This is a genomic window from Microbacterium sp. LWO14-1.2 (genome assembly GCF_038397715.1).
Lineage (GTDB): Bacteria > Actinomycetota > Actinomycetes > Actinomycetales > Microbacteriaceae > Microbacterium.
Genome location: NZ_CP151633.1, coordinates 2297810 through 2409096, shown reverse-complemented (window position 1 = coordinate 2409096; position 111287 = coordinate 2297810). Strand labels below are relative to the sequence as shown.

The window sequence follows — 111287 nt, the reverse complement described above, 5'->3', positions numbered from 1 at the left end:
GCACGGCGGAGCGCAGGTACCAGGGCAGGAACTCGGGCACGATCGGCGCGATGCGGTGGAGCTGGGATGCCGCGGCGCCCAGGCTCTCGGGGCGCATGACGCCGTCGACGAAGCCGAGCGTGAACGGGAGGCCGTTGGTGTCCTGCAGCACTCCGGCGAGGCGCTCGGCGGCGGGGTCGACGTCGGCGGCCGCCGCCTCGGTCACCCAGCGGCGGGCGAGGTCGATCGCGCGGTCCGCGAAAGTGTCGGACGGGTCTGCAGACGGCATCGGGTCGGCCATGTGCTCAGGCTATTACCGCGCGCCCCCTCTCCTCGCGCCCCCGCGCCGCCGCGCCTCGCGCTCGCCCCCCCCGTCTCAACGCCGACCCACCCCCTTGTGCGCGACCCACCCCTGTTCGTTCGGGCCGCAGAGGGGTGGCTCGCGCAGAAGGGGGTGGGTCGGCGGGGTCAGCTGCCCGCTGCCAGCATCTCGTCGTACCCCTCGCGGAACGTCGGGTACGACAGCTCGCCCAGCAGCCCGTGGGCGAGGCTCCCGTCGAGCACGGTGCCGCCGCCGGCATCCCCCTCGCTCTGCGGCGGAGCCGCGACGCCCAGCCGTGAGGCGATGTGCGCCACGACCGCACTGAGCCGGACGGGCTCCCGGTCGATCGCGTGCACGAGGGCGGGTGGGGCGTCGGCGCGCAGGAGCACGTCGAGGAGCCGCACGAGATCGGATTCGTGGATGCGGTTGGTGCGGCGCTCGTGGTCGACGGCGGCGCCCTCGCGCACGCGGCGGATCAGCGAGTCGCGCCCGGGACCGTAGATGCCGGCGGGGCGCACGACGATCGCCCCGAGCAGGTCGACGGCGAGCTGCTCCCCCTCGACGAGAGCATCGCCGCGCTCACCCGTCGTGAGCGTCGGGTCGGCCTCGGTGAGCGGGGCGCGCCCGTCGGATCCGCCGAACTCCTGCGAGCCGTACCCCTCGAACACCCTGGTCGACGAGACGAAGAGCACGCGCTCCGGGCGAGCGGGCAGAGCGGCGGCGAGGTGCGTGAGCGCGGCGGGGTAGATCGAACCCTCCGGCCCGGTGCCCGGCGGCAGCGTGACGACGACGGCGTCGAACGCCGGCAGTGGCGACGAGAGCGGATGCCGCAGGTCGGCCTCGATCGTCGAGAACGCGGCAGGCAGTCCCGAGGCGTCGCGACGGATCGCCGTGACCTCGCCTCCCTCGGCGACGAGCCGCTCGCCGAGCGCCGTGCCGAGCGCGCCGCACCCGACGAGCAGCGTGCGTGCGGGGCGGTGCGTGCCGGCATCCGTCATGCCGTCAGCTCCACTCGCTCGGCGCGGGCATGCGCACGGGAGGCAGAGCGGATGCCGCGGCCCAGTCGTGCACCCAGGCGTCGATCTCCCGCACGCCCTCCGGCTTGCCGACGGCGGCGAAGAGCTCTTCGTTGCTCACGGTGCCGCCGGTGCGGCGCAGCATCCGCGCGCGGACGATCGCTCGCGCGTACACCTGGCCCTTGACGACGGCGCGGTGCTCCATGAAGAGGGCCTTCTCGTCGTGCCCGATGAATCGGGACTGCACCTCGAACCGCTGCCACAGCTGCAGCGACTTGCGGAACGTGATCGTCTCGCTGGAGACGACCGCGTACCAGCCGCGATCCTTCATGGCGTCGAGGAGTCCCGTGCGGATGAGCAGATCCCAGCGACCGAGGTCGAACAGCGACAGGTACCGGCCGTTGTTCATGTGCCGCAGGATGTCGATGTCGCTGGGCAGCGTCGTCAGCCGGATGGTGCCGACGGCGGTCGGATCGAGGGTCTTGCCACGCCGTGCGCGACGGCGGGCTGCGAGGATCACGAGGAGGGTGCGCCAGATCACGTTCACGAGGATCGATCGTAGCCATCGACGCACGATCGGCGAACATCGTTGTTCGATTCCTCCAGGTGGTGTTACAGCGGGATTTCGGCATCCTGCTCGATTTCTCGATCGTGTGCGCCGCGCGTAGAGTCACCGCATGAGCGCCGAAGCCCACCCTGAAGTCATCGTCCGTCCGGTCCGTGATGTGGACGCGGAAGCCCTTGGTCGTGTGCACGCGCAGTGCTGGCACGAGACCTACGACCACCTGATCAGCAAGGCCGCGCTCGAGAAGGTCTCGCCCCGGCGCATGGCCGAGCTGTGGACCCACTGGGCGGCGCAGGGCCCCGAGTTCACGATGAACGCCGCGCTCGTCGACGGTGAGATCGTGGGCTTCGCCGGTTCCGGTCCGGCGCGCGACAAGGACGCCCCCGCGTTCCGCGAGCTCTACTTCATCTACCTGCTCGACGCCTGGCACGGCACCGGCATCGGCCAGAAGCTGTTCGACGCCGCGGTCGAGAAGGACGAGCCCCTGTACCTCTGGGTCGCCGAGGACAACCCCCGCGCGCACCGCTTCTACACGCGCAACGGCTTCACGCTCGACGGCGCCACCCACACGGAGCCCTTCCTCGGCGAGACCCTCACCGAGGTGCGCTTCACCCGCTGATCCGCGCGCGCCGCGCGTGTGCGCGTGCGCGTGCGCCAGCGCCGCGCGTGGCACCGCGCGCGCCCCGAGACCCACCACTCCCGTCGAGACCCACCACCCCATACGTCGGGGCCGGTGGGTCTCGGCGCGCGGGGTGGGTCTCGGCGCGCGAGGGCCGGCGCGCGCGGTGGGTCTCGGCGCGCGCCCGCGCGCAGGACTCGAGGATGCCGCGGTCAGCGCCCCGAGACGTTGCCGAACAGCTTCGCGATCGGCGCGATCACGAGCGGACGCGCCGCCACCCAGCCGATGCCGATCACGACCATGGACGCCACGAAGACCCAGAACCCGGTCCAGGTGACGGCATCCTGCGCGGCGTACATGTGGTTGAGGTTGCGCAGGAATCCGGTGAGGAACACCAGCGCGACGTGGACGACGATGAACGCCACGAAGTACAGCATCACGGGGAAGTGCACGGCCCGCGCCCACTCGATCGGGTACGCCTTCGAGAGGCGCTCTGCCCTCTTCGGCCACATCCCCGACATGCGGAAGCCGGTCACCGCGGCGAGCGGCGCAGCGAGGAACACCGTCGCGAAGTACGCGATCTGCTGCAGGCTGTTGTAGTTGTTCCAGCCGTTCTCGTGCGGCCAGTCGAACGACACGTACTGCAGCGCGGCCGACAGCGCGTTCGGGAAGACCTCCCAACTGGTGGGCACGATCCGCGCCCAGTGGCCGGTCACGAACAGCAGCACGACGAAGATCACGCCGTTCACGAGCCACAGGATGTCGAGCGCCTGGTGGAACCAGATCGTCAGACTGACCTTGCCCTTGGGGTTGTTGCGCGGCGTCCAGAACGCGGTCGGACGCTTCTCGCTGCGGATGCGCAGCCCCGATCGGATGATCAGCACCATGAGGAACACGTTGAAGAAGTGCTGCCAGCCGATCCACGGCGCGAAGCCCGGCTCGACGTGCACGGCGGGTTCGTACTCGCCGGGGAATGCGGCAAGGAAGTCCTGCATGAACGGGACGCTCAGCAGCGCGCGCACGAACGCCACGGCTGCGCCGGCGAGGATGCCGAGGGCTGCGGCGCCGAACAGCCCGGCGATCGCCTGCGGCCACGTCGGGAGACGACGGGAGGATGCCGGTGCGTCAGCGACATGGCGCGGGGCCCGACCGTCCCACACCGTCTTCCTCCACGGCAGCGGGGTGGAGACGTCGGCGACCGTCGCGACCGTCGAGACCGTCGAGACCGTGTTCGAGGAGACGTCCGCCGCCGTGCCCGCAGCTTCGGGGGCCGACAGGTGAGGTGTCGGCGTTCCAGGCGAAATCGGTCCGACATCTGGGGTGTCGGACCCCGACGTGACGAGGGAGGGGACGGTGCCGGCGGGCGGCCACGGCTCGCCTCCGCGGGTGCGCGGAAGGCCGCGCCGCACAGATGCCACTCCCCCACCCCGCGGCTCGTCGAGCGAGGACGACGCCTCCGCCTCCACACCCCGCGGCTCGTCGAGCGCGGACGACGCCTCCGCCTCCACACCCCGCGGGTCGTCGAGCGAGGACGACGCCTCCGCCTCCACACCCCGCGGCTCGTCGAGCGACGACGATGTCGACCGAGACGAGACGCGGTCCCCTCCGTGCGACGCCGCCACGGTCACGTCTGCCGGGGGCCAGGGCTCACCGCCGGGCGTGCGCGGGAGTCCGCGGCGGAGCGTCGCGCCGGCAGTATGGCGCGTTTCGTCTCGCTCCGCTCGCTCAACGACCGGCGCTTCGGCGACCGCGGAACCCTGGCGCGTTTCGTCTCGCTCCGCTCGCTCAACGACCGGAGGTTCAACGACCGGCGCCTCGACCGCGGCGACCTCGACCGCCCCCGCGGGCGGCCAGGGCTCCCCGCCGCGTGTGCGCGGGAGGCCGCGGCGCAGCATCCGCTCTGCCATGTCTACTTCTTCCGGGCCTCGAGGGCGGCGATCACCTGGGGGACGACGGTGAACAGGTCGCCGACGATGCCGAAGTCGGCGACGTCGAAGATGGGCGCCTCGGCGTCTTTGTTGATCGCGACGATCGTCTTCGCGGTCTGCATTCCGGCGCGGTGCTGGATGGCGCCGGAGATGCCGAGCGCGACATACAGCTGCGGCGACACGGAGACTCCGGTCTGCCCGACCTGGTGCGACTGCGGGATGTACCCCGCGTCGACCGCGGCGCGGGATGCTCCGACGGCCGCGCCGAGCGCGTCGGCGAGCTCTTCGACGAGGACGAACTTCTCCTTGGAGGCGAGGCCGCGTCCGCCGGAGACGACGCGGGCCGCTCCGCGCAGTTCGGGGCGCGACGAGGTCGTCTCGACGGCTTCGACGGCGCCGACGGTCGCGGTCGCCGCTCCGGATGCCGTGACGGCGAGCTCCTCGACGGTGGGCGCGTCCACGGCGCCGGCGCGGGTGTCGACCGCTCCCTGCCGCACGGTGATGACGGGGGTGCCGTAGGTGGGCGCCGCGTCGACGAGGTAGGCACCGCCGTAGACGGAGTGGTGCGCCACGACGCCCTCGTCGTCGCGCGAGACGCCGACGGCGTCGACGCACAGGGCGTTGCGGGTGCGCACGGCGAAGCGTCCGGCGACGTCGCGCCCGGCGATCGAGTTCGAGATGAGCACGGCGTCGGGGCGCACCTTCTCGTACGCGGCTTGCAGGGCGTCGACGACGGGCACGGTGAGCGCGGTCGCGTCGCCCGCGGCCGTCAGCACGACGGCGGCGCCGGCTGCAGCGGCCTGGGCTGCGGCATCCTCCGCGCCGCCGACGATGAGGGCGACGGGCGAGCCGATGCTCGACGCGGCGCCGAGGAGGGCCGCGGTGCTGCTGGCCGGCGCGCCGGACGGGTCGACGTCGACGAGCACGAGCACGGGGTTCTCGGGGTAGCTCATGTCACACCAGCCTGTTCTCTGCGAGGTAGTCGACGAGTTTCTGGGCCGCGTCGCCCTCGTCGACGATCTTGACGCCTGCGGCGCGCGGCGGCTTCTCCGACACGGCGGTCATGATCGTGCGGGGGGCCTCTGCGGGGTCGGCGGAGACGCCGAGGTCGTCGAGGGTGAGCACGTCGAGCGGCTTCTTCTTCGCCGCCATGATGCCCTTGAAGTTCGGGAAGCGCGCGTCGGGCAGCGCTTCGGTGATCGAGATGACGGCGGGGAGGGATGCCGAGATCGGCTGCGCTCCGGCATCCGCGCCTCTCGTGCCGCTGATGCCGTCGGCGGTGATCTCGACCGCGGTGAGCGCGGTCGCCTGTGCCCAGCCCAGGTGCTCGGCGAGCATCGCTGCCATGACGCCGCCCGAGCCGTCGGTCGACAGGTTGCCGGTGATGACCAGGTCGGGCTCGCCGCGGCGGATCGCCGCCGCGAGGACTTCGGCCGTGAGCCCGAGGTCGGCGCCGGCGAGGCGCTCGTCGGCGATGTGCACGGCCGATCCGGCGCCGATCGCGAGTGCTCGGCGCACCGACGCGGTCGACCCCTCGGGGGCCATCGCGACGGCCACGACCTCGGTGCCCTCGTTCTTGTCGGCGTGGCTCAGCGCGACCTCGAGAGCACGCTCGGTGATCTCGTCGAGCACGACGTCTCCGGCGCCGCGATCGGCCAGGCCGGTCTCGAGGTCCAGCTTGCGGTCGCCGTAGGTGTCCGGCACCTCTTTGACCAGGACGAAGATCTTCATGGATTGCTCCTCACGACTGCCTCGATTCTAGCGTGGTGAAACTGAGTCCCATCCGGAAAGCGACCGAGAACCAGCGATCTCCGGATCGCCGCATGCCCTACCGTAGAGACGTGGTCCGATCCCGCCCTCTGCCCGTCGATCCGCTCGCCGAAGCGAAGCGGCAGTGGCTCGCGCACGGATGGACGGATGCCGCAGACGGCATGACCGTCGTGACCTCGGTCATGCGGGCCCAGCAGCTGCTGCTCGCGCGGGTCGACGCGACCCTGAAGCCGTTCGCCCTGACCTTCGCCCGGTACGAGATGCTGCGCCTGCTGGCGTTCAGCCGGGCCGGACGCCTGCCGCTGTCGAGTGTCGTCGCCCGTCTGCAGGTGCACGCGACGACCGTGACGAGCACCGCCGAGCGCCTCGTGCGCGACGGGCTCATCGTTCGCGAGCCGCACCCCCACGACGGACGCGCCGCGCTGCTCGCCCTCACCGACCCGGGCCGCGCGCTCGTCGAGAAGGCCACGGCCGCGCTCAACAGCGAGGTCTTCTCCGACCCCGGCATCAGCCGCGACGACGCCACCGAGCTGGTCGCGATCGTCGCGCGCATGCGCAAGGCCGCCGGCGACTTCGCCGATCCGCGCCCGCAGCCCGAGGCGCTCTGACATGGCGCGCTTCGTGCGCGAGCGGGTCATCGCCGCTCCCCCGGCCGAGGTCTTCACCGCATCGCTGGATCCCCAGCTGCACGTGCGGTCGATGGCGCGGCACGGCGAGACCATGGTCGAGGCTCCGCCCGGCGGTGTCTTCACGGAGGGGTCGACGGTCACGTGGCGGGCGCGGCACTTCGGCATCCCGTTCCGGCTGCGGTCGATGGTGTTCGACATCGACGAGCCCCGCGGGTTCCGCGACCGCCAGATCGCGGGTCCCTTCGGGGCGTTCCTGCACGAGCACGAGTTCCACCCGCATGAGCGCGGGACGCTCATGCGCGACACGATCACGTTCCGCTCGCCGTTCGGTCCGATCGGACGCCTCGTCGACCGGCTCTTCATGACGGCGTACCTGCGGCGGCTCATCTCGGAACGCAACGACACCATCTCCTCCGAGATCGAGGGCCGCGGGCGTACCCTGTCGCCATGAGCGAACTGCGTGTGCACACCACCCTCACCGGACGCGGCTCCGCCGCCGCCATCCTCCTCACCGACGAGCAGGTGTCGTCGCTCGGCGCGGGCAAGGCGTTCCCCGTCGCCGTCACGATCGACGGACGCACCGCGCGACTGCGACTCGCCCGCATGGGCGGAGAGAACATGATCGGGTTCAGCAAGGCGGTCCGCAGCGACCTCGGAGTCGAGATCGGCCAGGAGGTCGACGCGGTGATCCGCGTGGATGCCGCGGAACGCACCGTCGAGGTGCCGCCGCCGCTCGCCGCCGCGCTCGACGCCGACCCCGCGCTGCGCGCCGCCTTCGACGCCCTGTCGCCCTCGGCACGCAAGGAGCACGCCCGCTCCGTCGCCGAGGCGAAGCAGGACGCGACGCGCGATCGGCGCATCGAGAAGATCGTCGCCGCGCTCCGCGGCTGATCGCCGGACGCCTCCCGTCGGGATCCGCGTCGGGTCGGCGGATCGCGTCGGGTCAGTGGGACGCAGGGGATCAGCGGTTCTGGAAGTCGGGTGCACGCTTCTCCCGGAAGGCAGCCATGCCCTCCTTCTGGTCGGCGGTGTCGAACAGGGCGGCGAACGCCCTCTTCTCGTGCGCGAGGCCGTCGGCGAGCGACGTCTCCATCGCGGCATCCAGCGCGGCCTTCGCCGCGTACACCGACGGGAGCGACTTCGAGGCGATGGTCTCGGCGAGCGCGGCGGCCTCGTCGAGCAGGTCGGATGCCGGGACCACGCGTGACACGAGTCCGGACCGCTCCGCCTCCTCGGCGCCCATGAACCGACCGGAGAGGACGAGTTCGGCGGCCTTGTAGTAGCCCACCGCGCGGATGAGGCGCTGGGTGCCGCCCATGCCGGGGATGACGCCGAGGTTGATCTCCGGCTGACCGAACTTCGCGGTGTCGGCCGCGAGGATGATGTCGCACATCATGGCGAGCTCGCATCCGCCGCCGAGCGCGAAGCCCGATACCGCCGCGATCACGGGCGTCTTCACTGCGGCGAACTCGTGCCAGATGCCGAAGTGGTCGGTCTCGAGCATCTCGTCGCCCGACATGCCCTCCATCTCCTTGATGTCGGCTCCGGCGGCGAACGCCTTCTCGGAGCCGGTGACGATGATCGCGCCCACGCCGTCGTCGAGGTCGAAGGCCTGAGCCGCGGCGGTGATGTCCTCGGCGAGCTGGGAGTTCAGGGCGTTCAACGCCTGCGGCCTGTTCAGGGTGATCCACCCGACCCGTCCGCGCTGCTCGACCAGGATCGTCTCGTACTCGGTCATGAAGGCCCTCTCCGTCTTCGAATAGCGTGCTTTGCAACGAGAGCTGTCGAATCGTTGCATTGTGCGCGATTCGAAATCCCCTGCACGACGATCGTCACACGGTCCCTGCTCGGATGTCGGTGATGATGCCGGAGAAGTCCCGGCCCGCCCCGTCGCCTGCGGCGAACGCGGCGTACAGCTCCTGTGCCAGGCGACCCATGCGGGCATCCGTCGAGGTCTGCTCGATCGCCTGCAGCGCGAGCCCGAGGTCCTTCGCCATGAGCGCTCCCGCGAAGCCGGGCTGATAGTCGCGGTTCGCGGGGCTCGTCGGCACCGGACCGGGCACCGGGCAGTTGGTGGTGATCGACCAGCACTGCCCCGACGCCTGCGACACGACGTCGAACAGCGCCTGGTGCTCGAGTCCGAGTCGCTCTCCGAGCACGAACGCCTCCGCCACCGCGATCTGCGACACCGCGAGCACCATGTTGTTGCAGACCTTCGCCGCCTGGCCGAGCCCCGGGCCGCCGCAGTGCACGATGCGCTTGCCCATGACTTCGAGCAGCGGCAGCGCGGCGGCGTAGTCCTCGTCCGAGCCGCCCACCATGAAGGCGAGCGTCCCGTTCTCGGCACCCACGACACCGCCCGAGACGGGGGCGTCGATGTGGCGGTGGCCGGCGGCGAGCGCAAGCGCGTGCGCGGCCCGCGCCTCGTCGACAGCGATGGTCGACGATTCGATGAACAGGGTGCCCGGCCGGGCGCCCGCGAGCAGTTCGGCGCGGTACGCGTCGAGCACATGCCTCCCCGCCGGGAACATCGTGATGACGACGTCGGCGTCGGCGACGGCATCCGCTCCGCTGGCGGCGACGGGGATGCCGGCGGCTTCCGCGGCCGCGATCGCCGCCGGCACGACGTCGAAGCCGTGCACCCGGTGCCCGGCTGCGACGAGGTTGCGGGCCATCGGCAGGCCCATGTGCCCGAGCCCGAGGAACGCGATGCGCGTGCTCATGAGGCGCTCCGCGTCGCGTTCAGGCCGCCGCGCTGCAGGGTCGCCGACCCCGAGGCCCGCAGCATCTCGCGTCCGACGATGAGCCGCATGATCTCGTTCGTGCCCTCGAGGATCTGGTGCACGCGCAGATCCCGCACGACCCGCTCGATGCCGTAGTCCTGCAGGTAGCCGTATCCGCCGTGCAGCTGCAGCGCGCGGTTGGCGACGTCGAATCCGGCATCCGTCGCGAAGCGCTTGGCCATCGCGCAGCGCATGGTCGCGTCGGGTGCGTGCTCGTCGACGGCCCTCGCGCCGTCGCTCACCATGAGGCGGGCGGCCTGCAGGTCGGTGCGCATGTCGGCGACCTGGAACAGGATCGACTGCTTCTCGGCCAGCGGTTCACCGAACGCGACCCGCTCGTGCACGTACTGCACGGCCCGATCGAGCGCCCACTGCGCGCCGCCGAGCGAGCAGGCGGCGATGTTCAGGCGTCCGCCGTTGAGCGCCGACATCGCGATCGCGAAACCGCGTCCCTCCTCACCGAGAAGAGCGGATGCCGGCACCCGCACCCCGTCGAGGATCACGGGCCTCGTGGGCTGGGCGTGCCAGCCCATCTTCTTCTCCGGGGCTCCGAAGCTCAGCCCGGCGGCGTCGCCCGGTACGAGGAACGCGCTGATGCCGCGGGCTCCCGGTTCGCCGGTGCGCGCCATGACGACGTACACCGCCGCCTCTCCCGCTCCCGAGATGAACTGCTTGACGCCCGTCAGCACGTAGTCGTCGCCGTCGCGCACAGCGCTGGTGGCGATGTTCGCGGCATCCGACCCGGCCCCCGGTTCGGTGAGGCAGTAGCCGCCGAACTCCTGCATGGCGGTGAGCTGCGGCAGCCAGGCTGCGCGCTGGGTCTCGTCGCCGTAGGTGTCGATCATCCACGCGACCATGTTGTGGATGGAGATGTAGGCCGCGACCGCGGGGTCGCCCTTCGCGAGCTCCTCGAAGATCGCGACGGTGTCGGTGCGACTGAGCGCCGTGCCGCCGAACTCCTCGCGCACGTAGATGCCGCCGAGGCCGAGCTCGCCCGCCTTCTGCAGCGACTCCCGGGGGAAGAGGTGCTTCTCGTCGCGTTCGGCGGCGAACGGCGCGAGCTCGGTGTCGGCGAACTCGCGGACGGCGCCGATGATCGCCTCGCGCTCCTCGGCGGTGGTGACGGTGATGGTGTCGGTCATGGTGGTGTCCTCGTGGGGCGTGGAGATCAGTGCATGGTGGGGATGACGAAGCTGGCGCCCTCGCGGATGCCGGAAGGCCACCGGCTCGTGACGGTCTTCGTCTTCGTGTAGAACCGGAACGCGTCGGCCCCGTGCTGGTTGAGGTCACCGAACCCGCTCCGCTTCCAGCCGCCGAACGTGTAGTACGCGATGGGGACGGGGATGGGCACGTTGACGCCGACCATGCCGACCTCGACGCGGGCCGCGAAGTCGCGCGCGGCATCCCCGTCTCGGGTGAAGATCGCGACACCGTTGCCGTATTCGTGCTCGGATGCCATGCGCAGCGCCTCCTCGTAGTCGGCGGCGCGGGCGATCACGAGCACGGGGCCGAAGATCTCCTCGCGGTAGATCGCCATGTCGGTCGTGACGTGGTCGAAGAGGGTCGGGCCGAGGTAGAACCCCTCCTCGTGACCGGGCACCGTGAAGCCGCGCCCATCGGCGAGCAGCGTCGCCCCCTCGTCGACACCCTGCTGGATGTAGCCCTCCACCCTCTCGACCGCGGCGCGGGTGACGAGCGGTCCGTAGTCGACGTCGGTCGCGAGCGCCGGGCCGACCCGCAGGCGGGCGACGCGTTCCCGGAGCTTCGCGGCAAGGGCCTCCGCCGTCTCCTCCCCGACCGGCACCGCGACCGAGATCGCCATGCAGCGCTCGCCCGCCGAGCCGTACCCGGCGCCGATGAGCGCGTCGACGGCCTGATCGAGGTCCGCATCCGGCATCACGATCATGTGGTTCTTCGCGCCGCCGAAGCACTGCGCGCGCTTGCCGTGCGCGGCGGCCGTGGCGTAGATGTACTCCGCGATGGGCGTCGAGCCAACGAAGCCCACCGCACGGATGCGGTCGTCGGTGAGCAGCGTGTCGACGGCTTCCTTGTCGCCGTGCACCACGTTGAGGACGCCGGCGGGCAGTCCAGCCTCGAGGAACAGCTCGGCGAGGCGCACCGGCACCGAGGGGTCGCGCTCGCTGGGCTTGAGCACGACCGCGTTGCCGGCGGCGAGTGCGGGGCCGGCCTTCCAGAGCGGGATCATCGCCGGGAAGTTGAACGGAGTGATGGCGGCGACGACGCCGAGCGGCTGCCGCATCGAGTAGACGTCGATGCCGGCGCCGGCTCCGGTCGAGTACTCGCCCTTGAGCAGGTGCGGGGCTCCCGCGGAGAACTCGATGACCTCGAGGCCGCGCTGGATGTCGCCCTTCGCGTCGTCGACTGTCTTGCCGTGCTCGCTGGCCAGCAGCTCGGCGAGCGACTGCATCTCGCGCTGCACGAGGTCGAGGAACCGCAGCAGCACCCGAGCACGCTTCTGCGGGTTGGTCGAGGCCCAGTCGAGCTGCGCCGCCTCGGCGTTCGCGATGACCGAGCGCACCTCGTCGGCCGAGGCGAGCGGGACGCGGGCCTGGACCGACCCCGAGCTCGGGTCGAACACGTCGGCGAAGCGGCCGCTGTCGGGAGTGAGGTGCGATCCGCCTACGCAATGCGGGATGGTGCGAGTCATTGTGCGATGTCCCTCCGGGCCGTCATTGGCACAATGCGAGTGTACTTCGGCATCCGAGGAATTACTAGGGTGTCCATGCATCTTCGAGCGCGGGTTGCCGCACGGGGTTCCCCGCCCGTTCACCGGCCGGACACTTCCGCCGACTACAACTGCACATGCGCGGACACAGGACGCAGACCGGATCGGGTAGTCAGGTCATCCGCGCTCACGGTGAGCTTCTGCTCCCGTCGCGGTGTCACCCACCGCGAAGACCCCCGCCGAATCGGGTCGGCGGGGGTCTTCTTCATCCGGGCCGGGTTGGTCGGGGGTGGGCGTTCGAATCGCGCGAGTTGCAGTTTTCCTGCCCTTCGATTCGCTCTTTGCGCGACTCGAACCGACCTTGCCTGTGGATAACCCCGCCACCGCACGAACGCCGTGCGAGCGTGCCGTCATGAGCACTGACGACGAACCTCTCGGCCCCCATGACGCCGCCTTCTCCGTGCGCATCGCACGGCTCGAAGGCGCCAGCCGCAACGAGCTGCGACGTCGCGCACTGGTCGCGCCCTTCCACGGCGTACGGATCGCGCGCGGTGCGGCGAACTCCTTCCGCGACATCGACGACCCGTACGAGCGGCAGCGCCTCTGCCGTGTGGAACGGGCACGCATCTATGCGGTCCGCCTGCATCACGGCCACTTCTTCAGCCACACCACCGCCGCATCGATCTGGGGCGCTCCGCTGCCGCTCGAGTTCTCGGACACCGGCAGCATCGCGGAGTACGGCGAGCTCCCCCTCCATGTCAGCGCCTCAGGACACCTGCCGTTCCCGCGCGCGGCGGGCATCCACGGCCACCGGACGCTGTCGAGCATGACCGCCGTGCAGGAGCATCGGGGGCTCAGGGTGACGTCACCGTCGGCGACCTGGGCATCGCTCGGCACACTGTCCGTGCCGGACCTCGTCGCGCTCGGCGATTACTTCTGCAGGGTCTGGCGGGCGGGTCACGGACGCAGAGACGTGGGTCGGCCTCCGCTCTCGAACGTCTCGCAGTTGCGGAGCGCGCTGGAGGCGGGTCGCCGTCGCGGCGCCGCGCGTCTTCGGGCCGCCCTCGACCTCATTCGCACCGACGCGTGGTCGCCGCGCGAGAGCCTCGTCCGCTGCATCCTCATCGACGCCGGACTTCCCGAGCCTCACCTGAACTTCGACGTCTGCGTGGGCGGACGATTCATCGCCTGCGTGGATATGGCGTATCCCGCGCAGCGAGTGGCGATCGAATACCTCGGCATGCTGCATGGCGAGAGATGGGCGGCCGATGTCGAGCGTCTCGCCGCGCTGCGAGCCGCGGGATGGACGGTGATCGAGGTCACCGCTCCCCTTCTGCGTACCCCGGAGGCTCTCGTGCGCCGGGTCGCCGCCGCACTGCGGCACTGAGCCTCGCCCATTCGAATCGCGTGAATTGCAGTTATCCGTGGTCGAAAACTGCAAGGCAAGCGATTCGAAAGCGAAAGGCCGAGGCAAGCGATACGAAAGCGGAAGGCCGAGGCTACAGGCGCTCGACGATCAGGGCGTTGGCCATCCCGCCGCCCTCGCACATCGTCTGCAGCCCGTAGCGACCGCCGACCGCATCGAGGTGATCGACGAGCGTGCCGAGCAGCCGCGTGCCCGACGATCCCAGTGCGTGGCCGAGCGCGATCGCCCCGCCGCGGGGGTTGAGCTTGGCGGCATCCGCTCCGACGTCGGCCGCCCAGGCGAGCGGCACCGAGGCGAACGCCTCGTTGACCTCGTACGCGTCGAGCTCGTCGATCGAGATCCCCGTACGGTCGAGGATGCGCCGCGTCGCGGGGATCGGGCCCGTCAGCATCAGGAGCGGGTCGTCGCCGACCACGGTGAACGCGTGGAATCGCGCCCGCGGAGTGAGGCCCAGCTGCTCAGCGCGCTCCGCGCTCATCAGCAGGGCGGCGGAGGCTCCGTCGGTGAGGGGCGAGGAGTTGCCGGGCGTGATGCGCCAGTCGAGGTCCGGGAAGCGCGCGGCCAGCGCATCGGTGCGGAACGCCGGAGACAGCCCGGCCAGAGCGGATGCCGTGGTGCCGGCCCGCACGGTCTCATCCGTCGTGGCATCCGGCGCTTCATCGACCGTGATCACCGTACGGTCGAAGAACCCCTCGTCCCACGCGGCAGCTGCGCGCCGGTGCGACTCCGCGGCGTACGCATCCAGCTCCTCCCGCCCCAGGCCCCAGCGCTGAGCGATGAGCTCGGCCGAGACACCTTGATTGACGAGTCCGTCGGGGTAGCGGGCGCGCAGGCGCGGCGACATCGGGCTCCCCGCGACCGACGCCGACGAGCCGAGCGGCACGCGGCTCATCGACTCCACGCCGCCGACGATCACCGCCTCGTACGCCCCGGCGATGATGCCCTGCGCGGCGGAGTGCACGGCCTGCTGACTCGACCCGCACTGCCGGTCGATGGTCGCCGCGGGGACCGTCTCGTCGAACCCCGCCGCGAGAACGGCCTGCCTGGCGATGTTGGAGGACTGCTCGCCGACCTGGCTCACGCAGCCGAGGAGCACGTCGTCGATCTGCCGCGACTCGAGCCCGCTGCGGTCGAGGATCGCCGCGAGCGCTCCGGCGGCGAGGTCGACGGGATGCACGCCCGACAGCATCCCGCCGGGCTTGCCGCGTCCGACCGGGGTGCGGACGACATCGATCAGGACGGCTTCACTGCGCGTGCTCATGCGTCCCATTCTCACCCCGCCGGGGCGGTGCGGCGCACGCCGGTCGGCTGTCAGGTCGCGGGGAACGGGGGCCGCGAGACGATGCGGAGCGGCTTGAGCGAGCGGGCGCGGGCGCCCCTCTCGCGGTCATCGGGCCGCACGGGCTCATCCGTGCGGGATCGGGGCGGGCGTCTGTCTGCGTCCTTGTCGGACGAGCTGTGACTGCTCATGTCCCGACCGTACGGGGCGAACATGTACGCGCGTTCAGGTTCGGGCTGCGCGACATGCGCCCCGGCCACGGGAGAGCCGGTTCGCGCCGTGCGAACGCGACGTCGGGCCGCCGGCATCCGAAATAGAATCGACGAGCGCCCGCACCCTCGGCGCTCCCCTTTCCGATGTGCCCGCGATCCGGGCCGCACTCTGCGAGGCCCCGCCATGTCCAGCGACTCCATCACCGTCTCCATCCGCCGCGAGGTCGACCCGGCGCGCATCGCCGAGACGACCGAATGGGTGCAGCGCGGCGTGAACAAGGCGAACACGTACCCGGGCTTCCTCGGATCCGGGTGGGTGCGCGCCGGCGCCGACTCCCACGTGTGGCACATGCTGTACCGCTTCGCCGACGAGGAGACGCTGGTCGCCTGGGAGAACTCCGCCGAACGTGCGGCCTGGCTCGCCACCGGCGAAGGCCTCGTGCTGAGCGAGCGCTCCCGCCGCCGCAGCGGCATCGAGGGCTGGTTCGACGATCCGGCGACGGGATCGGTCACGGTGCAGACCGCCGACGGCGCCCCCACCGGCTCGGTGCCGACGGCGCCGCCGCGGTGGAAGCAGGCGGTGTCGATCTGGCTGGGCTTCTTCCCGGTGAACCTCCTCTTCACGTACGTCATGAGCCCGATCCCGGGGTGGAACGAGCTGCCGATCTGGCTGCGCGTCCTCGCGACGACCCTCGTGCTCACACCGATCATGACCTACTGGGTGCTGCCCTGGGTCACGCGCTCGCTGCGTCGCTGGCTCGCGCGCTGACCCGCGCTCCCGGGACGAGGTCAGAGGGCGCGGATGCGCCAGGATGCCGCGTGCGCACCGCCCGCCGGCAGCACGACCAGGTCGGTGCCCGAGGCGAACGCGTTCGGCGGACACGTCATGGGCTCCACAGCGAGACCGATCCGGTTCGTGGCCTCGACCGGGGTGTCGGCGGTGTGCACCTGCACCCACGGGCACACCCCGTCGAACGCGATGGCCACGCCCGCGCCGGATGCCGACTGCACCCGCACTTCGGCGATGCCGTCGTTGCGCGACAGCCCCGTGAACGCGTGATCGATGAACACGTCGCCGAGCAGCCGCGGAACGCGGAAGTCCCACTGCGCATGAGCGGTCACCGGCTCGACGGCGATCGGGCTCAGCCGGTCGGCGGTGACCGTGAGCACCTCGGATGCCGGCAGCGTGAGCGTCCAGTCGTCCACCCGCTCGGCGGGGTCGGCCACGAGGTACGGATGCGGGCCTGCGCCCCAGGGCGCGGCATCCGTCCCGAGGTTGCGTCCGGTGACGGTCTGGGTGAGACCGGCGGCGTCGATGCGGTACTCGACCTCCACCTCGACCCGGAACGGGTAGCCGGTCTGCGGCTCGACGACCCCGACCAGCACGACCCGGTCGTCGGTGACGACGAGGTCGGCGAACTCGGTCCACGCGACGAGACCGTGCAGGGCGTGCGACCGCTCCGGCTCGGACAGGGCCAGCCGGTGCTCGACGCCGCCGAACGTGTAGCGCCCGTCGACGACGCGGTTCGGCCACGGCGCGAGCGTCGCCCCGCGGTAGGCCGGTCGCACCTCGTCGGCGGCGAACGGCACGATGAGGTCGCGCCCCTCGAAGGTCAGGGAACGGAGCGTCGCCCCGACGCTCGCGATCGCGGCCTCATAACCGTGCCCGGCGATCACGAGCTGCCGTCCGGAACGGAGTCGGGTGTCGGATGCCGGGGAATCACTCACGCCGACGAGTGTATGCCGAACGGCCCGTGTCGCCGGCCGGCGTGCCACGCTGGTGACATGCGCATCGCACTCACCGGATCATCGGGCAAGCTCGGAACCGTCGTCGCACGCGAGCTGCGGGCCGCGGGCATCGAGGTCATCGGCATGGATGTCGCCGGGCAGCGCGGCCCCGGGTTCGTGCAGGTCGACCTCACCGACTACGGACAGGTCGTCGACGCGTTCACCGCTGTCGGCGACCAGCACGACGGCATCGACGCCGTCGTGCACCTGGGCGCGATCCCGGCGCCGGGCATCCGCAGCGACGTGGCCACCTTCCACAACAACATGCCCGCCACGTTCAACGTCTTCTGGGCGGCGGTGCGCCTCGGCATCCGTCGTATCGTCGCCGCGTCCAGCGAGACCGTGCTCGGACTCCCGTTCGACGCGCCGCCGCCGTACGTCCCCGTCGACGAGGAGTACCCGCCGCGCCCCGAGTCGGTGTACTCGCTGGTGAAGACGCTCGAAGAGCGCCTGGCGACCGAGCTCGTGCGATGGCATCCCGATCTGTCGATCACGGCGCTGCGGTTCTCGAACGTCATGAACCCTGCGGATTACGCCGAGTTCCCGTCGTTCGACGCCGACGCCCTGCTGCGCAAGTGGAACCTGTGGGGGTACATCGACGCCCGCGACGGGGCGCAGGCCGTGCGCCGAGCGCTCGAGGTCGCCCCGCCGGGATTCGAGCAGTACATCATCGCGGCCGCCGACACGGTCATGTCACGGCCGAACGCCGAGCTGCTCGCCGAGGTCTTCCCCGACGTCCCCGTGGCGCGCGAGGTCGGCGAGAACGAGACCCTGCTCGCGATCGACAAAGCACGTCGGATGCTGGGCTACGACCCGCAGTACTCCTGGCGCGACCACGTCTAGCCGCTTTCGAATCGCGCGAATGGTCACTTTTCGACCGGTGGCGTAACCAGTTGCGCGATTCGAAAGCGCCCGGCTCAACTGTCGGTGTCGCGCGGGGGCAGGCCGCGGCCCCCATCGGGGGCCGACCGCAGCGCGCTAGAGGCCCAGGCGCTCCAGGTACGGGTTCACGAGCCGGCGCTCCGGGTCGTAGCGCGCGGCGAGCGCGGCGAAATCGTCGAACCGCGGGTAGCGCGACCGCACTTCCGCGCCCTCGAGCGTCGAGACCTTGCCCCAGTGCGGCCTGGCGGTGCCGGGCAGCGCTGCCTCGAGAGTCGGCAGAAACGCGCGCACGGCATCCTCGTCGGGCTTCCAGGTGAAGTGGATGCCGACGGCATCCGTCTCGTACGACGAGCTCAGCCACAGCTCGTCGGCCCTGACCGTGCGGATCTCGTTCACGAGCAGCAGCGGCGCGATCTGTCCCGCGAGCGTGCGCACGACCTGGATCGCCTCGACCGCGTCGGCGCGCGGCACGAGGTACTCGGTCTGGATCTCGGCGCCGGCCGACGGGGTGAACTCGAGCCGGAAGTGCGGCAGGCGGTCGAACCACGGTCCTGGCACGCCGCCCTGCTCGGTGCAGGCGATCGGGTCGACGCCGAGGATCGGATGCCGCTTCGCCGTCGCCGGCTCCGCGTCGAGACGAGAGAACAGGTCGGCCCGCGTGGTCTCACGCGCCTCGGGCAGCCGCTGCTTGACCCAGATCTGGTCGGCGACATCGGTGCGCTCCCAGGTCGAGAAGATGCTGACGCTCGTGCCGATCCCGGTCACGTCGTCGAGATCGCGGAGGATCGCGTCCCAGGCCGGGTGCTCGAATACGTGCTGCGCGACCTCGTACGCGGGCTCGACGTCGAGTGTCACGTCGACCACCGCCCCGAGCGCGCCGAGGCTCACGACAGCGCCGGCGAAATCGTCGTCCCCGCGCTGCAGCGTTCTCACGTCGCCCGCAGGCGTGACGATCGTGAGCGCCCGCACCGCGCTGGCCAGCGACCCGACGGCGTCTCCCGAGCCGTGCGTGCCCGTCGCGACGGCGCCCGCGATGGAGATGTGCGGGAGCGAGGCGAGGTTCGCGAGCGCCAGGCCCTCGGCATCCAGCAGCGGAGCGAGATCGCCGTACCGCAGCGCGCCGCTCACGCGCACCGCGTCACGGGCCTCGCTCACCTCGACCATCCGGGGCAGCCGGTCGGTCGCGATCAGAGTGCCGCCGGTGTCGGCGAGCTCCGAGAACGAGTGGCGCGAGCCCAGCATCCGCACCTTCTCGCCTGCCGCGAGCGCGTCGCGCAGCTCGTCGACGGAGGACGGATGCTCGATGTGCGACGCCCGGTAGGTGACGTTGCCTGCCCAGTTGCGTTCGATGCCCATCGGGTCAGGATAACCGTCAGCTCTTCTTCGGGTTCTCGACGAGAGACAGAGGGTCGGCGATGTCCTCGAGGGACTTGCCTGCCGCGCTCACGCCGAACACCCCGCACACCACCCCGCCGAAGATCATGATGCCCGCGCCGAGTACGTAGCCCCAGAACAGCGGGCCGCGATCGCCGGTCTCGGCGCTCTGCCCGATCAGCGAGCCGTAGAGCACGGGGGCGATCGCGCCGACCAGCTGACCGATCGAGAACACGTACGAGATGACCTGGCTGCGCAGCTCCAGCGGGAAGATCTCGCTCACGGTCAGGTAGGCCGCCGACGCCCCGGCCGAGGCGAAGAAGAACGAGGCGCACCAGAACGCGGTGTGCGTGCCCGCGTTCAGCACTCCCGCGTTGAACAGGAACGCGCTGACGAGCAGGATCGACCCGGCGAGGACGTAGGTGAGGAACAGCATCCGCCGGCGTCCCCACGTGTCGAAGAAGTGCCCGAGCACGAGCGCCCCGGCGAGGTTGCCGACCGCGAAGATGATGAAGTACTGCGACGCCGACGCGGGCGGGGTGTCGTAGAAGTTCTCGAGCACCAGCGCATAGGTGAAGAAGATCGCGTTGTAGAGGAACGACTGCGTCACCATCATCGTGATGCCGACGAGCGTCCGCCGCGGGTACTTGCGGAACAGCACCTTCGCGATCACGAGGAACGGCACCTGGCCGTACTCCTTCACCGTGATCGCCTTCGACTCGTCGACGGGCGGGATCTCCTTGCCCTCCCGACGGATGCGCTCCTCGATGCCGTCGACGTTGCGCTCGGCCTCGTCCTCGCGCCCGTGGGTCATCTGCCAGCGCGGGCTCTCGGGGATGTGCCGCCGCAGCCAGATGATCAGGATGCCGAGCACCGGCCCCAGGAAGAAGCTGAGGCGCCAGCCGAGATCCTGCGGGAGGATGTCGGTGTTCAGGAAGAACAGGTTGGCGACGGCGCCGAGCGCTGCACCGCCCCAGTAGGTGCCGTTGATCGCGATGTCGACGCGACCGCGGTACTTCGCCGGGATGATCTCGTCGATCGCCGAGTTGATCGCCGCGTACTCGCCGCCGATGCCGGCCCCCGCGACGAACCGCCAGATGTAGAAGAACCACGGCGCGAACGCGAGACCCGCGACCGCGGAGCCCACGAGGTACACCGCGAGCGACAGGATGAAGAGCTTCTTGCGTCCGAGCCGGTCGGTGAGGCGTCCGAACACGAGCGCGCCGAACACCTGTCCGAGCAGGTAGCACGTGCCCGCGAGGCCGACCTCAGCCGGACCCATGCCGAGGGTCGCCGCGTAGCCGTTCGCGGCGACGATCTGCACCTCCAGGCCGTCGAGGATCCACGAGAACCCGAGCCCGACGACGATCATCCAGTGGAATCGTGCCCAGGGCAGCCGGTCCATCCGCGCGGGGACGAGCGACCGAACCTCCTTGACGTTGACATCCGACGCGGACATGGAGCCTCCTTCACACGGGACCCCTCGGTCCCGGATCAGTGATACTCCTCCGATGCGGGTCGGTGCATCCGCTTGATTCCGAGCGCGCTGAGCGCTAGGTGTTCTTCTCCGGCAGGTTGTGAACGCGGGCTGAGGGTGTGAGTCCGCCGATTCCGCTGTGGGGTCGGTGGTGATTGTAGTGATGAAGCCACTCGGGATAGGCGGCTTCGCGTTCGGTCTCGGATGTGTAGGGGCGGGCGTAGGCCCATTCGGCGGCGAGGGTGCGGTTGAAGCGTTCGACCTTGCCGTTCGATTGGGGGCGGAACGGTCGAGTGCGTCGATGCTTGACGCCGTCTCCGAGTGCTGTGGCGAAGGCTCGTGAGCGATAGCAGGCGCCGTTGTCCGTCATCACCGCAGCGACCGTGATGTCGTGTTCAGCGAAGAAGCTGCGGGCTCGACTCCAGAACGCGGCGGCTGTGTCGCCGCGTTCGTCGCCCAGCCGTTCGGAGTAGGCCAGTCGGCTGTGGTCGTCGACCGCGTGATGCAGGAACACGTATCCGCGCGACGGTGACGCGCCTCGACGGGCAGCGCGATCACGGACGACGCCGGCTCGGCGGTCTTGCTGGGACCCTCGGCCATAAGCACGCCAGCCGCCACCGTCAGGGATCCTGCTGAGCTTCTTGATATCGACGTGAACCAGCTCGCCCGGAACGCTCATCTCGTAACGAAGCGCCTTCGGTCTGCGAACGGGCAGGCCGGTGGCTTGATCCAGGTGCTGCAGCAACGGCATCCGATAGCGGGTCAGTACCCGGCCGACCGTCGAGCGCGGAACCCCCAGATGCCAAGCGATCCGGTGCGGACCCCATCGTCTCGTGAATCGCAGCGCGATGATGCGACGCTCCAATCGCAGCGCCACCCGGTTCGGTGACGAAGCCGGCCGTGAGCTGCGATCCGTCAATGGCAACCCGGCCCGATAACGGCGCGACCACCGCGACGCCGTCGCGGGCGAGCATTGGAACCGTTGCGCGGCGACGCGGACCGACCAACCATGATCAACAATCGACGACGCGAGACGACGACGCCCTTCAGGCGTCAAGGGAGCATTAGCGTGAGTCACGAAGACCTCCGGTGAACGAAGTGAGGGTGGTACCCACATCGTCCCGGAGGTCTTCGCTACATCAAACGATCACAACGTCCCGGGGAAGAACAGCTAGGCGTCAGCCCTGGACGTGCCTCTCGTCGACGCCGTCGTAGTGCGAGAGCGGACGGATCAGCGCGTTCGCCCCCGCCTGCTCGATGACGTGCGCGGTCCAGCCGGTGACCCGCGCGGCGACGAACAGCGGCGTGAACGTGAGCGTGTCGAAGCCGATGAGGTTGTACGCCGGTCCCGACGGGTAGTCGAGGTTCGGGTAGATGCCCTTGCGCGCGACGAACTCCGACTCGAGGGCGTCGTACAGCGCGGCGACCTCGGGCTTGTCGTAGTGCGCGACGAGCGTGTCGAGCGCGGCCTTCATGGTCGGCACACGCGAATCGCCCTTCTTGTACACGCGGTGTCCGAAGCCCATGATCTTGCGCTTCTCGGCGAGCGCCTTGTCGAGCCATGCCTCGACGTTCCCGGCATCCCCGATCTCGTCGAAGATGTGCAGCACGGCTTCGTTCGCGCCGCCGTGCAGCGGTCCCTTGAGGGCGCCGATCGCGCCGACGACCGCCGAGTACAGGTCGCTGAGGGTCGAGGTGATCACGCGCGCGGTGAAGGTCGACGCGTTGAACGAGTGCTCCGCGTACAGGATCATCGAGCGGTTGAAGGCGTCGACGACCACGGGGTCGGGCTCCTCGCCGAACGTCATCCAGAGGAAGTTCGAGGAGTAGTCGAGGTCGTCGCGCGGCTCGATGATCGCGTGACCGCGACGACGGCGCTGACCGTAGGCGACGATCGCCGGAAGAGCGGCGAAGAGGCGGATGCTGCGCTCGAGGTTCTCCTCCGGGCTGCCGCCCGCGTTCAGCACCGATCCTCCGGCGCCGGGGTCGGAGGCGCCGATGACGCTGACGGCCGTGCGCACCTCGTCCATGGGGTGCGCCTCGAGCGGGATGAGGTCGATCGCCTGCTTGACGTTCTCGGCGAGCGCGCGGTGTGTGCGCTCCTCGTGGCGGAACGCGGCCAGCTCGTCGGGGGTCGGCAGCTCACCGTGCCACAGCAGGTAGGCGACGGCCTCGAACGGCTGGGTGTCGGCCAGCTCCTGCACGGGATACCCGCGGTAGAGCAGGCTGTTCGTCTCGGGGTTGACCTTCGAGATCGCCGTGGTGTCGACGACGACCCCCGCGAGGCCCTTCCTGATGTCCGGTTCGCTCATGCTCACTCCTTCGTGATGGTGAAGTTGAAGACCCCGGAGTCGAAGTGGTTGTACGACTCGTAGTCGATCAGGTCGTAGAGATCGGCGCGGTGCTGCATCTCGCCGAGCTTCGAGGTCAAGTGCCCCTCGTCGTTCAGCGTATCGAGAGCGCGGCCCGCCGCGCCCATCGCGATGCGCAGCAGCGAGACCGGCCAGATCACCATGCTCACCCCCGCCGCTTGCAGCTGCGTCGTCGAGAACAGGTCGCTCTTGCCGAACTCGGTCATGTTCGCGAGGATCGGCACGTCGAGCGCGTTCGCCATGGCCTCGAACTCGGAGAGGTCGCGCATCGCCTCGGGGAAGACCGCGTCGGCCCCGGCGTCCACCAGCGCCTTGGCGCGATCGATCGCGGCATCCAGTCCGTCGATGGCGCGGATGTCGGTGCGCGCCATGATGAGGAAGTTCTCGTCGCGGCGCGCATCGGCGGCGGCGCGGATGCGTCTGATCGCCGTGTTCTCGTCGACCACGCTCTTGCCGTCGAGGTGGCCGCAGCGCTTGGGGTTGATCTGGTCCTCGATGTGCGTGCCGGCGAGCCCGGCGTCTTCGAGCTCCTGGATCGTGCGCGCCACGTTCATCGGCTCGCCGAAGCCGGTGTCGGCGTCGACGATCGCGGGGATCTCGGTCATGCGGGCGATCTGCTTCGCGCGTCCGGCGACCTCGGTCAGCGTCGTGAGGCCGATGTCGGGCAGGCCCAGGTCGGCAGACAGCACAGCGCCCGAGATGTAGACGCCGTCGAAACCCTTCTGCTCGACGAGCTTGGCGCTCAGCGGGTTGAAGGCGCCGGGGAAGCGCAGCAGCTCGCCGCTCGCGAGGCGCTCACGGAACAGCCGCCGCTTCTCGGCGGGCGTCGTCGTGGAGTACAGCATCAGTTCTCCTTCTGTTTCGAATCGCGTGATTTGCAGCAATCCCGGTCGAAAAGTTGCACGTCAAGCGATTCGAAACGGGAGGGGCGTCATCAGAACAGCCCCTTCGGCGCCTCGGCGGCATCGAGCGGCCCGGGCTTCGCGATGATCGACAGCTCGCCGACCTCGGCCGCGGTGAGTTCGGGCAGACGCTGCACGAGCTCGAGGAAGCGCTCGATCTCGGCGGCCTCGAGCACGGGCTCGGCGAGCAGACGGAACTTCGCGATGTAGTTCTCGCGTGAGAAGGGGCGCGCGCCCAGGGGGTGCGCGTCGGCGACGGCGATCTCGTCGACCACGGTCGTGCCGTCGGCGAGGCGGAACTCCACGCGGCCGCCGAAGGCCTTCACGTCGGGGTCCTCCGAGTGGTAGCGACGCGTCCACTCGGCATCCTCGGCGGTGGTGATCTTGTGCCACAGCGCGACCGTGTCGGCGCGGCCGGCCCGCTCGGGCGTGTAGGAGTCGACGTGGTGCCAGCCGCCGTCCTGCAGGGCCACCGCGAAGATGTACGGGATCGAGTGGTCGAGGGTCTCGCGAGAGGCGGTGGGGTCGTACTTCTGCGGGTCGCCGGCCCCCGAGCCGATCACGTTGTGGGTGTGGTGGCTGGTGTGCAGCACGACGGACTCGATGTTCGCGGGATCGCGCAGCGCCGGGTTCGCGGTGCCGAGACGACGCGCGAGGTCGATCCACGCCTGGGCCTGGTACTCCGCCGAGTGCTCCTTCGTGTACGAGTCCAGGATCGCGCGCTTCGCTTCGCCGGATGCCGGGAGCGGCACCTCGTACGCGGCATCCTTGCCGTCGAGCATCCACGCGATCACGCCGTCCTCGCCCTCGTAGATCGGGGCGGGGCTGGTCTGGCCGCGCATCGCGCGGTCGACCGCCTCGACCGCCATCTTGCCCGCGAAGGCGGGGGCGTGCGCCTTCCAGGTCGAGATCTCGCCCTTGCGGCTCTGCCGGGTCGCCGTGGTCGTGTGCAGCGCCTGCCCGACGGCCTGATAGATGGTCTCGACGTCGAGTCCGAGCAGGGTGCCGATGCCGGCGGCGGCCGACGGGCCGAGGTGCGCCACGTGGTCGATCTTGTGCTTGTGCAGGCAGATCGCTCGCACGAGGTCCATCTGGATCTCGTACCCGGTCGCGATCGCGCGCACGAGCGCCCGACCGTCGGATCCGACGTGCTGGGCGACGGCGACGATGGGCGGGATGTTGTCGCCGGGGTGGGAGTACTCCGCCGCGAGGAACGTGTCGTGGTAGTCGAGTTCGCGCACGGCCACACCGTTCGCCCACGCCGCCCACTCGGGGCTCGTGCGGTGGTCGAGCGCCGCCCCGAACACGGTCGCGCCCGCCCCGCCGGACGACACGGGGTGGCTGAACGCCTGCGCGCGGGCCGCGGTGATCGGACCGCGCGTGAGGGATGCCGCGGCCACCGACGCGTTGTCGATGATGCGGTTGATGATCATGTCGACGACCGGCTGCTCGACCTCGACGGGGTCGGCGGCCACCTCGGCGATCTTCCAGGCGAGCTGGTCGGAGCGTTCGAGGTTCTCGTCGCTGCGGTGGACGCGGACGTGGTGCGTGACGGTCATGGTTGCCTTTCCGTGGTCGTTGAGCGAGCGGCATGCCCGCTGGTCGTCGCGCGGGCGGAGCGAGGCGGAACGCCCCGATCCCCGTGCGGCAGCGATTCGAGGATCCCCGCGAGGGCGTTGTGCAGGTGCACGTGCGTGGCGTGCGCGGCGAGGTCCCCGTCGCGCGCCGCGAGCGCCTCGGCGATGGTGCGGTGCTCGGCGGCCGAGGCGGCGAGCCGTGCGGGCTTGTCCTTGGCCATGCGGCGCACGCGCACGAGGTGGGTGCGCACGGTGCGCAGCGCTGACGCGATGTAGTCGTTGGCGACGGCTCCGTCGAGGGCGGCGTCGAAGCGGGCGATGAGCGCGTAGTAGTCCTCGCGTCCCGCCGGAGCGTCGAGCTCGACCTGCGCGAACTCCTGCGCCAGGGCGGCGAAGAGCTCGGCGTCCCCGCGTCGCGCTGCGATGCGTGCGGAAGTCTCCTCCAGCGCCCGACGCATCTCGAACAGCGCGCGGATGTCGGACGCATCGAGGTCGGCGACGACGGTCACGCGCGGCGACTGCTGCACGACGAGCCCGTCGGACGCGAGTCGGCGGAGCGCCTCTCGCAACGGCGTGCGGCTCACGCCGAGACGCGCGGCCTGCTCGACCTCGCCGAGCACGGATCCGGCCGGGAGAGCCCCGGACTGGATCTCGTCGAGCAGCGTCGCGTAGGCGCGTTCGCTCGCGCTGAGACGATCGGCCGAGACCACGGACATGCCCTCAGTGTATACACAAAGCGCTCTGGGCGCCTCAGAATGCCACGCATGAGCGCCCCACGTATACACACGACCTGCCCGCCCGCTCCCCCGCAGCGGGCGCCTCGCGCGGCTATTCCTCGCGGATTCCGGCAGCAGGTGCCAACCGGGCGGAAGGTGAAGCCCCGTCCGCGCGTGCCGGCGCGGGCTCCCCCAGCTTCACGATCACGACGCCGACCAGCACGAGCGCTCCGCCGAGGGCCTGCAGCAGATCGGGGAGCTGTCCGAGCAGCAGCCAGCCGAACAGCAGCGCGGCCACGACCTCCGACAGGGCGACGAATGAGGCGAGGCGCGAGCCCAGCATCCTGGTCGATGCGATGCCGAGCAGGTAGGCGAGCGCGGTCGCGATGAGGCCGATCGCGAGCACCGGCACGAACCACGGCACGGTGCCGAACCGGTAGGTGATGTCGTCGGTCGCCCAGGCGAGGGGAAGGATGCCGACGGCACCGGCGACCGTGAGGCCGACCGCTCCGAGCAGCAGCCCTCCGCCGGCGAGCGCGATCGGCGGCAGCCCGGTGTCGGCTCTCGCCGAGAGCAGGAAGTAGCTCGCGGCGCCGACCATCGCGGCGAGCGCCCAGAGGATGCCGGGCACGTTGACCTCGGCGCCCGTGACGATGTCGAGCATGAGGACGAGTCCGACGAAGGCGATCACGGCTCCGATCACGCTGCGCCGGCTGGGCTTCTCGCCACGGCGCAGCCACAGCCAGAGGATGACGGCGATCGGCGCCGTGTACTCGATGAGCAGGGCGATGCCGACGTCCATGACGGCGACGGCCTGGAAGTAGCAGAGCTGTGTCGCCGCGACGGCGAGGAGCCCGTAGGCGGCGACCATCCCGGCGTTCTTGCTCAGTGCGCCCCATCTGCCGCGGAGCGACAGGACCGCGGGGATCAGCAGGACGAGCGCGGCGACCCAGACGCGCACGGTGACGGCCGCACCAGGTGACCATCCTGCGTCGATGAGCCCGCGCGCCCAGGCACCGGACATGCCGAACGAGAACGCGGCGGCGACCGCCAGCGGCAGGCCGAGGCGCACGCCCGCGACACTCCGGTCATCGGTCACAGAGCTCATGAGAAGTGACGCTACTCGCGCACGGAGTAAGGTGTCAACATGATCTTCACCGATGACACCGAAGAGGCGCTCCGCGCAGCCGTCTGGCTCGTCAACTCGGCCGAAGACCCCGAGACACTGGAGACCCTCGACGACGAGCACCGCTTCCTCGCCGAGTTCCCCTACTCCGGCAGGCTCGACCGCGACGACGCCGAGCTCGCCGCGCTCCGCGGCATCCGTCCTCGCCTCCGCTCCATGCTGCTCGCGCCCCGCGACGAGATGGCCGAGCACGTGAACGCCACCCTCGCGGAGGCGCGCCTCACCCCCCGACTCGTGCGCCACGACGAGGCCGACTGGCACCTGCATGCGGTCGCCGACGACCGACCCCTGCCCGAACGCGTGCTCATCGAGACCGCGATGGCGCTGATCGACGTCATCCGTGCCGACGAGGGCTCGCGCATCTCGATCTGCGACGACGACACGTGCGCGGCGCTCGCGCTCGACCTCTCGCGCAACCGGTCCAAGCGCTTCTGCTCGCCGACCTGCACGAACCGCAACGCCGTCGCCGCGTACCGAGCGCGGCGGGCGGGCGCGGCTCCTGCTCCGAGAACAGGATCCTCCCCCGAGATCAGGAGGACCCCGGACGCATCGTCCTGATCTCGGGCACTTCTCCTGATCTGGGCGACCCAGGCGCATACTGACGGCCGCGCGATAGCGTCGATGCATCATGCCTGCGCCCTACGACTCCTGGTTCCCGGATGCCGCATTCGACGGCACCTACGGCTTCGACGAGCACGCACTGCGGCAGGTTGCCCCCGTCGCGCCGCCGACCGGCCTCGCCGAGATGTGGGGCCGCTGGCGAGCGGAGGCGAGGACGGTGGATGCCGCGCCGCGCCCCCTCTCCACCGCGACCGTCGACGGGCGCAGCGTCTCGATCGTCGAGCACGGCGGAGTCGACGGCATCCGCCTGCGATCCTGGGCCGTGGGGCCCGCGTCCGGACCGGCGCGCGTGGGTATCGTGCACTCGCACGGCTACGGCGGCCGGGACGCGATCGACCTCGCCCGGGTGCCGGACGACGCAGCCGCGATCTTCCCCGTGGCGCGAGGCCTGCCGACCCTCAACGCCGGCGTCGGCGCTCCCGAACCCGTGGAGCAGCACGTGCTCGCGGGCCTCGACGACCCCGACCGATACGTCCTCGGCCTGTGCGCGCGCGACCTGTGGCTCGCGGCCGACACGCTTCTCGCCCTCGTCGGCGACCTGCCGCTGTACTACGTCGGGGAGAGCTTCGGCGGCGGCATCGGCGCGCTCGGCGTCCCGTGGGACGACCGCTACGTGGGTGCGACGCTCATCGTGCCGAGCTTCGGGCAGTACGACGAACGCCTGGCCGTGCCGTGCCTGGGCAGCGGCGAGGTCGTCCGCGCGCACGTCGCCGAGCATCCGGGGGCGCGCGAGCAGCTGCGTCCGTTCGATGCGTCGAGCACGCTGGGGTTCGCCGACATCCCGGTGCGGGTCGAGGCCGCGCTGTGGGACCAGTACGTGCCGCCGCCCGGCCAGTTCGGCGTCGCGAATGCCGCGCGAGACCTCGAGCTCGCCGTGCTTCCCGCGGGGCACGCCGAGTGCCCGGGGTGGGATGCCGTCACGGCCGACGCCGTCCGCGGCGGACGCGCCCATCTCGCGAGGGCCCTGCGCGCGGCATCCTGACGGAATCCGCACGCCTGCGCTCTCATCCCCGCGCAGATGAGCGGTGGACACCACTTGTCATTACAGGTACACTCGACCTGTCATTACAGGCTGCGATGCACTGCAGCATCCGCAACGAGGAGCACCGATGCCCGAGTTCCACACCCCTCCGATCTCGCCGATGGCGATCGCCTTCGACGCCGAGAAGCTCACGCTCTCGCCGGAGGGACCGACGCTCACGCGTCGCATGTCCGACCTCGAGGGGCTGTTCCTCGACGCGGACGCCTGGGCGTCGTCCTCGGCGGGCGACAACCCCGTCGTCTACACCGTCGTCAGCTCGCCCGTGCCCGAGATCGACCGCGAGCTCCCGCAGTCGATCACGACGATCATGCCCGGTGACACCTCCGGCGAGCTCTGGATGACGAAGGGGCACCAGCACCCCGACCACCAGGGCGAGATCTACCTCGCCCTGAAGGGACGCGGCGGACTCCTCATGTTCGACGGCGAGCGCACCGAATGGCTCGACATGCTCCCCGGCACGATCGGCTACATCCCGCCCGGCTGGGCGCACCGCTCGGTGAACACGGGCGACGAGCCCTACGCATTCCTCGCGGTCTACCCTGGCGGCGCCGGCCACGACTACGGATGGGTGCTCGAGCACGGCATGGGCTCCCGCGCCTACCGCGCGACCGACGGCGTCGACCTCAGGCCGTACACCGCGCCGGCCGCCGCGCCGGCCGCCGCCCCCGAGACCGCCGAATAGGCTCCGGGCATGATCATCGCTCACGACCTGGGCACCACGGGCGACAAGGCCTCGCTGCACCACGACGACGGACGCCTCGTGACGGCGGTCACCGTCCCGTACCCCGCGCACTTCGCGGTGGGCGGCATCGCCGAGCAGGACCCGGCGGACTGGTGGGGCGCGGTCATCGACGCCACACGACAGCTGATCGCGAAGGCCGACGTCTCCCCCGACGCGGTCGTCGGTCTCGTCGTGAGCGGCCAGATGATGGGCACGGTGCTGCTCGATGCGCACGGCGACCCCGTGCGTCCGGCGATCATCTGGGCAGACACCCGTTCGGGCGCGCAGACCCGCGCGCTCGAAGAGCGCCTCGGCGCCGAAGCCGCCTACCGCGTGCTCGGCCACCGCCTCAACCCGACCTACTCGCTCGAGAAGATCATGTGGGTGCGCGACCACGAGCCCGACATCTGGGCGCGGGTGCGTCACTTCTGCGTCGCGAAGGACTACATCGTCTACCGGCTCACCGGCCGCCTGGCCACCGAGCGCTCCGACGCCTCCGGCACCAACGCCTACGACCAGCTCTCCGGCACGTGGTCGGCCGACGTGCTCGCCGCGGCCGGCCTCGACCCGGCACTGTTCCCCGAGATCCTCGGATCGACGAGCGTGGCGGGTGCGCTCACCGCCGAGGCGGCCGGCGCCCTCGGACTCCCCCGCACCGTCCGCGTCGTGATGGGCGGCGGCGACGGTCCGCTCGCGGCAGTCGGCTCGGGAGTCGTCGCCCCCGAGGACGGCGCGTACGTCTGCCTCGGGACCTCGTCGTGGATCTCGTTCGCGAGCCCCGCCCCGCTGCACGATCCGCTCATGCGCACCATGACCTTCGACAACGTCGTGCCCCGATCGTTCGTGCCGACCGCGACCATGCAGGCCGGCGGGGCATCCGTGCAGTGGATCGCCGAGGCCCTCTCGCCCGACCCCGCTCGCCCCGAGACCGCCCGGCTCACCGCCGACGCCGGCGGCGACCTCGACACCGAGGACCTCTACTTCCTCCCCTACCTGCTCGGCGAGCGGTCGCCGCTCTGGGACCCGTCGGCCCGCGGCGCGTTCGTCGGCATCGGCCGCCACCACACGAGGGCGCACCTCACCCGCGCCGTGCTCGAGGGCGTCGCATTCAACCTCCTCACCTGCATCCACGCGTTCCGGGAGTCGGGCGCAGCGGTCGACCGCATCGACGCGGTCGGAGGCGGCGCGCAGAGCGACGTGTGGCTCGGCATCCTCGCCGACGTCTGGGGCGTCCCGGTCCGCCGCCGCACGATCGTCGAAGAGGCCAACAGCCTGGGCGCCGCCGTGACCGGCGCCGTCGGACTCGGCCTCGCCGACTTCTCGGCCGCCCGCGCGCTGAGCGAGGTCACGGCGGAGTTCGCTCCGGATGCCGGGCGCCACGCCGTCTACGCCCAGCGCCACGCCCGGTTCACCGCCGCGTACGACGCGCTGGCGCCGTGGTTCGCCGTCGCCCCGTCGGCCGGGAGCGTCTGATGGGCGTGATCCTCGCCACCAGCAGGTCGTTCTCGGACGGCGACCTCGACCTCGTCGCGCGCGCCAGGGATGCCGGGCACCAGATCGTGCGCGGACCCGCCCACCACGGACTCACCGAGCTCGGCCCGCTGCTCGCCGCAGCCGACGGCTGGATCGCCGGCACCGGCCCGGTCACCGACGCGCACCTCGACGCGGCACCGAACCTCAAGGTCATCGCGCGGTACGGCGTGGGCACCGAGGCGGTCGACGTCGCGGCGGCCGAGCGACGCGGCATCCCGGTGACGAACACCCCCGGTGCGAACGCGGATGCCGTCGCCGACCACGCCGTGGGGCTCATGCTCGCCGCGCTGCGGTGCATCTCCGACGGCGACCGACGGGTGCGCCGGGGCGACTGGAGCGTCCGCCGCGGACGCGAGCTGGGCGCCGCGACGGTCGGGATCGTCGGCTTCGGTCGCATCGGCCAGGGCGTCGCCCGCCGCCTGACCGGCTTCGGCTGCGCGGTGCTCGCCGCCGACCCGTTCCTCGCGCCCGAGCGTATCGTCGCCCTCGGCACCGTGCCGATCGGGCTCGACGACCTGTTCCGCACGGCCGATGTGATCACCCTGCACGCCCCCGGCGGGCAGACGCTCGTGGATGCGGCGCGGCTCGACGGCATCCGTCCGGGCACCGTGCTGGTGAACACCGCCCGTCCGGATCTCATCGACGAGGATGCCGTGGCCGCGGCGCTCCGCGACGGGCGCCTCGGCGCGTATGCGGCCGACACCCTGTCCGGCGACACGGCCGCGAGCGACAGCCCCCTCCTGGCCGCCGACCTGGCCGAGCGCGTCACCGTCACCCCGCACCTCGGCGCGCAGACCACGCAGGCCGTCGACAACATGGGCTCGATGTCTCTCGACGACGTCCTCGCCGTCCTCGCGGGCTCGACGCCCGCCCACCTCGTCTCCTCCCGACCCTGAAGGGCCCGACCATGACCATCACCGAGAACGCCACCACGACCGGCGGCTACATGGGCTTCGTCGGCGTGAGCACCGGCTCGTCGTCGATCATGCAGGTGTTCCCCCGATGGGCTGAGGTGCTGGGGCTGCCCACCACCGAACTCGTCGGACACGACCTCCCGATGGACGCCGGGCCCGCCCAGTACCGGGCCATGGTCGAGCAGATCCGCGACGACGCCCACCACCGCGGGGCCCTCGTGACGACCCACAAGATGAACGTGTTCGCCGCGGCATCCGACCTGTTCGACGAGCTCGACCCGTTCGCGGTGTCGTGCGCCGAGATCTCGAGCATCTCGAAGCGCGGCGACCGTCTGATCGGCCGCGCGAAGGACCCGATCACGGTCGACCTGGCGCTGAACGACTTCCTGCCCGCCGACCACTTCGCTCGCACGGGGGCCGAGGTCGTCATCCTCGGCGCCGGCGGATCGGGCACCGCGCTCAGCTGGGCGCTCGCCGAGCGGGCCGACGCTCCGGCGAAGGTCACCGTGACCGCGCGCGACGACGACAAGCTCACGCATCTGCGCGATGTGCACCGACAGCACGGCACGCGCGACGGGTTCATCGAGTACGTGCGCACCGACACGGTCGAGCAGGCGGCTGCCCTCGTCGCCGCCGCCCCGGCCGGATCGCTCATCGTGAACGCGACGGGTCTCGGCAAGGACCGCCCCGGTTCACCCCTGCCCGACGACGTCGTCTTCCCCGAGGACGCCTGGGTCTGGGAGTTCAACTACCGCGGGTCGCTGGAGTTCCTGCATCAGGCCCGGGCTCAGGAGGCCGCGCGCGGACTGCACGTGATCGACGGGTGGCGCTACTTCATCCACGGATGGTCGCAGGTGGTCGCCGACGTCTTCGAGCTCGACCTCACCCCCGAGATCGTCGAGCGTCTCGCCGAGGCGGCGGAGTCGGCACGGCGATGATCCGCACCGTCCTCGGCGACGTCGATCCGACCGAGCTCGGGCCGACGAACTATCACGAGCACCTGTTCCAGGTCTCGCCGCTGCTGCCGGGCGACGAGCTCGACGACGAGGAGCGCTCGGGCGCCGAGGCGGCGATGCTGCGCGACAGCGGCTTCGCGGCGATGGTCGACGCCACGCCGTTCGACCTCGGTCGCGACCCCGGCGCGCTCGCACGGATCAGCGCCTTGACCGGACTGCGCATCGTCGCCACGACCGGACGCCACCGCGAGGCCCACTACGCCGCCGACCACCCGACGCGATCGACGGATGCCGAGACGCTCGCCGCGCGGTTCATCCGCGAGATCGGCGACGGGATGCCGCTGGCCGACGGCGACCCCGATGGGGAGCGCGCGAGCGGCCCCGACGGCTCCCCCGTGCGCGCCGGACTGCTCAAGGGCGGCATCGACTACTGGCGCATCAGCGGGTTCGAGCACACGACGCTGCTCGCCCTCGCCGCAGCGCATCGCGCCACGGGCGCCGCGATCATGGTGCACCTGGAGTTCTGCACCGCCGCGCACGAGGTCATCGACCTGCTCGCCGCCGAGGGGGTCTCGGCCGACCGCATCGTGCTGGCGCACGCCGACCGAGACCCCGATCCCGGCCTGCACGCCTCCCTCGCGGAGCGCGGCGCCTACCTCGGGTACGACGGGTTCGCGCGGCCGCGCACACGATCGGATGCCGAGCTGCTCGCCCTGACCGAGGCTGTCGTCGCGGCGGGCGCGGTCGATCGCGTCGTGCTGGGCGGCGACGTCGCCCGCCGCACCCGGTACATCGCGTACGGCGGCATGCCCGGCCTCGCCTACCTCGGGGAGCGGTATCTGCCGAGGGTGCGCGCGGCCGTCGGCGACGACGCCGTCGAGCGGATGCTGCGCGCGAACCCCGCCCGACTCCTCGCCCTCCCGTCCCCCGCGGGTCGTTGAGCGAGCGCCCCTCCCGCGGGTCGTTGAGCGAGCGAAGCGAGACGAAACGCGCCACACCCCGCACGACCCCGCGCTGCCTGACCCCCTGAAGGAGCCCCGCATGACCGAGCCGACCATCCTGCACGCGACTTTCACCGCGCGTCCCGGCGAAGGCGATCGCGTCGCCGCACTCCTCGCCGACTTCGCGGAGCACGTGCGGGCCGAGGAGGGCAACGTCGTGTTCGACGCGACCCGCCTCGTCGACGACCCCGACCGCTTCTTCGTGTACGAGGTGTACCGCGACGAGGCCGCGTTCCAGGCGCACCTCTCCTCCCCCGCCGGCATCCCGTTCAACGCGGCGCTGCAAGACCTCATCGTCGAGCCGTCGTCGCAGCTCACGTTCCTGCGCCGCATCTGACGGCATCCCTCTCCTCCGCGAACCACCCCTCTCCCCCCGAGCCACCCCTCTGCATGCACGACGCAGAGGGGTGGCTCGCGCAAAAGGGGGTGGCTCGCGCGAGGCGCAGCGGCACGGACACACGAAAGGGCCCCTCACCCGCGGGTGAGGGGCCCTTTGTGTCAGAGGATCACTCGTACAGGACGGAGGCGATCTTCTCGTCGTCGAGGTTCGTCTTGTCGTACCAGTACGAACCCGTGTCGTAGAACTTCTCGACCGACTTGCCGTTGGCGGCGTCGTAGGCCGCCTGCACGACCTGCTCGCCGATGCCGATCGGGTCCTGCGTGATCGCGCCGGCCATCGTGCCGTCCTTGATGGCGTTGATCTGCGCGGCGCCGGAGTCGAAGCCGACGATCGTGATCTTGCCCTTCTCGAGGCCGAGCTCGTTCACGGCGTTCACGACGCCGATCGCGGAGCCCTCGTTGGTGCCGTAGATGCCCTTGAGGTCGGGGTGCGCCGCGATGAGGGTCTTCGCGATGTCGGCCGACTTCAGGTGGTCGCCGTCGCCGTACTGGATGTCGACGATCTCGATGTCGGGGTAGTCCGACTCGATCTTCTCGACGAAGCCGTCACGACGCTCGACACCGGTCGAGTTGATCTGCGAGTGGCCGACGATGGCCACCTCGCCCGATCCGCCGATCAGGTCGGCCATGTGCTCGGCGGCCAGCGCGCCGGCGACCTTGCTGTCGGTGGCCGAGAGGCTCAGGCCCACGTCGCCGTCGCAGGGGGCGTCGAAGTAGACGACGGGGATGTCCTTCGACTTGGCCTGCTCGAGCGGGGCGACGCACGCCTCGGGGTCGAGGGCGGCGTAGGCGATGGCATCCGGGTTCTTGTCGATCGCGGCGGTCAGCATCTCGAGCTGCTGCGCGATCTCGGTCTCGGCTGCGGGGCCCTCGAAGGTGATGCGGACGCCGAGTTCTTCGGCCTTCTGCTCCGCGCCCTTCTTGACGGCCTGCCAGAACTGGTGCTGGAAGCCCTTCGAGACCATGGCGATGTACATCTCGCCGTCGCCGCTGCCTCCGCCGCTGCCGCCTTCTTCGATGACGTCACCGCCACCGCCGGCACAGCCGGCGAACACGAGGGCGGATGCGGCCACGAGTGCCGCGAATGCGGTCTTCTTGCCGAATTTCATGAAAACTCCATTGTTCTGTGTGGTGGGTGGTTCTCGGTGAGGGTGGTGCTGTGAGGGTGGGTCAGGTGTGCTGGCGGTTGCGCAGCGAGTCGAGGAACACGGCGAGCAGCACGACGATGCCGACGACGATGTTCTGCCATTCGGTCTGGATCGACATGATGCGCAGTCCGTTGACGAGCACGCTCATGATGAGCGCGCCGATCACGGTGCCGAGGATCGATCCGCGACCGCCGAGCAGCGAGGTTCCGCCGATGATGACGGCTGCGATGGCCTGCAGCTCGTAGCCGGTGCCGATCTGCGGCTGGGCCGAGTCGAGGCGCGAGGCGATGACGATGCCCGCGATGCCTGTGAAGGCGCCGGCGAACATGTAGATGAAGATCGTCCAGCGACGCGTGTTCACACCCGAGAGGCGGGTGGCCTCCTCGTTCGAGCCGATCGCGAAGGTGTAGCGGCCGAGCAGCGTCTTCGACAGCACGAGCCACGCGACGATCGCGAGGGCGGCGGTGATGAGCACGGCGTTCGGGATGCCGGGGATGATCACGCCGAGCGCGATCTTCTTGAAGTCGGGAGCCGAGGTCGAGAAGTAGATCGGTGCGACGTTCGAGATGACGAGTGCGAGACCGCCGGCGATCATCATCATCGCCAGGGTGGCGATGAACGGGGGCAGCCGCAGGAACGTGATGTTGACGCCGTTCACGAGGCCCATGAGCACACCGGTGAGCACGCCGCCGATGACGCCGATCCACACGGGGAGTCCCATGTTGGTGACGATCACGCCGGTCATCACGGCGCACAGCGCCATGCCGGTTCCGATCGACAGGTCGATGCCGCCGGTGATGATGACGAACGTGGTGCCGAGGGCGAGGATGCCGATGACGGCCGTCGACAGCAGCACGGTCGCGATGTTGCTGAACGTGAAGAAGTTCGGGCTGGCGATCGAGAAGAAGATCACGAGCACGATGAGCGTGCCGAACGCGAGCGACTGCTGGACCTGGCGCTTGAGGAACCCGACGACGTCGCGCTTGTCGGTGTTCTCGTCGAGTGCCGTCTGGATGATCGTCGTCGTGGACGATCCGTTCTGCGGAGCGCTCATCAGTCTTCCTCTCCGTGGGCTGCGAGTTGCATGATCTTCTCCTGGCTGGCGTCTTCGTTGCGGAGGGTCCCGGTGATGCGACCGTTCGCGAAGACCGCGATGCGGTTCGCGACGCGGAGGATCTCCGGCAGCTCCGACGAGATGACGATGATGGACTTGCCCGCGTCAGCGAGCTGCTGCATGAGGCGGTAGATCTCTTCCTTCGCGCCGACGTCGATGCCTCGGGTCGGCTCGTCGAAGATGAGGATGTCGCAGTCGCGCATCAACCACCGGGCGATGACGACCTTCTGCTGGTTGCCTCCGGAGAGGAGTTTGACGACCTGGTTGACGGACGGCGTCTTCACCCGCAGCTGCTGGACGTAGTCCTTGGTGCGGTTCTTGGCCTTGCCGTCGCCCATCCAGCCGATCGCGTTGGCGTACGAGCCGAGCGAGGCGAGCACCGTGTTGAACGTCACGTCCTGCTCGAGCATGAGGCCGAGCAGCTTGCGGTCCTCGGAGAGGTAGCCGACGCCGTGCCGCACGGCATCCGACGGCTGCGAGATGCGCGCTGTGCGTCCGCCGATCGTGATGGTTCCGCCGTCGCGGTGGTCGGCGCCGATGACCGCCCGTGCGGTCTCGGTGCGTCCTGCGCCCATGAGTCCGGCGAAGCCGAGGATCTCGCCCCGGTGCAGCTGGAACGAGATGTCCTTGAGCAGGCTCTTGGTGGAGAGGCCCTGCACGTCGAGCACCACGGGGTCGCCCGCGTGCTCGCGGGCCTGGGGGCGGGTTCCCTCGTCGATCGCGCGGCCGACCATCATCTCGATGATCTGCGGGATGCTCACCTCGGATTTCTCCAGTGATCCGATGTATGCGCCGTCGCGGAGCACGGTGACCCGGTCGGCGAGGCGGCGCAGCTCGTCCATGCGGTGCGAGATGTAGACGATGCCGGTGCCGGCGGCCTTGAGCTGCTCGATGAGCACGAACAGCGTCTCGACCTCGGAGTCGGTGAGGGCCGAGGTCGGCTCGTCCATGATGAGCACCTTGGCGTTGAACGAGAGCGCCTTGGCGATCTCGACCATCTGCTGCTCGGCCACCGTGAGCTCGCCGACCTTCTGCCGCGGGTCGAGGCGGATGTCGAGGCGCTTCAGCAGTTCGGCGGTCTGCGAGTTGAGTCGACGCTCCGAGAGGAACGGGCCGATCTTCGGCTCCCTGCCCACGAAGATGTTCTGCGCGACGGTCAGATCGGGCATCAGGTTGAGCTCCTGATGGATGATCGTGACGCCGAGCTGCTGGGCCTGCAACGGGCTGGTCAGCTCGACCTCCTGCCCCTCGAACGTGATCGTGCCCTCGTCCTTGGTGTAGATCCCGGAGAGGATCTTCATGAGCGTCGACTTGCCGGCGCCGTTCTCGCCGACGAGGACGAGGACCTCGCCCTGGCGCACCTCGAGGTGTACGTCCTTGAGCGCCTGCACGCCGGGGAATCCCTTGCTGATCCCCTCGACTCTGAGGATGGGCTCACCCATGTGCTCACCTGCTTCCTTGAAGGTCGTGTATCGGATGCTTTCCGGTCGGGCCCGGAAACATCGGATCAATTCTGCGTCCTGAGGTGTCCCCACCGCAAGATGTATCTAAATGTATCTAGTCCGCGCCCGAAACGGAACAGCCTGTAATAACAAGTCGGAAACGTCTGGTCCGTGCTGACGCGCCCAGTCTAGGTGAAATCGATTTCAGATCCAGGATCCACCGATATGAAGCGTCAGTGCAGACGGATCGAGTCGACGGCGACGAGCTTGTCGCGGATGAACGCGTTCGCGTGCGCCCCGAGCTCGTCGTTGTCGGTCCAGAGGTTGCGCCAGATCCCCAGCATCCGGCTCAGGTCGGGGGCGACGACCGCCGACGAGAACGACTCGAACACGATCGGCCCGTCGTAGCCGATCCGTCCGAGCGCCTTGAAGAAGGTGTCGAAGTCGACCGTGCCGGTCCCGAGGTAGCCGCGGTGGCTCTCGCCGATGTGCACGTACCGCAGAGCGGGAGCGGCGTCCAGCACCGGCGCGAACATATCCGACTCCTCGATGTTCATGTGGTACGTGTCGAGGTGGATGCCGAGGTTCGGCCGGTCGACCTCGGCGAGGTAGCCGAGCGCCTGTCGGGCCGTGTTCAGCACGTTCGTCTCATAGCGGTTCACGACCTCGAGCGACACCGCGATGCCGCGCTCCGCCGCGTGGTCCGCGACGCGGGCGATCGTGCGTCGGCTGCTCTCGAGCCCCTCTGCGGTGACGGGCTCCATGTACTTCTTCATGGCGCTGTAGACGACGCCGCAGAAGTTCTCGCCGCCGAGGTCGGCGACCACGTCGACCGCACGGAGCAGCAGCTCCTCCCCCGCCTTCACGACGGCGGGATCGGCGCTGGTGATGTCGGTCGCCTCCGACAGCCCCAGTGAGGCGCTGACCGCGAGCTCGTGCTCAGCGAGAGCGCTCTTCGCGGCGTCGACGTCGAAGGCGAACGGGTCCATGAGGGGGAACTCGATGAGGTCGAAACCGGCCTGCTTCGTCTTCTCGACCGACAGGCGGATGCCCTCGGCGTCGAAGCGTCCCGTCCAGACCAGCCCATGGCATCCGATGTTCATGCGACCCCTCGGAGGCGGGTGTGCGGCACCGTCGCCTCGACCGATTTGGCACGTGCCAACTCGATCCGGAGGCCAACGCTACGTTCGGTCGACGAGCGTGTCAAGAACTTTCTTGGCACGTGCCAATCGCGGCAGTAGGCTGGTCCGGCCGCCGTCGGATGCCGTGCGCCGGCGCATCCGAGGAGGAACCCCAATGCCCGCCAGCGTCAAAGACGTCGCAGCCCTCGCCGGCGTCTCCTCGTCGACGGTCTCGAACTACCTGAACCACCCGCACGTGCTGGGGGCGCAGAGCGCGGAGAGGGTGCGCGCCGCGATCGAGCAGCTCGGGTACGTGCCCAACGAGTCGGCCCGCCAGTTGCGCGCCGGGGCGAGCCGCACCCTGGCGCTGATCCTGCTCGACGCGTGGATCCCGTACTTCCAGGAGCTCTCGCGCGGCGTCGAGGATGTCGCGAGAGAGGGCGGCTGGTCGCTGTTCTTCAGCAACAGCAGCCGCGACGGCGAGCTCGAACGCCGCAACATCGAGATGTTCGAGGCGCACCGCGTGCAGGGCATCGTGATCTACCCGCTCGGCGACGTCGTGCCCCGCTTGGAGCAGCTCGCGGAGCGCGGCATCCGCTCGGTCGTCGTCGGACCGATCCGCGAGTCGGCGACCGTGGGATCCGTGCTCTTCGACGACCGGGGCGGAGGCCGCCTCGCGGGCGAGCATCTGCTGAGCATCGGGCGACGACGCCTGCTGTTCGTCGGCGCGCCGACCGTGAGCCAGTCGAACGATCGGCTGCGGGGACTCCGCGACGCGGTCGAGGGCAGCGACGCCTCGGTCGAGGTCGTCGACGTGGTGCACCTCGCCACCGAGGACGGCCTGGAGGTCGGCGCGCGCCTCGCCGCCCTGCCGGCGATCGAACGACCGGATGCCGTGTTCGCCGCCAACGACATGGTCGCGATCGGCGTGATGACGCAGCTGCTGCGCCACGGCATCCGCGTGCCGGACGACATCGCGCTCGTCGGCTTCGACGACGTCATCCAGGCCCACCAGACCGTCGTGCCGCTCACCAGCGTGCGGCAGCCGGGGTACGAGATCGGCCGCGCCGCGGGGGCCGCGCTGCTGCAGCAGCTCGCCGACCCCACCGCTGACCTGCCCGAGCCGACACCGTTCGCCGCGGAGCTCGTCGTGCGGGAGTCGACCGCCTGACGCCGTCAGTGTCGCGGCGCGGTCGTCGTCCCGATGCGAAGGCTGACGGGGGGCGCCGCAGCGGGGGCAGCCACGGGCTCGGGAGCGGCGATGAAGCGCGCGGCGAGGGTCCCGAGTTCCACCAGGGGCAGGGTCATGGTCGTGAGATCGAAGACCTCGCCACCGGCCGTGCCGCCGATCCCGGCGACGGAGACGTCGTCCGGCGCGCGCAGCCCGGCCCGCCAGAGCCCCGCGAGCGCGCCGATCGCGACTTCGTCGTTGCTGCAGATGACCGCATCCGGCATCCGGTCTGACGCGATCAGCGCCTCGATCGACTGACTGCCCGCCGCCTGGCTCATGCCGGTGGGGTCGGCGACCCGTGGCGCGAGGCCCGCGTCGAACATCGTCTTCCGATAGCCGATGAGTCTCTGCTCCGAGGCCGTGAGCCCCGGGATGCCGCCGATGAAGGCGATGTCGCGGTGCCCCAGCCCGAGCAGGTACGAGGTGAGCTCCGCCGCGGCCGCCGCGTTGTCGACGACGATGCTGGTGGCGGCGAATCCGCGGGGCGCGAGTGCCACGACGCTGGTGCCCTGCTGCACGGCGGCATTCACCTCCTTCGCGAGCTGTCCGGTACCCGGGGAGCCCTCGATGTCGCTTCCGCAGAACACGATGCCCGATGCCTGATGCTCGCGCAGCGCGCGGAACCGTGCCAACTCCTGCAGCGGGTCGCGGTTGGCGTTCGCGAGCACCGTCACGTACCCCCGACTCGTCGCCTCAACCTCGATGCCGCGGGTCATCTCCGCGAAGTACGGGTCGAGGATGTCACTCGCGATCACGCCGATGATGCGGCTGCGCTTCTGCTGCAGGGCGCGAGCCGTGGCGCTCGCGGTGTACCCCAGGGTCGCGGCGGCGGCGCGGACGGCCTGTTGCACGGCTTCGGAGACCGGATGGTTGCTCGCGGACCCGTTCAGCACCCGGGAGGCCGTGGCCACCGAGACGGATGCGAGCTCCGCGACATCGCGCAGCGTCGCCATCGCCACCCCTCTCATCGATCACCCCACACTACCGTCGAGGCCGCCGCGTGCTGTTTGACAACGGCGCAGGGACCGTCCTAGCATGTGGCAAACGTTATCCATAAGCATATCAACGTGCTTGTTCGTAACGGCAAACGTTTACCTAACCGACCGCCTCGAAGGAGAAGCACGTGTCCGTTCAAGAGAAGCCTTTCGACCTCGTCGTGATCGGAGCCGGCGCCTCCGGTCTCGCGACCGCCAACCGGGCCGCTGACCTCGGTGCGCGAGTACTGCTCCTCGAGAAGGGCTCGGCCATCGGCGGCTCGGCCGCACTGTCGGCGGGCATCCTGTGGACGGCGCCGAGCATCGAGGTGCTCGACCGCATCCAGCCGGATGCCGACCCCGTGCTCGGGCCGCTCGTGGTGCAGGGGTATGAGCAGGCGGTCGCCGATGTGCGCGCCGCAGGGGTCGCCGTCAGCGACGAATGGCTCGACCACCTCGAGTGGGGCAGAGCGTGCAAGATCGACATCCCGGGCCTGTTCGCCGCGTGGTCGGCGAAGGTCGTCGACGGCGGAGGCGAGGTGGTGACGGATGTCCGCGACGTCGAACTGGAACGCGACGACCGCCGGGTCACGGGAGTGACGTACTCCCACGGAGGGGCGAGGCAGCGGGCGACCGCCCGGGCCGTCGTACTCGCGACGGGCGGCTTCCAGGGCGACCCTCAGCTCACTCAGCAGTTCATCGGCAACGGCGCCGACGACATCGCGGTGCGCAGCAACCCGAACTCGGTCGGCGACGGCTTCCGTCTCGCCGTCTCCGCGGGGGCGGGGGCGAGCCGGCACCTCTCCGGGTTCTACGGGCACACCCTGCCGAGCCCCCTCGCCGTGTCTCCCCAGGTGTTCCTGCGCCTCACCCTCTACTTCTCGGCGTACGGAGTGATCGTCAACCGGCTCGGCCGTCGGTTCACCGACGAGTCGCTCGGCGACGAGGTCTCCAACCAGTTCCTCGTCCGGCAGCCGGGGCGGCGCGGCGTGCTCATCTGGGACGACGAGGTGCAGCAGAACCGCGCACTGGCGGTGCCCTATCCGAGCGGCATGGCGCTCGACCGGCACGCCGAGGCGACGGCGGCGGGCGCCCGCACGGCCGAGACCGAGACCCTCGAGGAGCTCGTCGAGGTCGTCGCCGGATGGGGCGTCGACCGCGCAGGGCTCGCCGACACGCTCGACGGCTACCGCCGCGCCGCCTCGGGCGAAGGCGTGGCTCTGGACGCCCCGCTTCCCGAGCGGCCCAGTCCTCTCCGCACCGGCCCCTTCCGCGCGGTCGAGATCCAACCCTGCATCACGATCCCGTTCGGCGGGATCCGGGTCGACGGCGACAGCCGCGCGCTCGACAGGGACGGCCAGCCGATCGACGGGCTCTTCGCCGTCGGAGCGGATGCCGGGGGCGCCCAGGATCTGCGCTACATCGGCGGCATCGTGTTCGGGTTCGTCTTCGGCCGACGGGCCGCGGACGCGGCCCTGGCCGGCGTCACGGCGGGAGCGCGCTCGTGAGCGCCACCCTCCGCATCGGCATCGTCGGCTGCGGCAACATCTCCGACAACCACTTCCAGGCGTACGCGGCGCTCCCGGACGTCGAGGTCGTGGCGGTCTGCGACATCGACCCCGAACGCGCGCGCGTCTTCGCCGATGCGCGGGAGATCCCGCACGCCGTCTCGTCGGTCGCCGAGCTGGCCGCACTCGGCGTCGATGCGCTGAGCGTCTGCACACCGCATCCGACCCACGAGGCCGTCGTGCGCGAGGCGGCGGCCGGCGGCATCCACATCCTCTGTGAGAAGCCGATCGCCGCCGACTCCGCTGCCGCCGCCCGCATGGTCGAGGCCGCGCATGCGAACGACGTCACACTCGGCATCGTCTTCCAGAAGCGGTTCTGGGACGGGGCGAGGAACATCCGCGCGGCGATCGACGAGGGCCGCCTCGGCATCCCGATGCTCGGGCACTGCCGCGTGCTGCTGCACCGCGGTCGTGACTACTACGACGCTGCGGCGTGGCGGGGCACGTGGGCCGCAGACGGCGGCGGCGTGCTGATGACGCAGGCGATCCACTACATCGACCTGCTGCAGTGGTTCATGGGCGAGCCGGTCGAGGTGAGCGCAAAAGCGGGCACCTTCGTCTACGGCGACGCGATCGAGGTGGAGGACACCGCTGCGGCCCTCATCACGTTCGCCTCCGGTGCGATCGCCACCCTGTCGGCGACGGTGGCGGCCAGTCCGAACCTCGGCACAGCCATCACCATCACGGGAACCACGGGCGCGACCGTCTCGCTCACCGAGTATCCGGAGGGGACGGATGCCGTGAACGACCTGTGGGCGGTGCCGGGCGAGGAGCGCGCCGGCTCGGTGTTCGAGCACGGCCTCTCGGGCGACATCCCCGTCGAGGAGGTCAACGCACGTCTGATGCCCATGCACCGCCAGCAGGTGGCCGACTTCGTGAGGGCCGTGCGCACCGGCGGCTCCCCGGCCGTGACCGGGGAGGAGGCGCTCGCCTCGCTCCGGATCGTCGAGGCCGTGTACGAGTCCGCGCGCACCGGGCGTCCGGTGCGCCTCGCGGAGCCGTCGACTTCACGCGCGCTCGCCCACCTGCCCGCCACCGTCACCGTCTGAGCGATCAGAGCAGATCAGAGAAGAGGAGCCATCCGATGGAACTCAGCCTCAACCAGGCGACAACCCGTCCCTATGGTCTCGCCGAGACCGCCGCCGCCGCCGAGCGCGCCGGCATCCGTCACCTGGGTCTCTGGGTCGAGCCGGTCGAGCAGACCGGCCTCGCCGAGACCCGCCGCATCCTGTCGGATCACGGTCTCGGCGTCAGCTCCGTGTGCCGCGTCGGCTTCGTCGCCGACAAGGACGGCGCCGAGCTGCGTGGCGCGCTCGACGGCGTGAAGCGCGGACTCGAGCTCTCGCACGAGGTCGGCGCGCCGATGCTCACGTTCATCGCGGGCGGCCTGCCGTCCGGCGATCGCGACATCGCACGCGGCGAGCAGCGGGTGCGCGATGCGCTCGAGACCCTGGTCCCGTTCGCGGAGGACGCCGGCGTCCGCCTCGCGCTCGAGCCGCTGCATCCGCTGTTCGTGACGAGCCGCAGCGTCGTCACGTCGATCGCCCAGGCCCTCGACATGATCCGCGATCTGCCGGCCACGGCGACCGGGATCCTCGTCGACGCGTACGCGACGTTCTGGGATCCCCGGTTCGCCGAGAGCGCCGCCGCGGCGGGCGAGCGGATCGCCGGCTATCAGATCAGCGACTTCGCTCTCCCCCTCCCCGAGCCCGAGAACATGAACGGCCGGCTGTTCCCCGGCGACGGCGAGATCGACTTCGCTCCGCTCAACGCGGCCGTGCGGGACGCCGGGTTCTCCGGTCCCACCGAGGTCGAGATCTTCAACGACGACATCTGGGCGCTCGATCTGGACACGATCGTCGATCGCACCGTCCGCGGCTTCGCGCAGGCGACCCGCTCGGCCGAGGCGGTGACCCGATGAGCTCGACCGTCGTCCGGCTGCCCTCCGCCGACGGGCTGCGAGCCGTCGAGCTCAATCCTCCCGCGCCGCTGCGCACCTCGAGCACTCCGTCGACCTCGCGGACCGCGTACGCGGCGGGTCACGTCGTCGCCGATCCGCTGCGCGCTGCGGCCGGAGGCGCGACCGTCGTGGACTGGGACGCGACGATGGCCCTGCGGCACTCCCTCTGGGATCTGGGACTCGGCATCGCGGAGAGCATGGACACCGCGCAGCGCGGGATGGGCCTCGACGCTGCGACCGCACTCGACCTGGCACGACGCACCCTGCGCGAGGCCGCCGGACGACGCGGGTCGGTCGTCGTCGGCATCGCGACGGACCAGCTCGACGACGGCCCTCATACGCTGTCCGAGATCGCGGACGCGTACATCGCGCAGCTCGAGGACATCGAGGCCGCCGGCGGGTCGGTCGTGATGATGGCGAGCAGGCACCTCGCCCGCGCCGCGCGCAGCGCCGACGACTACCTCGCGGTGTACGACCGCGTGCTGACCGCGGCCGGTCGCCCCGTCGTCCTGCACTGGCTCGGCGAGATGTTCGACCCCGCACTCGCCGGGTACTGGGGCACGAACGACGTCGCCACGGCATCCGACACCGTGCTCGCCCTCATCGAGGCGCACGCGTCGAAGGTCGCGGGGATCAAGCTGTCGCTGCTCGACCGCGACCACGAGATCTCGTTCCGACGCCGCCTGCCGTCGGGCGTGCGACTGTTCACGGGAGACGACTTCAACTACTCGGAGCTCATCGCCGGCGACGACCACGGCCACAGCGACGCCCTCCTCGGCGCCTTCGCCGCCGTACCGCGGTTCGCGTCCGCGGCGCTCGCCCGACTCGACGACGGCGACGAGCGGGGATTCCGCTCGATCCTGGATCCGACGGTGCCGCTGAGCCGCCTCGTCTTCGAGGCACCCACCCGCTACTACAAGGTCGGTGTCGTGTGGCTGAGCTATCTCGACGGCGCGCAGAGCCACTTCCGCATGGTCGCGGGTCTCGAATCCGGCCGGAGTATCCTGCACCTCGCGGAGCTGTTCGCCGCAGCGAACGGGATCGGCCTCTTCGCCGATCCCGACGCGGCGGCCGCGCGGGCGTCCGCATACTTCCGCGCGCAGGGGATCTGATCCGACCGGCGAACACGACCGCGCTAGCAAGCGCTTTCGGGCAACGATGCAGAAAGCAAGGAGAGAGATGTCACACGAGAACACCTACGACTACGTCATCGCCGGAGGAGGCACTGCAGGCTGCGTGCTGGCCGGGCGCCTGAGCGAGGACCCGAGCGTGCGGGTCCTGTTGCTGGAAGCCGGTCGGAGCGACCGGCATCCGTTCATCCACGTTCCCGCCGGATTCGCCAAGCTCACCGCCGGGCCGTTCCAGTGGGGGTTCGTGAGCGAACCGCAGCGGCACGGCAACGACCGCCGGATCCCGCTGCCCCAGGGCCGCGTGCTGGGCGGAGGCGGGTCCATCAACGCCCAGGTCTTCACCCGCGGTGTTGCGCAGGACTACGACGACTGGGCGACCGTGCACGGCTGCGAGGGATGGTCGGCCGAAGAGGTGCAGCCGTACTTCATCCGCTCCGAGCGCAACGCGCGCCTCTCGGCACCGCTGCACGGCACCGCCGGCCCCCTCGGGGTGTCCGACCTCGCGGATCCGCATCCGCTGTCACGGGCGTTCGTGCATGCCGGCCAGGAGTACGGACTCCCCTACAACTCCGACTTCAACGGCGCCGACCAGTGGGGCGTCGGCTTCTACCAGACCACGACACTGAACGGTCGCCGCTGCAGCGCCGCCGTGGCCTACGTGAAGCCGGCCAGGCACCGTCCCAACCTCGACGTGCGCGTGCACGCCACTGTGTCGCGCGTCGTGATCGAGGGCGGCCGGGCCACCGGCGTCGAGACCATCGAGCGAGGCACCGCCCACAGCTACCGCGCCACCCGCGAGGTCATCGTCGCCGCCGGCGCGTACGGCTCCCCCCAGATCCTGCAGCTGTCGGGAATCGGCGACCCCGCCGATCTCAAGGCCGCCGGCGTCGACGTCGTGCACGCCCTTCCCGGCGTGGGGAAGAACCTGCAGGACCACTGCGACCTCGACATCATCTACGAGCTCAACGCGTATCAGAGCCTCGACCGGCTCGGCAGCCCGAAGCCGGCGACCGTTCTCGCGGGCGTCGAGTACATGGCGTTCCGCTCGGGTCCGCTGGCGTCGACCGTGGTCGAGGCCGGGGCGTTCACGTACGGCAACAAGGACGAGAAGACGCCCGACCTGCAGTTCCACTTCCTGCCGGCCGCCGGTGTCGAGGCGGGCATCGCTGCCGTGCGGCCGGGTTACGGGGCGACGCTCAACTCGTACTTCCTGCGTCCGCGCAGTCGCGGCACGGTGACGATCGCGGATGCCGATCCGCAGCGTGCCCCGCGCATCGATCCGAACTACCTCGCCGACGACTACGACCTCGAACTGGGCGTCGAGGGGCTGCGGCAGAGCCGCGAGATCATGGCTCAGCCGTCGATGGCCGCGCTCGTGAAGAAGGAGCACCTGGCCGGCGGGGAGAAGATCTCCACGCAGGACGACTACGTGCGCTACGTGCGTCAGTACGGTCGCACGTCGTATCACCCGGTGGGCACGTGCGCGATGGGCGTCTCCGACGAGTCGGTCGTGTCGCCGCGGCTCGACGTGCACGGGCTCTCCGGCCTGCGCGTCGTCGACTCGTCGATCATGCCCCGCATCGTGAGCTCGAACACGCAGGCGCCGACGGTGATGATCGCCGAGAAGGCCGTCGACATGATCCGGGAGGACGCCCGCTGACCCGAGGGCGCGAACGACGAAGGCCCGCTCCTCGGAGCGGGCCTTCGTCGTTCGCGGGGTCGAGCTCGGGTGCGCCCGTTCAGACGGACGTGCGGATCTGGATGGTCTTCACCTCGGTGAACTCCTCGAAGCCGACCTTGCCCATCTCACGGCCGTAGCCGCTCTGCTTCACCCCGCCGCCGGGGAGCTGCGGTGCTCCGTCGATCGTGGTGTTGACCCACACCGTGCCGCTCTGCAGTCGTCGGCTGACGGTGAGGGCCGTGTAGATGTCGGTCGACCACACGGAGTTCGCGAGACCGTACTGCACGGCGTTCGCGAGCTCGATCGCCTCGTCGATCGACGAGAACCGGGTCACCGCGAGCACCGGCCCGAAGACCTCCTCGCAGAACAGCGCCGACCCCGGGGCGACCCGATCGACGATCGTCGGCGGCACGAAGTAACCGTCGGCGAGGGCGCCGGCCGTGAGCCGCTCACCGCCCGTGACGACCTCGGCGCCCGCCGCTCGCGCGTCGTCGACGAAGCCGAGGACCTGGTTCAGATGGTCTTCGTGGATCATGGCACCGAGGTCGGCGGACTCGTCGGTCGACGGTCCCACCGTCAACGACGCCGCCTTCTCGGCGACCCTCCGCACGAACTCGTCGGCGATGTCCTCGTGCACGAGCAGGCGCGCGCCGGAGACGCAGCATTCGCCCTGATTGAAGGTCACGCCGAACAGCACGCCGTCGGCCGCCTTGTCGAGGTCGGCGTCCGGGAAGACGATGCTCGCGGCCTTGCCGCCGAGCTCCATCGAGAGACGCTTCAGCGTGCCGGCCGACGCCTCGACGATCGAGCGACCGACGGCCGTGCTCCCGGTGAACGAGAGGAAGTCGACGTCCGCGGACCGCGCGAGGTGGTCTCCCACCACGCTGCCGGCGCCGGTGACGACGTTGAAGGCGCCGTCGGGCAGCCCGGCCTCGGTGAGGAGCCGGGCGATCTCGAGCGTGGTGCCGGCCGTCAGCTCCGAGGGCTTGCAGACCGCGGTGCACCCGGCGGCGAGCGCGAAGGGCAGCTTCTGCATGAGCAGCAGCAGCGGGAAGTTCCAGGGTGTGACCATGGCGACGACTCCGCACGGCTCGCGGGTGACGAGGCCGAGGAAGCCGTCGCCGAGGTTGGTGTGCACCTCTCCGCTCGTCGTGAGGGCGAGGGCGGCGGCGTACTCGGTGAGCCCGATGCTGCCCTGCACGTCGCCGCGGGCCAGCCGGATCGGCTTTCCCGTCTCATCCGCCTCGATGCGGGCGAGCTTCTCGCTGTCGCGCCGCATGAGCTCGACGAGTCGGAGCAGGATGCGCGCGCGATGCTGGCCGCTCGCCGTCGACCAGGATCCCTCGTCGAAGACGCGTCGGGCGCTGGCGGTCGCAGCTGCCGCTGTCGCCTCGTCTCCGCGGTCGAACTCGGCCACGAGATCGCCGGTGCCGGGATTCTCGCGTCGGAACACGTGCTCGCCCGGTCGGGTCATCGAGCCGTCGATGTAGGCGCCGTAGCGGCGGACGTCCGCCGTGGTCGCGCGGGTCACTGTCATAGGAACTCCTTCGAGAAAGCGCTTACTCGAAAGGTAGCATCGCAAGCGCCCGTCGACAAGGGTGGACAAGGGAGACCAGAAACCGCTTACTCTGGACCTCAGCATCCAGCGCGCTCCCCGGTGCGCGTCCGGTCCCCTGCTGACGAGGGCGGGGGCGGGTGACAGGACGGAGTCCCTTTCGTGAAGAACTCGACAGGTCGCGTGACGATCCAGCACGTCGCCGATGCCGCCGGCGTATCCATCGCCACCGTGTCGCGGGTGCTCAACGGCGACCAGCGGGTATCGCCGGAGCTGGCCGACAAGGTGAAGGACGTCGCGACCCGCCTGGGCTACCGCCCCTTCGGCGCTGCCAGGGATCTCGCGAGCGGCAACCACCGCAGTATCGGCGTGATCGTCCCCGACCTCGGCAACCCGTACTTCCATGACGTCATCAAGGCCGCCAACGTGGGTGCCAGCCGCGACGGGTACCGGATGGTGATCTCCGACTCCGGCGACGACGCCGAGGTCGAGCTGAGCATCGCCCAGGAGCGCCTCTCGCAGGTCGACGGCCTGCTGATCCTCTCGTCGCGCATCGATACGGCGGGTCTCCGCGCGCTGTCGCGGCAGCCGACCCCGATCGTGCTCGTCAACCGCGTCGAGCCCGGGATCGACCTCCCCATGGTCGCCGTGGACAACTTCACCGCGATGCTCGATCTGTGCGGCTCGCTCGCCACCCTCGGCCACCGACGAGTCGTGTACATCGCGGGTTCGGAGAGCGCCTGGCAGAACCGCGAGCGGTGGCGCGCGATCCAGCAGGCGCACATCCTCGGCCTCGAAGCCACCATGCTGCCCGCCGCGACATCGTCGATCGAAGGCGGCTACGCCGCGACGGATGCCGCACTCGAGAGCGCTCCGACGGCGATCATCGCGTTCAACGACCTGGTGGCGTGCGGCGTGCTCGGGCGCCTGCGCGAGCGCGGCATCCGCGTTCCGGACGACATGTCGGTCACGGGTTTCGACGACATCGTGTTCGCCCAGCACACCCTGCCCCCGCTGACCACGGCGGTGAGTCCGCGCGCCGAGCTGGGAGCGAAGGCCTGGGAGATCCTCCGAGCACGGCTGGCGGGCGTCGAGCCGGATCTCCCTCCCCTGCTCGCCGCGACCCTCGTCGTCCGCGATTCCACGGGCCCCGCCGCCACGGCCTGACGGATCCCGATCTCGCTCTTGCGCGAGCCCGACGGGGTGTGTACATTTCCAGAAAGCGCTTACACAGCGGACGAAGACGTTCCCGACTCCGGCCCGTAGCGCAACCAGCAGCACACCCGTAGCATCTGTAAGCGCTTTCTCGGATCGCTCCCCTCCGGACCGACGAGCGGGCCATCAGTTCCAGAAGGAGATTCGAAGATGAACTCACGCACTCGTGCAGCGGCCATCGCCGCAGGCGCCGTCGCGGTCATGCTCGGCATGAGCGGATGCAGCGGCGCGATCAGCTCGGGATCCGGGGGCACGTCCTCCGGTGAATGCGCCCCCGAAGACGTCACGCTCGTGCAGTCCGGCCGCGGGCTCGAGAACGAGTACTACGTGTCGGTCGACGCGGCCGCCAAGGCCTTCGCCGAGTCCGAGGGGCTTGCGGACAACTACCAGTGGATCGCGAGCGACGGCGACTCCTCGAAGCAGCTCGGCCAGATCAAGTCGATCCTCGCCAAGGGCGGGGAATGCGTGGTCCTCAACATCGACGCCAACGAGTCGAGCCTGGTCCCCGCCATCGTGAAGGAGGCCGAGAAGTCCGGCGCCTGGCTCGTGACGCAGTGGAACCGCCCCGACGGCACCTCGCCCGAGTCGGGCGACTCCGCACACTGGGTCGCGCACATGTCGATCGACGGCGTGCCGGAGGGGTACGAAACAGCGAAGGCCCTGTTCGAGTCGATGGGCGGCGAAGGATCGGTGGTGGCCCTGCAGGGCATCCTCGACAACCCGCCGGCCAAGGAGCGCTTCGCAGGCCTGCAGAAGGCTCTCGAGGAGTACCCGGGCATCACGCTGCTCGAGGACCAGACGGCCGAGTGGGACCGCACCAAGGCGCAGGACATCACGCAGACCTTCCTCACGAAGTACCCCGGCGAGATCGGCGGGGTGTGGGCCGCGAGCGACTCCATGGCCCTCGGCGCGTTGGAGGCGATCAAGAACGCGGGCCAGGGTGGTCAGATCAAGGTCACGGGCGTCGACGGCCTCGCTGAAGCGGTCGATCTCGTGAAGGACCCGAGCAGCGGCTACGTCGCGACGACCCAGTCGAGGGCTGCGGCCCAGGGCGCCTTCGGACTCGCGATCGGGCTCGCGGCCGCCACCGGCGAGTTCGACCCGGCGGAGGAACCGGCAGGCCACCGCTCCTTCTACCTCAAGCCCGTCCCGATCATCACGGCGGAGAATGCGGGCGACGCACCCGACCCGGCCGCCATCGACGACTTCGACCTCTCCGACATCTGGTCCGAGGTCGGAGACCCGATCAAGTGAGCGCCGCGACGCGTACCGCGGGCCCCGGAGGGAACGACACCCTCCGCGGCTCGCGGTCCCCCGCCGGCCGCTGGCCGCTGCTCCGCTCGGAGCGGATCCCGGTGCCTGCACTCCTCGTGCTCCTGGCGATCTGCGTCGTCATGGCGTTCGTGAATCCGGTGTTCCTCTCCGGCGGCAACCTGCTCGCGATCGCCGAGCAGAGCGCCGTGCCGATCGTCGTCGCGGTCGGCCTCACCTTCGTCATCCTGATGGGCGGCATCGACCTGTCGCTGGCCGGAGTGATGGCGGCGGTCTCGCTCACCACCGCACTGCTGCTGCGCAACGATCGCAACGACCTCGACCTCGGCCTCTGGGCCGCCCCGATCGCCGTCGCCGTGGGCGCGGCCCTGGGGCTCGTCGCCGGCGTCTCCGTCGCACGACTCCGCGTGCCATCGTTCATCGTCACGATCGGCACATGGCAGATCGGCCTCGGGATCGGGCTGCTGCTCTTCGGCGGCAAGCCCCCGCGTATCGAGGACGACGGCTTCCGGGCCCTCCTCGGCGGCAGCCTCGCCGGGCTCCCCGGAATGGTCTGGATCTCGCTCGCCGCGGTCATCGTCGGACTGCTCGTGCAGATGCGCACCCGTTTCGGCCGCTACGCGTACGTGATCGGCGGCAGCGAGGAGATCGCGCGGCTCTCCGGCATCCCCGTGTCGCGCTATCGCATGCTGTCGTTCGTCGTCGCGGGCGCCACGGCCGGCCTGGCCGCCGTGCTCGCGACCGCCCGCATCGGGGTCGGCGACGTCGGCATCGGTGGCGATCTCCTCTTCACCACCATCGCCGGCGTGGTCATCGGAGGCACCTTCCTCACCGGCGGACGCGGCGGCGTGCTGCACTCCGTGGTCGGCGTGATCGTGATCGTCGTCATCGCCAACGCCATGGTGCTCGGCGGGGTCAGCTCCTACGTGCAGCAGGCCGTGCAGGGCGCGGTCGTCATCGTCGCCGCCTCGATCGCACTGTGGAGATCGCGCGAGAGATTGCGAGTCATCAAATGAGCACGGATGCCGTCCTCGAGCTTCGCGGGGTCTCGAAGAGCTTCCCCGGCGTGCGGGCGCTGTCGGACATCGATCTCGAGATCCGGCCCAACGAGGTCCTGGGGCTGATCGGCGAGAACGGTGCAGGCAAGTCGACGCTGCTCAAGGTGCTGACCGGAGTGGAGCGGCCCGACAGCGGCGAGCTCGTGCTGCGCGGCGACAGCGTCACGCTGCGCGGCGTGACCGACGCCAACGACCACGGCATCGCGATGGTGTTCCAGGAGCAGTCGCTGCTCGAGAACATCACCGTCGGCGAGAACGTGCTGCTCGGCAACGAGGGCACCAGTGTGCGCTTCGGCCTCTACCGCTGGGGCGAGTTCCACGAACGCGCGCAGCGCTACCTCGACCTGGTCGGCGGCGGGCTGTCGACCAGGACGCCCACCAGCCACCTCTCGTTCGCGAAGCGGCAGATGGTCGAGGTCGCGAAGGCTCTGGCATCCGGCGAGCGCAGTCGGCACCAGCCCATCATCCTGCTCGACGAGCCGACGTCGGTGCTCGAGGACGAGGAGATCCAGACGCTCTTCCGCATCGTGCGCGAGCTCCGCAAGCGCGCGAGCGTCGTGTTCGTGTCGCACCGGATGGAGGAGGTGCTGGAGATCTGCGATCGCGTGTACGTCATGCGCGACGGCGAGGTCGTCGGCGAGTGCACTCCCGAGGAGGTCACGATGGACGACCTCTTCGCCCTCATGGTGGGGCACGACATGAGCGCGGGCTACTACCACGAGGACGCCCAGACCGACCCGCAGTCGGCACCGGGACTCGAGGTGCGCGGCCTGTCGGCACGATCCTTCGACGACGTGTCGTTCACGGTCGCGCGCGGCGAGGTGCTCGCGGTGATGGGCGTGCAGGAGAGCGGTCGCGAAGACCTCGGCCGCGCCCTGTTCGGCGCCATCCCGATCACTTCCGGCTCGATCTCCCTCGACGGCGAGCCGCTGCGCATCGGGGCACCGTCCGGTGCGGTGACACGCGGGATCGGATACATCCCGTCCGAGCGCAAAGTGGACGGCGCGGTGCTGGGCATGGGGGTCGACGAGAACCTCACCATGGCGCACCCCGATCAGGTCAGCCTCGGACCGCTCCTGATCAGGAGGCGCGAACGATCGGCGGTGGACGGCTGGATCGAGACCCTGCGCGTCAAGACGCCCGCGCGGGACACCCCGATGCGCAATCTCTCCGGCGGGAACCAGCAGAAAGTCGTGCTGGCGAAGTGGCTGATCGACCCGGATCTGCGTCTGCTGATCCTCGACACTCCGACCCGCGGCCTCGACGTCGGCGCCAAGGCCGACGTGTACCGGCTCATCCGAGAGCTCGCGGCGCGGGGGCTCTCGGTCCTGCTCATCGCGGACAGCCTCGAGGAGGGCATAGCGATGAGCCACCGCATCCTCACCATGCGCGACGGCCGGATCACCGGGGAGTTCCGCTCCGCACCCGGCGCCCGCCCCGAGCGTGCCGACGTCCTCGAAAGGATGGTGTGACGATGAGTGCGACCGCACCCGCGTCCGAGAAGGTCCCGTCGATCGAGACGGCAGCCCCCCGCCGCTCCCGGTGGCGGCGGCTGCACGAGTCGGGTTACGCGCCCGCCGTGCTCTTCGTGCTGCTGGCGATCGTCGTCGGGGTCTACGACACGTCGTTCTTCCGCATCCCGAGCCTGATGTCGCTGCTCGAGCAGTCGGCACCGCTGATCATGCTCGCCCTGGCGCAGGGTCTCGTCGTGCTGACCGGGCGCATCACGCTCGCGCACGCCGCGCTCGCGAGTCTCGCCGGTGTCGCGCTCGCCAAAGCGCTCCCCCTGCTCGGCGGTATGGCCGTGCCGGCGGTGCTCGTCGCCGCCGCGGCCTGCGGCGTGATCGTCGGCGTCCTGCACGTGTTCACCCAGGTGCCGTCGTTCATCGTGACCCTCGGCTTCCTCGGCATCTTCACGGGGCTGTCGCTGTGGATCAGCGGCGCGGACTCCGTCTTCGTGCAGTCGGGCTACGAGAACGTGGAGTGGCTGTCGCTGAGGCTCTTCGGGGTGCCGATCAGCTTCCTCTTCGTCCTCGCGGTCGCGGGGATCCTGATGGCCTTCATGACCTTCACCTCGTTCGGCCGGCGCGTGCGCGCGATAGGCCTGAACGAGCGCGCCGCGGCGTTCAGCGGCATCCCGACCACCCGGATCGTCGTGATCGTGTTCGCCGTCTCTGGGGCCCTCTCCGGTCTCGCCGCGATGCTGCAGGTCGCCCAGCTGCAGTCCGCGGGGGCGACCACGTCGGACTCCCTGCTGCTGCCGAGCATCGCCGCGGTCATCGTGGGCGGCTGCTCGATCTCCGGCGGAGTCGGCGGCGTCGGCCGCATGGTCATGGGCGCCCTGGTGATCGCACTGCTGCGCGTCGGCCTCGACCTCGTCGGCATCGACTCCGCGTACCAGCCGATCCTCTACGGCGTGATCGTCATCCTCGCGATCGCAGCCACCGTCGACCGCCGTCGGGGCACCGCCGTGGCCTGACAGGCCAGCGGGGACCCCGCCGCGGGATCAGCCGGGGATCAGCCCCTCGTCCGCCAGTTCCTCCCACAGCGCCTCGGGGATGTCGACGGCCGCGAACTGGGCGTTCTGCCGCAGCTGCGCCGGCCGGCTGCCTCCCACGACGACCGACCGCACGAGGTCGGACCGCAGCGGGAACTGCACGGCCGCAGCGGGCAGCGGCACATCGTGGGCCGTGCAGATCCGGGCGATGCGCACCACGCGGTCCCAGAGCTCGTCCGGCAGCTCGCCGTACTCGTACCTGCCGTCGCGACGCGGCTCGCTGGACGCGAGCAGGCCGGAGTTGAAGACGGATGCCGCGACGATGCCGGTTCCGCGCTCCCGGCACGCCGGAAGCACCTCCGCCGCGGCCGGCTGCTCGAGCAGCGTGTAGCGGCCGGCGACCATCACGAGGTCGAGGTCGGCCGCGCGGACCGCCGTGGCGAGGGCATCCGACACCATCGAGCCGATCCCGATCGCCGCCACCTCTCCGTCTGCCCGGATCTGCTCCAGCGCGGGGAGGGCCTCGGCGACCGCGAGGTCGAGGTCGTGCCGCTCCGGGTCGTGCAGGTACACGAGGTCGATGCGCTCGATGCCGAGCCGTTCGCGCGACTCGTCGAGACTGGCGCGGATGCCGTCGGCCGAGAAGTCCCACACCCGCTGCAGGTCGTCCGGCACGTGGAAGTCGTTGGCGGTGTCGAGTCCGCCGTCGTGGTCGGGATTGGGTCGCAGCAGGCGCCCGACCTTGGTCGACAGCACGTACTCGTCGCGCGGCTTGGTCTGCAGGAAGGCGCCGAGGCGCCGCTCCGACAGGCCGAGCCCGTAGTGGGGCGCGGTGTCGAAGTAGCGAATGCCGCTGTCCCATGCCCCGTTGAGCACGGCCAGGGCCTCATCGTCGCTGAGCTCGCGGAACAGGTTGCCGACGTTGGCCGCCCCGTAGCCGAGCGCCGGGATCGTGAGGGCGTCAGACGGTGACATGCTCGCCGGTCCACGTGTAGGCCTCGATGCTAGCCGCCTTCATCTCCATGCCCGCACCCGGGGCGGTCGGCGCCGTGTACGACCCGCCGCGGATGTCGGTGGGCACCACGAAGTGCTCGTGCAGGTGATCGACGAACTCGATCATGCGTCCTTCGCGGGTGCCGGTGACCGCGACGAAGTCGAACATCGACAGGTGCTGCACGGCCTCGCACAGTCCCACGCCCCCGGCGTGCGGGCAGACGGGCACGCCGAACTTGGCCGCGAGCAGCAGGTTCGCGATGTTCTCGTTGACCCCGGCGACGCGCACCGCGTCGATCTGCATGACGGAGATCGCGTCGGCCTGCAGCAGCTGCTTGAAGATCACCCGGTTCTGGGCGTGCTCGCCGGTGGCGACGCGGATGGGGGCGACCCCCCGCGCGATCTCGGCGTGACCGAGCACGTCGTCGGGGCTGGTCGGCTCCTCGATCCAGGCGGGGTGGAACTCGGCGAGCGCGTTCACCCACTCGATCGCCTCCGACACCTCCCAGCGCTGGTTCGCGTCGATCGCGATGGGGAAGTCGGGACCGCACACCTCGCGCGCCTTGCGGAATCGGCGGATGTCGTCGTCGAGGTCGGCACCGACCTTGAGCTTGATCTGCGTGAACCCGTCGGCCATCGCCTCGCGGGCGAGCCGTTCGAGCTTCTCGTCGGAGTAGCCGAGCCAGCCGGGGCTGGTGGTGTAACCGGGGTAGCCGGTGGCGAGCAGTTCCTGCTCCCGCTCGGCACGGCCGGGCTCTGCGGCTCGGAGGATCTCGAGCGCCTCGGCCGGCGTGAGCGCGTTGGTGAGATAGCGGAAGTCGACGAGGTTGACGAGCTCTTCCGGGGTCATCCGGGCGAGCAGCTGCCACAGCGGCAGCCCCGCCCGCTTGGCCTTGATGTCCCACAGCGCATTGATGACCGCGCCGATGGCCATGTGCATGACGCCCTTCTCGGGGCCCAGCCAGCGCAGCTGCGAGTCGCCGATGATGTCGCGGAACGTGCCGCCCATGTCGTCGAGCAGCGGCTCGATCTCGCGTCCGACGAGGTGTCCGGCGAGCGCATCGATCGCGGCCACCTGCACGTCGTTGCCGCGGCCGATCGTGAAGACGAACGCGTGGCCGTCGATGCCGTCCGCGGCGTCGGTGCGCACGATCACGTACGCCGCCGAGTAGTCGGGGTCGGGGTTCATGGCGTCCGACCCGTCCAGGCTGAGCGAGGTGGGGAAGCGGATGTCGGTGGTGTCGAGGGCGACGATGCGGCTCACGGGTTCCTCTCGGGCACGGCAGGGGACGTCCGTGCAGATCCCTTGGAGTGTAAACATCCGATGTCTATACTGTCAACGAGGCGGACCACCACGACGTGGTCCGGGCCGACGACGATCCGACCGAGCAGGAGAGACATGAAGTTCGCACGCCTAGGAGCCCCCGGGGCCGAGATCCCCGTCCTCGTGGATGGAGACCGCTACTTCGATCTGCGGTCCGTGACATCCGATGTCGACGGCGCATTCCTCGCCGGCGATGTTCGCGCGCTCGTCGAAGCGGGACTCGCCGACGGCGGTCTCCCCGAGCTCGAGGACGCCGCGTCGATGCGCATCGGCGCCCCGATCGCTCGCCCGAGCGCCGTCATCTGCATCGGCCAGAACTACGCGGCCCATGCCCGCGAGTCGGGTGCGGAGCCGCCCACCGTGCCGATCATGTTCCTGAAGACCCCGAACACCGTGGTCGGACCGAACGACACGGTCACCATTCCCCGCGGCAGCGAGAAGACCGACTGGGAGGTCGAGCTCGGCATCGTGATCGGCGCCCGCGCGGCCTACCTCGACTCCCCGGAGGAGGCCGACGCGCACATCGCCGGGTACGTCACGGCCAACGACGTCTCGGAGCGCGCGTTCCAGATGGAGGTCTCCGGCGGTCAGTGGTCGAAGGGCAAGATCGCGGCGGGCTTCAACCCGACCGGCCCGTGGCTGGTCACCCCCGACGAGGTCGAGGTCGGATCCCTGCGCCTGCGGAGCTGGGTCAACGGAGAGCCCCGCCAGGACTCGAACACGAACGACATGATCTTCGACGTGCGCACGATCGTGCATCACCTGTCGCAGTACGTCACGCTCGAGCCGGGCGACCTCATCCTCACCGGCACGCCGCAGGGCGTCGCGTTCGGTGGGAAGTTCCCGTATCTGAAGGCCGGGGACGTCGTGGAGATCGAGATCGAGGGACTTGGGCATCAGCGCCAGGAGTTCGTGGCCTGGGAGGCGCAGAGATGACCGGAGCACTGGACGGACTTGTCGCGATCGTCACGGGCGGGGCCTCGGGTCTCGGCGCCGCGATCGCCGTACGACTGCACGCCGACGGCGCGCGGATCGCGGTGCTCGACCGCGACACCTCGGGGGCGGATGCCGCGTTCGCCGCCTTCACCGCAGACGTCTCCGACCGGGCGTCGGTGGATGCCGCGGTCGCGGCCGTCGCCGAGAGGTTCGGTCGCATCGACATCGTCGTCAACAACGCGGGAATCGGAGCGCAGGGCGACGTCACGGCGAACGACGACGACGAGTGGGCACGCGTGCTGTCGATCAACGTCACCGGCATCGCCCGCGTGACCGCCGCCGCGCTGCCGTGGCTGCGGAAGTCGCCGAACGCGTCGATCTGCAACACCGCGTCGATCGCGTCGACCACCGGCCTGCCGCAGCGCGCTCTGTACAGCGCGTCGAAGGGCGCCGTCGAAGCGCTCACCCGTGCGATGGCCACCGACCACCTGCGTGAGGGCATCCGCGTCAACGCCGTGAACCCCGGCACCGCCGACACCCCGTGGGTGGGGCGGCTGCTCGACAGCGCGGTCGACCCCGAGGCCGAGCGGGCGGCGCTCGAAGCGCGGCAACCGCACGGACGCCTCGTGTCGCCGAGCGAGGTCGCCGCCGCGGTCGCCTACCTCGTCTCCCCCGAGGCCGGATCGACGACGGGCACGTTCATCGAGGTCGACGGCGGAATGGCGCGGCTGCGCCTCCGTCCCGTCGGCAGCTGACCGGTCGGGCAGCGGGGTCAGTCCCCGAGCAGCCAGCCCAGGATGCCGCGGCGCGGCGATTCGTCGGCATCCTGGGCCCTGCGCCTGCCGAGACCGTAGAACTCCTCGGCGTTCCGCCAGAACAGGGCGTCGAGGTCGTGACCGCGCGCCTGCGCCCAGTCGATCACCGTCTCCGCCCAGCGGTCGCGCGCATGAGGCTGGTAGGTCGCGGAGCCGTCCTCGGGAGCGTGCGGGTCCCCGGCCTCCGCCGGTCCGATGACCGAGACGGGCCAGTCGCTCCCCCACATCAGGCGATCCCCGCCGAACGCGTCGGCCGCGGCGTCGAGGAACGGCACGAGCTGCGCGGCCGTCCAGTCGCCGCCGGCTTCGGCCGGCAGCCCGGAGAGCTTGCAGGAGACCTGCGGATGCCGCGCGAGGTCGTCGAGGTCGCGCACCCACTCGGGGCTCGGTCCCACCGGCGCGCCCGCGGTGCCGACGGCGGGCTTGCCGAGGTGGTCGAGCACGATCCGCAACTCGGGCACGGCCGCGGCGAGGCGCGAGATCTCCGGCAGCTGCGCCTCGCGGATGCAGGCGTCGAAGGTCCAGCCGCGCGCGGCGACCTCGCGGGCGCCCGTGATGAATCCCGCGGAGACGGCGAGCCCGTCGGCCTCGTCCTGCAGGATGTGCCGCACGCCGACGACGAGCGGTTCGGTCTCGAGTCCCTCGAGGTGCGCGGTGGTGTCGGTGCCGCGATCGAGGCGGGCGCCGGCGACGATGCCGGTCACGCCGATGGCCGGCGCGAGGCTCGCGACCCACTGCACCTCGGCGAGGAAGTCCTCGTCGTCGGTGCCCGCCTGCACGAACACGGCGTGCTCGATGGTCGCGCGGGTGATGCGCGCGTGGTCGATCTCGGTGTCGGCGAACCGCCATGCGAGCGGTCCTTCGAGCCAGGAGTAGTGCAGGATCTCGGGATCCCACAGGTGCAGGTGCGAATCGAGTACGCGCATGCGACCATCCTGCCGCAGACATCGGATCAATCGCTAGGATGACGCCATGGCCGTGACAGACGAGGCGATCGAGAAGATCAAGGCGATGATCGTGTCGGGTGAGCTCGCCCCCGGCGATCGCCTCCCGCCCGAGAAGGAGCTGTCGGAGCGCCTCGGCCTGTCGCGCAACTCGATGCGCGAGGCCGTGAAGGCGCTCGAGGTGATCCGCGTGCTCGACGTGCGCCGCGGCGACGGCACCTATGTCACGAGCCTCGAGCCGCACCTGCTGCTGGAGGCCATCTCCTTCGTCGTCGACATGCACGACGACGACTCGATGCTCGAGATCTTCGCGGTGAGACGGATGCTGGAGTCGCAGGCCACCGGCCTCGCCGCGTCCCTCGCCACCGACGATGCGATCGCCCGCATCGAGGCCGAGGTCGAGGCGGTCGACGCGTCGGTGGGAATCGAGGAGCTGGTCGAGCACGACATCCGCTTCCATCGTGAGATCGTGGCGATGTCGGGCAACGCCTACCTCGCGAGCCTCATCGAGCACCTCAGCAGCCAGACAGTCAGAGCGCGCATCTGGCGCGGTCTCACCGAGGGCGGCGCGGCCGAGCGCACCCTCTCGGAGCATCGCGCCATCGCCGACGCGATCGCGCAGCACGACCCCGCGCTCGCCACGTCGCTCGCAACGGCCCACATCGCCGGCGTCGAGCGGTGGCTGCGCCAAGCGGCCACGGCCTGATCGGCACGGCCGGGTCGCGCACACCGCCCCCGAGTCCGGGCCCGATCTCAGGCCGCGGGTCCAGGGCGGAGCTCAGGCTCCGAGGCGGACCATGGCCGCGTCGAACTCGGCCGCCGAGCTGTCGCTCACCTCGTGGAACAGCACGGCGTCGAGCACGTCGGGCGCCGCGGTGAAGTACGGCACACCGGCGAGCCGCAGGCCGGTGATGTCGTCGGGTGACCGCAGGCTCGCGGCGAGCACGTTCGATCCGCTGCCGGCGCACATCTGCTGCATCTCGGCGATCATGGCGTCGCCGTCGATCCCGGCATCCCGCATCCGCCCGAGATAGGGGGCGATGTACTGGGCGCCGATGCTCGCGCAGGTCAGCGCCTGCGCGACGGAGTAGACGGCGGTGACGAGCACGGTGGCCCCGTCGCGGACGAGGGCGGATGCCGCGGCGAAGCCGTCGCGCGTCGCGGGGACCTTCACGGCCACTCGGTCGCCGAGCGCGCGGATGCCGTCGGCGTTGCGCAGGAACGACGCGGTGTCGCCGCCCCAGGTCTGGAAGAACACCTCGCGGGCGCCCTCTTCTGTCCACCGCGTGTAGAGGTCGGGGATCTCTGCCGCGGTGCGCCCGCCCCGTTCGAGGATCGTCGGGTTCGTCGTCACGCCGTGCACGACGCCGGTGGCGAGGAGTGAGGAGACCCGGTCGAGATCGGCGCTGTCGACGTAGAGGCGGGGGGACGACGCGGTCATGGATCTCCTTGCGCACAACCTGTCGTTACAGGTTCGGATTCGGCTAATGTAATGACAGCCGCGGAGGATGTCAAAGCACCGCGGATCGACGACGATCAGGAGCCCCATGACCCCCGCCACCTCGGCCGATCGTTCGGGAGTCGTCATCGTCGGCAGCGTCACCGCCGACGTCACGACCTTCTCCACCCGGCTCCCCGCGCGGGGCGAGACGATCCTCGGAGACGAGTTCACGCTCATGGTCGGCGGCAAGGGAGCGAACCAAGCGGTCGCCGCCGGTCGGTCCGGCGCCCGCACGAGCTTCGTCGGATGCGTCGGCGACGACCTGTTCCACGACCTCGTCGTCACCGGGCTGAGCGATGCCGGCGTCGACCTCGCGCATCTGCGCACGGTCCCCGGTCCCACCGGCATCGCCCACATCCGCGTCGACGCCTCGGCGCAGAACGACATCGTCATGGTGCCCCTCGCCAACGCCGCGCTGAGCGCCGAGCAGATCGACGACGCGCTGACCGCCCTCGCCCCGACCACGTCGGTGCTGCTCACGCAGCTCGAGACACCGTCTGCCCTCACCGCCCACATCACGGCGCGCGGACAGGAGCACGGCATGACCGTGATCCTCGATCCCGCCCCCGCCGCCCCGCTGCCCGACGACGTGTGGCGCAACATCGACATCGTCACCCCGAACGAGACGGAGGCGTCGCTGCTGAGCGGCGTCGAGGTCGTCGACGCCGCCACGGCCGAGCAGGCGGGCCGGTGGTTCCTCGACCGGGGCGTCGGCGCGGCCGTCATCACGCTCGCGGGTCAGGGCTCGTGCGTCGTCACGGCCGAGGGGGCGACCGTCATCCCGCCGTTCCCCGTCGAGGCCGTCGACACGACCGCCGCGGGCGATGCGTATGCCGGATACCTCGGCGCCGCTCTCGCGAACGGCAGCACGCTGTCGGATGCCGTGCGCCTCGCCACCGCGGCAGGAGCGCTCGCCGTCACCAAGCAGGGCGCATCGCCGAGCCTGCCGCTGCGCGCCGAGGTCGACGCGTTCCTGTCCGCCCGCGAAGCCGCCGCCTGACGCGGCATCCGGTCCGTCGTCCAGAGTCGAACACCGAGTCGAGGAGCACCATGCGCAAGACCGCCACGACCATCAACCCCGCCCTGTCCCGCGTCATCAGCGAGACCGGGCACACCGACCTGATCGTCGTGACCGACGCCGGGCTGCCCATCCCGACCGGGTCGGAGCGCATCGATCTCGCCTACCGCCCTGGCGCTCCGGCGTTCTTCGACGTGCTCGACACCGTGCTCGCGGAGCTCGTGGTCGAGGGAGCGACGGTGTCGGCGGAGGTGGCCGAGAAGAGCCCCGAGGTGCTCGAGGCTCTGCGCGAGCGGTTCGCCGATCAGGACTTCGAGATCCAGCTCCTCCCACACGTCGAGTTCAAGGCCCTGTCGCAGAGCGCGCGTGCCTTCGTGCGGTCCGGGGAGTTCACGCCCTACGCCAACGTGATCCTGCACGCGGGGGTGGCGTACTGACATGGAGGACTCGATCGACCGGCACTCCGCGGCGCCGATGTACGACCAGCTGCGGCAGCTGATCATCGAGGGCATCGACCGCGACGGCCTGCAGCCGGGCGATCCGCTCCCCGGCGAGCACCGGCTGTGCGAGCGGTACGGCATCTCGCGCACCGTGGTGAGGCAGGCGCTCGCGCAGCTCGAGCACGAGGGACTCGTCGAACGCGTCAAGGGCAAGGGCACGTTCGTGTCGCGCCCGCGCACGAGCGAAAGCCTGGTGCATACGCTCGTGGGCCTGTACGACGACGTGGAGCGCCGCGGCGGACACGTGCACAGCGACGTGCTCCGGCACGAGCAGGCGCTCGCCGACGACGAGATCGCGACCGCGCTCGAGGTGGCCCCCGGTACGCCGGTCGTGGTGCTCGAGCGCCTGCGTCACGTCGACGGCGAGCCGTGGTCGCTCTCCACGACCTGGATGCCCGAGGCCGTCGGCGCGGTCACGCTCGGCGTCGATCTGTCGGAGGCGTCGCTGTACCGCGTGCTGGCCGAGAACGGCATCGTCGCGACGAGCGGGGTGCGCTCCGCCGAGGCCACCGTGGCGACGCACGAGCAGGCCCAGCACCTCGGCGTGAGCGCCGGGTCGGCCCTGCTGAGGCTGCGCAGCGTGAGTCGGGGCGCAGACGGCATCCCCATGGAGTACTTCGTCGCGCACCACAGAGGCGACCGATCGCGGTTCGAGTTCCAGCTGCAGCAGGAGCAGTCGCAGGCATCTCTTCTGCACATCGACGACGACGGCGCGGCTTCTCGCGCAGGCACGGTCAGCTGACCTGTCAGCGCTCCTCCGGGTCGGCGCACCCGGCTAGCCTGGTCGCAGACCGGTACGGAGATCAGGGGGAGCTCGATGGCACAGGACGACAAGGATGCGGGAGCGCAGGGTGAGCAGGTCGTTCCGCCACCCCCGCCCACACCGGGCGGGCAGGACGGGAACGCCTCATCCACGGTGCCCCTCGCGCCGTCGCTGAGCGGCGAGGCGTCGCCGACCCAGCCGTACGGGATGCCGCAGCAGCCCCCGATGGCCCCGCCACCGCAGTACGGAGCCCAGTCGCAGTACGGAGCGCCCCCGCAGTACGGGACGCCGCAGCAGCCGCCATACGGCACTCAGCCGCAGCCGCCGTACGCGGGTGCGGCGCAGCCGCCGTATGCGGGATCCTCCCCGAACGGCGGATACCCGATCTCGTCCGTCGCGCCGCCGCCCGCTCGCTCGAGCGCGCGGACGAACGGCCTGGTGCTCGCCCTCGTCGGCGGTCTGCTGGCGCTGATCATCGTGGGCGTGGCCGTCGTTATCGGCTTCCTGACCAACGTGCGACCCGGTCCCGTCGCCGAGCCGACCGGCATCTCGGCTCCCTCTCCGCTCCCGTCATCCGATGCCTCCGAGAACCCAGGGGCCACCCCTGACGCCGAGGCCGGCGCGGAGATCGCCGACATCCTGCAGGCGAAGGCCGACGAGTACAAGCGGCTCCGTGACTCGGGTGCGCTGTGGCAGACCATCCCCGACACCGAGTTCAACCGCACGGCGGTATCGGCCTTCCTCTACTTCCTCACCGACATGAAGGTTGCGACGATCTGGGGTGTCGATGCGCAGACGGCCGCCGAGTACGAGGAGCGGATGACGATGCTCGAAGAGAAGCTGCTCGCCCAGCAGCCGCTCGGCGATGACATCCAGATCACTCTCGAAGAGGGCAGGGTGTTCCGTTATGACGGCGAGACGGGCGAGGGCGGCTATTTCGAGGAGTAGACCGCGCGTTACGCTCGAAGCATGAGCGACTGGACCAGCACCGCGATCGCCCTGCTGGAAGCCGACGCGAACCGCAGCGCCGACACGCATCTGCATCTGTTCCCGCTGCCGGCCGAGTGGGGCATCGACCTGTACCTGAAGGACGAGTCGGTGCATCCCACCGGGTCCCTCAAGCACCGTCTGGCACGCTCACTGCTGCTCTACGGCCTCGTGAACGGACGCATCACGGAGGACACGACGCTCGTCGAGTCGTCGAGCGGATCGACCGCCGTGTCCGAGGCGTACTTCGCACGGATGCTGGGGCTGCCGTTCATCACGGTCGTGCCGCGCTCGACCAGCCAGGAGAAGATCGACCTCATCGAGTTCTACGGCGGCACCTGCCACTTCGTGGATCGCGCGGAGGACATGTCTCCCGAAGCCCGGCGCCTCGCGAGCGACTGCCACGGCCACTACCTCGACCAGTTCACCTTCGCGGAGCGCGCGACCGACTGGCGGGGCAACAACAACATCGCCGAGAGCGTCTTCAGCCAGCTGTCGCAGGAGCGGCATCCGATCCCCCGCTGGATCGTGGTGGGCGCGGGCACCGGAGGCACGAGCGCGACGTTCGGCCGCTACGTGAGGTACCGCCGCCACGACACGCAGATCGCGGTCGTCGACCCCGAGGGCTCCGCGTTCTACGACGGCTGGGCGGGCACCGTCGATCCCCCGGCCGGCCGCCCGAGCCGCATCGAGGGCATCGGCCGCCCGCGCGTCGAGCCGTCGTTCGTGCCGACCGTGATCGACGAGATGATCCAGGTGCCCGATGCGGGGTCGATCGCCGCGATCCGGTTGCTGCGCGAGCGCACCCTCCACCTCGCCGGCGGCTCGACGGGCACGAACCTGTACGGCGCCTTTCAGCTGATCGCCCGCATGCGCGCGGCCGGCGAGACCGGAAGCGTCGTGACGCTGATCTGCGACAGCGGCATCCGCTACGCCGGGACCTACTACTCCGACGAGTGGGTCGCCGCGCAGGGTTGGGATCTCGCGCCCCACCGCACCCGCCTCGACCGCTTCCTCGACACCGGCGAGTGGGTCGAGTGACGGCTACGCTGGCGGCATGACCACTCTCATCCTCACCGTCGCGGGTGCTGATCGTCCGGGCCTCGTGGCCGCCGTCGCCGATGTCGTGGACGCCCACGGCGGCAACTGGGAGAGCAGCCAGCTCGCCGAGCTCGCCGGCACCTTCGCCGGTGTCATCGAGGTCTCGGTCACCCCCGAGCGCTCGGCCGACCTCGAGGCCGCGCTGCGCGAGCTCGACGGCCTGCTCACGGTCGCCGTGCGCACCGGCACGGAGCAGGCTCCCGCGCCCGACCGCCTGCTGGGGCTGCGCGTGCTCGGCAACGATCGACCCGGCATCGTGCGCGAGGTGTCGACCGTGCTGAACTCCCATGCCCTGAGCATCGAGGAACTCTCGACCGAGACCCGCGACGCCGCGATGGCCGGCGGCCGGTTGTTCGAGGCCACGGTCGCCGCGCGCGTGCCGTCGTCGGTCGACCTCGACGCCCTCCGCTCCGATCTCGAGCGCCTCGCGACCGAGATCCAGGTCGACATCACGTTCGCCTAGCCCCTCCCCCTCCCGGAACGCGAGCCACCCCTTTCCGCGCGAGCCACCCCTTTCCGCGCGAGCCACCCCGATGCGTACCGAACACACCGGGGTGGTTCGGTCGTAAGGGGGTGGGTCGGCAGCGCGTTGTGGGCAGCGAAGCACGCAGAGCAGCGAATCAGGCAGAGCTGCGAATCAGGCGGAGGGCTCCGCGTCCTCCGTGTACAGCCGCACCCAGTACTCCGTCGCCGCGACATGGGCGGACGCCGCGGTCGATGCCGCGACCGGGTCGGCGGCGGCGAGTCCGCGCAGGATGGCGCGGTGCCCGGCATCCGAGTTCCGTTTGAGCTCGGCCGCGTCGTCGGCATCCGGGATGCGATAGGCGCGCGACCGCGACCGCAGCACCTCGATGAGACTCGTGAGAGCGTTGTTGCCCGCGACCTCCGAGATCGTCATGTGGAAGGCGTGATCGAGGCGCGAGTGCTCCTCGAAGTCGTCGCTCGCCTCGATCTCGGACAGGATGCCATCGAGCACCGCCACGGTGTCGTCGTCGATGCGGGCGGCGGCGAGCGCTGCCGCGTGCGGTTCGAGCACGCGGCGGAGTTCGGTGAGTTCGAGCACTCCGGCCATGGGCAGCAGCCCGACGGTCAGCGAGAGGCTGCCGATGAGGTCGGCGGCACGCAGCTCGCCGACGTAGCTGCCCGAGCCGTGCCTCGTCTCGAGCACGCCGAGGGCGGCCAGCATCCTGATCGCCTCGCGCAGGGACCCGCGGGAGACGCCGAGCCGTTCGCACAGCTCGCCCTCGCTGGGGAGGCGGTCTCCGGGGCGCAGCGCGCCGTCGGCGATCAGGGCGCGCAGCCCGTGCAGCGCTGTGTCCAGTGCGCTCATCGTCATCCTCTCTGACACCGCCCCGCCCCTCGTGAAGTCTGTCGGAATGTGCCGACCGCGAAAACTCGTATGACAACTATGTTTCATCTTCGCGTTTTCGTGGCGCTATCGGGAGCAGTGTGGCAAAGTTGTGCAACAACTCGCCCCCCACTCACCGATGAGGACCGATGCCCGATCCGTTGTTCCCTGCACCGCTCACGCTGAAGTCCGGCATCCGTGCGCGTGAGGCGTGGCCCCTCGACCCCGAGGTCGTCCACCTCAACCACGGGTCGTTCGGCGCGGTCCCGTCCGCCGTCGTCGCGCATCAGGACGCCCTGCGCCGCCGGGCCGACCTCAGCCCGGTGGAGTGGTTCCCGCGGATCTCCGAGCGTGTGCGCGAGGCGCGCGAGCGCACGGCCCCGTTCGTCGGCGCTCGCCCCGACGACAGCGTCTTCGTGCCGAACGCCTCGGCCGCCGCGACCGTCGTCTACAACGCGCTGCAGCTCGAGGCCGGCGACGAGATCCTCGTGACCGATCAGGGGTACGGCGCGATCACCATGGGCGCCGAGCGCCTGGCGCGCCGCTTCGGCGCGACCGTCCGCACCGTCGCCTTGCCGCTCCTCGCCTCCGACGACGAGATCGTCGAGCTCTTCGCCGCGGCCCTCACCCCGCGCACCCGGCTGATCGTCGTCGACCAGATCACGTCACCCACGGCGCGCGTGCTGCCGACCCGCCGCATCGCTGACCTCGCCGGCGAGAGCGGCGTCCGCACGCTGGTCGACGGCGCGCACGCTCCGGGCCTCATCGCGGATGCCGCGGCCGTCGCAGGCGGCGACTGGTGGTTCGGAAACCTGCACAAGTGGCCCTGCGCGCCGCGCGGCTCGGCGCTGCTCGTCACCACCGCGCCCGACCGCGACGAGCTGTGGCCGCTGATCGACTCGTGGGCCGCGCGCGAGCCCTACCCCGAGCGCTTCGACACCCAGGGCACGATCGATGCGACCACCTACCTCGCCACCCCCACCGCGATCGACTTCGTCGAAGACGAGTTCGGCTGGGCCGCGGCGCGCGTCGCGATGGCGCAGATCGCGGATGCCGGTGCCGAGATGATCGCTGAGGCCCTGCGCCCCTACGGCGACGAGGACCCGCTGACCCCGCTTCCCTCCCCAGTGCCGTCGATGCGCCTCGTGCGTCTGCCGCTCGGCCTCGGCGCCTCCCGCGAGGAGGCCGACGCTCTCCGCATGGACCTGCTCGACGCCGTCGGCGTGGAGACCGCGTTCACGAGCTTCCGCGGCGTCGGCTATTTCCGCCTGTCGGCACACCTCTACACCGAGGCCGCCGACTTCGCAGCCTTCGTCGACCGCTGCGTCCCGCAGATCCTCAGCCGCGCCGGCATCCGCACCGCCGACCGCGTCGTCGTCTCCTGACTTCCCGATCCCTTCCCTACCCGACCCACCACACCCAGAAATTGAGAGGCACCTCGTGAAGAAGAACCGCATCTTGACGGCCGCCGCGGGTTTCGGCACCGTCGCCGTCCTCGCGCTGACCGGCTGCTCCGGCGGCGGGGGCTCGGCGTCCGACGGCACCACCACCCTGCAGATGGTCGAGAGCCTGACCAACCCGGCCCGCACCGAGCTCATCCGCGGGCTGCTCGACCAGTTCGAGCAGGAGAACCCCGACATCAAGGTCAAGCTCGTCTCGCCGCCCACCGAGCAGGCCGACCAGAAGATCCAGCAGATGCTGCAGTCCGGCAAGGGCGTCGACGTGCTCGAGGTCCGTGACATCACGGTCGGGCCGTTCGCGAACAACGGCTGGCTGTACGACCTCGGCTCCGACCTCGAGAAGTGGGACGGCTGGGACGCCCTGACCGAGAACGCGCAGTCGGCGTCGGTCGCGGCCGACGGCAAGAGCTACTTCGTCCCCTACGGCTTCTACGGCCTGTCGCTGTTCTACCGCACCGACCTCGTCGAGGCGGCCGGCTTCGACGGCCCGCCGCACAGCTGGAAGGATCTGCTCGAGCAGGCCAGCGCGATCCAGGACCCGTCGAACAACATCTACGGCTACGCCTTCCGCGGCGGGGCGAACGCCAACAGCAACGTCGTCGCCGCGATCGAGGCGTACACGATCGACGGCCTCGACACCGAGGACGCGTTCCTCATGGAGGACGGTTCGACGATCTTCGCGGCGCCCGAAGCGCAGGAGGCCGTCGACGACTACTTCGACCTCTTCAAGAAGGCCTCGCCGCCGTCGGCCGTGTCGTGGGGCTACCCCGAGATGGTCGCCGGCTTCACGAACGGCACGACCGCGTTCCTGCTGCAGGACCCCGAGGTCATCGCCACCGTGCAGGACTCCTCGCTCACCGAGGATCAGTGGGACACCGCTCCGCTGCTCGTCGGCCCCTCGGGCAAGGCCGCGCAGCCGCTGGCCGTCGCCGGCTGGGGCGTCGCCGAGAAGAGCGAGAACAAGGATGCCGCGGTGAAGCTCGTCGAGTTCCTCTCGTCGGCCGAGCCGGCGACCGAGTTCGCGCAGGCCAACAGCCTCGTGCCGATCATCGCCGACGCGGCGGACGACGAGTTCTACTCGACCGGCCCGTGGACGAGCTACGTCACCATGACGGAGGACCCGGAGACGTACGTCAACGTGCGTCAGCCGCGCGGCGTCAGCTGGTGGACCGAGTGGATCCAGAAGTCCGACCAGGATGTGCAGAACGTGCTCCTCGGCAACATGTCGACCAGCGAGCTGCTCGAGTCGTGGGACACCTTCTGGACCGAGAAGTACGCCGCGGAGAAGGGTTGACCCGTGGCATCCGCTCTTCGTGAGAGAGGCTCCGCCGGCGTCGCCGGCGGGGCCTCCCCCGGCTCGCGCCGGCGCCCGTTCAAGGCGCGTCACGCTCTCACCCTGCTGGCCTTCATGGCCCCGGCGATCGTGTTCGTCGTGTGGTTCACGTACTGGCCGATGCTGCAGGGTGCGCGCATGGCCTTCCACGACTGGAACCTGTGGGACCTCACCTCCACGCCCTGGGTCGGCTTCGACAACTTCGTCACCGTCTTCCAGGACCCGGCTTTCCCCGTCGTGGCGTGGAACTCGGTGCTGTGGGTGGTCGGCTCCCTCGTGCCGCAGCTCGTGATCGGGTTCCTCATCGCGCTCGCCCTGCGCAAGCGCTTCAAATTCCGCGGGCTCTACCAGGCCCTCGTCTTCTTCCCGTGGGCCGTCTCGGGCTTCCTCATCGGGATGCTGTTCCGCTGGATGTTCAACGCGGAGTTCGGCGTCGTCAACGACCTGCTCATGAAGGCCGGCCTGATCGACGCGCCGCTGCCGTGGCTGGCCGACCCGAAGCTCGCGATGTTCGCGGTCATCGTGGCGAACATCTGGTACGGCGTCACGTTCTTCGCGATCATGATCCTCGCGGCGCTGCAGTCGGTTCCCGACGAGATGCTCGAGGCCGCGAGCCTCGACGGCGCGGGCAAGGTCCGGCAGCTGTTCTCGATCATCATCCCGTACATCTCCATGACGCTGCTGCTGACGATCCTGCTGCGCGTGATCTGGATCTTCAACTTCCCCGACATCATCTACGCGATGACGAACGGCGGACCGGCGAACCAGACCCACATCGTCACCACCTGGATGATCAACTACACGCAGCAGGGCAACTACGGCATCGCGAGTGCGATCGGCCTCATCGTCGTCGCCTTCCTGTTCGTGTTCTGCGCGTTCTACCTGATGGCGATGCGGAGGGCCCAGCGATGACCATCACCACCCCCACCGGAACCACCATCACCGAGACCCGGCGCATCACGGTGCCGGATGCCGCGAAGGCGCCGCGCACGATGCAGCGGCGCATCACGGTCGGCGGCGTCGTGCGCGTCGTCGGCCTCGGACTGTGGCTGCTCATCACGCTGTTCCCGCTGTACTGGATCGCCCTGACGTCGTTCAAGTCGCCGGGCACGATCAACCGGTTCCCGATCGAGTACTGGCCGAGCGAGCCCTCGCTCGACAACTACGTGAGCCTGTTCCAGCAGAGCTCGTTCGGGGTGTTCCTCGCGAACTCGGCGATCGTCGCCGTGATCGCCGGCGCCGTGGCGACGCTCATCGCGCTGCTCAGCGCGTACGTGATCGCACGGTTCGAGTTCCGTGGCAAGGGCACCGTGCTCGTGGCGTTCCTGCTCACGCAGATGATCCCCGCGTTCATCGCGCTGGGACCGCTGTACTCGATGATGACCGACCTGGGCCTGGTCGACTCCAAGCCGGGCCTCATCCTCGTGTACATCGCGATCTGCATCCCGTTCTCCACCGTCATGCTCCGCGGGTTCTTCGAGAACGTGCCGGATGCTCTGGAGGAGGCGGCGATGATCGACGGATGCTCGCGCTTCGGCGCCCTGTTCCGGGTGCTCGTCCCGGTGATGACGCCCGGCATCATCGCGGCGTTCATCTTCAACTTCGTGAACTGCTGGAACGAGCTGTTCCTGTCGGTCGTGCTCATGAACACCGACGAGAACCGCACCGTGCCGTCGGCGCTGAACGGCTTCATCTCGACGTTCAACATCGACTGGGGCTCGATGAGCGCCGCCGCCGTGCTGACGATCCTGCCGACGATGGCGATGTTCGCCCTCGCCAGCCGCTGGATCGTGCAGGGTCTCACCGCGGGTGCCGTGAAGGAGTAGCCCGCGGCATCCTCGGTTCCCGCTCCCCGCGCGCTCTCCCGCCCCCACCCACGCCGAAACCCACCAGAACCGCCGAGACCCACCACGCCCCACGTCGGGGGTGGTGGGTCTCGGCGTTCGTGGTGGGTCTCGACGCGGTGGCGCGAGGAGCGAGGCGCGGGGGCGCTCCGGTCAGACCAGGCGGGTCTTCGGCGACGTCTCGTACGTGCGCTCGGCGTCGCGGTTGACCGTGTCGCCGAGCGCCTCGTCGATCGCGGACAGCGTGTCGGCGTCGAGCTTCACACCGGACGCCTTGACCGTGTCGGCGAGCTGCTCCGGACGCGAGGCTCCGACCAGGGCGGCGGCGACGTTCGGGTTCTGCAGCACCCACGCGATCGCGAGCTGCGGCATGGTGAGACCGGCCTGCTCGGCGATCGGCTTGAGCTTCTGCACCGCCTCGAGGATGTCGTCCTTGAGGAAGCTCTTGATGAAGTCGGCGCCGCTGTGCGGGTCCGTCGCGCGCGACCCCTCGGGCACGGGCTGCCCGGGGAGGTACTTTCCGCTGAGCACGCCCTGCGCCATCGGCGACCAGACGATCTGCGAGATGCCGAGCTCCTCCGACGCGGGAACGACTTTGCCCTCGATGACACGCCACAGCATGGAGTACTGGGGCTGGTTCGAGATGAGCTGGATGCCGAGCTGCTTCGCGAGCGCGTGACCCTCGCGCAGCTGCTCGGCGGTCCACTCGGAGACGCCGATGTAGAGCGCCTTGCCCTGGCGGACGATGTCGGCGAACGCCTGGAACGTCTCCTCGAGCGGGGTCTCGTAGTCGAAGCGATGCGCCTGGTACAGGTCGACGTAGTCGGTGCCGAGGCGCTTCAGCGATCCGTTGATCGAGTCCATGATGTGCTTGCGGCTGAGGCCGGTGTCGTTCGGGCCCTTCGCGCCGGTCGGGAAGTACACCTTGGTGAAGATCTCGAGACCCTCGCGGCGCTGCCCTTCGAGCGCCTTGCCGAGGATGACCTCGGCCGCGGTGTTGGCGTAGGCGTCGGCGGTGTCGAACGTGGTGATCCCGGCGTCGAGGGCGGCGTGCACGGTCTTGACGGCCGCGTCGTCTTCGACCTGCGATGCGTGGGTGACCCAGTTGCCGTAGGTGATCTCCGAGACCTTGAGGCCGCTGTTTCCGAGGTAGCGATAGTTGACCATGAGCCAACGCTACTCGCGCACACCGGCATGCTGGGCCGGGTTGCGGCATCCCGGATCAGGAGGATGCTCCGAGAAAAGGACGGATCCCGGCGCACACTCCTGATCTCGGTGCACCCTCCTGATCTCAGCGCGCCGGACCGACATCACGCGCGCGACAGCCGGCCGCCCCGCGCGGACTGCACGGCGAGCGTCACAACCGCGACGAGCGAGGCCAGGCTCGTCACGTACAGCAGGCGCGACCATGGCGAATGGTCGCCGCCGCCGATCCCGTACGTGTCGGCGAGTCCCATCCCGGCGGTGAACGACGCGATGAAGTACGCGATCACGCCTGTCGTGAGGATCGAGAGGAAGAGCATCGCGGCGAGCCGGGGTGGCGCCGACCTCACGATGACTGTGATCGCGACGGCGACCGCGAGCGCGACTCCGATCCCCAGCACGAAGAACACGACCTCGGCACCCAGGCTCTCGTTGGCGCCGTGCATGTCCGCCCGGATGTCGTCGAGCGTCAGACCGGGCGCAGCGGCGAGCGGGTTGAGCACGAGGATCTGCACCGCGGCGAGCGCGGCATAGAGGGTCACGGCCAGCACACCGATGAGGGACACCAGGATGCGGGAACGGCGCGTCGTCATGCGCTCACCGTAAGGGGCCTCGCTGAAAGCACCCCGAACTCGACGCCTTCATACCACCTCGACGGACCGGGCCGGTCAGCCCTGCGACTGCAGCATCCGCTCCTGCTCCTCCAGCGTCTGGGCTTGCGCGCGCTGATCGGCGCGCTCTCGCTCCTGCTCCGCCTCGCGCCGCTCCGCGCGGGTCTGCGGAGCCGCCGCATCCGCCTCGGCCTGGATGCCGTTCGACTGCTCGTTCACGATCGCGGCCCGGTCGCGGAAGCCTTCGGCAGTGACCTTGTCGAGGGCGACCTGCTTGCGGATCGCCAGCGCCCGCTCGTACAGCGACGGGTCGCCGTACGACGTGAGCACCTTCACGAGCACGGGCAGCAGCTCGATCATGAAGAAGAGCGCCGCGATGAGGATGTGGGCCCAGAGGATCGCGGGCTCCTTCTCGCTGAGCCGGTTGAGGCCGCTGATCTGGCTCAGCAGTCCGGTGGCTCCCGCGTTGCCGGAAGCCACGGACTCGGCCCGCGCGTTGTACGCGGCGAGCGCCGACTCGTAGGTGTCGCGGGCGGCCGGGAGCTGGTCCTGCGCCTGCTGCCGGTTCTGCGTCTCCGAGGTCGAGGTGTTCTCCTTCGCGGCGGTGCCGGCGGCGGCGAGCTCTTCGTTCGCGGTGCGCAGCTGCGCGGCGAGCGCGTCGTAGGTCTGCTGCGCCTCGGCGAGTTGCGCCTGCGCGGCGTCCGAGCTCGCGCCCTCGCCGTTCACACCGGTGCAGCCCGGCACGGTGCCCGCGCCCTCGCCGGTCAACTCGCACTGGTAGAGCACGCGCGCCTGGTCGATCACGGCCTGCTGCGCGGTCATCTTCGCGGTGAGGTCGTCGACCGTGGCCTGCGCGGCGGACTCGGTCGCCGACGACGACTCGGTTCCGGCCACGATGCCCGTCGCGGCTTGGTTCTCGAGCTCGGCCACACGGTCGGATGCCGCGTCGAGGGCCTTCTTCTCGGGCCCCGTCTCGAGGGCCTCCTGGTCGGACTGCGCCTGCGTGATGTTGGTGGCGGCGACCTCGCGCGAGATGTCGTTGTGGAAGATCTGCAGCACGAGCGGCTCGGCGACCACGAAGCCGATGATCGCGGCCATGATGACGCGCGGGATGGCGAGCCCGATGAGGCGCCAGAGGTTGCGCGTCGACGTCATGGTCGAGGTGAGGAAGCGGTCGAGGTTGAAGATGATGAGCGCCCACACGATCGCCAGCGGCACGGCCAGCCAGATCGCCGCCTGCACCCCGGTGGTGAGGGCGAAGAGCATCGAGATCGCCGAGACGAGGGCGGTCCCCGCGAGCACGAAGAACATCTGCACGAAGCGCGGCGTCTCGCCGGGGACGCGGTCGAGGATCTCCCCCTCGGCGCCGCCGAGGATCGCGAGCGTCCGCAACCGGGACCCGGGCACCCGGGGCTTCCGCTCGCGGGGCTTCCGCCGCGGCTTCGGCTCGCGAGAGGCGGATGCCGCGGCATCCGTCTCGTCCTCCGGCGTCACCGCGGCGTCGTCGATCGGCACGGTCGGCTGCGCTTCGGCGCGGTCGTCGGCACCGGTCGGCTCGTAGGCGCGCAGGAAGTCCAGGTCGTCCGTGTCAGCGTTCGGGTCGCTGTCGAGGATGATCCGGCCCTGCGAATCGAACCGTCCTGGACGGTGAGCGGAATAGGGCATCCCGACAATCTACGAAATGCCGCCTGAGCATCCGTTGGAAGAAGGCTTTGAATGCCCCCAGCTTCCAGCCGATTCGTCGGGTCAGGCCATCGCGGCCGAGGCCGCTTCATCCTCCGTGGTCGCGACGAGCTGACCGCAGGCGCCGTCGATCTCCTTGCCGCGGGTGTCGCGGAGGGTCGTCGGGATGCCGGCGTCGTTGAGCCGGCGCACGAACTCGTCGGTGACGTCACGGTCCGACGACGTCCAGATCGAGCCGGGCGTCGGGTTGAGCGGGATCGGGTTCACGTGCACCCAGCCCCGCCCGCGCGCATTGAGCTTCTCGGCGAGGAGGTCGGCGCGCCACGCGTGGTCGTTCATGTCCTTGATGAGCGCGTACTCGATCGAGACGCGGCGGCCGGTCTTGGCGTAGTAGCCGTAGGCGGCGTCGAGTGCCTCGTCGACCTTCCAGCGCGAGTTCACCGGGATGAGCTCGTCGCGAAGGTGGTCGTCCGGCGCGTGCAGCGACAGGGCGAACGTCACCGGGATGTTCTCGTCGGCGAGCTTCTTGATCGCCGGCACGAGGCCGACGGTCGAGACGGTGATGCCGCGCGCGCTCATACCGAGGCCGTCGGGCTGCGGGGCGACCATGGTGCGGACGGCGTCCATGACCCGCTTGTAGTTCGCGAGCGGCTCACCCATGCCCATGAAGACGATGTTGGAGACGCGTTCCATCGAGTGGTCGTCGGCCTTCTTGCCGCCCAGCTCGCCGTTCGCGATCGCCCGATTGGCCCGCACGATCTGCTCGATGATCTCGGCGGTCGACATGTTGCGCGTGAGGCCCGCCTGGCCGGTCGCGCAGAACGGGCAGTTCATGCCGCATCCGGCCTGCGACGACACGCACAGCGTGATGCGGCCGGGGTAGCGCATGAGCACCGACTCGACGAGAGCGCCGTCGTGCAGACGCCAGAGGAACTTGATCGTGTCGCCGCGGTCGGTCTCGAGACGGCGCACCTCGGTCATGAGCGGCGGCAGCATGCCGGCCACGAGGTCGTCGCGGATTCCGGCGGGAAGGTCGGTCATCTCCGCCGGGTCGGACGTGTAGTGGCGGAAGTAGTGGGTCGCGAGCTGCTTCGCCCGGAAGCCCGGCAGCCCGAGCTCGGTGACCTTCTCGACGCGCTCGGCCGGAGTGAGGTCGGCCAGGTGCACGGGCGGCTTGCCGCGCTTCGGGCTCGCGAACTGCAGGAGCGGCCGACCCTCGGCATCCTTCTGCTGGGTCCAGCCCTCGGTCGCCGGGCGCACCTGGGTGCCGCCGGTCGAACGGATCGCGGTCCCCGAACGGGACGACGCGGGCGCTGCCTGAGCGCGCGTCTCGCGCGTGCGGGGATTCTGGGTCATGTCTCCAGGGTACCGGGGGCCGGGTGGGAGCCGCCTGGGTGGTCGGGCCGGCGTCGGCGGCCCTGCCTAGACTGGCCACCATGGACCTCGTGTGGATCATCGGAATCCTCATCGCCGCCCTGATCGTGGTCGCCCTGCTGTCGCGGTCCTTCCGGGCGATGCGCCCGCAGGCTCCCGCGACGCCCGGTTCGCCGGCCGGCCACCCGGGTGCCGCCGTCGCCCTGCGGCCGGACGTCGTCGCCGAGATCGACCGGCTCGTCGCCGCCGAGCAGAAGATCCAGGCGATCAAGGTCTATCGAGACCACACCGACGTGAGCCTGCGCGAGGCGAAGAACCGCATCGATCGCTGGGTGGTGGGTTCCGCGCCGGCGACGACGGCGATCCCGCTCGTGTCGTCGTCGCCGACGGATGCCGCGGCGCTGCGCTCGTCCCTCCCGGCCTCCGTCACGGCCGAGATCGACCGCCTGGTCGCGGCCGAGCAGGCGATCGCCGCGATCAAGCTGCTGCGCGAGCACTCCGGGCTCGGGCTCAAGCAGTCGAAGGACGCGATCGACGTCTGGCCGTCGCACAGCTTGTAGCTACAGGTGCGCGTCCGAGAGAATGGACGCATCCCCCACTGAAGGAGCCTCGATGCCCGACCGTCTCGACCGCGCCCGCGCCACCGGCGTCCTCGCCGTCCTCCGCGCACCCTCCCCCGAGCTCGCTCTCGAGGCGTCCGAGGCGATCATCCGCGGCGGGGTGACCGGCATCGAGGTCACGTTCTCGACCCCCGATGCTCCCGCCGTCATCCGCGAACTCATCGCCCGCCACGGCGACGCCGCCTACGTCGGAGCAGGCACCGTGACCACCGCCGAGCAGGCGACGGCCGCGGCCGACGCCGGCGCCGAATTCCTCGTGAGCCCCGGCACCCTGCCGGCGCTCACCCGCACCATGCTCGACACCGGTCGCGTCGTCATGACGGGAGCCATGACCCCGACCGAGGTCATGGGCGCTCTCGAGCTCGGCGTCGACGTGGTGAAGATCTTCCCCGCCTCGCTCGGCGGCCCCTCCTACCTCGGCGCGCTGCGCGGGCCGTTCCCCGATGCGCCGCTCATGCCGACCGGCGGCGTCACGCCCGACAACCTCGCCGACTGGTTCAGGGCAGGGGCCGTGGCCGTGGGAGCCGGAGGCGACCTCGCGAACGGCGCCTCGATCAAGAACTCCGACTGGGCCGACCTCGAGCAGCGCGCAGCGCGCTTCGCCGCCGCCCTCGCCGCTTCCCGGAGCTGACGCGCGTGACGGTCGGAGTCTGACCGTGCCCGCGCTCGACCCCTGGGCGTGGGCTGCCCTCGGCCTCGCCGCCGTCACGATCGGCATCTCGAAGACAGCACTCCCCGGCGCGAACATCCTCGCGATCGCGCTCTTCGCGACCGTGCTTCCCGCCCGCACCTCCACGGCGGCGATGCTCCTGCTGCTCATGGTCGGCGATGTCTTCGCGATCGCCGCATATCGCCGCCACGCGCACTGGCCGACGCTGCTGCGCCTCGCGCCGGCGGTCGTGGCAGGGCTCCTCGTCGGTTTCGCCTTCCTCGCGATCGCGGGCGACGGCATCGTGCGCCGGGCGATCGGCGTGATCCTGCTGCTCATGATCGCGGTGACGCTGTGGCGGCGGTGGAGACAGAGTCGGCGGGAGGTGCAGGAGACGCCGCGCGGCGGCATCCTGCTCGCCGGCACCTACGGAACGCTCGGCGGTTTCACGACCATGGTCGCGAACGCCGGCGGACCCGTGATGTCGATGTACTTCCTCGCGACCCGCACACCGGTGCAGGTGTTCCTCGGCACATCGGCCTGGTTCTTCGCGATCATCAACGTCACGAAAGTGCCGTTCCTGGCCGGACTCGGCCTCTTCCATCCGCCGGTGCTGCTGATGGATGCCGCCCTCGCACCGCTCGTCGTCGTCGGCGCGCTGCTCGGACTCGTCGTCGCGCGGCGGCTGAACCAGGTGCTGTTCGACCGGATCGTCATCGTCCTCACCGTGGTCGGCGCGGTCTACCTGCTGTTCTGACGGCGACGGGAGAAGCGCCGCCCGTCCCCCTCGTCAGTCCAGGAAGATGTCGGGGAAGAGGCGATCGTCGGGGGTGCCCTGCACCGCCGCGTACCGCGAGAAGTCGGTGACGCCGTCGGCCTCGAGCACGTCCTCCACGATGAGCGTCTGCCCCGTGTACCCGCCGGCGGGCTTGGTCAGCACCGAGTAGGCGGCGTCGGCATAGATCTCGGCGGTGCGGCTCGCGGCCATGACCTTGTCTCCGCCGAGCAGGTTCTGCACGGCCGCGGTCGCGATGGTCGTGCGCGGCCAGAGGGTGTTGGCGGCGATGCCGTCGCGGGCGAACTCCGCCGCGAGACCCAGTGTGACCATGGTCATGCCGAACTTCGCGAGCGTGTAGCCGGTGTGCGCGCCGAGCCATCTCGGCGTCGGGTTGAGGGGCGGCGACAGCGACAGGATGTGCGGGTTCTCGGCATCCTTGAGCATGGGGATCGCGGCGCGCGACAGCATGAAGGTGCCGCGCACGTTCACGTCCTGCATGAGGTCGTACTTCTTGGCTCCGAGCTCCAGCGACCGAGAGAGGTCGATGACGCTGGCGTTGTTGACGACGATGTCGATGCCGCCGAACTCGCCCTGGGTCTTCAGCACGGCCTCGGTGATGTCGTCGTCGTCACGGACGTCGCCGACGATCGGCAGCGCCTGCCCGCCCGCCGCGCGGATCTGCTCCGCCGCGGTGTGCACCGTGCCCTCGAGCTTCGGATGCGGGGAGTCGGTCTTCGCGAGCATCGCGATGTTCGCGCCGTCGGCCGCGGCACGCAGGGCGATCGCGAGGCCGATGCCGCGGCTGCCGCCCGACATGAGGATGGTCTTGCCTGCCAGTGCGCTCATCGCCCACCTTCCCGTTTCGAATCGCTTGAATTGCAGTTCTGCCGCCCCGATTCGTGCAAAGCGCGCGATTCGAAAGCCGGCGGGGTGCTCACTTCGGCGCCATGCGGATCGCGCCGTCGAGGCGGATCGTCTCGCCGTTGAGGTAGCCGTTCTCGACGATCTGGCGCACGAGCGATGCGTACTCGTCGGGCCGGCCGAGCCGCGACGGATACGGCACCTGGGTGCCGAGCGAGTCCTGGGCCTCCTGCGGCAGTCCCATCAGCATCGGGGTCTCCATGATGCCGGGTGCGATCGTGCACACGCGAATGCCGTAGCGGGCGAGCTCGCGCGCGACGGGGAGGGTCATGGCGTGGACGCCGCCCTTCGACGCCGAGTAGGCGGGCTGCCCGATCTGGCCGTCGAACGCGGCGACGCTCGCGGTGTTCACGACCACGCCGCGGTCACCGCCCTCGACGGGGTCGTTCTTCGCGATGACGGCTGCGGCCTGGGACAGCACGTTGAACGTGCCGACGAGGTTGATGCGCACGATGCGTTCGAAGTCGGCGAGCACCGCCGGGTTGCCCTCGCGGTCGAGCACCTTGGCCGGGGGCGCGATACCCGCGCAGTTCACGACGATGCGCAGCGGAGCGGCGTCCTGTGCGGCACGGGCGGCTGCTGCGGCGTCCTCGGCGTTCGTCACGTCGCCGGGGCTGAACACGCCGCCGAGCTCGTGGGCGATCTCCGCGCCGGCGGACGACGGGAGGTCGAGGATCGTGACGACGGCCCCCTCGGCGGCGAGCGCCCGCGCGGTGGCGAGGCCGAGGCCCGACGCGCCGCCGGTGACGAGAGCGCTGGATCCCTGGATCTGCATGCGGTTCCCCTTCGAACGTGTGCGACTCGGTGCCAGCCTAACTGATTCCGAGTGTCATCCCGATCGCCGCGTCGTCCCGGCGATCGCTCCGAGCCTACGACACCCGGCGCGGCGGATCAGAGCCGCGGGCGCAGACACGAGGATGGACGCATGAGCATCCCCGAGGCGGCGCTGCCGGTGCCCGAGATCGTCCGCTCGCTCGCGGGCGGCGCCGCGCTCACGCCCGTGTGGCGGAACTCCCTCGGCGGCGTGACCTTCCGCACCGACGACGGCCGCTACATCAAGTGGGGCCCGCACGATGCCGAGGCGAACATGCGCGACGAGGCGGAGCGGATGCGGTGGGCTCGCCGCTGGACGACGGTCCCCGAGGTCCTGGACCAGGGTCAGGATGCCGCGCACGAGTGGCTCGTGACGACGGCGCTGCCCGGCCGCAGCGCCGTCGACCCGCGATGGGTCGCGGATCCTGCCACGGCGGTGCCAGCCGTCGGCGCGGGGCTCCGCGCGCTGCACGACGCCCTGCCGGCCGCCGAGTGCCCGTGGTCGTGGGACCCGGCGTCGCGCATCGCGAACGCGGCGCAGCGCGGCATCCGCGTCCCTGACGATCTGCGGGTTCCGCCGCCGGTCGACATGCTCGTGGTGTGCCACGGCGACGCCTGCGTGCCGAACACGCTGCTCGACGACGACGGCCGGCCACTCGGCCATGTCGACCTCGCCGCGCTCGGCGTCGCCGACCGCTGGGCCGACATCGCGGTCGCCTCGATGAGCACCGAGTGGAACTACGGACGCGGGTGGGAGGACGCCCTCATCGAGGCGTACGGCGTCGCACCCGACCGCGCGAGGATCGACTACTACCGGCGGCTCTGGAACGAGACCTGAGCCGCCGGCAGCGGTCGCGCGGTATGTCAGGCCGGGGCGCCCTCGGCGGCATCCGTGCTGTCCGACGAGCCGGACTCGTCGTGCAGCACGACCCGGATCTCCGAGATGCGTCGGCGGTCCACCGCGGTCACGCGGATCGTCGCGCCGGGCACCTCGACCGAGTCGCCCACCACCGCGAGGCGGCCGAGCATCTCTGTCACGAAGCCCGCGACCGTGTCCGACGCCCCGCGCGGCAGCGCGATCCCGGTGATCTCGGCGAAGTCGCCGAGATTGAGGCGGCCGTCGAGCGACCCGCCGGCGGCGGGGATGCGGTCCTCGGTGTCGTACTCGTCGAAGATCTCGCCGACGACCTCCTCCACGAGGTCCTCGAGAGTGACGATGCCGTCGGTGCCGCCGTACTCGTCGACGACGACGGCGATGTGGTGGCCGGCCGCACGCAGCCGGGTGAGCGTCGGCAGCACCCGCGCGGTCGACGGCAGGTACTCGACCGGACGCGCGAGGCTGTCGACCGTCCGTGACGGATCGGCCACCGCAGCCTCGAACAGGTCGCGCACGTGCACGAAGCCGACGATGTCGTCGATCGAGGCGTCGACCACGGGGTACCGCGAGAACGGCAGCTCCGTGACCTGCGCCATCGATTCGGCGATCGTGGCCGTGCCGTCGAGCGCGACGACCTCGGGCCTCGGGCGCATGACCTCGCTGACCTGGCGGTCGCGCAGCGACAGCACGTCGTCGAGGATGCGGCGCTCGTCGTCGGGGAGGCTCTGGTGCGTCGCGACGATGTCGCGCAGCTCCTCCTCGCTCAGCTCGTCGGCGGTCTTGTGAGGATCACCGCCGAGCAGACGCACGAGCGCGTTGGTCGAGACCGAGAGCAGCCAGATCACCGGGCGCATCACGGTCGCGAAGCCGTCGAGCACCGGAGCCACGGCGTAGGCGAACTGCGCGTTGCGCTGGATCGCCAGACGCTTCGGCACGAGCTCGCCGAGGACGAGCGACAGGTACGCGATCAGCAGGGTCAGGATGACGGTCGCGAGCGTGAACGACAGCTGCTCGTCGAGGCCGAGCGACTGCAGGAGCGGCGCGACCGACGGCGCGATCGAGGTCGCACCGTAAGCGGCCGACGCGAAGCCGGCCACCGTGACGCCGATCTGCACGGCCGAGAGGAACGTGTTCGGGTTGCGGGCGAGGCCCGCGACCTTCGCGCCGCGGCGCCCGCGGGCGGCGATCGCGTTGATCTGGCTCTCCCGCAGCGTGACGAGGGCCATCTCCGTCGCGGCGAACACGCCGCCGACGAGGACGAAGACGAAGACGAGTGCGATGTTCCACAGCAGGTCGCCCATCATCGGGTCGCCTCCTGCGGCGAGGTGGTGCCCGAGGTCCTTCGGGCGCCGGGTCTGTCAGGGTCTGCGGACGCGTCAGAGCGGCGCGACTGGTTCACGAGGGGTCCTTGTCTGTGCGAGGGGTGGTGTCGGCGGGAGTGCCTGCGGAGGACGAGTCGAGGGCGGCGCGACGGTCGTCGCGTCGGGTCTTGGCGAGGCTCGCGACGGTGGCGACGGCGATCGTCGCGCCGATGAAGACGAGCGAGAACCAGATCGGGATCTCGGGGGCCCACAGCATCGGCTCGCCGCCGTTGATGAACGGCAGCTCGTTGACGTGCATCGCGTGGAGCACGAGCTTGACGCCGATGAAGGCGAGGATGACGGCGAGTCCCTGAGCCAGGTACACGAGGCGCTCGAGCAGACCGCCGATGAGGAAGTACAGCTGACGCAGGCCCATCAGGGCGAACGCATTGGCCGTGAAGACGATGTACGCCTCCTCGGTGAGGCCGTAGATCGCGGGGATCGAGTCGACGGCGAAGATCAGGTCGACGAAGCCGATCGCGATGATGACGAGGAACATCGGCGTCACGAAGCGGCGACCCGCCTTGACGACGGTGAGGCGGTCTCCGGCGTACTCGTCGCTGACGGGAAGGATGCGGCGGACGAACCGCATGAAGCGGCCGTCGGCGGGGTTGTGGTCGCCGCCCGCGAACGCCTGGCGGTACGCGAGCACGAGCAGCAGGGCGCCGAACAGGTAGAAGATCCAGGAGAAGTTCTCGATGAGCGTGGCGCCCAGGGCGATGAACGCGCCGCGCATGATGAGCGCGATCACGATGCCGATCATCAGCACCTTCTGCTGATAGATGCGCGGCACCGCGAAACCGGCCATCACGATGAGGAAGACGAACAGGTTGTCGATCGACAGCGCCTTCTCGGTCAGGTAGCCGGCGAAGTACTCTCCGCCGAATTCCCACCCGGAGACCACTCCGATGCCGACGCCGAACAGCAGGGCGAGGCCGATGTAGAAGGCCGACCAGCGGGCGGACTCGCCGACGGTGGGCTCGTGCGGCTTGCGGACGTGCGCGAAGAACTCGTACACGAAGAAGGCGATCGTGACGAGGATCGTGATGATCCAGACGAGGGGGGTGATGTTCACAAGGGTCTCCGAGAACTGGCGCGACAGGGTCTACGCCAAGGTCTTCTCCATCCTCGAACGAGGACCGGGGACCCGGGATGCAGGGACATCCGTAATGACGAGCCACCCGTGTCGGAGTACTCCCCTTGGGTTACGTCGATGGTAGCGAACCCGCGGGCACCGGGGCTATGAAAAAGCTGAATATCGAGATTCCGCGCGGCGTGGGAGTCGTCAGGCGGTCGGACCGAGGATGAAGTTCCACGCGCCCGTGACCACGGCGACCGCGATCGCGGCGACCGGGATGACCGCCGCCACGACGACGAGCGCCGTGTCCCTGCGGTCCCACCGCGACGGACGCGCCCACGACCGGGCACCGGAGCCGCCGAACCCGCGCGCCTCCATGGCCGTGGCCAGTGACGAGCCGCGACGGATCGCCAGCACGAACAGGGCGAACGCCATGCCGAGCGCCCGGCGCACCCTGCCCTCGTCGGCGACCCCCCGCGCGCGCCTCGCCAGCGCCAGGGCACGCCAGTCGTCGGCCAGGAGTCCCAGCATCCGCATCCCGGCGAGCGCGCCCACGACGAACCGGGCGGGCAGGCGCAGGCGCTGCGCGAGGTCGTCGGCGAGATCGGTCGGATCGACCGTGACGAACAGCACGACAGCCGGGAGGCCGATCGCCAGCACACGAACCGCGGTGGCGGCGGCGAGCGCGAGCGACCCGTCGCTGACCCTCATCACGAGCCACTCGACGTGAACCGTGCCGCTCGTCGCGCCGTAGAGGGCGATCGTGACCGCGCTGAGCGGTGCGGCGATCCAGAGCACGGCGGTGCGCAGCCAGAACTCCCGCGGCCTCAGCCCCGCGAGCAGCAACAGCGGGATCTCGAGCAGCAGGGCGACGGATGCCGAGACGACGTCGATCGTCAGCACGAGCGGCAGAGCGATCAGCAGCGCGGCGGCGAGCTTGGCGAGCGCGGAGCGGGGAGCGATGGGCCCTGTACGGTCGACGCGGGCGGTCAGCGGGTCGATCAACGTCCGACCTCGATCCGTCTGGCGTGCAGAGCGCTGAGCACGGCCTCGTCATGACTGATCGCGACGATCGCGGTGCCCTCGTCGCGGAGAGCGGCCATGAGGCCCACCAGCTCGGCCCACGTCACGGCATCCTGTCCGAAGGTGGGCTCGTCGAGCACGAGCATGCGCGGCCGGGTGGCGATCGCCGCCGCCACCGTCAGCCTCCGCTTCTCACCGCCGGACAGCGTGTACGGGTTGGCGTCCGCGAGGGCGCGGAGCCGCAGGCGGTCGAGCAGGTCGTCTGTGCGGGACGCGATCTCGTCGGGAGCGAGCCGCAGGGCGCGGGGGCCGACCGCTAGCTCCTCGCGAACCGTCTTGGCGAGCAGCTGATGCTCCGGCGTCTGCAGCACCGTCGCGATGCGCGTCAGCAGTGCCCGCGACGACCAGGCGAGAGGATCGGGCGTCTCGCCCGCGGCGAGCGACGGCGTCGCACGCACTGCTCCCTCCTCGGCGGGGATCAGCCCGGCGAGCGTGAGTCCCAGCGTCGACTTGCCCGCACCGTTCGGCCCGGTGATGCCCAGCACCTCGCCCGCGTGCACCGCGAGGTCGAACGGGCCGGCGACCGGCAGTCCCCGGCGACGCGAGACCCGCAGGGCCCGAGTCTCGATCAGAGGTTCCCCCGGCTCCGTGCGCGGCGCAGGAGGAAGAGCAGGCGGGTGGCCGGGGACCCAGACGCCGGATGCCGCGAGCTCGGCGCCACGGGCGCCCAGCACGGCCTCGGGTGTGCCGTCGGCCAGTACCACCGTGCTGTCGTCGCCCGCGCCGAGCACGATCACCCTGGTCACGAGGGGCAGCCACACGTCGATGCGGTGCTCGATCACCACGAGCGTCGCCCCGGTGCGGTCGAGCGCTGCGCCGACGGCATCCCGCACCTCGTCCACACCCGCCGGGTCGAGGTTCGCGGTCGGCTCGTCCAGGAGGATCGCGCCGGGGCGCATGGCAAGCACGCCGGCCAGCGCGAGGCGCTGCTTCTGTCCGCCGGACAGTGCCGCTGTCGAGCGGTCGAGCGCGACGTCGAGCTGCACGGCATCCAGCGCCTCGCGCACGCGGGCCCAGATCTCGTCCCTCGGGACGCCGAGGTTCTCGCAGCCGAACGCGACGTCGTCGCCGACCCGCGCCAGGATCGTCTGCGTGTCGGGGTCCTGCAGCACCATGCCGACGCGTCCGCGCGCATCCACGGGGGCCTGCCCGTCGACGAGGAGCTGCCCGAGGGTCTCACCCTCGTCGGCTCCGCCCAGCACGCCGCCGAATCCCTGCAGCAGGGTGGACTTGCCCGAGCCGGAGGCGCCGAGCAGCAGCACCCGCTCCCCCGGCTCGATGCGCAGCTCGACGTCGCGGACCGCCCACCGACGGCGCGTGGCGTACCGCCACCCCCAGCCGCGCGCCTCGAGCGCGGCGGGCTGCACGGCTGCGGTCACACTCGTGCGGTGACCTCGCGGCCGGCGGCGAACCGGCCGAGTGCTCCCGTGGCGGCCAGCCCGCGTGCGATCAGCCAGCCGCCGAGGCCGGCGATGACCGCGCCCGAGATCGTCGTCGAGACGATGTACACGACCGTGAACAGGGTGTCGGCGCCCGCGTACCAGAGGATGCGGTCGTTGATGCCGCATGCCAGACCTGCACCGGCCCCGGCGAGCATCGCGACCGGCAGACGCCACACACCGTAGAGGAAGACGAGGAGGACCAGCTCGGCGCCCAGACCCTGCACGATGCCGGAGACGATCGTGAGCGGGCCCCACGCGTTGCCGACGAGAGCGGAGATGACGGCGGCGACGAGCTCGGTGTACAGGGCTGCGCCCGGCTTGCGGATGATGAGCCCGCCGAGGACGCCGGCGATCAGCCATGGGCCGGCGAGCAGGCCCTGCACGCCGGGCAGCAGCGGCTTCAGGAGACTGCTGGGGACCTCGTATCCCACGTTCCACAGCAGGAAGATCAGCGCGCAGGCGACGGCGATGACGCTGGCGACGACGATGTCGACGACCCGCCAGCGCCAGAGCTCCGGGCGGCCGAGCCCCTTCGCGGACGCGGTGGCGGTGGCGGATCCGGTGGTGGATCCGGACGTGGATGTGCTCATTGAATGCTCCTCCCTGCGCTGGCATGACCCAGATCAGGTTCGACGGTCGAAGCGCGATTCGCTCCCTCTCAGCCCGGCTCGCCGGACTCCCGTGGTTGTGCTGACGATCTTACCCAGTCACCCGACACTTGTGTCGCCTCCGCCCGACGCACCACGGATCTCGGCGGTGATTCGGTTACCGTGAGGGGGTGACCGCTCCAGACTCCGCCGAGGCCACCTCCGTCGCACCGTCCGCGACCACGCGCGAGGCGACCCCTGCGTTGACGCGCCCCGCCCCTGCGGCGGAGCGCGACGGCCTGGACGAGCTCGGCATGCGAGACGTCGACGGGGCCCCAGAAGCGCGCTGGGCCGAGGACGGCACGGGCGCCACCGCGCTCACCTGGGTCGACGCGACAGCCGTGGAGGAGTCGACCGCGGTGCCTTCGCTCAGCGGGGATGACGATCCTGACCCCGCCAGCACGATCATGCGCGGGGCCCGCCTCCGTTCCCGGGCCGCCTCGGCCGGCGTGCTCGTGCCGATCGGCGTGCTCGTCGGGCTCGTCGGCACGTATGCGGGAGCCACGATGCTCTGGCCTCTGCACGAGGTCCCGCCCACGGTGCGGGCCGCGGAGTTCGCGTCGACGGCCGCGCCGGCCGCCGGCATCCTCTGGCCCGCGCAGGGAAGCGCGGCCGTGGGAGTCGGCGGCATCAACACGACGGCGTCGACGCTGGACCCTGCCGCGATCGCGAGCGTGACCAAGGTCGTGTCGAGCCTCATGGTGCTCGACAGGATGCCGCTGCAGCCCGGCGAACAGGGTCCGGAGTTCGCGTTCACCCGCGCCGACAACCTCGCCTACTGGCAGTACCGACGCTCCGATCAGTCGTCGCTCGATGTGCCCGTCGGCGGCACGCTCACCGAGTATCAGCTGCTGCAGGGCACGCTCATGGGGTCGGCCAACAACTACATCGACCGGCTGGCCCGCGAGATCTGGGGGACGGAGGCCGCCTTCGCCTCCGCCGCGCAGGTGTGGCTGCGCGACCGCGGCCTCGACGGCATCACCGTCGTGACCCCCTCGGGCTTCGACGACCGCAACACCGCGACGCCCGAGGCGCTCGTCGCCCTCGCGGAGCGCGCGATGCAGAACCCGGTGTTCGCGAGCATCGTCAGCACGACCTCGGTCGACCTACCCGGAGCGGGCACGGTCGTGAACACGAACGGGATGCTCGCGGATGCCGGCGTCGTCGGCGTGAAGACGGGAACCCTCGGCGAGAGCTGGAACCTGCTGACGGCCAAGGACATCACGGTAGACGACACGACGGTGCACCTGTACGCCGCGGTGCTCGGACAGGCCGACGACGAGCAGCGCCTGTCGGAGACGCGGGCGCTCTTCGCGCAGGTCGAGGCCGCGCTGACCTCGCAGGAGCCCGCCGTCGCCAAGGAGACGGTCGTCGGCACCGTCACGACGCTGTGGGGCACGACGATCGACATCGTCACCGCTGCGGACTCCGACGTCGTGCTGTGGAACGGCGCGGGAGCGCAGAGCACCCCCACGTTCGACCTCGGCGACCACCGCGACGACGGCGACGAGGTCGGGACGCTGCTGGTGGCGGGTCCGCTCGACTCGGTCGTCACGCCGCTCGCCCTCGACGCCGATGTCGAGGGACCGGATCCGTGGTGGCGGCTCACGCACCCCTTCGAGCTGTTCGGCATCAGCGAAGCCCAGCGCTGACGGGTCGGCCGCGCGCCCGTTCCCTTGGCACCTGCTGCGGGAGTTCCACGGGAATAGCGAGGTCGGTGTCGACTCAGCGGGGCGCGCGAGCGGCCTGGTGACCACCCGCACAGACGAGAGCGCCGCGCCCCGAAGGGACACGGCGCTCTCGTCTGTGCGGAGTCAGCTCCCGTGAGAACGGAGTCAGGCCGGTGACTCGCCGTCCGGGCGCTCGACGACTGCCTTGGCTGCCGCAGCCTCGGCGACGGGTTGCTGCGCTCCCACCGAGGCGCCCACCTGCGCGGCGGCGATCTCCTCGGCTTCGCCGCTGACGACCAGGGGCGTCGAGCCGGTGAGAGCGTCTTCGGCGTCGATGTCGGTCGCCGCCTGCTCGAACTGCGACTGATACAGACGCCAGTAGGCGCCCTGCGCGGCGATGAGCTCGTCGTGCGTGCCCTTCTCGACGATGTCGCCATGCTCCATCACGAGGATGAGGTCGGCGTCGCGGATCGTCGACAGCCGGTGCGCGATCACGAACGACGTGCGCCCCTGACGCAGCGCCGCCATCGCGTTCTGCAGCAGCAGCTCGGTGCGGGTGTCGACCGCGGACGTGGCTTCGTCGAGGATGAGGATCGACGGCTGGGCGACGAATGCGCGGGCGATCGTGATCAGCTGACGCTCACCGGCGGAGACGTTCGAGGCGTCCTCGTCGAGCACGGTGTCGTACCCCTCGGGGAGAGCGTGGACGAACCGGTCGACGTAGGTCGCCTTCGCGGCCTCGAGCACTTCCTCGTCGGTCGCCGTGGAGCGACCGTACCGGATGTTCTCGCGGATCGTGCCGGCGAACAGCCACGGGTCCTGGAGCACCATGCCGGTGCGCGACCGCAGTTCGTCGCGGGTGATCTCCGAGATGTCCTGGCCGTCGAGCGTGATCCGACCGCCGCTGAGTTCGTAGAACCGCATGATGAGGTTCACGAGCGTGGTCTTCCCGGCACCGGTCGGACCGACGATCGCGACCGTCTGCCCCGGCTCGACCCGGAAGGACAGGTCGGTGATGAGCGGACGTTCCGGCGTGTAGGAGAACTGCACGTTCTCGAACTCGATGACGCCCTTGCCCTCCTCGAACGGCGGCGCGTCCTTCGCATCCGCCTCCTGCTCGTCGGCGTCGAGCAGCTCGAACACCCGCTCGGCCGACGCGGTGCCGGACTGCACGACCGCGGCCATGCCGCCGAGCTCGGAGAGCGGCTGAGTGAACTGCTGCGAGTACTGGATGAACGCCTGGACGTCGCCGATGCGGAGCTGACCGCTCGCGACCATGAGGCCGCCGAGCACCGCGATCCCGACATACGTGAGGCTGCCGACGAACGTCATGGCCGGCATGATGATGCCGGACAGGAACTGTGCCTTGAAGCTCGCCTGGAACAGCTCCTCGTTCTCGTCCTTGAACTTCTGCAGCGCGTCCTGCTCCCGGCCGAAGACCTTGACGAGAGCGTGCCCCGAGAACGACTCCTCGACGCGCGCGTTGAGACGACCGACCTTGCGCCACTGGGTGCCGAAGGCCTTCTGCGAACGCGGGCCGATCACGCCGAAGATCACGCCCATGAGAGGCAGTGCCACGAGGGCGACGAGCGCGAGCTGCCAGGAGATCGAGAACATCAGCACGAGCACTCCGACCACGGTGAGCACCGCGGTGAGCGCACCGGACAGCGATTGCTGCATGGTCTGGGTGATGTTGTCGATGTCGTTCGTCACGCGCGAGATCAGGTCGCCGCGCTGCACCTTGTCGAAATACGACAGCGGCAGCCGGTTGATCTTCGCCTCGACGCGCTCGCGCAGCCGCCACATGGTACGGACCATGATCACGTTGATGACGTAGCCCTGGACCCAGCTGAGGAACGCCGCCACGATGTAGATCGCCAGCACGGCGGCGATGATCCAGCGCAGCGCGTCGAAGTCGATGCCGGATCCGACCTGGAAGTCGTGGAGCGCCGACACCTGGTTCGCGTAGTCGTCCTGACCGGCGGCGCGCAGCTGCTCCACGACCTCGGCCTTCGGCGTCCCCACGGGGAAACCCGGGAAGTCGCCCTGCGACTGTCCCAGCTGGTTGGCGATGAAGCCCGTGTAGATGAGGTTCGTCGCCTCCGCGAGCACCTTCGGCGCTGCGACCGTGAGAACCACGCCGATGGCGCCGAGGATCGACACGAACACGAACCACACGGCCGACGGCTTGAGCAGGCCGATCATCCGGCTGAAGCTCCGACCGAAGTTGTCGGCCTTCCCGGGCGCGACGCTGTCCCAGCCGCCGCCGTCCTGCCTCGCCTTCTCGGCGAGTTCCGCCTCGTACTTCTCCTCGTCGGAGAGCTCGCGCTCGACGACGGGGGCTGCCGGCGCGCCTCCGCGCTGGCGCCGTGCCCTCTGCGGCTTCTGGTCGCTCATGCGTCCACCCCCAGCTGCGATTCGACGATCTCTCGATAGGTGGTGCTCGTCTCGAGCAGCTCCTCGTGTGTGCCGACCCCGACCATGGTGCCGCCCTCGAGCACGACGATGCGGTCGGCGTCGGTGATGGTCGAGACGCGCTGCGCCACGACGATCTTCGTCACGTTCGGCAGCTCCCGCCAGAGCGCCTGCCGCAGCCGCGCGTCGGTGGTGAGGTCGAGCGCGGAGAACGAGTCGTCGAACACGAGGATCTGCGGCTGGCGCACGATCGCACGGGCGATCGCGAGGCGCTGACGCTGACCGCCCGAGACGTTGGTGCCGCCCTGCGCGATGCGGGACTCGAGCCCGTCGGGCATGTCCTCCACGAAATCGCGGCCCTGCGCGATCTCCAGTGCGTGCCAGAGATCTTCGTCGGTGGCATCCTCGCGGCCGTACCGGAGGTTCGACGCGACGGTGCCGGTGAAGAGGAACGGGCGCTGCGGCACGAGTCCGATCGATGCCCACAGCGACTCGACGTCGGCCTCGCGCACGTCGGTCCCGCCCACGAGCATGGCTCCGCCAGAGACGTCGAAGAGGCGCGGGATGAGCGACACGAGAGTCGTCTTGCCCGCACCCGTCGAACCGACGATCGCGACGGTCTCGCCCGGTCGTGCGCCGAAGCTGATCCCCGAGAGCACCGGGGCGTCCGCGCCCGGATACGTGAAGGAGACGTCGTCGAACGAGACGGCGCCCGGGTCGGGGAATTCCGTGACCCCGGCATCCGGCCGGGTCATGCTCGACTCGGTCTCGAGCACCTCGCCGATGCGCTCCGCCGAGACGGCGGCGCGCGGGATCATGATCGCCATGAAGCTGGCCATGATGACGCCGCCCATGATCTGCCCGATGTACTGCATGAAGGCGAAGATCGTGCCGACCTGCGCCGTGCCCGCGTTGACCTCGATGCCGCCGAACCAGATGACGGCGACGACGGTGACGTTGAGGATCAGCATGAACAGCGGGAACAGCAGCACGAACAGCGAGCCGACCCTGCGACCGACCACCATGATGTCGGTGTTCGCCTCGCGGAAGCGCCCCTCCTCGATGCGCTCGCGCACGAAGGCGCGCACGACGCGCACCCCGGTCAGCTGCTCGCGCATCACCCGGTTCACCGCGTCGAGCTTGCCCTGGTAGCTGCGGAACAGCGGCACCATGCGGCTCACGACGAGGCCGGCGACGATGAGCAGCAGCGGCACCGAGACGGCGATCAGCCAGCTCAGACCCACATTCGTCTGGATCGCGAAGATGATGCCGCCGATCGCGAGCAGCGGCGCGGTGACGAGCATCGTGGCGCCCATCATCGCGAGCATCTGCACCTGCTGCACGTCGTTCGTGTTGCGCGTGATGAGCGAGCCGGCGCCGAACTGCGACACCTCGCGCTCGGAGAAGCCGCTGACGCGGCCGAAGACGTCGGCGCGGATGTCGCGACCGGCCCCCATGGCGGCACGGGCCGCGAAGTAGGTCGCGATGATCGACGCGACGATCTGACCGAGCGACACCGCGAGCATGAACAGGCCGGTGCGCCAGATGTACCCCGTGTCGGAGAGCGCGACACCCTTGTTGATGATGTCTTCGTTCAGACGGGGCAGATAGAGCGTGGCCAGCGCGCTCGCGAACTGGAAGACCAGCACCACGAGCAGCAGCCACTTATAGCGGGACAGATAGCGGACGAGAATTTTTCCCAGCACAGGCGGACTTTCTATGAAGGGTGACGCGGCGGATCTCCCGGCAGGCGGACGCGGGCCGACGATCGCGCACATGCAAGAGTGCCACGAACCGCCGACATTCGTATCCCCCGCGGGGATGACCTTCGCTCACAGCGAACCGGCCGATCGAAGACCCCGGGTAGTTGGACCGCGGCGAACAAGACGCGGCCCCGCCTCACCCTCAGAACAGTGCGCGCTCCGGGGTGTATGCACGCGCATCGGCCCCGGCGTCCTCGGGGAGCTCCGCGATCGACGAGGGCTGCCACTTCGGGTTGCGATCCTTGTCGACGAGCTGCGCCCTGATGCCCTCGACGAGATCGGGATGCTGCATCACGAACCACATCACGCGGCGGTACTCCCCCGTGAGGGCGTCCCTCAGGCTGCTCATCGCCCGCGCCTCGCGAACGGCGTCGAGCGTCACGGCCAGAGCGGTCGGCGCGAGGCTCTCGAGCAGGTCGGCCGTGGCCGCGGCATCCTGCTCCTCGCGCGCCCGCAGGCGCTCGACGATCTCTGCGACCGTGTCGGCCGAGAAGGCGTCGTCGATCCACACGCGCGACGCCGGCACCGTCGAGGGCTCGGGCGTCTCGTCGAACAGCAGCACGATCTCGGAGGGGCCGGTCGGGTCGGCGCGGTAGGCGAGGGCCTCGCGCAGAGCGTCGAGCCGGTCGGAGGGCACCATGTGGTCGGCGAACCCGAGCAGCACCGCGTCCGCGGCATCCATCGTCGAACCGGTCAGACCGAAGTACTCGCCGAGCCGGCCCGGCATGCGGCCGAGCAGCCAGGTGCCGCCGACGTCGGGTGTGAAGCCGATGCGCGTCTCCGGCATCGCCAGCTTCGAGCGCTCCGTCACGATGCGGATCGCCGCGTGGCCGGAGAGGCCGATCCCGCCGCCCATCGTGATGCCGTCGGCGATCGTCACGACGGGCTTCGGGTACTCCGCGATGAGGGCGTCGAGCGCGTACTCCGCGCGGAAGAACTCCGCAGTGACGTCGGTGTCGCCCGCCACGATCTGCGAATACAGGGCGCGCACATCGCCCCCGGCGCACATCCCGCGCTCCCCTGCCCCGTCGATCATCACGATCTGCACGTCGCTGTCGTGACGCCAGGCCTCGAGCGCCTCGGTGAGCAGGTCGATCATGCCGGGGTCGAGGGCGTTGATCGCCTCGGGGCGGTTGAGAGTGAGCCGTCCCAGCGCCCCCTCCGTGCAGACGAGGACCCGGGGCGCGGTGGTGGAATCGGTCACGCGTGCCAGGCTACCCGCTGGATTCGTGCTTGCCCTCGCACCCGTCCGTGGGGTAAATACGCGATCGGACGGCTTTTCCGGCAGGATAGACGGAACTGCCCATTGCAACGAGAGGTCGCGGATGCCCGACGGACAGGTGCTCGAGTTCACGCGCGTGACGAAGCGCTTCAATGACGTGACGGCGGTGTCCGACTTCTCCGCACGGGTCGAGCCGGGAGCCGTCACCGCCTTCCTCGGCCCGAACGGCGCCGGGAAGACCACGACACTGCGCATCCTGCTCGGACAGGTGCGCGCCACCAGCGGAACCGCCACGATCGGCGGCGTCGCCCATTCCGAGCTGCGCCACCCTCTGCGCACGATCGGCTCCGTGCTCGAGGAGACGGTCTACCGGCCCCGTCGCAGTGCGACCCGCCACCTGACGATCGCCGCCAAGGCCAACGGCATCCCGCTCTCGCGCGTCGACGAGGTGCTCGCGCTCGTCGGCCTGGAACACGAGGCCGAGGGGCGCGTCGGCAGCTTCTCGCTCGGCATGAGGCAGCGCCTCAGCGTCGCGCACGCCCTGCTCGGCGACCCGGGCGCCCTCGTGTTCGACGAGCCGGCCAACGGGCTCGACCCCGAGGGCATCCGGTGGATGCGCCTGCTCATGCGTCGCCTCGCCGACGAGGGACGCACCGTGCTGGTGTCGTCGCACGTGCTCAGCGAGGTCGAGCAGGTCGCCGACAACGTGCTCGTGCTCTCGAAGGGGCAGCTGATGCTGTCGAGCGGCATCGAGAAGCTCGCCGACCCCACCGCCGGATCGGTCGTGGTCGACGCGGCGGACCGTGCAGCCCTGCGCAGCGCCCTGGCCGAGGCCGGGTTCCAGATCGAGGTGCTGCGCTCCGGACTCCGCGTCCGCGGAGGGGACGCGGCGAGGGTCGGCGCCATCGCCGCCGCGGCCGGCATCGCGCTCACCACACTCGTGCAGCGCGGCCCCACGCTCGAGGACGTCTTCATCGAGCTCGTCCGCGGCGGCACACTGGAGCCGCGCGCGGTCGCCGCGGCATCCGAGTACGTCGTGGCGGATGCTGACGCCGTCGCAGCGCCGGTTGCCGACGCTGTCGCCGAGCCGGATGCTGACGCTGTCGCCGAGCCGGACGAAGCACCCGGCGCCGATGCTGCCGTCGAGGCCCCGTCGATCGCCGAGGCCGACGCGGACACCCCTGCGGAGACCGACGCGACGGCCGCGGCGCCCGCGGAAGCGCCCGTCGAGGGCGGGCCGTCTTTCGACGACATCCTGTTCGGCGCCGGATCGACGCAGGCCGAGACGGATGAGCCGGAGGACAGCGACGCCGCGGAGGAATCACACGACTCAGGCGTGGACGTGTTCGACAGCCTCGGCGAGACGGATGCAACGGGCGACACCGCTGCATCCGAGTCGGGCGAGCACGACGACCAGCCCGGGGAGCACGGCGACGAGCCCGCGGAAGAGGGCGACCAGCCCCGGGAACAGGGCGACGAGGATCCTCGCTCCGCTGCGGTCAGCTCGATGCTGGCCGCCGCAGCACGCGCCTATTACGAGGACGAGCCGCGAGACTACCCCCACGGCGACGCGCCCGATGCTGACGAGCACGACGGAACCGGCGAGGGCGACACCCAGTGGTCTGTCGCCAGCACCGGGGTGATCGACCAGGTTCCCGCGTCTGCGCCCGGCGAGGGTGCGGAGGCGCAGGCCGAGGGCGAGCACGAGCACCACGAGGGCGAGCACCACGAGCACGAGCACCACGAGCACCGGCACGACTGAGCGCTCCGCGCCCTCCCGACAGTCGAATGCCTCCCCGCCGATCAGCGGGGAGGCATTCCTGTGTCCGAGGGATTCAGGCGGGCCTGGGGCGGATGACGGGACGCTTGCGCGCCTTCGACACCGGCGTCGGCGCGGTGGCGACGATCTCCTCGACGTCGGCGGGTTCCTCCGAGACAGGGAGTCGCAGCGCCTGCGTGAGCGAGAGCCCGTGGCGGGTCGTGAGGATCAAGCGCCGGAACTGCTCGTCACCGTCGAGGTCGATCACCACGCTCGGGCGGTGCCGACGGATCAGCACGAAATCGGTGCTTCCCGCGGCCTTCCAGGTCCCGGCCGCGAGGATACCCGGGATGTGCGTTCCGGGGTTCGGCACGCCGCGCAGCCAGGTCCACGCGTCGTCGGTGAGCTGCACCTTGGTGATGGTCTCGCGCTCGATCCGCAGGTTGTCCCGGTGGAAGCTCGCGGCACGCTCGATCGGCGAGAGCACGATCTCGAGTTGCGTCTGGTCCAGCAGCAACGTCACCATGCGTCCAGTCTGCCAGCGGCGTCCTGCCAGTTGTCTGCGTCTTCTTCACAGGACCGCAACGATCCGTTGTGTACGACCGTCATACGCTCGTAGCTCCATTCCGATGTTCTCCTCGATATTCGAACAAATCTACTAAACTCGGAGCATGGCTTCCACCTCCGCCGTCGAGATCGACATCGAGCAGCGCGCTGCGCTTCTCGACGCGTGGACGGAGACCCGCCGTCGGATCGCGACGCTCGAAGCGCACGCGTCGCACCTTCTCGCAGAGAGGATGCGGGTCGATCAACAGGATGCCGAGGAGCATCCCTTCCACCGCGACACGATCCACCGGTCGATGGTCGCGGAGTACGCCGCCGCGGGTCGCGTGGCGCACAGCACGATGGAGTACGCGTTCACCGATGCCGCCTTCCTCGAGCGGGGTCATCCCGAGGTGCTCGCCGCGTTTCAGGAGGGAGCGATCACCGCGGGGCATGTGCGCGAGATCGTCCGAGCGGGTGGCATCGTACGCGAGGCGATCAACAACGGCCGAGCGGATGCCGCGGCACTCGCCACCTTCGACACGGCCGCGCGCGTCGTGGCGGAAGCGGAGACGCCGGCCCGCACCGCCGCTCACGTGAAGCGCCTCGCCGCGGCCCTGGCAGGCGACACGGTGGTCGAGCGGCACGAGCGCGCACGGTCTGAGCGCGCCGTGACGATGCGCTCGGTGGACGACGGGCTGGCGCTGCTCACCGTCGTGCTACCCGAGCACCTCGCCGCCGCGATCATGGACCGGCTCACGCAGCTCGCCCGCGGAGTGGTGGCAGCGCGGCAGACTCCTGAGGCGTCCGCCTCGGAGGGCGATCGGGGCGTCGAGCCCGGCCTCGATTCGCTCGATCGGACGGCGATCTTCGCTGGCGGCACGTTCACGACCGACCCCGGCAACGCCGGCCACGACTCCCGGCACGGCTGCGACGCCGAACCCGTCCCCGCTGACTCGCGCACGATCGACCAGGTGCGCGCCGACCTGTTGACTGACCTGCTGCTCGCAGCCGACCCCAGTCCGGCGAACGGCCCCGGGCTCGACAACATCCGCGGGCGCATCCAGGTCACGATCGCGGCGACGACGCTCGCCGGGTTCGACGAGCGGCCCGCCGAACTCGACGGATACGGACCGCTCCACCCCGACCACGCCCGTGATCTCGCCGGGCGGAACCTCGGATGGTCGCGCCTGTTCCTCGACGCGGGCGGGTTGGTCACCGAGACCGACACGTACACACCGACCGAGCCGATGCGACGTTTCCTCAGGGCGCGGGATCAGCACTGCCGCTTTCCCGGATGCAGAATGCCGGTGCACCGATGCGAGACCGATCACACCCACGACCACGCGAAAGGCGGGCGCACCGACGTCCACAATCTCGCTCACCTCTGCCGCGGACACCATGCGCTCAAGCATCCGGACATCGCCGACGACCATCGGTGGTCGGCGCGACAACTACCGGACGGCACGATCGACTGGCTCAGTCCATCGGGCCGGAGCTACCGGGATTCGCCGCAACGACGAGTGATGTTCGTGTGATGGCTCGCGTCGGGGTGTCAGCTCGCCGCGAGGGCGCGAGCAGCAGCCGAGGCGGCAGCCGGAAGCGCCGCCTCGATACGCTGCAGCTCGTCCTCGCCATGAGCAGCTGTGAGGAACCAGGCCTCGAAGACGCTCGGAGGCAGCGCGACACCGTGTTCGCGCATGCTGTGGAAGAACGGAGCGTACCGGAAGGACTCCTGCGCCTGCGCCTGCGCGTAGTCGCGGGGAGCACCGTCACGGAACGACGCGCTGAACAGGCTGCCGGCGTGGGAGATCGCGTGCGTGACACCGGCATCCGTCAGCGCCGCATCGAGTGCGCTGGCGATGCGCGACGCCGCGGCATCCACTGTCGCGTAGACGTCGGGGGTGGCGAGCCGCAGAGTCGCGAGACCCGCGGCCACCGACAGCGGGTTCCCGGAGAGCGTCCCGGCCTGGTAGACCGGACCGACCGGGGCGAGCATGTCCATGACCTCGGCCCGTCCGCCGAGTGCGGCGAGGGGCATTCCGCCTCCGACGACCTTGCCGAACGTGATGATGTCGGGCCGATAATCCTCGCCCGCTTCCGCCTGCAGGCCCCAGTAGCCCGCCGGGTGCACCCGGAATCCGGTGAGCACCTCGTCGAGGATCAGCAGCGCGCCGTGCTGGTGCGCGATGTCGGCGAGGAAGCGGTTGAACCCCGGCTCCGGGGTCACGACTCCCATGTTCGCGGCGGCAGCCTCGACGATGACGGCGGCGATCCGATCTCCGTGCTCGGCGAAGACCGCCTCCAGCGCCGCGCGGTCGTTGTAGTCGATCACGAGCGTCTGGGCGGCGATCGGAGCCGGCACACCCGCAGAGCCAGGGAGCGCGAGCGTTGCGACGCCCGAGCCCGCGGCCGCGAGCAGTCCGTCGGAATGCCCGTGATAGTGGCCGGCGAACTTCACGAGCAGGTCCCGGCCGGTCGCACCCCGCGCCAGCCGAATCGCCGTCATCGTCGCCTCGGTGCCCGTCGATACGAGGCGCACCCGTTCGACCGGTGCCGCATCGCCCACGCGCACGCGGTCGGCGATCAGCTCCGCGAGCTCCACCTCGCCCTCCGTCGGAGCACCGAAGGACAGACCCCGATTCGCGGCCTCCTGCACGGCCGCGACGACCTCCGGGTGAGCGTGCCCGAGGAGTGCGGGGCCCCACGACGCCACGAGGTCGACGTACTCCACACCGGCGGCATCCGTCACGCGAGCACCGCGCGCCGACGCGAGGAACCGCGGCGTCCCGCCCACCGAACCGTACGCCCGCACCGGCGAGTTCACGCCGCCGGGGATCACCGCACGGGCAGCGGAGAACAGGTCGTCATTGCGGTCGGTCACAGCACACTCCTCAGGCGTCGCACGGCGGATACCGGCATCCTCCAGGCTAGCCCGCGCGGCTGGGCGCCGGGCTCAGCTGCGCAGCCAGCGAGCCGCCTCGGTCGCCCAGTACGTCAGCACGGCATCCGCGCCCGCCCGACGGATCGACAGCAGCGACTCGAGGATCGACGCACGACGATCGATCCACCCGTTCGCCGCGGCGGCCTCGATCATCGCGTACTCGCCCGACACCTGGTACGCCCACACGGGAACATCGACGGTATCGCGGACCTCGCGCAGCACATCGAGGAAGGCCATCGCCGGCTTCACCATGACGATGTCGGCACCCTCCTGCTCGTCCACGACGGCCTCGCGCACGCCCTCGCGACGGTTGCCGGGATCGAGCTGGTACGTGCGCCGGTCTCCCCGCAGCTGCGAATCCACGGCCTCGCGGAACGGGCCGTAGAACGCGCTCGCGTACTTCGCGGCGTACGCCAGCAGCAGAGTGTCGGTGAACCCCTCCGCGTCGAGAGCATGGCGGATCACCGCGACCTGGCCGTCCATCATCCCCGACAGGCCGAGCAGCTGCGAACCGGCTCGCGCCTGCGAGAGGGCCATCGACGTGTACCGCTCCAGGGTCGCGTCGTTGTCGACGGAGCCGTCCGCTGCCAGCACACCGCAGTGGCCGTGATCGGTGAACTCGTCCAGGCAGAGATCGGTCTGCACGACCAGCGCGTCGCCCACCTCGGCGGCCAGCGCCTCCGTGGCCACGTTGAGAATGCCCTTCGGGTCGTCCGCTCCCGAGCCCCGGGCATCGCGGACCGCCGGCACGCCGAACAGCATGACGCCGCCGACACCGGCCTCCGCCGCCTCCGTCGCGACCGCGCGGAGCGAGTCGAGCGAGTGCTGGGCGACACCGGGCATGGAACCGATCGGCTGCGCCTCGGTCAGCCCCTCCCGCACGAACAGCGGCAGCACGAGCTGGCGCGGCTCCACGGAGGTCTCCCGAACGAGACCGCGCATCGCCGGCGACTGACGCAGCCGACGCATCCTCACATCGGGGAAACTCATGGCGCCAACTCGTCCGCCGCGTGCGGAAGCGTGAAGCTCGACACGGCTTCGATCAGGGCATCCACCGTCTGCCGATCGGCGATGACCGTGATCGGCAGGCCCGCCTTGTCGGCATCGCGCGCGGTGCGGGGTCCGATCGCCGCGAGGAGAGTGTCGTCGGGGATCTCCGGGAACTGCTCGCGCACCTGCGCGGCGACCGACCCGCTCGTGATGAGGATCGCGTTGATGCGCCCGTTCTCGACGTCGCGCTTGATGCGATCCGTGACCGGCACCCCCACCGTGCGGTACGCGACGACGCTGTCGACGTCATGCCCTGCCTCCTGCAGCAGCACGCTCAGCACGGGCTTCGCGATCTCGCTGCGCAGGGCGAGGATGCGGCGGGGCTCGGTCTCGAGAGCGATGAGCTGCTCCGCCATCCCCTCGGCGGAGTTGTCCTGCTCGGGCACGAGGGCGACCTCATACCCGACGGCCTGCAACGCGGCGGCGGTCGTCTCGCCCACCGCCGCGATCTTCGTGCTGCGGGGCACGACGGCGCGATGAGCGAACATCACGTCGACCGTCGTCGCACTCGTCACGGTCAGCCAGTCGTACACGCCGTCGGCGAGCTGTGCCAGCGCGACGTCGAGCGCCGCCTGGTCGGTCGTCGGCGCGAAGTTGATGAGGGGCGCCACCACGGGAACCGCCCCCTGGGCACGCAGACTCGCGGCGACGCCATCGCCCCACGGTCCGCCGCGGGGCACGAGAATGCGCCACCCGCTCAGCGGTCGGTCCTGCTTCGAATCAGTCATGAAGAATGCTCTCGGGAGACGAGGTCAGCCGCCCCCTGTTCGAGCAGCCGACGGGCAAGAGTCAACCCGAGCTCGCGCGCTGCGTGCATCGGGTCTGCACCATCGGCAGCATCCGCATCATTGCCACTGCCGTTCCGACGAATATACTCCCCGTTCAGCACCTCGGTGACGTCGAGCCCGATCCGACGCCCTCCCTCGGGGGCGTACACGACCGTCCTGACGCGGATCTCATCGCCCGAAAGAACGGCGTGCGCGGCCATCGGCGCCTGGCATCCGGCATCCAGACCCTCGAGAACGGCACGCTCGACCGTCACCGCGATTCGGGTGTCGTGATCATCGAGCGCGGCGAGCGCCTCGAGCAGCTCAGCCGGAGCATCCGCCAGCGTCTCGACGCCCAGCGCTCCCTGCCCTGGCGCGGTCGGCCACTCGGCCAGTCCGAGCTCCTCGCGGCGCAGCGGGGAGTCGCTGCCGAGGCGCGAGAGCCCCGCAGCCGCCAGGATCACGGCATCCAGTTCTCCCGAGGCCACGCGCTGCAGACGCGAGTCGACGTTGCCGCGGATGTCGACGACCTGCGCGTGCGGTGCACGCCTGCGCACCTGCGCGATACGCCGCGGCGAGCCGGTACCCACCGTGCTGCCGGTGCGCAGCTCGTGCAGCGGTGCGCCAGCCCGCGTGATCGCGACGTCACGGGCGTCGACGCGCGGCGGGGTCGCCGCGATCGTCAACCCGTCGGGGATCGCCGTCGGCAGATCCTTGAGCGAGTGCACGAGGAAGTCGCACTCACCGGCGAACAGCGCCTCGCGCAGTCGAGTCGCGAAGATGCCCTGGCCGCCGATCTCCGACAGCGAGGCGCGGTTCGTGTCGCCCTCGCTCGTGATCGGCACGAGCTCGACGCGGCGACCCGACACCTTCTCGAGGGCGGCGGCGACATGACCGGACTGCGCCTGCGCGAGCGCGCTGCGACGGGTGCCCAGCCGGATCGGGGAGGACAGCGAAGACGGAGTGCTCATGGGAGACCTACTGCAGCACGTCCGCGATCTCGTCGAAGCGCAGACGGCGGCCGGTGTAGAAGGGCACCTCCTCCTTCACGAACAGGCGCGCGTCGGTGTACCGCAGGTCGCGCATCATGTCGACGAGGTCGGTCACGTCGTCGGCCTCCATCGGGAGGATCCACTCGTAGTCGCCGAGCGCGAACGCGGCGACCGTGTTCGCGATCACACCGGTGAACGCGGCCCCCTTGCGTCCGTGGTCGGCGAGCATCGCGCGACGCTCCCCCTCGGGCGCGAGGTACCACTCCGGGGTCCGCACGAACGGGTACAGGCACAGCCAGTCCTTCGGCTCGACGCCGCGCAGGAAACCCGGGACGTGAGAGCGGTTGAACTCGGCGTCGCGGTGCACGCCCATGACGTTCCAGACCGGCAGCAGCGTGCGCAGCAGCTCCGTGCGGCGCAGACGACGCAGCGCCCGCTGCAGCTCCTCGGCGGTGTCACCGTGCAGCCAGACCATGAGATCGGCGTCCGCCTTGAGCCCGGAGACGTCGTAGAAACCGCGCACGGTGACGCCGGAATCCTCGATGTACGAGACGATCGTCTCGAGTTCGGTGGAGTCGGCCTCGGTCACCGGGGCGTCAGGATTGCGTCGCCACACGGCCCACAGAGTGAAGCCGGACGGGTTCTCTTCGTGCTCAACGGACATGAATCCAGTCTGCCCCCTTTTGCGGAGTGGTGGCGAACCCCCGGTGTCGCTCTGCGGGTCTCGTCCTACCGCGTCCTCCGCGCAGGGGCGACGGGGCGTGTCAGCGCGAGACGGCCCTGGCGATGGCCCAGACGGCTCCCCCGACGACGGCGGCCACCGCGACCGCGGCCGCGACCGCCGCCACGGGGTTCCGGTCGGCGAACACGCGTGCCTTCGCCACGGCGCGCTTCGACGCCTTGTCGATGCGACGCGGGAAGTTGCCCTTGACCTCGATCGCGGCGAGGGCGGCCTTCAGCTCGGCCCGCGCCGACTCCCGGGCGTCGGCGATCCCTGCGGGAACGGCGGTCTTCGGCAGCGTGTCCATGGTCGGCGCCGTGCGGCGCCGCGAGATCTCAGAGTTCGTCATCGCCGGCTTCCTTCACGATTCGGATGTCATCGCCGACCGCCTGGGCGGGATTCTGGCGACGGAGCACCTTGCGGAACTTCAGGATGCCGAGCAGCGCGAAGAACAGCACGGCGAGTATCAGGATGCCGAGCACGGCCAGCGCCGAGAGCCACACCGGCCACCACGACGACAACCCCGCGATCGCGAACACGAGGATCACCGGCACGGCCCAGAACAGGAAGAACAGCGCGACGAGGAACCAGACGGAGCCGATCCCGGCGTCCTTCGCAGTCTTCGAGATCCACACCTTCGCCGCGTCGATCTCGGCCTTGACGAGGTTGCCGATGAGTTCGGGCAGATCGCCGATCAGCGACAGCAGGCTGTCCTCGGCGCGATCGCGGTATCCGCGAGCCATGTCAGCTCCCGGTCTTCGCAGACGACGACGCCGGCTTCTTGGCGGCAGGCTTCTTCGCAGCGGGCTTCTCGGCGTTCGCCTTGGCCTCGTCCACGGCATCCTCGGTCGCGTCGACCACGTCCTCCGCCGCCTTGCGACCCGCGGCGACCGCGGAATCGAGGCGCTGGCCGGGGGTGCCGTTGCCGCTCGCCGACTTCACGACCTTCTGCACGCCGGTCCAGATCGCGCCGGGGACCGCAGCAGCCTTGTCGCCGATGAATCCCTTCGCCTTCTCGACCTGCTCCTGCACCGGGTCGAGGTTCCAGACCTTGAGCCACTGCGTCTTGATCTGCTCGTAGCGCTCGCGTCCTGCGCGTGTTCCGAGCACGTATCCCACGCCGAGTCCTACGACGAGTCCGATCTTCCCCTTCATGGGGTCTCCTCACGTTGTTCCGGTGTGAACGCCGATGGGCGAACCGGCGGCTCGGCGCCGCCTGACAGGTGTCCAGCGTAACGCCGTATGCCGCTTTCGGCATCTATCGGGGGGAGGGTTGACAGATGGGCGCGAAGCGGTCACGTGCGCCGCGCTCACTCGTCTGCGGCGCGTCGGCTCAGTCCCAGAGCAGCGCCCGGCGGAGCCGGTCGGCCTCGTCGACGGCATCCGGCACCACCTGGGCCAGTCCGGTGCCGGCGAGCCAGGCGCCGACGGCAGCGAGTCCGGGGACGGCCTGCACGGCGGTGCGCGCAGCGTCACGGCGTTCCGCCGACCCGATGATCGAGGCGGGCTGCGACTGCACGAAGCGCGACCGATGCGCGGCCACGAGGTCCTCGTCCCGCAAGGGGAGACCGAGCAGAGCGGCCGCCTCACGGAGCGCCAACCGCGCGGCCCCGTCGTCGTCGAGGGCCGACGTCGCGGCCGGCTCCCCCTGAGCGCCGAACGACACCCGCACGACGTGCCGGTCTCCGGCGGCCTCACGCACCCACTCCCACTTCGCCGTCGAATGGGTGAGCGCCTTCGCGGTGTGGCTGCCCGGCACCGTCAGGACCCCCGTGCCCCGAGGCGCGCCGCGGAGCGACGGCGCACGAAGCAGCAGGGTCACGATCTCGATCTCGGGAGCGGTCGCGGTCTCGGTCGCGGCGAGCGCTGGTGCGGCAGCGACGAGCAGCTCGCGGGCCACGGACTCCGAGGTCGCGACGACGACGCCGTCGGCGGTGAGCTCGGCGAGATCGGCGTGCTCATCGGCATCGGCATCGGTCCGCACCGTCCAGGCGTCGCCGTCACGCGAGACATCGGTGACACGGATGCCGGTGCGCACGACCCCGCCGAGCTTCTCGATGTCTGCGACGAGCGCGTCGGACAGCACCGACATGCCGCCGACGAGCCCCTCGACCGCCGCGCCGGGAGTCTGCGCCTTCGCGGCCTTCGCCGCGCCCTCGTCGCGGAGCGCCTGCACGGCGCCCGACAGAGAGCCGACGCTCGTGAGGGCCGCGTTCAGTCCCGGCGCTGCGGCGTCGACGTCGACGTCATCCGGCGACGCCGAGTACACGCCCGTCGTGACGGGTGCGACAAGACGATCCCGCACCTTGGCGCCCATGCGCGACGCGACCAGCTTGCCGAGACTGTGGCTGTGCCCGATCGTCAGCGGAGGGCGCACGCGGTCGAGATACGCGCGCCACACGCCCGACCATCCGATCACTCGACGCACGTCCTCCTGGAAGGGGTTGCTCGGGATGCCGAGGATGCCGCCCGCCGGCAGCGGCGCCGCGCCCACACCCGGGATGCCGGAGACCCAGGCCCCTCCCGCGGCGGGCCTCACGATCCGGTCGGCCAGGCCGAGCTCCGTGACGAGAGCCCGCACGTGCCCGCCTCGCGTGGCGTAGCTCTCGGCGCCCGCGTCCAGCACCACGCCGTCGAGTTCGGCCCGGCGGATGGCGCCGCCGACGGCATCCGCCGCTTCCAGCACCGTGACGCGCATGCCGACCTTGACGCACTCACGGGCCGCGATGAGTCCGCCGACTCCCCCGCCGATCACGACGACATGGCGGTGCGATGCGCGTTCTGCCAGTTCCGCGGGGTCGGGGTGGGGCGTCTGATCCGAGGGGGCGGGCTCGTGGCTCATGCCCTCAATCCTCGCACCGCCGCCTGAGCGGACCGTCCGGGAGGGCCGTGGATTCACGCCCCCGCCGCGAGCGGCGCGGCCTCAGAGGGAGTGGACGAGCTCCACGATGCGGGTGAGCTGATCGGGGTCGGTCTCGGGCGGGACGCCGTGTCCGAGATTGAGGATGTGACCGCGCGCCGCACGACCGCGCTCGACGACATCGCGAACGTGCCCCTCGAGCACCGGCCACGGCGCCGAGAGCAGCGCCGGGTCGATGTTTCCCTGCAGCGAGGTCTCGGGCCCGACGAGCGCCGCCGCTTCGTCGAGCGGCATCCGCCAGTCCACGCCGACGCCGTCGGCGATCCCGTCGAGGCGCATGTCCGCGAGGAACGGTCCGGTGCCGACCCCGAAGTGGATGGTCGGGATGCCGATGCCCTCCAGCGCCGTGCGCGAGTGCGGGGCCACGAAGGCGAGGTAGTCCGCGCGGCTCAATGAGCCGGCCCACGAATCGAAGAGCTGGACGACGGATGCCCCCGCGTCGCGCTGGATCTCGAGGAACCGGCGGGAGACCCGGGCCAGCCAGCCCGCGAGGCGGTTCCAGGCGTCGGGATCGGCGTGCATCATCGCCCTGGCGCGCAGGTGCTCCTTCGACGGACCGCCCTCGACGAGGTAGGCGGCGAGGGTGAAGGGAGCCCCCGCGAATCCGATCAGCGGCGTCTCGCCGAGCTCGGCCGTGACGATGCGGACCGCCTCGGCGACGGCCTCGCCGTCGAGGGATGCCGGGTCGATGGCCGTGATGCGATCGACGTCCTCGACCGTGCGCACGGGGTTCGCGAAGACCGGACCGCGTCCCGGCTCGATCTCGACATCCACACCGGCGAGGCGCAGCGGGATGACGATGTCGCTGAAGAACACGGCCGCGTCGACGCCGTGCCTGCGCACGGGCTGCAGCGTGATCTCGGCGGCGAGCTCGGGAGTGAGGCACGCGTCGAGCATCCGCGTCCCCACCCGCAGCTCGCGGTACTCGGGAAGCGATCGGCCCGCCTGCCGCATGAACCAGACAGGGGTGCGATCGGGGCGGGGGCCGGTGAGGGCGCGCACCAGCGGAGCGTCGGAGAGGGCCATGCGTCCATCCTCCCATCCCTCACGGAGGCCGACCTGTGCGCGAGGAGGGGTAGACTTGTCGGGTGCTGCTGTGTGTCACGGCGAGTCACAAGACCGCCTCCTTCGAACTGCTCGAACGCCTGAGCCGCACCCCCGACGACGTCGCCTCCACCGTGGTGGACACTGCGTCGTGCGTGCAGGGTGCGGTCGTCCTCGCGACGTGCAACCGGTTCGAGGCGTACGTGGAGATGGATGAGCCCGTCACCGCTGCGGGCGCCATCGGCGTCGAGGCCGTACTCGAAGCGGTCGAATCCGCCACCGGCATCAGCACCGCCGAACTCGACGGCGCTTACGAGGTGCACTCCGGTCGCCGCGTGGCCGAGCACCTCTTCTCCGTCGCCTCCGGCCTCGAATCGGTCGTGTCGGGCGAGGGTGAGATCGCCGGCCAGGTGCGCCGCGCACTCAAGGCCGCTCGCAAGGAGGGCACCACCTCCCCCGAGCTCGAGCGCCTCTTCCAGCGCGCGAGCCAGGCGCAGCGCAAGGTCAAGAACGTCACCGCGCTGGGCCGCGCCGGCCGATCGCTCGTGCGCCTTGCTCTCGAACTGGCCGACAGCCGTATCGCCGACTGGTCGGCCGAGCGCGTGCTGCTCGTCGGAACCGGCGCCTACGCGGCCGTGACCCTCGCCACGCTGCGCGAGCGCGGCGCCGTCGACATCTCCGTCTACTCGCCCTCCGGCCGCGCGGAGAAGTTCGCCGCGAAGCACGGCATCCGCCCCGTCCCCGCGGCCGACTACGCGCGCACCGCCGCGCACTCGAGCCTGCTCATCACCTGCACGACCGCGACCGAGCCCGTGCTCACCCCCGCGCACCTGCAGGCGCCGACCGGTGCAGCGTCCCTCGGATGCCCCGTCGGCGCGCACAGCCAGCTCGTGATCGACCTCGGCATGCCGCGCAACGTCGACCCCGCCGTCGCCTCCCTCGAGGGTGTCGCGCTGCTCGACCTCGAGACCATCAGCCTGCACGCACCGCTGGAAGAGCTCCAGGCGACGGATGCCGCGCGCACCGTCGTGCGCGAAGCCGCCGACACCTTCCACGTCGTCGGGAGTCGGCAGAGCGTGACGCCGTCGGTCATCGCCCTGCGATCGCACATCTTCTCGCTCCTGGACTCGGAGATCGAGCGCGCCCGCGCACGCGGCGATGAGGACGGCAGGGTCGAGCAGGCTCTGCGGCATCTCACCGGAGTGCTGCTGCACACCCCGACGGCTCGCGCGCACGAGCTCGCGGCCTCCGGTCGGGCCGACGAGTTCGCCGCCGCGCTCACGACGCTGTACGGCATCGAGCCGGTGCAGCCGGCCCACTCGTCGATGGACGACGACGTCGCAACGGCCTGACTGACCTCCTCTGCACAGACTCCGCTGTCGCGGATTCTCCACAGCCAGCGCGTTCGCGGACCGTTTCCGGTCTCTCGCCACCCGGATGCTTCATATCGTCGTTCCCCTGACAAGCGCGGTCGATCCGCGCAGACTGGGAGGATGCTCGTGTCGCCGGATCTGATCGGGATCATCGTCTCCCTCGCCGCGTTCTGCACAACCGTGCTCGGCGGCCTGCACCGGATGCTCGCACGACAGACGGCCTCTCTGGAAGGCCGTTTCGAACGCATCGAGGAACGGTTCGAGAAGATCGACGAACGGTTCGAAAAGATCGACGCGCGGTTCGTGCACCTCGAGGAGAAGTTCGACGACAGGTTCGTGCGCATCGAGGAGGAACTCTCCCAGGTGAAGGTGGCGATCGCTCGCCTCGAAGGGCCCCTCCCCCGACTGCAGCGACTCTGAGCGACCGACTCGGCGAGCTCCGGATCACCCTGCCACACTGGAGGCATGGCCCTTCACATCACCGGAGACACCGCCGCCGACGCTCTCCTCACCGACAACCCCCTCGCTCTGCTCGTCGGGATGCTGCTCGACCAGCAGGTGCCGATGGAGACAGCTTTCGCCGGCCCGCTGAAGATCGAGCAGCGCACCGGCGCTGCGGACGCCGCCTCGATCGCGCGCATGGATCCCGACGAGTTCCTCGAAGCCTTCAGGACGAGTCCTGCGGTGCATCGGTTCCCCGGTTCGATGGCCGCGCGTGTGCAGACCCTCTGTCAGGACATCGTCGACAACTGGGGCGGCGATGCAGCCGGCCTGTGGACGCACGGGGATCCTGACGGAGCAGAGGTCCTGCGGCGCCTCAAGGCGCTTCCGGGTTTCGGCGAGCAGAAGGCCAAGATCTTCCTCGCTCTCCTCGGGAAGCAGTACGGCTTCACCGGCGCGGGCTGGCGCGAAGCCGCCGGCGCGTACGGGGAGGACGGTTCGTTCCGCAGCGTCGCCGACATCGTCTCGCCCGAGTCGCTGACGAAGGTGCGCGAGCACAAGAAGGCGATGAAGGCCGCCGCCAAGGCGGCCAAGGAGTGAAACCCACGGGTGACGACGTCGCCGGATTGATCGCGCGAGCGAAGCCGGCGATCCGGCGACGGGATGCCGAGACGCTCACCGCCCTCATGCAGGAGATCTCCGGTCGAGACCCGCAGACCTGGGGCACCGTCATCGGCTTCGGATCCTGCCACTACCGATACCCCACAGGGACGGAGGGCGACAGCGCACTCCTCGGCTTCGCGCCGAGGACGGCTGCGACGACGATCTATCTGTTCGATGGCGCCGAGGCACATGCGGAAGCGCTGAGCGCGCTCGGTCCGCACACGACCGGCGCGAGCTGTCTATACATCAAGGATCTCGACGCGATCGACCTCGACATGCTGCGCGGCATCCTCGAACGCTCCCTGGCATGGATGGAAGCGGGCGGCTCGCCGGAGGCGCAGATCACAGTCACCGGGTGACCCGAGAGGAACGCCCGCACACGACCGGGGAGGTCTGCCTCACCGCAGCACCTCGACCAGGGCCACCCACGACACGACGATCGCCGACACCACGGCCAGGACACAGCCGGCTGCGGCGAGGTACATCCCGGACGGATGCTGCAGCACCACCGCCGTTCCGGCCGCGAGGTACGCCGCTATCGGCAGGAAGCCGATCAGGTACTTGAGCGGCTTGGCCCGGTCGGCCGGACTCCGGTCGCGGGCGATCAACCGCGTGACGTCGACCTGGAACACCGCGGCGAGCAGAGTCGCGACGATCGTCAGCGCCCCGAACCAGATGTCGTCGATATGCGGCACGAGACCGAGAGCGCAGACCGTGAGGGCGAGGAGAAGCGCCGCGATCCCCGCGAGCAGTCGAGCCGTCAGGGTGCGCGACTTGACGATCTCGGCGATGTTCACGCTGGCGGCCACGATGACGAGGCCGGCGAGGGCCGCGGTAGCGCCGGCCATCGCGACGTGGAACTCGCTCCACTCCTCGATCATGGGGTCAGCATAGGGCTCCCCCGCATCCGCGGATACGGGGGAGCCGGCGTCGGCGTCCGGTCAGCGGAGCCCGGCGAAGAAGCTGCGGATGTCGGCGGCGAGCACCGCCGGCCGTTCGAGCGCGGCGTAGTGCCCGCCCTCGTCGAACCGGCTCCAGTGCACGATGTTCGAGTTGTCGCGCTCGGCGAACACCCGGATGGTCTGGAAGTCGTCGGCGAACACAGCGACTCCGGTCGGCGCCGCGTTGACCTTCGGCGCAGCGCCTTCGGCAGCGGCATCCGCCCTGGCGTTCTCGAGGTAGCTGTGGCTCATGCCCGACGCCGCGTTCGCGAACCAGGTGACGCTCACCTCGAGCAGGATCTTCTCGAGCGGCACGAGCGAAGTCCCGTTGCCGAAGGAGGTGAACAGCTCGCTGTAGGCGAGCAGCCCGGCCGGGGAATCGCTCAGCCCCACCGACACCGTCTGCGGACG

At 70.3% G+C, this 111287-nt stretch carries 109 protein-coding genes and 1 riboswitch (2 of these 110 running past the window's edge); of the genes, 50 read left to right on the top strand and 59 right to left on the bottom strand.

Features of this window, described 5'->3' with window-relative positions; translation table 11 throughout:
• The 3 genes from MRBLWO14_RS11550 to MRBLWO14_RS11540 all read right to left on the bottom strand — a co-directional run.
• A protein-coding gene (locus MRBLWO14_RS11550; RefSeq protein ID WP_341933305.1) for a proline dehydrogenase family protein crosses the window boundary here: on the bottom strand, window positions 1–280 show its 5' portion. It extends 3374 nt beyond the left edge of the window; only the first 280 of its 3654 coding nucleotides appear in the window; the start codon lies at window positions 278–280; the stop codon falls past the left edge of the window.
• A gap of 167 nt (window positions 281–447) precedes the next feature.
• The gene (locus MRBLWO14_RS11545; RefSeq protein ID WP_341933304.1) at window positions 448–1299 is read right to left on the bottom strand and encodes an SDR family NAD(P)-dependent oxidoreductase; all 852 of its coding nucleotides are present in this window, start codon (window positions 1297–1299) and stop codon (window positions 448–450) included.
• Window positions 1300–1303: 4 nt separating this feature from the next.
• Entirely contained in the window at window positions 1304–1864 is a 561-nt protein-coding gene (locus tag MRBLWO14_RS11540) for an acyl-CoA thioesterase (protein ID WP_341933303.1), read from the bottom strand.
• A 130-nt stretch (window positions 1865–1994) separates the two neighbouring features.
• On the opposite strand from MRBLWO14_RS11540, the gene MRBLWO14_RS11535 reads away from it, so the two are divergent.
• Window positions 1995–2501 (top strand): GNAT family N-acetyltransferase, encoded by a 507-nt coding sequence (locus MRBLWO14_RS11535; protein ID WP_096715007.1) that lies wholly within the window; start codon window positions 1995–1997, stop codon window positions 2499–2501.
• A gap of 212 nt (window positions 2502–2713) precedes the next feature.
• Here the strand turns inward: MRBLWO14_RS11535 and MRBLWO14_RS11530 are convergent, their stop codons facing one another.
• The 3 genes from MRBLWO14_RS11530 to MRBLWO14_RS11520 all read right to left on the bottom strand — a co-directional run bounded on the left by MRBLWO14_RS11530 (window position 2714) and on the right by MRBLWO14_RS11520 (window position 6160).
• Window positions 2714–4123, bottom strand: coding sequence for a cytochrome b/b6 domain-containing protein (locus tag MRBLWO14_RS11530; RefSeq protein ID WP_341933302.1), 1410 nt, complete (start codon window positions 4121–4123; stop codon window positions 2714–2716).
• Between the two features lie 287 nt (window positions 4124–4410).
• A complete protein-coding gene (locus MRBLWO14_RS11525) occupies window positions 4411–5382 on the bottom strand; it encodes an electron transfer flavoprotein subunit alpha/FixB family protein (RefSeq protein WP_341933301.1) in 972 nt (323 codons plus the stop codon).
• A gap of 1 nt (window position 5383) precedes the next feature.
• Window positions 5384–6160 carry an electron transfer flavoprotein subunit beta/FixA family protein gene (locus MRBLWO14_RS11520; protein WP_341933300.1) on the bottom strand — a complete coding sequence of 259 codons (777 nt, stop codon included), beginning with the start codon at window positions 6158–6160 and terminating at the stop codon, window positions 5384–5386.
• A gap of 110 nt (window positions 6161–6270) precedes the next feature.
• Here MRBLWO14_RS11520 and MRBLWO14_RS11515 point away from each other — a divergent pair, with 110 nt between their 5' ends.
• The 3 genes from MRBLWO14_RS11515 to MRBLWO14_RS11505 are packed head-to-tail and all read left to right on the top strand — an operon-like array spanning window position 6271 to window position 7719.
• A complete protein-coding gene (locus MRBLWO14_RS11515; RefSeq protein ID WP_341933299.1) occupies window positions 6271–6807 on the top strand; it encodes a MarR family transcriptional regulator in 537 nt (178 codons plus the stop codon).
• A gap of 1 nt (window position 6808) precedes the next feature.
• A complete protein-coding gene (locus tag MRBLWO14_RS11510; RefSeq protein WP_341933298.1) occupies window positions 6809–7279 on the top strand; it encodes an SRPBCC family protein in 471 nt (156 codons plus the stop codon).
• Complete coding sequence (locus MRBLWO14_RS11505) at window positions 7276–7719, top strand: YdeI/OmpD-associated family protein (protein WP_341933297.1); 444 nt, start codon at window positions 7276–7278, stop codon at window positions 7717–7719. Before MRBLWO14_RS11510 ends, MRBLWO14_RS11505 begins: the two co-directional genes overlap by 4 nt.
• A gap of 70 nt (window positions 7720–7789) precedes the next feature.
• On the opposite strand, the gene MRBLWO14_RS11500 is transcribed toward MRBLWO14_RS11505, so the two are convergent.
• From MRBLWO14_RS11500 to MRBLWO14_RS11485, 4 genes are all read right to left on the bottom strand, one after another.
• The gene (locus tag MRBLWO14_RS11500) at window positions 7790–8566 is read right to left on the bottom strand and encodes an enoyl-CoA hydratase (protein ID WP_341933296.1); all 777 of its coding nucleotides are present in this window, start codon (window positions 8564–8566) and stop codon (window positions 7790–7792) included.
• Window positions 8567–8660: 94 nt separating this feature from the next.
• The gene (gene mmsB / locus MRBLWO14_RS11495) at window positions 8661–9551 is read right to left on the bottom strand and encodes a 3-hydroxyisobutyrate dehydrogenase (protein ID WP_341933295.1); all 891 of its coding nucleotides are present in this window, start codon (window positions 9549–9551) and stop codon (window positions 8661–8663) included.
• Window positions 9548–10753, bottom strand: a complete 1206-nt coding sequence (locus tag MRBLWO14_RS11490; RefSeq protein ID WP_341933294.1) for an acyl-CoA dehydrogenase family protein — start codon at window positions 10751–10753, stop codon at window positions 9548–9550. The genes mmsB and MRBLWO14_RS11490 overlap by 4 nt, the downstream gene beginning before the upstream one ends.
• A gap of 26 nt (window positions 10754–10779) precedes the next feature.
• A complete protein-coding gene (locus MRBLWO14_RS11485; RefSeq protein WP_341933293.1) occupies window positions 10780–12279 on the bottom strand; it encodes a CoA-acylating methylmalonate-semialdehyde dehydrogenase in 1500 nt (499 codons plus the stop codon).
• 430 nt (window positions 12280–12709) lie between these two features.
• Here MRBLWO14_RS11485 and MRBLWO14_RS11480 point away from each other — a divergent pair, with 430 nt between their 5' ends.
• A complete protein-coding gene (locus tag MRBLWO14_RS11480; protein ID WP_341933292.1) occupies window positions 12710–13684 on the top strand; it encodes a hypothetical protein in 975 nt (324 codons plus the stop codon).
• Between the two features lie 112 nt (window positions 13685–13796).
• Here the strand turns inward: MRBLWO14_RS11480 and MRBLWO14_RS11475 are convergent, their stop codons facing one another.
• Together MRBLWO14_RS11475 and MRBLWO14_RS11470 are read right to left on the bottom strand one after the other, a co-directional pair.
• On the bottom strand, window positions 13797–14984 hold the full coding sequence (locus tag MRBLWO14_RS11475; RefSeq protein WP_341933291.1) for a thiolase family protein: 1188 nt from the start codon (window positions 14982–14984) through the stop codon (window positions 13797–13799).
• Window positions 14985–15034: 50 nt separating this feature from the next.
• On the bottom strand, window positions 15035–15193 hold the full coding sequence (locus tag MRBLWO14_RS11470) for a hypothetical protein (RefSeq protein ID WP_341933290.1): 159 nt from the start codon (window positions 15191–15193) through the stop codon (window positions 15035–15037).
• Window positions 15194–15398: 205 nt separating this feature from the next.
• Between MRBLWO14_RS11470 and MRBLWO14_RS11465 the strand changes: the two genes are divergently transcribed.
• Window positions 15399–15983 carry an antibiotic biosynthesis monooxygenase gene (locus tag MRBLWO14_RS11465; RefSeq protein ID WP_341933289.1) on the top strand — a complete coding sequence of 195 codons (585 nt, stop codon included), beginning with the start codon at window positions 15399–15401 and terminating at the stop codon, window positions 15981–15983.
• A 20-nt stretch (window positions 15984–16003) separates the two neighbouring features.
• Here MRBLWO14_RS11465 and MRBLWO14_RS11460 read toward each other — a convergent pair whose 3' ends face one another.
• Window positions 16004–16942, bottom strand: coding sequence for an aldose 1-epimerase family protein (locus MRBLWO14_RS11460; RefSeq protein WP_341933288.1), 939 nt, complete (start codon window positions 16940–16942; stop codon window positions 16004–16006).
• Between the two features lie 57 nt (window positions 16943–16999).
• Between MRBLWO14_RS11460 and MRBLWO14_RS11455 the strand changes: the two genes are divergently transcribed.
• The gene (locus MRBLWO14_RS11455) at window positions 17000–17845 is read left to right on the top strand and encodes an NAD(P)-dependent oxidoreductase (RefSeq protein WP_341933287.1); all 846 of its coding nucleotides are present in this window, start codon (window positions 17000–17002) and stop codon (window positions 17843–17845) included.
• Between the two features lie 135 nt (window positions 17846–17980).
• Here the strand turns inward: MRBLWO14_RS11455 and MRBLWO14_RS11450 are convergent, their stop codons facing one another.
• From MRBLWO14_RS11450 to MRBLWO14_RS11415, 8 genes are all read right to left on the bottom strand, one after another.
• On the bottom strand, window positions 17981–19240 hold the full coding sequence (locus MRBLWO14_RS11450; protein WP_341933286.1) for an FAD-binding protein: 1260 nt from the start codon (window positions 19238–19240) through the stop codon (window positions 17981–17983).
• A gap of 16 nt (window positions 19241–19256) precedes the next feature.
• Window positions 19257–20717, bottom strand: coding sequence for an MFS transporter (locus tag MRBLWO14_RS11445; protein WP_341933285.1), 1461 nt, complete (start codon window positions 20715–20717; stop codon window positions 19257–19259).
• Between the two features lie 94 nt (window positions 20718–20811).
• Complete coding sequence (locus MRBLWO14_RS11440) at window positions 20812–21813, bottom strand: IS481 family transposase (protein ID WP_341933284.1); 1002 nt, start codon at window positions 21811–21813, stop codon at window positions 20812–20814.
• A 100-nt stretch (window positions 21814–21913) separates the two neighbouring features.
• A complete protein-coding gene (locus tag MRBLWO14_RS11435) occupies window positions 21914–23047 on the bottom strand; it encodes a bifunctional 2-methylcitrate synthase/citrate synthase (protein WP_341933283.1) in 1134 nt (377 codons plus the stop codon).
• Window positions 23048–23049: 2 nt separating this feature from the next.
• Window positions 23050–23952, bottom strand: a complete 903-nt coding sequence (gene prpB, locus MRBLWO14_RS11430) for a methylisocitrate lyase (protein WP_341933282.1) — start codon at window positions 23950–23952, stop codon at window positions 23050–23052.
• A gap of 89 nt (window positions 23953–24041) precedes the next feature.
• The gene (locus MRBLWO14_RS11425; protein ID WP_341933281.1) at window positions 24042–25568 is read right to left on the bottom strand and encodes an MmgE/PrpD family protein; all 1527 of its coding nucleotides are present in this window, start codon (window positions 25566–25568) and stop codon (window positions 24042–24044) included.
• Complete coding sequence (locus tag MRBLWO14_RS11420) at window positions 25565–26302, bottom strand: GntR family transcriptional regulator (RefSeq protein WP_341933280.1); 738 nt, start codon at window positions 26300–26302, stop codon at window positions 25565–25567. Before MRBLWO14_RS11420 ends, MRBLWO14_RS11425 begins: the two co-directional genes overlap by 4 nt.
• 112 nt (window positions 26303–26414) lie before the next feature.
• Window positions 26415–27410: an EamA family transporter gene (locus MRBLWO14_RS11415; RefSeq protein WP_341933279.1), complete on the bottom strand. Its 996-nt coding sequence runs from the start codon at window positions 27408–27410 to the stop codon at window positions 26415–26417.
• Between the two features lie 39 nt (window positions 27411–27449).
• Here MRBLWO14_RS11415 and MRBLWO14_RS11410 point away from each other — a divergent pair, with 39 nt between their 5' ends.
• The 8 genes from MRBLWO14_RS11410 to MRBLWO14_RS11375 all read left to right on the top strand — a co-directional run bounded on the left by MRBLWO14_RS11410 (window position 27450) and on the right by MRBLWO14_RS11375 (window position 34613).
• On the top strand, window positions 27450–28046 hold the full coding sequence (locus MRBLWO14_RS11410; RefSeq protein ID WP_341933278.1) for a CGNR zinc finger domain-containing protein: 597 nt from the start codon (window positions 27450–27452) through the stop codon (window positions 28044–28046).
• A gap of 70 nt (window positions 28047–28116) precedes the next feature.
• Window positions 28117–29091: an acetylesterase gene (locus MRBLWO14_RS11405; RefSeq protein ID WP_341933277.1), complete on the top strand. Its 975-nt coding sequence runs from the start codon at window positions 28117–28119 to the stop codon at window positions 29089–29091.
• Window positions 29092–29218: 127 nt separating this feature from the next.
• Window positions 29219–29833 carry a glucose-6-phosphate isomerase family protein gene (locus tag MRBLWO14_RS11400; protein WP_341933276.1) on the top strand — a complete coding sequence of 205 codons (615 nt, stop codon included), beginning with the start codon at window positions 29219–29221 and terminating at the stop codon, window positions 29831–29833.
• Between the two features lie 9 nt (window positions 29834–29842).
• Window positions 29843–31345 carry a xylulokinase gene (gene xylB / locus MRBLWO14_RS11395; protein WP_341933275.1) on the top strand — a complete coding sequence of 501 codons (1503 nt, stop codon included), beginning with the start codon at window positions 29843–29845 and terminating at the stop codon, window positions 31343–31345.
• The gene (locus MRBLWO14_RS11390) at window positions 31345–32301 is read left to right on the top strand and encodes a phosphoglycerate dehydrogenase (protein ID WP_341933274.1); all 957 of its coding nucleotides are present in this window, start codon (window positions 31345–31347) and stop codon (window positions 32299–32301) included. The genes xylB and MRBLWO14_RS11390 overlap by 1 nt, the downstream gene beginning before the upstream one ends.
• Before the next feature lie 11 nt (window positions 32302–32312).
• Window positions 32313–33257, top strand: coding sequence for a shikimate dehydrogenase (locus tag MRBLWO14_RS11385; RefSeq protein WP_341933273.1), 945 nt, complete (start codon window positions 32313–32315; stop codon window positions 33255–33257).
• Complete coding sequence (locus MRBLWO14_RS11380; RefSeq protein ID WP_341933272.1) at window positions 33254–34216, top strand: aryldialkylphosphatase; 963 nt, start codon at window positions 33254–33256, stop codon at window positions 34214–34216. The genes MRBLWO14_RS11385 and MRBLWO14_RS11380 overlap by 4 nt, the downstream gene beginning before the upstream one ends.
• 100 nt (window positions 34217–34316) lie before the next feature.
• Window positions 34317–34613 carry a putative quinol monooxygenase gene (locus MRBLWO14_RS11375; RefSeq protein WP_341933271.1) on the top strand — a complete coding sequence of 99 codons (297 nt, stop codon included), beginning with the start codon at window positions 34317–34319 and terminating at the stop codon, window positions 34611–34613.
• A 169-nt stretch (window positions 34614–34782) separates the two neighbouring features.
• On the opposite strand, the gene MRBLWO14_RS11370 is transcribed toward MRBLWO14_RS11375, so the two are convergent.
• The 4 genes from MRBLWO14_RS11370 to MRBLWO14_RS11355 form a co-directional block, all read right to left on the bottom strand.
• Window positions 34783–35784, bottom strand: a complete 1002-nt coding sequence (locus tag MRBLWO14_RS11370; protein WP_341933270.1) for an ABC transporter substrate-binding protein — start codon at window positions 35782–35784, stop codon at window positions 34783–34785.
• Window positions 35785–35845: 61 nt separating this feature from the next.
• Window positions 35846–36877, bottom strand: a complete 1032-nt coding sequence (locus MRBLWO14_RS11365; RefSeq protein WP_341933269.1) for an ABC transporter permease — start codon at window positions 36875–36877, stop codon at window positions 35846–35848.
• Window positions 36877–38379: a sugar ABC transporter ATP-binding protein gene (locus tag MRBLWO14_RS11360; RefSeq protein ID WP_341933268.1), complete on the bottom strand. Its 1503-nt coding sequence runs from the start codon at window positions 38377–38379 to the stop codon at window positions 36877–36879. Before MRBLWO14_RS11360 ends, MRBLWO14_RS11365 begins: the two co-directional genes overlap by 1 nt.
• A 233-nt stretch (window positions 38380–38612) precedes the next feature.
• The gene (locus tag MRBLWO14_RS11355; RefSeq protein WP_341933267.1) at window positions 38613–39482 is read right to left on the bottom strand and encodes a sugar phosphate isomerase/epimerase family protein; all 870 of its coding nucleotides are present in this window, start codon (window positions 39480–39482) and stop codon (window positions 38613–38615) included.
• 193 nt (window positions 39483–39675) lie between these two features.
• Between MRBLWO14_RS11355 and MRBLWO14_RS11350 the strand changes: the two genes are divergently transcribed.
• Entirely contained in the window at window positions 39676–40671 is a 996-nt protein-coding gene (locus MRBLWO14_RS11350; RefSeq protein ID WP_341933266.1) for a LacI family DNA-binding transcriptional regulator, read from the top strand.
• A 5-nt stretch (window positions 40672–40676) separates the two neighbouring features.
• On the opposite strand, the gene MRBLWO14_RS11345 is transcribed toward MRBLWO14_RS11350, so the two are convergent.
• Window positions 40677–41684: a LacI family DNA-binding transcriptional regulator gene (locus MRBLWO14_RS11345; RefSeq protein ID WP_341933265.1), complete on the bottom strand. Its 1008-nt coding sequence runs from the start codon at window positions 41682–41684 to the stop codon at window positions 40677–40679.
• Between the two features lie 170 nt (window positions 41685–41854).
• On the opposite strand from MRBLWO14_RS11345, the gene MRBLWO14_RS11340 reads away from it, so the two are divergent.
• The 5 genes from MRBLWO14_RS11340 (at window position 41855) to MRBLWO14_RS11320 (ending at window position 48023) form a co-directional block, all read left to right on the top strand.
• Complete coding sequence (locus tag MRBLWO14_RS11340) at window positions 41855–43213, top strand: FAD-dependent oxidoreductase (protein WP_341933264.1); 1359 nt, start codon at window positions 41855–41857, stop codon at window positions 43211–43213.
• A complete protein-coding gene (locus MRBLWO14_RS11335) occupies window positions 43210–44322 on the top strand; it encodes a Gfo/Idh/MocA family oxidoreductase (RefSeq protein ID WP_341933263.1) in 1113 nt (370 codons plus the stop codon). The genes MRBLWO14_RS11340 and MRBLWO14_RS11335 overlap by 4 nt, the downstream gene beginning before the upstream one ends.
• A 35-nt stretch (window positions 44323–44357) precedes the next feature.
• Entirely contained in the window at window positions 44358–45194 is an 837-nt protein-coding gene (locus MRBLWO14_RS11330) for a sugar phosphate isomerase/epimerase family protein (protein WP_341933262.1), read from the top strand.
• Complete coding sequence (locus MRBLWO14_RS11325; RefSeq protein WP_341933261.1) at window positions 45191–46345, top strand: dihydrodipicolinate synthase family protein; 1155 nt, start codon at window positions 45191–45193, stop codon at window positions 46343–46345. Before MRBLWO14_RS11330 ends, MRBLWO14_RS11325 begins: the two co-directional genes overlap by 4 nt.
• A gap of 67 nt (window positions 46346–46412) precedes the next feature.
• Entirely contained in the window at window positions 46413–48023 is a 1611-nt protein-coding gene (locus MRBLWO14_RS11320; RefSeq protein ID WP_341933260.1) for a GMC family oxidoreductase N-terminal domain-containing protein, read from the top strand.
• A 79-nt stretch (window positions 48024–48102) separates the two neighbouring features.
• On the opposite strand, the gene MRBLWO14_RS11315 is transcribed toward MRBLWO14_RS11320, so the two are convergent.
• Window positions 48103–49581 carry an aldehyde dehydrogenase family protein gene (locus MRBLWO14_RS11315; protein WP_341933259.1) on the bottom strand — a complete coding sequence of 493 codons (1479 nt, stop codon included), beginning with the start codon at window positions 49579–49581 and terminating at the stop codon, window positions 48103–48105.
• A gap of 180 nt (window positions 49582–49761) precedes the next feature.
• Here MRBLWO14_RS11315 and MRBLWO14_RS11310 point away from each other — a divergent pair, with 180 nt between their 5' ends.
• The 5 genes from MRBLWO14_RS11310 to MRBLWO14_RS11290 all read left to right on the top strand — a co-directional run bounded on the left by MRBLWO14_RS11310 (window position 49762) and on the right by MRBLWO14_RS11290 (window position 55623).
• Complete coding sequence (locus tag MRBLWO14_RS11310) at window positions 49762–50766, top strand: LacI family DNA-binding transcriptional regulator (protein WP_341933258.1); 1005 nt, start codon at window positions 49762–49764, stop codon at window positions 50764–50766.
• Between the two features lie 198 nt (window positions 50767–50964).
• Complete coding sequence (locus MRBLWO14_RS11305; protein WP_341933257.1) at window positions 50965–52068, top strand: sugar ABC transporter substrate-binding protein; 1104 nt, start codon at window positions 50965–50967, stop codon at window positions 52066–52068.
• A 101-nt stretch (window positions 52069–52169) separates the two neighbouring features.
• Complete coding sequence (locus MRBLWO14_RS11300) at window positions 52170–53102, top strand: ABC transporter permease (RefSeq protein ID WP_341933256.1); 933 nt, start codon at window positions 52170–52172, stop codon at window positions 53100–53102.
• Complete coding sequence (locus tag MRBLWO14_RS11295; protein ID WP_341933255.1) at window positions 53099–54616, top strand: sugar ABC transporter ATP-binding protein; 1518 nt, start codon at window positions 53099–53101, stop codon at window positions 54614–54616. The genes MRBLWO14_RS11300 and MRBLWO14_RS11295 overlap by 4 nt, the downstream gene beginning before the upstream one ends.
• A 2-nt stretch (window positions 54617–54618) precedes the next feature.
• Complete coding sequence (locus MRBLWO14_RS11290) at window positions 54619–55623, top strand: ABC transporter permease (RefSeq protein ID WP_341933254.1); 1005 nt, start codon at window positions 54619–54621, stop codon at window positions 55621–55623.
• Window positions 55624–55650: 27 nt separating this feature from the next.
• Here MRBLWO14_RS11290 and MRBLWO14_RS11285 read toward each other — a convergent pair whose 3' ends face one another.
• Both MRBLWO14_RS11285 and MRBLWO14_RS11280 read right to left on the bottom strand, forming a co-directional pair.
• Window positions 55651–56616: an aldo/keto reductase gene (locus MRBLWO14_RS11285; RefSeq protein WP_341933253.1), complete on the bottom strand. Its 966-nt coding sequence runs from the start codon at window positions 56614–56616 to the stop codon at window positions 55651–55653.
• The gene (locus MRBLWO14_RS11280) at window positions 56603–57898 is read right to left on the bottom strand and encodes an L-fuconate dehydratase (RefSeq protein WP_341933252.1); all 1296 of its coding nucleotides are present in this window, start codon (window positions 57896–57898) and stop codon (window positions 56603–56605) included. The genes MRBLWO14_RS11285 and MRBLWO14_RS11280 overlap by 14 nt, the downstream gene beginning before the upstream one ends.
• 135 nt (window positions 57899–58033) lie before the next feature.
• Here MRBLWO14_RS11280 and MRBLWO14_RS11275 point away from each other — a divergent pair, with 135 nt between their 5' ends.
• Together MRBLWO14_RS11275 and MRBLWO14_RS11270 are read left to right on the top strand one after the other, a co-directional pair.
• On the top strand, window positions 58034–58894 hold the full coding sequence (locus tag MRBLWO14_RS11275) for a fumarylacetoacetate hydrolase family protein (protein WP_341933251.1): 861 nt from the start codon (window positions 58034–58036) through the stop codon (window positions 58892–58894).
• Complete coding sequence (locus tag MRBLWO14_RS11270) at window positions 58891–59649, top strand: SDR family oxidoreductase (RefSeq protein ID WP_341933250.1); 759 nt, start codon at window positions 58891–58893, stop codon at window positions 59647–59649. Before MRBLWO14_RS11275 ends, MRBLWO14_RS11270 begins: the two co-directional genes overlap by 4 nt.
• 17 nt (window positions 59650–59666) lie before the next feature.
• On the opposite strand, the gene MRBLWO14_RS11265 is transcribed toward MRBLWO14_RS11270, so the two are convergent.
• Entirely contained in the window at window positions 59667–60635 is a 969-nt protein-coding gene (locus MRBLWO14_RS11265; RefSeq protein WP_341933249.1) for an amidohydrolase family protein, read from the bottom strand.
• Window positions 60636–60681: 46 nt separating this feature from the next.
• On the opposite strand from MRBLWO14_RS11265, the gene MRBLWO14_RS11260 reads away from it, so the two are divergent.
• Window positions 60682–61359 (top strand): FadR/GntR family transcriptional regulator, encoded by a 678-nt coding sequence (locus MRBLWO14_RS11260; RefSeq protein WP_341933248.1) that lies wholly within the window; start codon window positions 60682–60684, stop codon window positions 61357–61359.
• 72 nt (window positions 61360–61431) lie between these two features.
• Here the strand turns inward: MRBLWO14_RS11260 and MRBLWO14_RS11255 are convergent, their stop codons facing one another.
• Window positions 61432–62094 carry a transaldolase family protein gene (locus MRBLWO14_RS11255; protein ID WP_341933247.1) on the bottom strand — a complete coding sequence of 221 codons (663 nt, stop codon included), beginning with the start codon at window positions 62092–62094 and terminating at the stop codon, window positions 61432–61434.
• A gap of 106 nt (window positions 62095–62200) precedes the next feature.
• On the opposite strand from MRBLWO14_RS11255, the gene MRBLWO14_RS11250 reads away from it, so the two are divergent.
• The 6 genes from MRBLWO14_RS11250 (at window position 62201) to MRBLWO14_RS11225 (ending at window position 66986) form a co-directional block, all read left to right on the top strand.
• Window positions 62201–63154 carry a ribokinase gene (locus MRBLWO14_RS11250; protein WP_341933246.1) on the top strand — a complete coding sequence of 318 codons (954 nt, stop codon included), beginning with the start codon at window positions 62201–62203 and terminating at the stop codon, window positions 63152–63154.
• A 50-nt stretch (window positions 63155–63204) separates the two neighbouring features.
• Window positions 63205–63609, top strand: coding sequence for a D-ribose pyranase (gene rbsD / locus MRBLWO14_RS11245; RefSeq protein WP_341933245.1), 405 nt, complete (start codon window positions 63205–63207; stop codon window positions 63607–63609).
• Window position 63610: 1 nt separating this feature from the next.
• Window positions 63611–64414 carry a GntR family transcriptional regulator gene (locus MRBLWO14_RS11240; RefSeq protein WP_341933244.1) on the top strand — a complete coding sequence of 268 codons (804 nt, stop codon included), beginning with the start codon at window positions 63611–63613 and terminating at the stop codon, window positions 64412–64414.
• A 75-nt stretch (window positions 64415–64489) separates the two neighbouring features.
• Entirely contained in the window at window positions 64490–65383 is an 894-nt protein-coding gene (locus MRBLWO14_RS11235; RefSeq protein WP_341933243.1) for a hypothetical protein, read from the top strand.
• A 21-nt stretch (window positions 65384–65404) separates the two neighbouring features.
• On the top strand, window positions 65405–66463 hold the full coding sequence (locus tag MRBLWO14_RS11230) for a PLP-dependent cysteine synthase family protein (RefSeq protein ID WP_341933242.1): 1059 nt from the start codon (window positions 65405–65407) through the stop codon (window positions 66461–66463).
• Window positions 66464–66479: 16 nt separating this feature from the next.
• A complete protein-coding gene (locus MRBLWO14_RS11225; RefSeq protein WP_341933241.1) occupies window positions 66480–66986 on the top strand; it encodes an ACT domain-containing protein in 507 nt (168 codons plus the stop codon).
• Between the two features lie 174 nt (window positions 66987–67160).
• On the opposite strand, the gene MRBLWO14_RS11220 is transcribed toward MRBLWO14_RS11225, so the two are convergent.
• The gene (locus MRBLWO14_RS11220; RefSeq protein WP_341933240.1) at window positions 67161–67853 is read right to left on the bottom strand and encodes an FCD domain-containing protein; all 693 of its coding nucleotides are present in this window, start codon (window positions 67851–67853) and stop codon (window positions 67161–67163) included.
• 167 nt (window positions 67854–68020) lie between these two features.
• Here MRBLWO14_RS11220 and MRBLWO14_RS11215 point away from each other — a divergent pair, with 167 nt between their 5' ends.
• Genes MRBLWO14_RS11215 through MRBLWO14_RS11200 form a run of 4 tightly spaced genes read left to right on the top strand, consistent with a single transcriptional unit; the run spans window position 68021 to window position 72490 of the window.
• Window positions 68021–69256: an aminotransferase class V-fold PLP-dependent enzyme gene (locus tag MRBLWO14_RS11215; protein WP_341933239.1), complete on the top strand. Its 1236-nt coding sequence runs from the start codon at window positions 68021–68023 to the stop codon at window positions 69254–69256.
• Window positions 69257–69311: 55 nt separating this feature from the next.
• Window positions 69312–70625 carry a sugar ABC transporter substrate-binding protein gene (locus MRBLWO14_RS11210; RefSeq protein WP_341933238.1) on the top strand — a complete coding sequence of 438 codons (1314 nt, stop codon included), beginning with the start codon at window positions 69312–69314 and terminating at the stop codon, window positions 70623–70625.
• Window positions 70626–70628: 3 nt separating this feature from the next.
• A complete protein-coding gene (locus tag MRBLWO14_RS11205; RefSeq protein WP_341933237.1) occupies window positions 70629–71576 on the top strand; it encodes a sugar ABC transporter permease in 948 nt (315 codons plus the stop codon).
• Window positions 71573–72490, top strand: coding sequence for a carbohydrate ABC transporter permease (locus MRBLWO14_RS11200; protein WP_341933236.1), 918 nt, complete (start codon window positions 71573–71575; stop codon window positions 72488–72490). The genes MRBLWO14_RS11205 and MRBLWO14_RS11200 overlap by 4 nt, the downstream gene beginning before the upstream one ends.
• Window positions 72491–72661: 171 nt before the next feature.
• Here the strand turns inward: MRBLWO14_RS11200 and MRBLWO14_RS11195 are convergent, their stop codons facing one another.
• The 4 genes from MRBLWO14_RS11195 to rlmN all read right to left on the bottom strand — a co-directional run bounded on the left by MRBLWO14_RS11195 (window position 72662) and on the right by rlmN (window position 77361).
• Window positions 72662–73675, bottom strand: a complete 1014-nt coding sequence (locus MRBLWO14_RS11195; protein ID WP_341933235.1) for an aldo/keto reductase family protein — start codon at window positions 73673–73675, stop codon at window positions 72662–72664.
• Window positions 73676–73818: 143 nt separating this feature from the next.
• Window positions 73819–74304, bottom strand: a complete 486-nt coding sequence (locus tag MRBLWO14_RS11190) for a hypothetical protein (protein ID WP_341933234.1) — start codon at window positions 74302–74304, stop codon at window positions 73819–73821.
• Window positions 74305–74379: 75 nt separating this feature from the next.
• On the bottom strand, window positions 74380–75987 hold the full coding sequence (locus tag MRBLWO14_RS11185) for a DUF4407 domain-containing protein (protein ID WP_341933233.1): 1608 nt from the start codon (window positions 75985–75987) through the stop codon (window positions 74380–74382).
• An 81-nt stretch (window positions 75988–76068) separates the two neighbouring features.
• Entirely contained in the window at window positions 76069–77361 is a 1293-nt protein-coding gene (gene rlmN, locus MRBLWO14_RS11180; protein WP_341933232.1) for a 23S rRNA (adenine(2503)-C(2))-methyltransferase RlmN, read from the bottom strand.
• Window positions 77362–77441: 80 nt separating this feature from the next.
• Between rlmN and MRBLWO14_RS11175 the strand changes: the two genes are divergently transcribed.
• From MRBLWO14_RS11175 to MRBLWO14_RS11165, 3 genes are read left to right on the top strand one after another with little or no spacing between them, the layout of a single operon-like run.
• The gene (locus tag MRBLWO14_RS11175; RefSeq protein ID WP_341933231.1) at window positions 77442–77939 is read left to right on the top strand and encodes a hypothetical protein; all 498 of its coding nucleotides are present in this window, start codon (window positions 77442–77444) and stop codon (window positions 77937–77939) included.
• 52 nt (window positions 77940–77991) lie between these two features.
• Window positions 77992–78630: a bifunctional 4-hydroxy-2-oxoglutarate aldolase/2-dehydro-3-deoxy-phosphogluconate aldolase gene (locus tag MRBLWO14_RS11170; RefSeq protein WP_341933230.1), complete on the top strand. Its 639-nt coding sequence runs from the start codon at window positions 77992–77994 to the stop codon at window positions 78628–78630.
• 25 nt (window positions 78631–78655) lie between these two features.
• Window positions 78656–79405 carry a sulfite exporter TauE/SafE family protein gene (locus MRBLWO14_RS11165; RefSeq protein WP_341933229.1) on the top strand — a complete coding sequence of 250 codons (750 nt, stop codon included), beginning with the start codon at window positions 78656–78658 and terminating at the stop codon, window positions 79403–79405.
• 33 nt (window positions 79406–79438) lie between these two features.
• Here MRBLWO14_RS11165 and MRBLWO14_RS11160 read toward each other — a convergent pair whose 3' ends face one another.
• Both MRBLWO14_RS11160 and MRBLWO14_RS11155 read right to left on the bottom strand, forming a co-directional pair.
• Window positions 79439–80272 carry an NAD(P)-dependent oxidoreductase gene (locus MRBLWO14_RS11160; RefSeq protein WP_341933228.1) on the bottom strand — a complete coding sequence of 278 codons (834 nt, stop codon included), beginning with the start codon at window positions 80270–80272 and terminating at the stop codon, window positions 79439–79441.
• Between the two features lie 88 nt (window positions 80273–80360).
• The gene (locus MRBLWO14_RS11155) at window positions 80361–81122 is read right to left on the bottom strand and encodes an SDR family NAD(P)-dependent oxidoreductase (RefSeq protein ID WP_341933227.1); all 762 of its coding nucleotides are present in this window, start codon (window positions 81120–81122) and stop codon (window positions 80361–80363) included.
• A 150-nt stretch (window positions 81123–81272) separates the two neighbouring features.
• On the opposite strand from MRBLWO14_RS11155, the gene MRBLWO14_RS11150 reads away from it, so the two are divergent.
• Window positions 81273–81998 (top strand): aminoglycoside 3'-phosphotransferase, encoded by a 726-nt coding sequence (locus MRBLWO14_RS11150; protein WP_341933226.1) that lies wholly within the window; start codon window positions 81273–81275, stop codon window positions 81996–81998.
• Window positions 81999–82024: 26 nt separating this feature from the next.
• On the opposite strand, the gene MRBLWO14_RS11145 is transcribed toward MRBLWO14_RS11150, so the two are convergent.
• The 5 genes from MRBLWO14_RS11145 to MRBLWO14_RS11125 form a co-directional block, all read right to left on the bottom strand.
• Window positions 82025–83341: a hemolysin family protein gene (locus MRBLWO14_RS11145; protein WP_341933225.1), complete on the bottom strand. Its 1317-nt coding sequence runs from the start codon at window positions 83339–83341 to the stop codon at window positions 82025–82027.
• A 91-nt stretch (window positions 83342–83432) separates the two neighbouring features.
• The gene (locus MRBLWO14_RS11140; RefSeq protein WP_341933224.1) at window positions 83433–84473 is read right to left on the bottom strand and encodes a TerC family protein; all 1041 of its coding nucleotides are present in this window, start codon (window positions 84471–84473) and stop codon (window positions 83433–83435) included.
• A 210-nt stretch (window positions 84474–84683) separates the two neighbouring features.
• Window positions 84684–85481, bottom strand: a complete 798-nt coding sequence (locus MRBLWO14_RS11135) for an energy-coupling factor transporter transmembrane component T (protein ID WP_341933223.1) — start codon at window positions 85479–85481, stop codon at window positions 84684–84686.
• Complete coding sequence (locus tag MRBLWO14_RS11130) at window positions 85478–86938, bottom strand: ATP-binding cassette domain-containing protein (protein ID WP_341933222.1); 1461 nt, start codon at window positions 86936–86938, stop codon at window positions 85478–85480. Before MRBLWO14_RS11130 ends, MRBLWO14_RS11135 begins: the two co-directional genes overlap by 4 nt.
• Entirely contained in the window at window positions 86935–87591 is a 657-nt protein-coding gene (locus MRBLWO14_RS11125) for an ECF transporter S component (RefSeq protein WP_341933221.1), read from the bottom strand. The genes MRBLWO14_RS11130 and MRBLWO14_RS11125 overlap by 4 nt, the downstream gene beginning before the upstream one ends.
• Window positions 87585–87694, bottom strand: a riboswitch (TPP riboswitch). Its footprint overlaps the gene before it by 7 nt.
• Before the next feature lie 85 nt (window positions 87695–87779).
• Between MRBLWO14_RS11125 and MRBLWO14_RS11120 the strand changes: the two genes are divergently transcribed.
• Window positions 87780–89300 carry a D-alanyl-D-alanine carboxypeptidase gene (locus MRBLWO14_RS11120; RefSeq protein ID WP_341933220.1) on the top strand — a complete coding sequence of 507 codons (1521 nt, stop codon included), beginning with the start codon at window positions 87780–87782 and terminating at the stop codon, window positions 89298–89300.
• A gap of 183 nt (window positions 89301–89483) precedes the next feature.
• Here MRBLWO14_RS11120 and MRBLWO14_RS11115 read toward each other — a convergent pair whose 3' ends face one another.
• From MRBLWO14_RS11115 to MRBLWO14_RS11105, 3 genes are all read right to left on the bottom strand, one after another.
• The gene (locus MRBLWO14_RS11115) at window positions 89484–91715 is read right to left on the bottom strand and encodes an ABC transporter ATP-binding protein (RefSeq protein WP_341933219.1); all 2232 of its coding nucleotides are present in this window, start codon (window positions 91713–91715) and stop codon (window positions 89484–89486) included.
• Window positions 91712–93439 carry an ABC transporter ATP-binding protein gene (locus tag MRBLWO14_RS11110; protein ID WP_341933218.1) on the bottom strand — a complete coding sequence of 576 codons (1728 nt, stop codon included), beginning with the start codon at window positions 93437–93439 and terminating at the stop codon, window positions 91712–91714. The genes MRBLWO14_RS11115 and MRBLWO14_RS11110 overlap by 4 nt, the downstream gene beginning before the upstream one ends.
• Window positions 93440–93638: 199 nt before the next feature.
• Window positions 93639–94700 (bottom strand): enoyl-CoA hydratase/isomerase family protein, encoded by a 1062-nt coding sequence (locus MRBLWO14_RS11105; RefSeq protein ID WP_341933217.1) that lies wholly within the window; start codon window positions 94698–94700, stop codon window positions 93639–93641.
• Window positions 94701–94821: 121 nt separating this feature from the next.
• Between MRBLWO14_RS11105 and MRBLWO14_RS11100 the strand changes: the two genes are divergently transcribed.
• A complete protein-coding gene (locus MRBLWO14_RS11100; RefSeq protein WP_341933216.1) occupies window positions 94822–96480 on the top strand; it encodes an ATP-binding cassette domain-containing protein in 1659 nt (552 codons plus the stop codon).
• Window positions 96481–96553: 73 nt separating this feature from the next.
• Here MRBLWO14_RS11100 and MRBLWO14_RS11095 read toward each other — a convergent pair whose 3' ends face one another.
• Window positions 96554–97003 (bottom strand): hypothetical protein, encoded by a 450-nt coding sequence (locus MRBLWO14_RS11095; protein WP_341933215.1) that lies wholly within the window; start codon window positions 97001–97003, stop codon window positions 96554–96556.
• Between the two features lie 145 nt (window positions 97004–97148).
• On the opposite strand from MRBLWO14_RS11095, the gene MRBLWO14_RS11090 reads away from it, so the two are divergent.
• Window positions 97149–98558, top strand: coding sequence for a DUF222 domain-containing protein (locus tag MRBLWO14_RS11090; RefSeq protein WP_341933214.1), 1410 nt, complete (start codon window positions 97149–97151; stop codon window positions 98556–98558).
• Between the two features lie 17 nt (window positions 98559–98575).
• Here MRBLWO14_RS11090 and MRBLWO14_RS11085 read toward each other — a convergent pair whose 3' ends face one another.
• The 10 genes from MRBLWO14_RS11085 to hemE all read right to left on the bottom strand — a co-directional run bounded on the left by MRBLWO14_RS11085 (window position 98576) and on the right by hemE (window position 107440).
• Window positions 98576–99904 carry a glutamate-1-semialdehyde 2,1-aminomutase gene (locus tag MRBLWO14_RS11085; protein WP_341933213.1) on the bottom strand — a complete coding sequence of 443 codons (1329 nt, stop codon included), beginning with the start codon at window positions 99902–99904 and terminating at the stop codon, window positions 98576–98578.
• Window positions 99905–99976: 72 nt separating this feature from the next.
• Entirely contained in the window at window positions 99977–100954 is a 978-nt protein-coding gene (gene hemB, locus MRBLWO14_RS11080; protein WP_341933212.1) for a porphobilinogen synthase, read from the bottom strand.
• Window positions 100951–101742, bottom strand: a complete 792-nt coding sequence (locus tag MRBLWO14_RS11075; protein ID WP_341933211.1) for a uroporphyrinogen-III synthase — start codon at window positions 101740–101742, stop codon at window positions 100951–100953. Before MRBLWO14_RS11075 ends, hemB begins: the two co-directional genes overlap by 4 nt.
• Window positions 101739–102752 carry a hydroxymethylbilane synthase gene (gene hemC / locus MRBLWO14_RS11070; RefSeq protein ID WP_341933210.1) on the bottom strand — a complete coding sequence of 338 codons (1014 nt, stop codon included), beginning with the start codon at window positions 102750–102752 and terminating at the stop codon, window positions 101739–101741. Before hemC ends, MRBLWO14_RS11075 begins: the two co-directional genes overlap by 4 nt.
• A 7-nt stretch (window positions 102753–102759) precedes the next feature.
• Window positions 102760–103437, bottom strand: a complete 678-nt coding sequence (hemQ, locus tag MRBLWO14_RS11065; protein WP_341933209.1) for a hydrogen peroxide-dependent heme synthase — start codon at window positions 103435–103437, stop codon at window positions 102760–102762.
• A 100-nt stretch (window positions 103438–103537) separates the two neighbouring features.
• Window positions 103538–103843, bottom strand: a complete 306-nt coding sequence (locus MRBLWO14_RS11060) for a hypothetical protein (RefSeq protein WP_341933208.1) — start codon at window positions 103841–103843, stop codon at window positions 103538–103540.
• Complete coding sequence (locus MRBLWO14_RS11055) at window positions 103830–104237, bottom strand: phage holin family protein (RefSeq protein ID WP_341933207.1); 408 nt, start codon at window positions 104235–104237, stop codon at window positions 103830–103832. The genes MRBLWO14_RS11060 and MRBLWO14_RS11055 overlap by 14 nt, the downstream gene beginning before the upstream one ends.
• Before the next feature lies 1 nt (window position 104238).
• Window positions 104239–104649, bottom strand: coding sequence for a hypothetical protein (locus MRBLWO14_RS11050; protein ID WP_341933206.1), 411 nt, complete (start codon window positions 104647–104649; stop codon window positions 104239–104241).
• A gap of 178 nt (window positions 104650–104827) precedes the next feature.
• Window positions 104828–106336 (bottom strand): protoporphyrinogen oxidase, encoded by a 1509-nt coding sequence (gene hemG, locus MRBLWO14_RS11045; protein ID WP_341933205.1) that lies wholly within the window; start codon window positions 106334–106336, stop codon window positions 104828–104830.
• Between the two features lie 81 nt (window positions 106337–106417).
• Window positions 106418–107440: a uroporphyrinogen decarboxylase gene (gene hemE / locus MRBLWO14_RS11040; RefSeq protein WP_341933204.1), complete on the bottom strand. Its 1023-nt coding sequence runs from the start codon at window positions 107438–107440 to the stop codon at window positions 106418–106420.
• 62 nt (window positions 107441–107502) lie between these two features.
• On the opposite strand from hemE, the gene MRBLWO14_RS11035 reads away from it, so the two are divergent.
• From MRBLWO14_RS11035 to MRBLWO14_RS11020, 4 genes are all read left to right on the top strand, one after another.
• Window positions 107503–108810, top strand: a complete 1308-nt coding sequence (locus tag MRBLWO14_RS11035; RefSeq protein WP_341933203.1) for a glutamyl-tRNA reductase — start codon at window positions 107503–107505, stop codon at window positions 108808–108810.
• 141 nt (window positions 108811–108951) lie between these two features.
• Window positions 108952–109251 carry a response regulator gene (locus tag MRBLWO14_RS11030; RefSeq protein ID WP_341933202.1) on the top strand — a complete coding sequence of 100 codons (300 nt, stop codon included), beginning with the start codon at window positions 108952–108954 and terminating at the stop codon, window positions 109249–109251.
• 45 nt (window positions 109252–109296) lie between these two features.
• Window positions 109297–109872, top strand: a complete 576-nt coding sequence (locus MRBLWO14_RS11025; RefSeq protein WP_341933201.1) for an HhH-GPD-type base excision DNA repair protein — start codon at window positions 109297–109299, stop codon at window positions 109870–109872.
• Complete coding sequence (locus MRBLWO14_RS11020; protein ID WP_341933200.1) at window positions 109869–110294, top strand: DUF1801 domain-containing protein; 426 nt, start codon at window positions 109869–109871, stop codon at window positions 110292–110294. Before MRBLWO14_RS11025 ends, MRBLWO14_RS11020 begins: the two co-directional genes overlap by 4 nt.
• A 39-nt stretch (window positions 110295–110333) precedes the next feature.
• Here the strand turns inward: MRBLWO14_RS11020 and MRBLWO14_RS11015 are convergent, their stop codons facing one another.
• Window positions 110334–110816, bottom strand: coding sequence for a hypothetical protein (locus tag MRBLWO14_RS11015; protein WP_341933199.1), 483 nt, complete (start codon window positions 110814–110816; stop codon window positions 110334–110336).
• A gap of 60 nt (window positions 110817–110876) precedes the next feature.
• Window positions 110877–111287 carry the end of an epoxide hydrolase family protein gene (locus MRBLWO14_RS11010; RefSeq protein WP_341933198.1) on the bottom strand. Its footprint extends 738 nt past the window's final position, so 411 of the gene's 1149 nt are visible here — the last part of the coding sequence; its start codon lies off the right edge, out of view — the gene reads right to left on this strand; the stop codon is at window positions 110877–110879.

Bases quoted from the DNA above. Each gene is read 5' to 3' on its own strand.
- MRBLWO14_RS11115 (WP_341933219.1), bottom strand. From the start codon at position 91,715: ATGAGCGACCAGAAGCCGCAGAGGGCACGGCGCCAGCGCGGAGGCGCG.
- MRBLWO14_RS11145 (WP_341933225.1), bottom strand. From the start codon at position 83,341: ATGATGGGCGACCTGCTGTGGAACATCGCACTCGTCTTCGTCTTCGTC.
- MRBLWO14_RS11455 (WP_341933287.1), top strand. From the start codon at position 17,000: ATGCGCATCGCACTCACCGGATCATCGGGCAAGCTCGGAACCGTCGTC.
- MRBLWO14_RS11365 (WP_341933269.1), bottom strand. From the start codon at position 36,877: ATGAGCGCTCCGCAGAACGGATCGTCCACGACGACGATCATCCAGACG.
- MRBLWO14_RS11505 (WP_341933297.1), top strand. From the start codon at position 7,276: ATGAGCGAACTGCGTGTGCACACCACCCTCACCGGACGCGGCTCCGCC.
- MRBLWO14_RS11285 (WP_341933253.1), bottom strand. From the start codon at position 56,616: ATGTCACCGTCTGACGCCCTCACGATCCCGGCGCTCGGCTACGGGGCG.
- prpB (WP_341933282.1), bottom strand. From the start codon at position 23,952: ATGCTGTACTCCACGACGACGCCCGCCGAGAAGCGGCGGCTGTTCCGT.
- MRBLWO14_RS11230 (WP_341933242.1), top strand. From the start codon at position 65,405: ATGAGCGACTGGACCAGCACCGCGATCGCCCTGCTGGAAGCCGACGCG.
- MRBLWO14_RS11215 (WP_341933239.1), top strand. From the start codon at position 68,021: ATGCCCGATCCGTTGTTCCCTGCACCGCTCACGCTGAAGTCCGGCATC.
- MRBLWO14_RS11315 (WP_341933259.1), bottom strand. From the start codon at position 49,581: ATGACAGTGACCCGCGCGACCACGGCGGACGTCCGCCGCTACGGCGCC.
- MRBLWO14_RS11415 (WP_341933279.1), bottom strand. From the start codon at position 27,410: ATGAGCTCTGTGACCGATGACCGGAGTGTCGCGGGCGTGCGCCTCGGC.
- MRBLWO14_RS11535 (WP_096715007.1), top strand. From the start codon at position 1,995: ATGAGCGCCGAAGCCCACCCTGAAGTCATCGTCCGTCCGGTCCGTGAT.
- MRBLWO14_RS11240 (WP_341933244.1), top strand. From the start codon at position 63,611: ATGGAGGACTCGATCGACCGGCACTCCGCGGCGCCGATGTACGACCAG.
- rbsD (WP_341933245.1), top strand. From the start codon at position 63,205: ATGCGCAAGACCGCCACGACCATCAACCCCGCCCTGTCCCGCGTCATC.
- MRBLWO14_RS11360 (WP_341933268.1), bottom strand. From the start codon at position 38,379: ATGGGTGAGCCCATCCTCAGAGTCGAGGGGATCAGCAAGGGATTCCCC.
- MRBLWO14_RS11465 (WP_341933289.1), top strand. From the start codon at position 15,399: ATGTCCAGCGACTCCATCACCGTCTCCATCCGCCGCGAGGTCGACCCG.
- hemG (WP_341933205.1), bottom strand. From the start codon at position 106,336: ATGAGCCACGAGCCCGCCCCCTCGGATCAGACGCCCCACCCCGACCCC.
- rlmN (WP_341933232.1), bottom strand. From the start codon at position 77,361: ATGACCCAGAATCCCCGCACGCGCGAGACGCGCGCTCAGGCAGCGCCC.
- MRBLWO14_RS11235 (WP_341933243.1), top strand. From the start codon at position 64,490: ATGGCACAGGACGACAAGGATGCGGGAGCGCAGGGTGAGCAGGTCGTT.
- MRBLWO14_RS11295 (WP_341933255.1), top strand. From the start codon at position 53,099: ATGAGCACGGATGCCGTCCTCGAGCTTCGCGGGGTCTCGAAGAGCTTC.
- MRBLWO14_RS11405 (WP_341933277.1), top strand. From the start codon at position 28,117: ATGCCTGCGCCCTACGACTCCTGGTTCCCGGATGCCGCATTCGACGGC.
- MRBLWO14_RS11160 (WP_341933228.1), bottom strand. From the start codon at position 80,272: ATGAGCGCACTGGCAGGCAAGACCATCCTCATGTCGGGCGGCAGCCGC.
- MRBLWO14_RS11290 (WP_341933254.1), top strand. From the start codon at position 54,619: ATGAGTGCGACCGCACCCGCGTCCGAGAAGGTCCCGTCGATCGAGACG.
- MRBLWO14_RS11015 (WP_341933199.1), bottom strand. From the start codon at position 110,816: ATGATCGAGGAGTGGAGCGAGTTCCACGTCGCGATGGCCGGCGCTACC.
- mmsB (WP_341933295.1), bottom strand. From the start codon at position 9,551: ATGAGCACGCGCATCGCGTTCCTCGGGCTCGGGCACATGGGCCTGCCG.
- MRBLWO14_RS11420 (WP_341933280.1), bottom strand. From the start codon at position 26,302: ATGTCCGTGGTCTCGGCCGATCGTCTCAGCGCGAGCGAACGCGCCTAC.
- MRBLWO14_RS11385 (WP_341933273.1), top strand. From the start codon at position 32,313: ATGACCATCACCGAGAACGCCACCACGACCGGCGGCTACATGGGCTTC.
- MRBLWO14_RS11060 (WP_341933208.1), bottom strand. From the start codon at position 103,843: ATGACGAACTCTGAGATCTCGCGGCGCCGCACGGCGCCGACCATGGAC.
- MRBLWO14_RS11445 (WP_341933285.1), bottom strand. From the start codon at position 20,717: ATGTCCGCGTCGGATGTCAACGTCAAGGAGGTTCGGTCGCTCGTCCCC.
- MRBLWO14_RS11275 (WP_341933251.1), top strand. From the start codon at position 58,034: ATGAAGTTCGCACGCCTAGGAGCCCCCGGGGCCGAGATCCCCGTCCTC.
- hemQ (WP_341933209.1), bottom strand. From the start codon at position 103,437: ATGTCCGTTGAGCACGAAGAGAACCCGTCCGGCTTCACTCTGTGGGCC.
- MRBLWO14_RS11545 (WP_341933304.1), bottom strand. From the start codon at position 1,299: ATGACGGATGCCGGCACGCACCGCCCCGCACGCACGCTGCTCGTCGGG.
- MRBLWO14_RS11190 (WP_341933234.1), bottom strand. From the start codon at position 74,304: ATGACGACGCGCCGTTCCCGCATCCTGGTGTCCCTCATCGGTGTGCTG.
- MRBLWO14_RS11520 (WP_341933300.1), bottom strand. From the start codon at position 6,160: ATGAAGATCTTCGTCCTGGTCAAAGAGGTGCCGGACACCTACGGCGAC.
- MRBLWO14_RS11265 (WP_341933249.1), bottom strand. From the start codon at position 60,635: ATGCGCGTACTCGATTCGCACCTGCACCTGTGGGATCCCGAGATCCTG.
- MRBLWO14_RS11325 (WP_341933261.1), top strand. From the start codon at position 45,191: ATGAGCTCGACCGTCGTCCGGCTGCCCTCCGCCGACGGGCTGCGAGCC.
- MRBLWO14_RS11075 (WP_341933211.1), bottom strand. From the start codon at position 101,742: ATGACTGATTCGAAGCAGGACCGACCGCTGAGCGGGTGGCGCATTCTC.
- MRBLWO14_RS11270 (WP_341933250.1), top strand. From the start codon at position 58,891: ATGACCGGAGCACTGGACGGACTTGTCGCGATCGTCACGGGCGGGGCC.
- MRBLWO14_RS11435 (WP_341933283.1), bottom strand. From the start codon at position 23,047: ATGAGCGAACCGGACATCAGGAAGGGCCTCGCGGGGGTCGTCGTCGAC.
- MRBLWO14_RS11345 (WP_341933265.1), bottom strand. From the start codon at position 41,684: ATGGCGACGCTGCGCGATGTCGCGGAGCTCGCATCCGTCTCGGTGGCC.
- MRBLWO14_RS11050 (WP_341933206.1), bottom strand. From the start codon at position 104,649: ATGAAGGGGAAGATCGGACTCGTCGTAGGACTCGGCGTGGGATACGTG.
- MRBLWO14_RS11305 (WP_341933257.1), top strand. From the start codon at position 50,965: ATGAACTCACGCACTCGTGCAGCGGCCATCGCCGCAGGCGCCGTCGCG.
- MRBLWO14_RS11400 (WP_341933276.1), top strand. From the start codon at position 29,219: ATGCCCGAGTTCCACACCCCTCCGATCTCGCCGATGGCGATCGCCTTC.
- MRBLWO14_RS11220 (WP_341933240.1), bottom strand. From the start codon at position 67,853: ATGAGCGCACTGGACACAGCGCTGCACGGGCTGCGCGCCCTGATCGCC.
- MRBLWO14_RS11125 (WP_341933221.1), bottom strand. From the start codon at position 87,591: ATGAGCACATCCACGTCCGGATCCACCACCGGATCCGCCACCGCCACC.
- MRBLWO14_RS11225 (WP_341933241.1), top strand. From the start codon at position 66,480: ATGACCACTCTCATCCTCACCGTCGCGGGTGCTGATCGTCCGGGCCTC.
- MRBLWO14_RS11055 (WP_341933207.1), bottom strand. From the start codon at position 104,237: ATGGCTCGCGGATACCGCGATCGCGCCGAGGACAGCCTGCTGTCGCTG.
- MRBLWO14_RS11090 (WP_341933214.1), top strand. From the start codon at position 97,149: ATGGCTTCCACCTCCGCCGTCGAGATCGACATCGAGCAGCGCGCTGCG.
- MRBLWO14_RS11425 (WP_341933281.1), bottom strand. From the start codon at position 25,568: ATGACCGTCACGCACCACGTCCGCGTCCACCGCAGCGACGAGAACCTC.
- hemB (WP_341933212.1), bottom strand. From the start codon at position 100,954: ATGAGTTTCCCCGATGTGAGGATGCGTCGGCTGCGTCAGTCGCCGGCG.
- MRBLWO14_RS11450 (WP_341933286.1), bottom strand. From the start codon at position 19,240: ATGGGCATCGAACGCAACTGGGCAGGCAACGTCACCTACCGGGCGTCG.
- MRBLWO14_RS11355 (WP_341933267.1), bottom strand. From the start codon at position 39,482: ATGAACATCGGATGCCATGGGCTGGTCTGGACGGGACGCTTCGACGCC.
- MRBLWO14_RS11470 (WP_341933290.1), bottom strand. From the start codon at position 15,193: ATGAGCAGTCACAGCTCGTCCGACAAGGACGCAGACAGACGCCCGCCC.
- MRBLWO14_RS11260 (WP_341933248.1), top strand. From the start codon at position 60,682: ATGGCCGTGACAGACGAGGCGATCGAGAAGATCAAGGCGATGATCGTG.
- MRBLWO14_RS11370 (WP_341933270.1), bottom strand. From the start codon at position 35,784: ATGAAATTCGGCAAGAAGACCGCATTCGCGGCACTCGTGGCCGCATCC.
- MRBLWO14_RS11185 (WP_341933233.1), bottom strand. From the start codon at position 75,987: ATGCCCTATTCCGCTCACCGTCCAGGACGGTTCGATTCGCAGGGCCGG.
- MRBLWO14_RS11195 (WP_341933235.1), bottom strand. From the start codon at position 73,675: ATGGTCAACTATCGCTACCTCGGAAACAGCGGCCTCAAGGTCTCGGAG.
- MRBLWO14_RS11170 (WP_341933230.1), top strand. From the start codon at position 77,992: ATGCCCGACCGTCTCGACCGCGCCCGCGCCACCGGCGTCCTCGCCGTC.
- MRBLWO14_RS11155 (WP_341933227.1), bottom strand. From the start codon at position 81,122: ATGCAGATCCAGGGATCCAGCGCTCTCGTCACCGGCGGCGCGTCGGGC.
- MRBLWO14_RS11175 (WP_341933231.1), top strand. From the start codon at position 77,442: ATGGACCTCGTGTGGATCATCGGAATCCTCATCGCCGCCCTGATCGTG.
- MRBLWO14_RS11200 (WP_341933236.1), top strand. From the start codon at position 71,573: ATGACCATCACCACCCCCACCGGAACCACCATCACCGAGACCCGGCGC.
- hemE (WP_341933204.1), bottom strand. From the start codon at position 107,440: ATGGCCCTCTCCGACGCTCCGCTGGTGCGCGCCCTCACCGGCCCCCGC.
- MRBLWO14_RS11525 (WP_341933301.1), bottom strand. From the start codon at position 5,382: ATGAGCTACCCCGAGAACCCCGTGCTCGTGCTCGTCGACGTCGACCCG.
- MRBLWO14_RS11375 (WP_341933271.1), top strand. From the start codon at position 34,317: ATGACCGAGCCGACCATCCTGCACGCGACTTTCACCGCGCGTCCCGGC.
- MRBLWO14_RS11500 (WP_341933296.1), bottom strand. From the start codon at position 8,566: ATGACCGAGTACGAGACGATCCTGGTCGAGCAGCGCGGACGGGTCGGG.
- MRBLWO14_RS11380 (WP_341933272.1), top strand. From the start codon at position 33,254: ATGATCCGCACCGTCCTCGGCGACGTCGATCCGACCGAGCTCGGGCCG.
- MRBLWO14_RS11150 (WP_341933226.1), top strand. From the start codon at position 81,273: ATGAGCATCCCCGAGGCGGCGCTGCCGGTGCCCGAGATCGTCCGCTCG.
- MRBLWO14_RS11095 (WP_341933215.1), bottom strand. From the start codon at position 97,003: ATGGTGACGTTGCTGCTGGACCAGACGCAACTCGAGATCGTGCTCTCG.
- MRBLWO14_RS11510 (WP_341933298.1), top strand. From the start codon at position 6,809: ATGGCGCGCTTCGTGCGCGAGCGGGTCATCGCCGCTCCCCCGGCCGAG.
- MRBLWO14_RS11350 (WP_341933266.1), top strand. From the start codon at position 39,676: ATGCCCGCCAGCGTCAAAGACGTCGCAGCCCTCGCCGGCGTCTCCTCG.
- MRBLWO14_RS11320 (WP_341933260.1), top strand. From the start codon at position 46,413: ATGTCACACGAGAACACCTACGACTACGTCATCGCCGGAGGAGGCACT.
- MRBLWO14_RS11255 (WP_341933247.1), bottom strand. From the start codon at position 62,094: ATGACCGCGTCGTCCCCCCGCCTCTACGTCGACAGCGCCGATCTCGAC.
- MRBLWO14_RS11480 (WP_341933292.1), top strand. From the start codon at position 12,710: ATGAGCACTGACGACGAACCTCTCGGCCCCCATGACGCCGCCTTCTCC.
- hemC (WP_341933210.1), bottom strand. From the start codon at position 102,752: ATGAGCACTCCGTCTTCGCTGTCCTCCCCGATCCGGCTGGGCACCCGT.
- xylB (WP_341933275.1), top strand. From the start codon at position 29,843: ATGATCATCGCTCACGACCTGGGCACCACGGGCGACAAGGCCTCGCTG.
- MRBLWO14_RS11490 (WP_341933294.1), bottom strand. From the start codon at position 10,753: ATGACCGACACCATCACCGTCACCACCGCCGAGGAGCGCGAGGCGATC.
- MRBLWO14_RS11390 (WP_341933274.1), top strand. From the start codon at position 31,345: ATGGGCGTGATCCTCGCCACCAGCAGGTCGTTCTCGGACGGCGACCTC.
- MRBLWO14_RS11330 (WP_341933262.1), top strand. From the start codon at position 44,358: ATGGAACTCAGCCTCAACCAGGCGACAACCCGTCCCTATGGTCTCGCC.
- MRBLWO14_RS11100 (WP_341933216.1), top strand. From the start codon at position 94,822: ATGCCCGACGGACAGGTGCTCGAGTTCACGCGCGTGACGAAGCGCTTC.
- MRBLWO14_RS11475 (WP_341933291.1), bottom strand. From the start codon at position 14,984: ATGAGCACGCGCAGTGAAGCCGTCCTGATCGATGTCGTCCGCACCCCG.
- MRBLWO14_RS11025 (WP_341933201.1), top strand. From the start codon at position 109,297: ATGGCCCTTCACATCACCGGAGACACCGCCGCCGACGCTCTCCTCACC.
- MRBLWO14_RS11410 (WP_341933278.1), top strand. From the start codon at position 27,450: ATGATCTTCACCGATGACACCGAAGAGGCGCTCCGCGCAGCCGTCTGG.
- MRBLWO14_RS11250 (WP_341933246.1), top strand. From the start codon at position 62,201: ATGACCCCCGCCACCTCGGCCGATCGTTCGGGAGTCGTCATCGTCGGC.
- MRBLWO14_RS11485 (WP_341933293.1), bottom strand. From the start codon at position 12,279: ATGACTCGCACCATCCCGCATTGCGTAGGCGGATCGCACCTCACTCCC.
- MRBLWO14_RS11030 (WP_341933202.1), top strand. From the start codon at position 108,952: ATGCTCGTGTCGCCGGATCTGATCGGGATCATCGTCTCCCTCGCCGCG.